Here is a 110,235-nt window from a genome sequence, read left to right on the forward strand (position 1 = left end):
TCGAGCTGCAGGCCAGGGACTGGGACCAGAAACCGCAGCGCGCCGTTGCCGATAGCCAGCTTGCGGAGTGGATGCGCGTGCTCCAGCTGAACGGCATTAAAAACTACGGTTACTACCCCGACGACTTCCTCAACAACCAACCTGATATCTCGCGCATCAGGCCTGAATTTTCTTCGTACTGGTACCCTGACAATGACTGATCGCATTATCGCATTCTCTATTTTATGTCTGGTATTCGGGTTGCCGTTAGGCGTGGCCGCCCTCTTTACCGGCGAACTGATTCTGGATTTTGTGTTCTTCTGGCCGCTATTCATGTCGGTGCTCTGGATAACCGGCGGCCTCTATTTCTGGTATCAGCTTGAACGCCACTGGTCATGGAATAAAGACACGCCCGCCCCGACGCTCGCGGGTGAGCCGCTCATCTCCATTCTTATCCCCTGCTTCAACGAGGGACGAAATGCCCGGGAGACCATCAGCGCCGCGCTGGATCAGCGGTATGAAAATATAGAAGTTATTGCCATCAACGACGGATCTTCTGACAACACCGCGCAGGTGCTGCAGGAGCTGGCGCAGGAACAGCCGCGCCTGCGGGTGATTAACCTCGCGGAAAACCAGGGAAAAGCGCTGGCGCTCAAGGCCGGGGCGGCGGCGGCCCGGGGCGATCTGCTGGTCTGCATTGACGGCGACGCCCTGCTTGACCGCGATACCGCCGCTTATCTGGTGGCCCCGCTGATTCAGTACCCACACGTCGGGGCGGTTACCGGCAATCCGCGCATTCGCACGCGCTCCACGCTGATTGGCCGCATTCAGGTGGGCGAGTTCTCTTCCATTATTGGGCTCATCAAGCGGACGCAGCGGATCTATGGCCGGGTCTTTACCGTCTCCGGCGTCATCGCCGCATTTCGCCGACAGGCGCTGGCGGACGTCGGGTACTGGAGCCCGGACATGATCACCGAAGACATCGACATCAGCTGGAAGCTTCAGCTGCGCCACTGGGATATCTTTTTTGAGCCGCGGGCGCTGTGCTGGATCCTGATGCCGGAGACGCTGAGGGGCCTGTGGAAACAGCGTCTTCGCTGGGCCCAGGGGGGCGCGGAGGTGTTTCTGGTCAACCTGGGCAGGATTGTGCGCTGGGAGCATCACCGCATGTGGCCGCTGTTTCTGGAGTACGCGCTGTCAACGCTGTGGGCCTTCGCGTATGCGATGACGGTGCTGCTGTTCCTCCTCAGCCAGGTTGCGCCTGTTCCCGCCAGGCTGACCGTGGAGAGCCTTTTTCCACCGGAGTTTACCGGGCTGCTGCTGGGCGTGATGTGCCTGCTGCAGTTCCTGGTCAGCTTGTACATCGAGCGGCGCTACGAACGAAAAGTGGCCAGCTCGCTTTTCTGGGTGATCTGGTTCCCGATGGTGTACTGGATGATTGGCCTGTTCACCACCCTCGTCGCATTTCCAAAAGTCATGCTTAAACGCCAGCGCGCCCGCGCGCGCTGGATCAGTCCGGACCGGGGAAAAGGGAGCATTTAATGAACGAAAATACCTTAATTTTGACCGAGCATCGGCTCTTGCCGCGTCTTTTCGATGCCGCGCTGACGCTGGTGGCGTGGGGAGGATTTCTGTTTTTCCTGTATGCCCGGCTGTGGATGCAGCTAACCGATGAGAGTGACCACCGCTGGAGCGTGATTATCGCGTCCTTTAATACGGTGTTGCTCTACCTGCTGTTTGCCGTGCTCAACGGCTGGCTGCTGATTTTGTGGTATCAGTACAACCGCCGCCGCGCCCATGTGAGGCGGCGTCAGCCGGGCTATTTTCACCAGGAGGAGCTGGCCCGCAGCTTTAATGTTTCACCGCAGATCATCTCCGAGATGAGCCAGTACAACCTGCTGACGGTGTACCACGATCAGATTGGCCGCATCATCGATCTGAAGATCAGCGAGCAGCAGGAAGAGGAAGAGCAGTAACGTAAAGCCCCCGCAGGAGAACCTGCGGGCTGAGGGATCCACAGTATTTTGTAGCAAGGAACATAACGTGAGCCGTATGTTCCCCCTCACCCCAGCCCTCTCCCTCAAGGGAGAGGGGGCCGTCCGTGCAGGCATTATTTTGTAGGCAATCCTCAGCCCTGCGGGGGGATTTTTATAGCGAGTCCTTCACCACAATCAGCGGCTCGATATCGCTCTCTTTCTTCACCACCAGCGAGTCATCGCCGCGCAGACAGGTGCCGCCGTAGTTCCCGCCCACGGTGAAGGTGCAGACCTGTATGTACTTACCGTCAACCTTCGGCAGGCACCACAGCTGCTGGTAGATATTCTTGCGGTCGACAAACTTGCCGCTGGATTTATCCAGCAGTTCGTCCTGGGCGCTGATGAGATCGATATTGCTGCCGCAGCGGCCGGCAATCGGCTTGACGGCATAGCCGGTCTGCTTCAGCAGATCGTTAACCTCAAAATCGGTGTCGAGCAGGTAACGGTGGTTCGGGAACAGCTGCCACAGTACCGGGAGAATCGCCTTGTTGCCGGGAATCACGGTCCACAGCGGTTCGAAGACCAGCACCTCCGGGCGCAGCAGGACGTCAATCAGGCGCACCTCACCTTCGGGATGTCCGGTGCGGATCGGCACGGCGGCGTATTCAGTTTCGCTGACCTCGCGGATCTGCTCTATCGCCGTTTCCCACGCCCAGGTTTTCCAAACGCAGTTGACGTGGCGGCCTTCGTCGTCAATCAGCTGTCCGGCGGCATCCCAGCTCAGGGCGCCAAGCCCGTGCAGAATTTTGGTCTCGAACCCGGCCTGCATCAGCGAACGCTGAATAAAGAGCGCGTGATAGTCCTCTTCGACATCGTTGTCCTGCATGATGTGGACGAACGGCCGCGCGTGGCTGTGCTTCCATGCCCCAGTCAGCTCTTCCAGCAGCCCTTCCGCCGGGTTATGCCCGTTGCCGCGATAGCCGTTTTTCACCCACTCTTCGAGAATCAGCCCGCCCTCGGTATGGCAGGAAGCGGAGTCGGCGTTGTACTCGTAAACCTTAATGCCGCGCTCATCCATGCAGAAATCCATACGACCGGTGATCATATGGTGGCGACGCCACTGCCAGGAGAGGCGCAGGCGCGGCCAGAGGATTTTCGGGATGTCGAAAAGCGCCAGCAGGCTGTCGTCTTTCAGCACCTTGTCCGTCGCGTGCAGGTACATCAGGTGCAGTTCATTGGTGGCCTTGATCAGCTCCTGCTCGGCGCTTTCGGTAATGGTGAAGTACTGGCAGGGATCTTTGTTGATCACATGACCGTTAGCGCGGATATACGCCTGCTGCAGCGCGTCATTTTCGTTAAGCCATTTTCCGTCGAACTGACGTTTGTTTTTCAGCCGCGCACCGCTGATTTTCAGCAGTTCGCCGTCGATTTCCGGCTGGGGAATGCTGTGTTCCGCGTCGTCGGTCTGGATCATCCAGCCGAGAATCTCCGTGTCGTTGAAGGTGTCATGGATGGTGTAACACCCGTTCTCCACGCTCAGACGCAGCTCGCGCGTCCACTGCTGCCCGAGCGGCAGCGGGGAGTGAATCACGTTCTGCTCCGCAATACGCACCTTATCGTCCAGAAGCTGGGTGATCACCGCCACGTGGCCGGTCTCGTGAAACTCGCCGCCCTTTTGCCAGATCAGCAGCGCTCCGGCGCGCGGCGCGCGTTTCGAACCGTTGGCAAAGGCCTGAAGGGGCAGAATGTTATCGTTCACCACCTGACGCAAAAAGCGCAGGGAGAAGATTTCCCACGCCATGCCGACGTCGGTAAACACAAAGCCATAGTTGAGAAACAGGAAACGGCGGGCAAACTCAACGCACTGCCACTTGTGGCCCATGTATTCGCTGCCGATATAGCTGCGGAAATCCGCGTCCTGCGGGTAGCTGCGCGGGTCCAGACTGCCGTAATTTGAAGAGTAAATCGCCACGCCACCGGGCGCATAGCCTAACAACGTCCCGAATGGCGCATCACTGCTTAACTTTCCTTTACGCATGTATCCAACCTAAAACAGGCAGGCGGCAATTTTTTTAAGGGTTGTCGTCGTCTGCACGTTGTAATTAACCTGACAGAGGGACATTTATCATACACCTGCGCGGCGCATTAACTACATGTTAAACAGCCAGCATGCCGCGAAATGCCCTGGCGCGATCTCCTGCATGGCTGGCTCCTGCGTCTGGCAAACCGGCATGGCGTGCGGGCAGCGGCTGCAGAACTTACAGCCCGGCAGCGCGGACGTGGGGCCGGGAATGTCGCCGCGCAGGGTGGCGTCTTCGAGATTGCGGATGCGCGGATCGGGCTGGGGAACCGCCGCCAGCAGCGCGCGGGTGTAAGGGTGCGCCGGACGCTGATACAGTTCATTCGCTGGCGCAACCTCTACCAGTTTACCGAGATACATCACCCCAATGCGGCTGGAGATATGCCGCACCATGGAGAGATCGTGGGCGATGAACAGGTAGGTTAGCCCCAGCTCCTGCTGCAGATCCTGCAAAATATTCACCACCTGCGCCTGCACCGAGACGTCCAGCGCCGAGAGCGGCTCATCGCACAGCACGAATTCAGGATGCACGGACAACGCGCGGGCAATGCTGATGCGCTGACGCTGCCCGCCGCTGAACTCATGCGGGAACCGTTCAAGGTGTTCGTGCTTCAGCCCCACCTTGTAGAGCAGCGTTTCCGTACGTTCCCGCTGTTCTTCGCGGCTGTAGCCGTGGATCTGCATCGGCTCGGCCACCAGCTGTCGCACCGTCATACCGGGGTTGAGCGAGGAGTAAGGATCCTGAAAAATCGCCTGCATCCGTTTACGCAGCGGCTTAAGCTCTCTTTCGCGGGCGTGGGCGATCGCCTGCCCGGCAAAGTGGATCTCGCCTGAGGTGATATCGAAAAGGCGCAGGATGGCGCGCCCGAGGGTGGATTTTCCGCAGCCGGACTCCCCCACCAGGCCAAACGTCTCGCCGGGCTGGATATCAAAGCTCACGCCATCAACCGCCTTCACGGCCACGCCTTTACGCAGCAAACCGCCGTTGAGCGGATAGTGTTTGCGCAGATCGCGCACGCTCACTAATGGCGACTGTTGTTCACTCATGCCTGAATCTCCTTGTCGGCCCATAGCCAGCAGGCGGCGCGATGGCCCTCTCCGGCGGCGTAAAATGCAGGCTGTCGTTCACACTGGGGCATGCGCTTCGGGCAGCGTTCCGCAAAAGGACACCCCGGCGGCGGGTTAAGCAGCCCGGGCGGCGAACCTTCAATGGGCGATAAACGCTGATTCACCTCATCCGGGCGCGGCAGCGAGGCCAGCAGCCCCTGGGTGTAAGGATGCGCAGGGCGATAAAAAATGTCCTCCACGCTGCCCTCCTCCATCACCAGCCCGCCGTACATCACCACCACGCGGCTGCAGACCTGCGCCACCACGCCGAGATCGTGAGTGATCAGCAAAATCGCGGTCCGGGTCTGCTGCTGCAGACTTTTCAGCAGGCGCAGGATCTGCGCCTGAATGGTCACGTCCAGCGCGGTGGTCGGCTCATCGGCAATAAGAAGCTTCGGGTTGCAGGAGAGCGCAATGGCGATCATCACCCTCTGACGCATGCCGCCGCTGAACTCGTGGGGATACTGGTCGTATCGGCGTTCCGCCTCGGCAATGCCTACCTGTTCCAGCATGGCGATGGCCGCCGCTTTGGCCGCTTTTTTGGTCAGCCCTTTGTTGCGCATCAGGATCTCAGCCATCTGCTTGCCGATGGTCAGCACCGGGTTCAGGGCGGTCATCGGATCCTGAAAAATCATCGCGATCTCGTTGCCGCGAATGGCGCGCATCTGCGCGGGCGTTTTCTGCGCCAGATCCTCATTCTGGAAGCGGATGCTGCCGCCGGTTATCCGTCCGTTGCTCCCCAGAAGCTGGATAATCGACTTACAGGTGACGCTTTTCCCGCAGCCCGACTCGCCGACGATGCCGACGACTTCCCCCGGCTTAACCTGAAAGCTCACGCCGCGCACCGCGTGAACCTCGCCCTCGCGGGTGCGGAACGTGGTTTGCAGGTTCTCAAGCGCTAATAAGTTACTCATCGCGATTCGCTCCCGGCTCAAAGGCGGTACGGAACACATCGCCCAGCACGTTAAAGCTGAACACCGTCAGCAGGATCAGAATGCCGGGGAACATCGCCAGCCACGACGCTTCGCCAATATAAGACTGGGCGTTGTTAAGCATGCTTCCCCACGACGCCGCGGGCGCCTGCACGCCCAGCCCTAAGAAGCTGAGCGTTGACTCCATCAGAATGGCCGAGGCGATATTGAGGGTGGCCGCCACGATAATGGTCGGCAGCACGCCGGGAATGATGTGGCGAGCGATAATGCGCAGCGGATGCTCTCCCGACGCGCGGGCATAAAGCACGTACTCGCGCTCTTTCACCGACAGGGTTTCAGCACGCACCAGACGCGACATGTTCATCCACGTCAGCAGGCTGATAATCAGAATGATGTTATCCACGCCCGGCTTGAGGTAAGCATTCACTACCAGCAGCAGGAAGAAGGCCGGAATGGCCATCAGGATATCCACGGCGCGCATCATCAGGTTATCCAGCCAGCCGCCAAAATAGCCGCTCACCGTTCCCACCACCGTGCCGATAAGCGTTGAAAAGAGCATGGCGAGAAAACCGACCATCAGGGAGATCTGGCCGCCATACAGCGCGCGGGTGAAGTAGTCGCGGCCGTATTCGTCGGTGCCAAACCAGTGCGCGGCATCCGGCGGCAACGTGCGCGCGCCGAGCGCCATCCGATCCGGGTCGTACGGGCTTAAGCCCGCACAGAGCGCGGCGACAACGAAAATAAAAAGCACAAACAGAGAGAACTGCGCCGGACGGTTGCGGCGCAGCTGGTGACGAACCTGCTGCCAGCGTCTGCTCATCCGGGTTACCTCAGCGTACGAATGCGGGGATCGGCGAAGCGATAAAGCACGTCGGCGATCAGGTTTCCGACGATCAGCATCATCGACGAAAGCATGATGATCGCCATAATCAGCGGGTAATCCAGCGAGGCGATCGACTGGATCCCGAGCAGCCCCATCCCCGGCCAGGAGAAGACGCTTTCCGTCACATAGGCCCCCACAATCAGCTCTCCGAACGACAGGCCGAACAGGGTAATCACCGGCAGCAGCACGTTTTTCAGCACGTGGCGGAACAGAATACTGGAGCGCGTGGCGCCGTAGGCAAGCTGGGTCTGCACGTAGTCGGCCGAGAGCTGAGAGATGGTGTTGGAGCGGATGTAGCGCACGTAGCTGAAGAGGTTGTAGAACGTGAGGGCAATACACGGCAGCACGCCGTGACGCAGCAGATCCAGCCCGTTATCCTCCATGCCGATGGTGCGCATTCCCATGCTGGGGAACCAGTTAAGCTGCACGGCAAAAACGGTGATGAGCAGGATGCCGAACCAGAATATCGGAACAGAAATGCCGATATAGGCGAATAAATTGAGCAGATGATCCAGCCAGCGGTGCTTAAATGCCCCCGCCAGCAGGCCCAGCGGGATCGCCAGCACGATCGCCATCAGCAGCGACGCGCCCATCAGCCCCAGCGTGGCCGGAATACGTTCCCCAATCATCTCCAGCACCGGGCGGTGGTAAATCAGCGAATAGCCGAGATCGCCCTGCAGGACGTTTTTCAGCCACAGGACGTACTGCGTGACCAGCGGCTTATCCAGACCCAGGCTCTGGCGAATACGCTCAATGTCTTCCGGAGCCATACGCGGCGTAATGTACGCCGCCACCGGATCGCCGGGTGCGAGCTTGACCAGCAGAAACGCCACCAGTGAAATAAAAAACAGCATCGGCAGCAGCTGCAGCAGCCGACGCGTGAGGAGTGTGTTCACGACGTGCCCTTTCAAAAGCCCCGACCTGACGGCCGGGGCAATCACTTATTTCTGATAGATTTTTGACAGATCCTGGAACAGATAGACCGGTTTCGGCTCCGCTTCCTCGGTGCCGCCGAAGCGCTTGTCCACCGCGACGGTCGCATTGGTGTAGGCGATCGGGTAGTACGTCATGTCGTTCGCCACGGTCTGCTGAATTTGCTTATAGATATCGGCACGTTTCGCGGCGTCGGTTTCCACTGCGCCTTTATCCCACAGAGCATCAAACTGCGGATTTTTGTAATGCGCGTAGTTATAGGCTTCGTTGCTCATGAACAGAGATTTGTAACCGTCCGGCTCGGAGCCCATGATGTAGCCGCCCAGGTTCAGCTCCCACGCGGTGTTGTTCATATCGAGGCTGCGCTGAGACATGGCGTTGGAGTCCAGCGGCGTCAGCTCCACGTTCACCCCAATGCCCTTCAGCGCCTGCTGAATGTAGAGCGCCATGCTCTCCTGGGTTTTGTTGGTGTTCACATACGCCAGGCGCAGCTTGAGGTTGTCCGGCGCGCCGGACGTCTTCAGCAGCTCTTTGGCTTTTTGCAGATCGAACTTGTACTGCTCGACGTCATCCGTCTTGTAAAGCGTATCCGGCGTCAGGAACGAGGTCGCCGGTTTAGCGTAGTCCAGCGAGGTAAACGCGGTCTGGGTGAGCTCGTCCTTGTTGATGGCGTAAGCAATGGCCTGACGCAGTTCTTTACTCTTCATCACCGGCACGTTCTGGTTGAACGTCATATAGGCCAGACGGCCTTCCGGATAGACCACGAAGTCAAACTTACCGGTATTTTTCAGGCGGTTCACGTCCTGCGGGTCAACCATCTTGAGGTTGATTTCCCCGTTTTGCAGCGCCAGGTTGGCGGCGTTGCTGTCTTTGGCGAAACGGTAGGTGACCGAATCAAGCTTCGCTTTGCCGTTCCAGTAATCGTCAAAACGGGTCAGGGCGTAATATTGCCCGGCGCGGTACTCTTTGAATTTGAACGGGCCAGAACCCACGGGCGCATCGTTTTTGCTGCTCTTTTCCAGGTCGCCTTCACCGGCGAACACGTGCTGCGGAATCGGGTAGATCTGTACCAGGGTGCCGGTAAAGGCTGCGCTGACCTGCGGTAGGGCGAACTTGACGGTGCGCTCATCCACCTTGCTCACCTGTACCGGCTTGCCGCCGTAGGTGAACATGCTGCGGAAGAAGCTGTGCTGTTTGGCATCCAGCAGCTTGTTGAAGGTGAAGACCACGTCATCCGCCGTCAGCGGCTGGCCATCCTGCCATTTCAGGTTGGGTTTTAACGTCAGGGTATAGCTCAGGTTGTCGGCGGAGGGCGTCAGGCTTTCCGCCAGGCCCCACTCAATGTTGCCGTTATTAAAGCTGTACAGCGGGGCATAGAGCGCCTGCATGATCGTTAACGTCGTACGGTCACTGGCATAGAGCGGATTAACGGCTAACGGGTCGCCGGAGGTAATTCCAATAATTAGCGAACCGCCCTCTTTTGGCGCGTCGTTTTTTGCCGCTGAGGGCGTATTTGTCTCTTTATTTTTAGCATCATCACAGCCCGCCAGGCCTAACGCGAGCGAAACGACCACTGCCGATAACAGAAGCTTGCGCATCTCACTAACTCCTTGCCTTATAAAGTGTTTATTACTGCATCTTTTATTTATGTTGAAGCATCATATTCAGCTTTATCGGTTTACGCATTAATTATGAAAATGCGATTTTCGATTAAGCTTATGCCGGATTTGATATATATAAGCGCCGGAAGGAATAGCGGCAGATCGATTACGCTCAGTTCGTTAAACGCTTCACAAATCTCCTGCTACACTGCCTCAACACATCACTCAAAAGGCAGGCCAACATGTCAGACAACACGTATCAGCCACCAAAAGTGTGGGAATGGAAAAAGAACGGCGGCGGCGCGTTCGCCAATATTAACCGCCCGATTTCCGGCGCGACCCATGAGAAAGATCTGCCCGTGGGCTCCCACCCGCTGCAGCTTTACTCTCTCGGGACACCGAACGGCCAGAAAGTGACGATCATGCTCGAAGAGCTGCTGGCGCTGGGCGTGACGGGCGCGGAGTATGACGCATGGTTGATCCGCATCGGCGAGGGCGATCAGTTCTCCAGCGGGTTTGTTGAGGTGAACCCGAACTCGAAAATACCGGCGCTGCGTGACCACTCCACGAACCCGCCAACGCGCGTATTTGAGTCCGGCAATATCCTGCTCTACCTGGCAGAGAAATTCGGTCACTTCCTGCCGAAAGATCCGGCGGGACGCACCGAGACCCTGAACTGGCTGTTCTGGCTGCAGGGCGCGGCGCCGTTCCTCGGCGGCGGCTTTGGCCACTTCTACAACTATGCCCCGGTAAAAATTGAGTACGCGATTGACCGCTTCACCATGGAAGCCAAACGCCTGTTCGACGTGCTGGATAAACAGCTGGCGCGCGGTCGCTACGTGGCGGGTGAGGAGTACACCATCGCGGATATCGCCATCTGGCCGTGGTTCGGCTGCGTGGCGCTGGGCAGCGTCTATAACGCCGCCGAGTTCCTCGACGCCGGGAAGTACACCAACGTCCAGCGCTGGGCGAAAGACGTGGCGAATCGCCATGCCGTTAAGCGCGGCCGCATAGTTAACCGAACCAGCGGCGAGCTGAACGAGCAGCTCCACGAACGCCACGCGGCGAGCGACTTCGATACCAATACGGAAGATAAGCGTCAGGCGTAATGTTCCGCCGGGCGGATCCCCGCCCGGCAACTGAGATCCCTGCCCAGGGCATGATTAGCTTAAAGGTTGAGCCGGTATTGCTGGCACTATCTGGACGTTTTTCTCGCGTCTGAGAGTGAGAAATGACGTCTCAACCGACAGCAGTCACAAAGGATCTGTTATGAAACTTATTAAAACAACGCTGGTTATCAGCGCCCTCATTTTTTCCACCTCGGGAATGGCTATCGATAAAACCGCCGCTGGCGCGGTAGCAGGCGCGGCCATTGGCGCGGCCACGGGCAAAGATCTGAAATCGACCGTTGGCGGCGCCGTCGTAGGCGCAGGCACCGGCGCCATGTTCAAAAACGGCGGCAAAGGTAAAGCCGCGCGTAAGGGCGGCGCGGTAGGTGCTGCCGTAGGCGCAGGCGCCGCAGCGGTTACCGGCAAGAGCGTGCTGAAAGGTGCAGCCGTTGGTGCGGGCACGGGCGCGCTGATTGGTGAAGCGACGCACTGATAAATACAGCCGGGCAGCGCTGCGTTTGCCCGGCATGAATCACATTCCCGATGACGCCCTCCGCTTATTGTTCGTGTCTCATCCCTGGATAGTTTCCGTTACTCGCATTAATACTTAATGTCCCGCGATTTTTGTCTTCCGGACTGTTTCATCTGACGCTTGTCCTGACGGCAGTCGTGATTGCTCTGGTTATTGTTCGCCACGCAGGTCTGCTTCACCTGCCGCGACGCGTCGCGGGTTTCCTGCCTGACATCACGCGCCACGCGCCGCTCCTGCGCCTGCTGGGTCGCACTGGCAGAAACCGAGAACAGCATCAGAAGAATGAAAGAAAGGACAGGAATGACAGATAACGATCTGTTCATAGCAACACCTCGAAGAAGAGAGCCCAGAACGTCAGTGGGGTTAGCAAAAGAATAGCAGTTTCAGAAGGGGCTGAATGGGGAAGGCGTTAATAATACAAGGCCGCACAAGGCGGCCTTATACGTTACGTTATGCCGTCAGGCGGAACTTCTGCACCGAGCGCTGAAGATCTTCGGTCTGGCGCTCCAGCGCCGCCGCCGCGGCAGAAACCTCTTCAACCAGCGAGGCGTTCTGCTGGGTAACGCCGTCCATCTGGGTAATGGCAATCCCGACCTGCGAAATGCCCTTGCTTTGCTCCTCAGAGGCGGAAGCGATTTGCTTCATGATGGTTGTCACTTCCGTCACGTCGCGCAAAATCGCATCCATGGTGGTGCCGGTGTCGCTCACCAGCTGCGCCCCCTGCTCTACGCGGGAAACGGAATCGGTAATCAGCCCTTCAATCTCTTTAGCCGCGTTGGCGCTGCGGCTTGCCAGGTTGCGAACTTCGCCTGCCACCACCGCGAAACCACGCCCCTGTTCACCCGCGCGCGCCGCTTCAACCGCCGCATTGAGTGCCAGGATATTGGTCTGGAAGGCAATGCTGTTGATCACGTTAGTGATTTCAGCAATTTTCTTCGAGCTTTCCGAAATACCGCTCATGGTGGTCACCACCTCTTCCACCAGCGAGCCGCCGCGGCTGGCGGTAGTTGAGGCCACATCGGCCAGCTGGCTGGCCTGACGCGCGCTTTCCGCGTTCAGTTTCACCGTGGCGGTCAGCTGTTCCATGCTGGCTGCCGTCTCTTCCAGCGCAGCCGCCTGCTCTTCGGTACGGGAAGAGAGGTCGTTGTTACCGCTGGAGATTTCCGTCGCGCCGCGCCAGATGTTTTCACTGCCGGAGCGAATCGTGCTGACCGCTTCGCGCAGGCTGTCCTGCATAGCGCTCAGCAGCGGCACCAGCTGCCCCACGCAGTTACGACCGAACGGCTCAATGGGCTGGCTGAGATCGCCCTGGGCAATCTGGCGGAACTGCTGGCGAATGCGAGCCAGCGGTTTGACCAGCATCGCCACCAGGTAACGGTCGGTGAAGAGCAGGATCAGCAGGCCGATAATCGTGGCGACGATAATCACCGTGCGGGTCATGCTTGTCAGGCCGTCCACCACCACGCGGGTGCTGTCGAGCGACTTCGCGGCGGCATTGTTGAACTCCTCGGCGGCCGCGCCGAACGCACGGCTCAGCGGCGGCGTGACGTTGTTGGCCTGCTGGCGATACCCCTCCAGAGCCCCCTGCTTCGCCTGCTGCATTTGCGGCGTGACGCCCTGTTCGAGCAGCGCCTGCCAGGAGCCGATCACCCGGGAAGAGATCTGCTCATCCATCGGGCCTGGGGAGATCGCTTTCATCTCGGCCAGTTTCTTGCCCATGTTATCCAGCGCCTGTTGGGCGGAGGACAGATCCGGCGTGCCGCCTACGGCTTTGACTTCCATTGCGCGGCTCAGACGGGTCACAAAGCGGAAATATTGATCGTTACCCTGGCTGAGTACCGTCATCTGTTTAACCAGCTGGCGGTCGACTTCATTGCCATCTGATACGCGAGAAAGGGACCAGGTGCTGTACAACCCAACGCCCGCCCACATTAAACAAAAGATCCCGAGAATCGTCAGCATGACGAAACGGATCGTGAAATTACGGAGCATATTCATAAGTCTTCCTTGCCGTGAGGGTGAGTTCGCCCAGAGGCGAGTACTACTCTCGTTATCGGCAGGAAAGAGGGAAATTATAACGTTTTGTGATCATTTTTAATTAGCGTGGCTTCACTGGTCGCACAGCGGTCGTTAATCATTGGGCCCGCGCTTAGGGATGTCATTTGCGATGTGGTAAGTTCAGAATGAAAACGTTGTTTCGAAAATTCATCAATAAGAAAGGAGACATCATGTCCTGGCACCCTTACCCCGGCCGCTATGAGAGTATGCAATATCGTTATTGCGGTAAAAGTGGCCTGCGCCTGCCCGCGCTGTCGCTGGGACTGTGGCATAGTTTCGGCCACGTCCAGCCTCTTGACGCCCAGCGCGCGCTGCTGCGAAAAGCCTTCGACCTCGGCATCACCCATTTCGATCTCGCCAATAACTATGGCCCGCCGCCGGGCAGCGCGGAGGAGAATTTCGGCCGCCTGCTGCGTGAGGACTTTGCCGCGTACCGCGACGAGCTGATTATCTCCACCAAGGCGGGTTACGACATGTGGCCGGGGCCGTACGGTTCGGGCGGTTCACGCAAATATCTGCTCGCCAGCCTCGACCAGAGCCTGCAGCGTCTGGGCGTCGACTACGTGGATATTTTCTACTCCCACCGCGTGGATGAAAACACGCCGATGGAAGAGACGGCCTCTGCGCTGGCCCACGCCGTGCAGAGTGGGAAAGCGCTGTATGTCGGTATTTCCTCCTACTCGACCGATCGCACGCAGAAAATGGCCGAGCTGCTGCGCGAGTGGAAGATCCCGCTGCTGATCCACCAGCCGTCCTATAACCTGCTTAACCGCTGGGTCGATAAGAGCGGCTTGCTGGATGCGCTAGAAGCAAACGGTACGGGATGTATTGCCTTCACCCCGCTGGCGCAGGGGCTGCTGACCGGAAAATACCTGAACGGTATTCCTGAAGGTTCACGCATGCAGCGCGAAGGGAATAAAGCGCGCGGCCTGACGCAGAAGATGCTGACCGACGCCAACCTGAGCAGCCTTCGCCTGCTGAATGAGATGGCGCAGGCGCGCGGACAAACCATGGCGCAGATGGCGCTAAGCTGGCTGCTGAAAGATGCGCGCGTGACGTCCGTGCTAATTGGCGCAAGCCGCCCGGAACAGCTGGAAGAGAATGTTCAGGCGCTGGAAAACCTGCGCTTTACGGAGGACGAACTCAAGCGGATTGACCAGCATGTTGCGGATGGGGAGTTGAATCTGTGGCAGGCGTCGTCGGATAAATAGTGCGGTCTGATGCCTTCACCCTAACCCTCTCCCCAAAGGGGAGAGGGGACTGCTCGGTGCGGTTTTTCGCCCTCTCCCCTTTGGGGAGAGGGCGGGGTGAGATGTATTAGATGTACTTTACTTCTTACTGATCTTATCCAGATACCCCATCACAAACGCAGACAGCACAAACGTCAGGTGGATGATGACGTACCACATCAGTTTGTTATCCGGCACGTTCTTCGCGTCCATAAACACGCGTAGCAGGTGGATAGAGGAGATTGCCACAATCGACGCGGCCACTTTATTCTTCAGCGACGAAGCATCCATTTTGCCCAGCCAGCTGAGCTTCTCTTTACGCTCGTCGATATCGAGCTGGGAGACAAAATTCTCGTAGCCGGAGAACATCACCATCACCAGCAGCCCGCCCACCAGGGTCATATCCACCAGCGACAGCAGAACCAGGATCAAATCCGCTTCGGCAATAGAAAAAATGTTCGGCAGAACATGCCAGATTTCCTGAAAGAACTTAATCGTCAGCGCGATAAGTGCCAGCGAGAGGCCAAAATAGACGGGGGCCAGTATCCAGCGAGAGGCGTACATGGCATTTTCAAAAAAGCGTTCCATAAAGTCCTGTTTGCAAAAGAAACCAGCGCCCAGTATATCTCAACGGCACTGGCTGTTTGCAATAACTCAACGGTACGTCACTCAGACGTTGTCTGGGTTTACCTCGGGACGTGCGTATTCCGGCCAGACAAGCGCCACCAGTTCAGGGTAGGCTTCCAGACTGAACTCGCGAAAACACTGACGCAAATTTAATACGTCCAGATCGGAATAAGAGACCTTCTCGCCGTTAAGGCAGCGCTTTTTAATATTGTCATAATATTTATAGACTGCTGAATTCAGATCGCTACAGCGACGCTGCGCCTCAAACAGTCCGGGCGTATCATTAATTTCCGACATTTTCATGCGCTTAATTGTCGCGTGTAAAAAGTCGATATATTCGTGGTTCACCCGCCAGTACCAGACAGGCGTAACGGAGTTCATCAATACAGAGAAATGGTCTTCCCCTTCCTCTTTTGTCATCAGTTCAGGTTGCGGGGGTTCACTGGTGTCTTTCGACACTTTCGTTTTATTGAACTCCTGCATCAATAAAAGCACACCAGCGGTCAGTAATAGTAATGTGATGACCGTAAAAAAGATGCTGTTCATGGGTAGGCTCCATTTTTTTTGATTTTAAATTTGCCTCATGATATTGTCAACGAATCTCACGCCTTTACCAACCCCACCCTGTTGAAAATAAAGGAAATTAAAAATGCTGCCCGACTATCTCGTCCCGGCTAAGTACCACATTACGCCTGTGGAACAGCAACCGACGGAAGCAGAAAAAGAGGCCAGTTTCACTCAGGGGAAAAGAAAGCTCTCTGATTTCGAGCCCGATATATTAATTGGTGTTTCCCGAACTGGCAAATCCCGAAATATGTTGCTGGAAGAGCACGATCGCCATATTAAAGACCGCTTATTTCGCGCCATAAAAATTGAAGCCTTTGTCCACCTGCTGAATGACCTGCAGGCCGAGGGTGAAATAGATGCCCAGAAACTAAGTCAAATAATGGCCGAGAAAACCGAAGAAATTAATGAAGCGGGCAATGAAATTTGGCTTAATTTAATTACGCGCGAAAAAAACAACCCAATTTTTTATAGCCTGGGGGAAGATTAACGTGAAAGAAGTTAAAAACAACGACGTTTATTTGACTTTAGAAGATAAAAAAAGTGATGAATTTATCTTAAAGCAAAATCTCGACGCGCTGAGAAACACAAAAAATGACGAGATGACGCGTATTACGCAAGACCTGGTATCGATCCCGGCGACGCTGGTTCGTCTGAAATGGCAGAATCGCCGTGAAATTTATCCGCTACAGGTCAAAGAAGAAATTTACGGTGCCGTGATGAACGCCATCATAGAGCAGCGTCCCGAGCTGAAAGAGAAGCTTCTGGGACGTCTTGAGGCCAATTATCAGTATCTGCTTGCCAGAGAAATCGCCACCCTGCGTCTGACGCGCAAGCTGTCCGACGGTGAGTATCGCACCTCTAACGTCACCTGCGTTGCGCTTGATGAGGACGCGCTGGCAATCCCTTCTACCGCACCGATGGATAGCAAAAACGCATAAACCGACAGGCATAAAAAAAGCCGGCTTTCGCCAGCTTCTTTATCACTTCGAGGTCGCTTTCTCTTCGCCGACCAGTCCAATCTTCAGGTAACCCGCCTGATGCAGCGTGTCCATTACCTTCATCATGGTTTCATAATCAACGGTTTTATCCGCACGGAAGAAGACCGTGGTGTCTTTCTTACCGCCCGTAAGCTGCTCCAGCGCCGGGATGACCGAGTCGGCCGTCACCGGGTCATTCCCGAGGAACATGGATTTATCCGCCTTCACCGACAGGTAGACAGGCTTCTCCGGGCGCGGCTGGGGCTGGCTGGAAGAGGCAGGCAGATTGACCTTCACATCCACCGTCGCCAGCGGTGCGGCCACCATGAAGATAATCAGCAGAACCAGCATGACGTCGATAAACGGCGTCACGTTGATTTCATGCATTTCGCCGTTATCGTCCAGATTTTCGTTTAGACGCATCGCCATACTCTTAACCTGCGCGCAGTTTAGACGCCGCGTGCACCGGCTTAACCGAGCTGGCGTTCAGGTCGAGATCGCGGCTTTGCAGCAGCAGAACCTGCGCGGCAACGTCACCCAGCGTGGCTTTGTAGCTGCCAATCATACGCGCGAAGATGTTGTAGATGACCACCGCCGGGATAGCGGCAACCAGACCGATTGCCGTCGCCAGCAGCGCTTCTGCGATACCCGGCGCAACGACCGCCAGGTTGGTGGTTTGGGTCTGCGCGATACCGATAAAGCTGTTCATGATGCCCCAGACCGTACCGAAAAGACCGATGAACGGTGAGATTGCGCCGATGGTCGCCAGATAACCATTGCCGCGTCCCATGTGTCGGCCAACGGCCGCAACGCGACGCTCCAGGCGGAAACCGGTACGTTCTTTGATGCCTTCGTTATCTTCACTGCCAGCGGAGAGTTCCAGCTCGTTCTGTGCTTCATTCACTAACAGGGTGGTCAGGCTTTTCGCGTGGAAGGATGAGGTCAAGTCTGCAGCCTGATCCAGAGAGCGGGCTTCGGCCAGCTGCTGCTGTTCCCGCTTAAGGCGGCGCTTCTGAGCAAGCAGCTCGGCGCTTTTGCTGAAGAAAATAGCCCAGGTGACAACGGACGCCAGAATCAGGCCGATCATCACAATCTTAACCACGATGTCAGCATGCTGATACATGCCCCAAACGGAGAGATCCGTCTGCATCAAATTATTACCCACTCTGTATCTCCAGGACGCAAATCACAAAATCTGAGCGTAATAATATCAAAACGTCGTCGAATTGATAGTAGTTCTCATTAGTATTTGCATGGTGCCGTAATTTTCGCTCACTTTCCTTGCGCTTACGCAGTAAAAATTTCTTATGCGAATTTTTGCTAATATTTTCTGCTTATTCGATAAGCCTCGGGGTGCAGTTTTTTCCAATCGTGGTAGTCTGGACGTCCAGACGTATAAAAACAGGGTTAGCGAACATGACAAAGAAGCATCTTGATACCACGCTGGTACAGGCAGGACGCAGCAAAAAATATACGCAGGGATCGGTCAACAGCGTGATTCAACGAGCCTCCTCGCTGGTGTTTGATACCGTTGAGGAGAAAAAAATTGCCACGCGCAACCGCGCGAAAGGCGGGCTGTTTTATGGCCGTCGCGGCACGCTAACCCATTTCTCTCTTCAGGAGGCGATGTGCGAGCTGGAAGGCGGCGCAGGCTGCGCGCTGTTCCCGTGCGGGGCGGCGGCGGTCGCCAACACCATTCTGGCGTTTGTGGAACAGGGCGACCATATCCTGATGACCAACACCGCCTACGAACCCAGCCAGGACTTCTGCACCAAAATCCTCAGCAAGCTCGGCGTAACGACCGGCTGGTTCGACCCGCTGATTGGCGAAGGCATTGCCGAACTTATTCAGCCAAACACGCGCATTGTGTTCCTGGAATCTCCGGGATCGCTCACCATGGAAGTTCACGACGTGCCGGCTATCGTGAAGGCCGTGCGCAGCAAAGCCCCAGAGGCGATCGTGATGATCGACAACACCTGGGCGGCGGGCGTGCTGTTTAAAGCGCTGGAATTCGACATTGATATCTCGATTCAGGCGGCGACGAAATACCTGATAGGCCACTCTGACGGCATGATTGGCACCGCGGTTTCCAACTCGCGTTGCTGGGATCAGCTGCGTGAAAATGCCTACCTGATGGGCCAGATGGTGGATGCAGATACGGCCTACATGACCAGCCGCGGACTCCGCACGCTGGGCGTTCGCCTGCGTCAGCACCATGAAAGCAGCCTGAAGGTGGCCGAATGGCTGGCGCAGCATCCGCAGGTTGAGCGCGTGAATCATCCCGCGCTACCGGGCAGTAAAGGCCACGAATTCTGGCAGCGTGACTTTACGGGCAGCAGCGGTTTGTTCTCGTTCGTACTGAAAAAGCGGCTGAATCACGACGAGCTGGCGAGCTATCTGGATAATTTTACACTCTTCAGCATGGCCTACTCCTGGGGCGGTTTTGAATCCCTGATCCTGCCTAATCAGCCGGAACAGGTTGCGGCTCTTCGTCCCGGCGGTGAAGTGGACTTCAGCGGTACCCTGATTCGACTGCATATCGGTTTAGAAAATGTTGACGATCTGATTGCCGATTTAACAGCAGGGTTCGAGCGTATCGTGTAGAGTGCTGGCTGAAAATGTACTCTCTGGACGCTTTTGTGGACACGGCAATGAGAAAAGTCTGCATGAGTTGCGCCCGGGATCAAACCCGACGGGCGAATAAGGGAGTACAATAGCGCTATATCTGCTGTTCCACAGGAAAGTCCATGGCTGTTATTCAAGATATTATCGCGGCGCTCTGGCATCACGACTTTGCCGCGCTGGCGGATCCTCACATCGTTGGTATCGTTTACCTCGTGATGTTCGCAACTCTGTTTCTGGAAAATGGATTACTGCCAGCCTCGTTTTTACCCGGTGACAGCCTGCTTTTACTTGCCGGGGCGTTAATCGGGAAAGGCGTCATGGACTTCACGCCAACAATGGTTATTCTCACCTCCGCAGCCAGCCTGGGCTGCTGGCTGAGCTATCTGCAGGGCCGCTGGCTTGGGAATACCCGCGTCGTAAAAGGCTGGCTGGCGCAGTTACCGCATAAATATCATCAGCGTGCGACCTGCATGTTCGACAGGCACGGCCTGCTGGCCCTGCTGGCGGGACGTTTCCTCGCGTTTGTTCGCACGCTTCTGCCTACGATGGCGGGCATTTCCGGCCTGTCAAACCGCCGCTTCCAGTTCTTCAACTGGCTGAGCGCTCTGCTGTGGGTGGGTGTGGTCACCACGCTCGGCTATGCGCTGAATATGATCCCCTTTGTGAAACACCATGAAGATCAGGTGATGACCTTCCTGATGGTGCTGCCGATGTTCCTGCTGGTGGCAGGCCTGGTGGGAACCATCGCGGTGGTGATTAAGAAGAAGTACTGCAGCGCGTGATCCCCTCACCCTGACCCTCTCCCCATAGGGGAGAGAGGAAAAAGCTTAAGCTCCCTGCATGGTTCGGATGCGCGATGCATCTTCTCCCGGCGTAACACCGAAATAGCGCTTAAACTCCCGACTGAACTGCGACGCGCTTTCGTAACCCACCCGCATTGCCGCCGCGCTGGCCTTCATGCCGTCGTGGATCATCAGCATCCGCGCCTTATGCAGCCGGTAGGTTTTAAGGTACTGCAGCGGCGAGGTGCTGGTCACCGACTTGAAGTTATGATGAAACGCCGAGACGCTCATGTTCGCTTCCGCCGCCAGCTGGTCGACGCTGAGGTTCTCCGTGTACTGGCTTTCAATGCGCTTGAGCACGCGGCTTATCAAGCTGAAGTGGGTCTGCCGGCTCACAAGAGCCAGTAACGCCCCGCCGCCCGGGCCCAGCAGCACATGGTAGAGAATTTCGCGGACGATCTGCTTGCCCAGAATACGCGCGTCCAGCGGCCTTTCCATCACGTCCAGCAGACGTTCAATGGCGCAGAGGATCTCTTCCGACAGCGTCGCCGAGTTAATCCCGCTCGATGCCATAGACGGCTGGAAGAACTCATCTTCGCCAATCTCCATCAGCAGCTCCTGCAGCTGAAGAATATCGACGTTGACGCGAATACCGGCCAGCGGAACGGCTTCTGTCGCGAAGGTTTCACATTCGAAGGGTAAAGGTACCGTCAGGAGCAGATATTCATTGGTGTCGTAGCGGAACACGCGCTCGTTGATATAGCCAATTTTATGGCCCGAGAAGAGAAAAACGATGCCCGGCTGGTACATCACCGGCGTGCGCGTCCCGGGCTGCGTGCCATAAAGCAGGCGAATGTCAGGAAGCAGATCGCTGACGCCATTTTCTTTATCTATCAGTCTTTTAATCTGCGCAGTGAGCTGATGGCAGATCGCTTCACGGTTCATATTACGTTACTCCGGGTACGGTTTCCGACGTTGACAGTGTGCGTCGTTTTCTGCGCTTTCTCCAGCGCTCTGTAGAAATGGGCAAGACATCGGCAGGAATGTGCATTGAGAGGATAGCCCCGGACGGCCACAATGTGCAGCATCAGGTCGCCCTCTGCGCCACCACGGTTTTTCACCCACTAAAGGGAACGAGCAATGAACAACTTTAATCTTCACACCCCAACCCGCATTCTGTTTGGTAAAGACGCTATCGCCGATCTGCGCGCCCAGATCCCCGCTGACGCCCGCGTACTGATCACCTACGGTGGCGGCAGCGTGAAAAAAACCGGCGTGCTGGATCAGGTTTACAGCGCCCTGGACGGTCTGGACGTGCGTGAGTTCGGCGGCATCGAGCCAAATCCGTCTTACGAAACGCTGATGAACGCGGTGAAAATCGCCCGCGAAGAGAAGATCACCTTCCTGCTGGCCGTCGGCGGCGGCTCCGTGCTGGACGGCACCAAATTCATCGCGGCGGCAGCGCACTACGCTGACGGCATCGATCCGTGGCACATTCTGGAAACTCGCGGCAGCGACATTAAAAGCGCCATCCCGATGGGCTCCGTGCTGACCCTGCCGGCCACCGGCTCTGAATCCAACAAGGGCGCGGTGATCTCCCGTAAAACGACCGGCGACAAACAGGCCTTCATGAACGAACACGTTCAGCCTGTGTTCGCGATCCTGGATCCGGTTTACACCTACACCCTGCCTGCGCGTCAGGTGGCAAACGGCGTGGTCGATGCCTTTGTTCACACCGTTGAGCAGTACGTCACGTATCCGGTGAATGCCAAAATTCAGGATCGCTTCGCGGAAGGCATTCTGCTGACGCTCGTCGAAGAAGGTCCGAAAGCGCTGAAAGAGCCGGAAAATTACGACGTGCGTGCCAACGTCATGTGGGCGGCAACGCAGGCGCTGAACGGCCTGATCGGGGCTGGCGTACCGCAGGACTGGGCAACCCACATGCTGGGCCACGAGCTGACGGCGATGCACGGTCTGGACCACGCGCAAACGCTGGCCGTTGTGCTGCCTGCGCTGTGGAACGAAAAGCGGGATACCAAGCGTGCCAAACTGCTGCAGTACGCAGAACGCGTGTGGAACATCACCGAGGGTTCCGACGATGCGCGTATTGATGCCGCCATCGAAGCGACCCGCAGCTTCTTTGAAGGTCTGGGCGTGCCAACGCGTCTCTCTGGCTACGGTCTGGACGGCAGCTCCATCCCTGCCCTGCTGGCAAAACTCGAAGAACACGGCATGACCCACCTGGGCGAGCACGGCGACATTACGCTGGACGTCAGCCGTCGCATCTACGAAGCGGCACGCTAAGCGTTTTTGCCCTCCCGACTTTCGTTTTTTGACATTTCGTCCAGACTTAATGCACAACCCATCGCCGGAGGAACCCTCCGGCGATGCGCACCTGAAGGAGGAAAAATGGCAAACCAAACCGTAATCAAGCTGCAGGACGGCAACGTGATGCCCCAGCTGGGGCTAGGTGTATGGAAAGCCGGTAACGACGAGGTCGTCTCCGCCATTCATAAAGCCCTGGAAGTCGGCTATCGGTCCATTGATACCGCCGCCGCATATAAAAACGAGGACGGCGTGGGTAAGGCACTGGCCTGCGCTGGCGTCCCCCGCGATGAGTTATTTATCACCACGAAACTGTGGAACGACGATCAAAAACGGCCCCGCGAAGCGCTGGAGGAGAGCCTGGAGAAACTCCAGCTCGATTTCGTCGATCTCTGGCTGATGCACTGGCCGGTTCCGGCTATCGATCACTACGTTGACGCCTGGAAAGGGATGATTGAACTGCAGAAAGAGGGGCTGGTGAAAAGCATCGGCGTCTGTAATTTCCAGGTTCATCACCTGCAGCGGCTGATTGACGAGACTGGCGTTGCGCCAGTGATTAACCAGATTGAGCTGCACCCGCTGATGCAGCAGCGCCAGCTACATGCCTGGAACGCTACGCATAAAATCCAGACCGAGTCCTGGAGCCCGCTGGCGCAGGGCGGCGAAGGGGTGTTTGATCAAAAGATTATCCGTGAGCTGGCGGATAAATACGGTAAAACCCCGGCGCAAATCGTCATTCGCTGGCATCTGGACAACGGCCTGGTGGTCATCCCGAAATCGGTCACGCCATCGCGCATCGCCGAGAACTTCGACGTCTGGGATTTCCGTCTGGACAAAGAAGAGCTGGGTGAGATTGCGAAGCTGGATAAGGGTAAACGTTTAGGCCCGGACCCGGACCAGTTTGGCGGGTAATACCTAAAACGAGCTCGGTCTTGTGCCGGGCTCGTTTTAATCTATAAACCGGACTGACATCTCGCTTCTCCGGGAAGGTCAGGCAATGTGCAAATAACTTTATACACTTTCCCTTCAAGGTTATGTGGCCCACCGAGACCGCCGCCTGCTTCTGCTTCATATTCCTTTCCGTTGACGCTTATCTGGAGCGGGGTGTGATAAATCCAGTCCATCGGACCTATTGGCAGAAAAAAGATCCACTCATGCTGGCTCTGAAAAGCAAAATGACCGTTGTCGTCAGAAAGCGTCTGCTCCCTGTCTAATATTATTTTTGCGCCCGGGACAGGCTTACCTGCGCTATCGATTAGAGATCCTTCCACTTCTGGCTGCGTCTGGCGGTGCATTACACAACCGGATAGCGTCAGGCCAATCAGCATCGCTCCTGTTAACTTCCTTATTTTCATTTTGGGCCTCCTACCCTTATGCAGAAAAAAGCCGGGTGGCGGCTTCGCCTTACCCGGCCTACGCGCCGACCTGTAGGCCCGGTAAGCGCAGCGCCACTGGGCTTTGTTACATGTTTAACCGATCTTAGGTTTTACGTTCTTCTTCGTTCCCGCTCCACCGTTCGAACGCTGATGCACAATCGGCGTGTGCTTGGTCAGCGCCGGGCGCGTATTGCGGTTCTGTCGACGCGCTTCGCGCATCTCATCCAGCGTCGGGGCCGGTACCAGGCAGTCGCGTCGCGAGCCGATCAGGTGTTTTTTACCCATCTCTTCCAGCGCCTGACGGATCAGCGGCCAGTTTTTCGGATCGTGGTAGCGCAGCAGCGCTTTATGCAGACGGCGCTGTTTATCCCCTTTCGGCACCACCACCTCTTCACTCTTGTAGCCAATCTTACTCAGCGGGTTCTTGCCGGTGTAATACATGGTCGTCGAGTTGGCGAGCGGTGACGGATAGAAGTTCTGCACCTGATCCAGGCGGAAGCGACGCTGCTTCAGCCACAGCGCCAGGTTCACCATGTCCTCATCGCGCGTGCCCGGGTGGGCGGAGATGAAGTACGGGATCAGATACTGCTCTTTACCCGCCTGCTTCGAATAGGTATCGAACAGCTCTTTAAAGCGATCGTAGCTGCCCATGCCCGGCTTCATCATTTTCGACAGCGGGCCTTCCTCGGTGTGCTCCGGCGCAATCTTCAGATAGCCGCCGACATGGTGCGTCGCCAGCTCTTTGATGTAGCGCGGATCTTCCACGGCGATGTCGTAACGTACCCCGGACGCGATCAGGATCTTTTTGATGCCCTTCAGGTCGCGCGCGCGGCGGTAGAGGTTAATCGTCGGCTCATGGTTGGTGTCCATATGCTCGCAAATGCTCGGATAGACGCAGGAGAGGCGACGGCAGGTTTGCTCCGCGCGCGGCGACTTGCAGCGCAGCATGTACATATTCGCGGTTGGGCCGCCAAGGTCGGAAATTACGCCGGTAAAGCCCGGCACCGAGTCGCGAATCGCTTCGATCTCATTGATGATCGAATCTTCAGAGCGGCTCTGGATAATACGGCCTTCGTGCTCGGTAATGGAGCAGAACGAACAGCCGCCGAAGCAGCCGCGCATGATGTTGATCGAGAAGCGGATCATCTCATACGCCGGGATACGGGCGTTACCGTACGCCGGGTGAGGCACGCGCTTGTACGGCAGCGCAAAGACGCTGTCCATCTCTTCGGTGGAGAGCGGGATCGCCGGCGGGTTAATCCAGATAAAGCGCTCGCCGTGCTTCTGCATCAGCGCGCGGGCGCAGCCCGGGTTGGTTTCATGGTGCAGAATACGGGACGCGTGCGCGTAGAGCACCTTGTCGGCTTTCACCTTCTCGTAGGACGGCAGCAGCACGTAGGTCTTTTCCCACGGTTTCGGGCGCGGCGGCTGCACAACGATAGCCTTCGCTTCCGCTTTTTTCGGCTCAACCGGCTTGTTATCGGCACACGGCAGGTCTTCACCGTACGGGTGCGGGATCGGGTCGATTTTGCCCGGCATATCAATGATGCGGGAATCCACCCCGCTCCAGCCCGGCAGCGCCTCTTTCACCATGATGGCGGTATTGCGCACGTCGCGGATGCTGCTCACCGGCTCACCCTGCGACAGACGGTGCGCCACTTCCACCAGCGGACGCTCGCCGTTACCGTAAATCAGCATATCGGCTTTGGAATCCACCAGCACCGAGCGGCGTACGGTATCTGACCAGTAGTCGTAATGGGCGGTGCGGCGCAGGCTTGCCTCGATGCCGCCCAGGATCACCGGCACGTCTTTCCAGGCTTCTTTACAGCGCTGGGTATAGACCAGGGTTGCGCGGTCGGGGCGTTTACCCGCCACGTTATCCGGCGTGTAGGCGTCGTCATGACGCAGCTTGCGGTCGGCGGTATAGCGGTTGATCATCGAGTCCATGTTGCCTGCGGTCACGCCGAAGAACAGGTTCGGTTTACCCAGACGCATAAAGTCGTCTTTGCTGTTCCAGTCAGGCTGGGAGATGATCCCCACGCGGAAGCCCTGCGCCTCAAGCATACGGCCACAGATGGCCATGCCGAAGCTCGGATGGTCAACGTAGGCATCGCCCGTGACCAGAATGATGTCGCAGCTGTCCCAGCCCAGTTGGTCCATCTCTTCCCGGGACATCGGCAGGAATGGCGCCGGTCCAAAGCAGGCCGCCCAGTACTGGGGCCAGGAGAAGAGGTCACGATCCGGCTGGATCAGGGAAATTGCGCTCATAATGCTTCCGAAGAAAAAATAGACAAAAGGAGCGGGATTATACGCTGTTCATCCGCCAGATTTGAAGAAAAGGATGCAGGAAGCAGGCAGATATTCGGGGAAGTCGTTAAAATACGGCGCCCTGATAATTTTGAATCATAATATTCACTATATTTTCCGGTGATTTGCCCCGGAACGTGTTTTTGCGCGGAGCTCTGTCGTGAAGCCCAACGATTCGTTACATGTATCCCAGCTGCGGGTTGTCCTTCACCTCTGCGGTTTTCTGGTTCTGCTCTACAGCCTTTCCATGCTGCCGCCGATGGTTATCGCCCTGCTGAATAAAGAGCGGACCTACTTTGCCTTCCTGACCACCTTTTTAACCTTTTTTACTCTCGGAGGTTTGACCTGGCGGGCAACCCGTCACGCCGGCATACAGCTGCGCACCCGCGACGGGTTTGTGATTATCGTACTGTTCTGGCTGCTGTTTTCATTCATTAGCGCCATGCCGCTCTGGATGGATGACGGGCTACGGCTCTCCTTTGCCGACGCGCTCTTTGAAGGGGTTTCCGGGATCACCACCACCGGGGCAACGGTGATCGGGGACGTCAGCGCCCTGCCTAAGTCGTACCTTTATTACCGCGCACAGCTGAATTTCATTGGCGGGTTAGGCGTCATCGTGCTGGCCGTCGCGGTCCTGCCGCTGCTGGGCATCGGCGGCATGAAGCTCTATCAGTCAGAGATGCCGGGGCCGTTCAAGGAGGAGCGTCTGACTCCCCGCCTTGCCGATACCGCGCGCACGCTGTGGGTGACCTACTTCGCGCTGGGCGTAGCCTGCACCCTGGCCTACTGGCTGGCGGGAATGTCATTTTTTGACGCCCTCTGTCACGGGCTGTCGACCGTGTCGTTGGGCGGATTTTCCACCCGCAGCGAGAGCATTGGGTTTTATGACAGCCACGCGATTGAGCTGGTCGCCGGGGCGTTTTCACTGCTCTCCGCGTTCAACTTCACCCTCTGGTACGTCGCCATTGTCAGACGCACCCTGAAACCGATTCGCCGCAGCCCGGAGGTTAAATTCTTTCTGAGCGCCGCCGCGGTGATTATTGTCATCACCGCCTGGCAGGTCTGGCATGCCGGGATGTACAACGCTACGGATAGCCTGGTGCACGCCTTCTTCCTTGCCAGTTCGATGATGACCGATAACGGCCTTTCGACCGCCGACTATGCCCAATGGCCCGCACACACCATTTTCCTGCTGTTGAGCGCCAGCTTTTTTGGCGGCTGCGTAGGCTCGACCTGCGGCGGGATCAAAGCCCTGCGTTTTCTCATTATGTTCAAGCAGAGTATTCAGGAGATGAACCAGCTGGCGCATCCGAGAGCGCTGCTGAGCATTAAGGTGGGCAAAAGCGTGGTGAATGAACGCGTCCTGCGCTCGGTATGGAGCTTCTTTTTTCTCTACGTAATGATCACGGGCTTTTTTGTCTGGTCGCTCAATCTGATGGGCTACGACCTGTTCACCGCATTCGCAACGGTCGCCGCCTGCATCAACAACATGGGGCTGGGGTTTGGGGAGACGGCGTCGACGTTTGGCACGTTAACAGAGGGGGCAAAACTGCTGATGTGCGCGGCGATGATCTTAGGGCGTCTGGAAATTTACCCGGTGCTGATTCTGTTCTCGCGCTTTTTCTGGCGGGCATAAAACATTCCCGGCGAACCGGGAATGTCAGGATTATGGCGCAGGGTTGATCAGCATCTGCCCCACGGAGCCCCTGTCCATCATCTCCAGCGTCTGGCTGTGGAACAGGAACGGGAAGTGCGGCCACGAAGGCTGACCATAGTAGACAAGCAGTTCAACCTGGCCGTCCACCCAGACGGTATCTTTCCAGCCGCGGTCTTCCGGGAACGGCATCGCACCGTTGACGTTGCGGATCAGGAATGCCACCCCTTCAATATGGAACGACTGCGGCATATCTGAACGGACCGTCCAGCGCTCCCAGGTGCCCTGCTGCGCGGTAATGTCGATGCGGTTGACGTCCCACAGCGCGCCGTTGATGCCCGGGTCATCGCCCAGGCTGATATCACGGCTGCGCACCGGCGAGCCGCTCATGATCTCCTGCGGCAGCAGGCGCATTGGCAGGCTATCGGTCACCAGCGGCAGCAGACCGGTCGGGCGCAGGGTCAGCACCAGGGTCGAGACAAGAATGCTCGACGGTTCAAAGAACCCGCGAATGCGGTCAACAATGCTGGCCGCTTCACCGCAGGTGACAGACACTTCATCCCCGTTGGTCATATCAATGAGAACTTCACGACGTTCACCCGGCGAGAGCGCCAGCTGTTTGACGGAAACCGGCGCCGGTAAAAAGCCCTGGTCGCCGGAGATCACGTGCAGCGGACGGCCATCGCTCATTTGCAGCTGATAGCGGCGCGAGTTGGACGCGTTGAGCAGGCGCAGGCGCACCCAGCCGCGCGAGACCTCGACATACGGGCTTTGCGCGCCGTTGACCAACAGCGTATCGCCGACGAAGCCACCGCTGCCCGGCTCGCTGTATTCCGGCGTACCGAAATTATCCAGACGCTTGTCCTGGATGATAATCGGGAAGTCATCCACGCCGTAGTGGTTCGGGATCGGCAGGGATTTGCTGACCTCATCTTCCACCAGCCACATTCCTGCCAGGCCGTTATAAACCTGCTGCGCCGTGCGGTTAGGCGTGTTGGCGTGATACCACAGGGTGGCCGCGCTCTGGCGAATCGGCAGAACGGGCGCCCAGTCGGCGCTGGGTGACATCATTCGCGCCGCGCCGCCAATCAACGGGCCGGGCACCTGCAGGCCGCTGATGGTCATGGCGACATTTTCAGGGGTGCGGTTACTGTAGATGAGCTTTACGTCATCGCCATTCCACACGCGTATGGTCGGCCCAAGATAACGTCCGTTAATGCCCCAGACCGGCGCGCGCGTCCCCTGGGTAAAGGACCAGTGGCTACGCTGCAGCGTCAGGAAAAGCGGCTGACCGCGACGAGATTCAATTAATGGCGGAATGGGCAGCGGCTGTTGCTGCCCGGCGGCGCTGGCTGTCAGCGGCATCGCACCCGCACAAAGGGCGATCCCGGAAGCCTGAATAAACTGACGCCGACTGAGTGACATATAAGCTCCATCTGAAACGACTAACAACGCGGGAATTCGTTTTCCCTTCAACGCCGGATTAAATCTTACCGGCGGCTTCTCTCTCTGCGACTTCTTTGTCGAGCTGCGCAATATGCTGAGCCATCAGCTCACGGCAGTGCGCTGCCAGCTCGCGCACCTGGTCTTTACCGTATTTGCTGGTATCGACGGGTGGCAGCATTTCGACAATCACCAGCCCGTTATTCAGGCGGTTAAGATTAATCTTATTCGAAGTATTAGAAACGCACACAGGAATAATTGGAACACCTGCCGCAATTGCGGCATGAAACGCCCCGGTTTTAAACGGCAGCAGGCCGCGGCCGCGGCTGCGCGTTCCTTCCGGGAACATCCAGATTGAGATTTTGCGCTTTTTAAAATGATTCACCACTTCCGCAATGGTGCTGTGCGCTTTCGCGCGGTTGTTACGGTCGATCAGCAGGTTACCGGTCAGCCAGTACAGCTGGCCAAAAAACGGGATCCACAGCAGGCTTTTTTTTCCCACCGTCACGGTCGGTGGAAGCACGATATTTGCGGCGGTCACCATATCGTAATTGTTCTGATGGTTGGCGATATAGATGGCGTTACCGAAATTCTCCGCCCCTTCAGGCAGACGTTTTTCAACCTTCAGACCAAACAGCGGCGCAAGACGACCGAACATATGGCCAAAGGTGGCAACATGCTTCGGATTACGCGGGCTGAAAAGGCAATAAATAGAGCCGAAAATACAGACCAGAATGCAGTAGATAACGGTAAGAATAAGACGAACAATATATAGCATAGCGACCTCTGAAGCCCCAACAGCTGACAATTATACTTCACCTGTGGCCAGGTAAGGACTTTATTACGAGCGCGTATTGTTAATCGCAACGCACGAATTAACAACGATTTTACGGGAAATTTTATTGAAACTCCCCCTCCGGGCAGAGGGGGATATCACGACATTACTCTTCGCTGTCACCCGCAGCGCTGCGTGCAGGAGAGTCAATCTCCACGCGGTCGATGCGCTGCAGGCCGCGCATCAGCGAGCCGCGGCGACCGCGCTCACCCACCACTTTCTGCAGCTCTTCCGGACGAAGCTTGATCTTACGCTTGCCGACGTGAATGGTCAGCGTGCTCTGCGGCGGCAGGAGGAAGAGATGCGCCAGGCCATCTTCGCCTTTCGCGGCTTCCGCCGACGGGATGTTGATGATCTTATTACCCTTGCCTTTAGACAGCTCCGGCAGATCGCTGACCGGGAACATCAGCATACGTCCGGCGGTGGTGATCGCCAGCAGCATGTCGCTTTCGTTCTCGATCACCAGCGGCGCCATCACGTGGGAGTTGTCCGGTAGGCTTATCAGCGCCTTACCGGCACGGTTACGGGAGACCAGATCGTTGAAGGTACAGATAAAGCCGTAGCCCGCATCGGACGCCAGCAGCAGTTTCTGGTCATCGGCTTCCATCAGCATATGGTCAACCGTCGCCCCCGGCGGCAGCGTCAGCTTGCCGGTGAGCGGCTCGCCCTGACCGCGCGCGGAAGGCAGCGTAATCGGGTCGATGGCGTAGCTGCGGCCGGTGGAGTCGATAAACGCCACCGGCTGGTTGCTCTTGCCTTTCACCGCCGCTTTGAAGCTGTCGCCCGCTTTGTAGCTCAGCCCCGGCGCGTCGATATCGTGGCCTTTGGCGCTGCGCACCCAGCCGCTCTGCGACAGAACAATGGTGACCGGCTCGGACGGCTGCATGTCGTGCTCGTTCATCGCCTTCGCTTCTTCGCGCTCGTGCAGCGGAGAACGACGGTCGTCGCCGAAGGCGTCGGCATCGGCCTGCAGCTCTTTCTTCAGCAGGGTGTTCATCTTGCGCTCGGACGCGAGGATCGCCTGCAGCTGATCGCGCTCTTTTTCCAGCTCGTTCTGCTCGCCGCGGATCTTCATCTCTTCCAGTTTGGCGAGATGGCGCAGCTTCAGTTCGAGGATCGCTTCGGCCTGGGTTTCGCTGATGCCAAAGCGCGACATCAGCGCCGGCTTCGGCTCGTCCTCGGTACGAATGATCTCAATCACTTCATCGATGTTGAGGAACGCCACCAGCAAACCTTCGAGGATATGCAGGCGCTTAAGCACTTTCTCCAGACGATGGTTCAGACGACGACGGACCGTATCGCGGCGGAAGGTCAGCCATTCGGTGAGGATCTCCAGCAGGTTTTTCACCGCCGGGCGTCCATCGAGGCCAATCATGTTCAGGTTGATGCGGTAGCTTTTTTCCAGATCGGTGGTGGCGAACAGGTGGTTCATCACCTGCTCCATGTCCACGCGGTTGGAGCGCGGCACGATCACCAGACGGGTCGGGTTCTCGTGATCCGATTCGTCGCGCAGGTCGTCCACCATCGGCAGCTTTTTATTGCGCATCTGGGAGGCGATCTGCTCCAGCACTTTGGCGCCGGAAACCTGATGCGGCAGCGCGGTGATCACCACGGCGCCGTCCTCTTTATTCCACACCGCGCGCATACGCACGGAGCCGCGACCGTTCTGGTAGATTTTGCGGATTTCCGCGCGCGAGGTGATGATCTCAGCTTCGGTCGGGAAATCTGGCCCCTGCACGATATCCAGCAGCTCGTCGAGCGTCGCTTTCGGCTGCTCGATGAGGGTAATAGCGGCTTTCGCCACTTCACGCAGGTTGTGCGGCGGAATGTCCGTCGCCATACCGACCGCGATACCGGTGGTACCGTTCAGCAGGATGTTCGGCAGACGCGCAGGCAGCATCTTCGGCTCCTGCATCGTACCGTCGAAGTTTGGCACCCAGTCAACGGTTCCCTGACCCAGCTCACCCAGCAGCACTTCGGCATATTTAGAGAGGCGGGATTCGGTATAACGCATCGCCGCGAAGGATTTCGGATCGTCCGGCGCACCCCAGTTCCCCTGCCCGTCCACCAGCGGGTAGCGGTAAGAGAACGGCTGCGCCATCAGCACCATCGCTTCATAACAGGCGCTGTCGCCGTGCGGATGGTATTTACCCAGTACGTCACCGACGGTACGGGCGGATTTCTTGAACTTGGCGGTGGCGTTCAGCCCCAGTTCGGACATCGCATAGACGATGCGGCGCTGAACGGGCTTCAGGCCATCCCCGATAAACGGCAACGCCCTGTCCATGATGACGTACATGGAGTAGTTCAGGTAGGCGTTTTCCGTGAATTCATGTAGCGCGAGGCGCTCTGCCATATCGCTCATTACGTGTGATTCCTCAACTCAGAAACCGAAGGGTTTCAGGCAATATTGCCGCAGATACTACCTCATCTGATGAATTGAGTCACAAAGAAAAAGGGCCGCACAGGCGGCCCTTTTCGGGTTATTTGTTTAGCTTAATAACCTGCTTCACGTCGATTTCAAACTCGTTCCAGTCTTTATCGACTTTACCCTGCAGTTCAACTTTATCCTGCGGAGTGATGGTCACGCCGTTCCAGCGCTTGTGGTCAATCTCAACTACGACCGTGCCGGACTCATCGCGGAAGGTGTAGCGGTCATCGGACAGGCGCTCGGTGATGTTCCCGCGCAGCTTCACCCAGGCATCGTCCTTCAGGTCTTTCACTTTTGCCGCGGTGGTGAGGTTGGCGTTGTTATCGACAAAACCGCCCTGCTGAGTTTGCGTCTGGGTCTGTGTGGCCGATGGGCCAGTAAAACCGCCCTGAGCAGCAAAGACCGGCGCGGTGGTCATCATCATGATGGCAGCAATTGCAGCGAATTTTTTCATTTTCATCTCTCCCTTTAATGTCGTTTCGCAATCCATTTAAAAGGGTAATCCTTAACAACTTCTTAAGGGAAAAATTTATTTTTTATTGCTGTACAGCAGGCGCTTACAGAGGGTTTACTGACGACATCAAGGAGGGAACATGCGCATTTTACTGGTAGAAGACGACAGGTTAATCGGCGACGGTATCAAGGCGGGGTTGAGCAAAATGGGCTTTAGCGTGGACTGGTTTACCGACGGTAAAACCGGCCAGGCCGCGCTCTCCTCTGCGCCCTATGATGCCGTGGTGCTGGATCTGACGCTGCCGGAAATTGACGGTCTGGACATTCTGCGCGCGTGGCGCGAAAGCGGGCGCAGCGAGCCGGTATTAATTCTGACGGCGCGGGATGCGCTTAACCAGCGCGTCGAAGGGCTGCGTCTTGGGGCGGATGATTATCTCTGTAAGCCGTTCGCGCTGATCGAAGTCGGTGCCCGCCTCGAAGCGCTGGTCCGCCGCAGCCACGGGCAGGCGCGTAGCGAACTGCGTCACGGGAAGGTCACGCTCGATCCGACCCGTCTCGTCGCCACGCTGGACGGTGAGCCGCTGACGCTCAAGCCAAAAGAGTTCGCGCTGCTGGAGCTGTTAATGCGTAACGCTGGTCGGGTGCTGCCGCGAAAGCTGATCGAGGAAAAACTCTATACCTGGGACGACGACGTCTCCAGCAACGCCATCGAGGTTCACGTCCATCATTTGCGCCGCAAGCTCGGGAGCGAGTTTATCCGCACCGTGCACGGCATCGGCTACACCCTGGGTAACGCATGAAACTGACGCAACGCCTGAGCCTGAAGCTGCGCCTGACGCTTCTCTTCCTGCTGCTCTCTCTGACGGCCTGGTTTGCCGCCAGCCTGGTCGCCTGGCAGCAGACGACCCACAAGCTCGACAAGCTGTTCGATACCCAGCAGATGCTGTTTGCTAAACGGCTGCTGACGATGGATCTGGACGAGATCCGCGCCCCCGAACGCATGCGCGAGATCCCGAAAAAAGTGAAGCACGGTCGTCTGGACGACGACGCGCTGGCTTTCGCCATATACGCCGTCGACGGCAAAATGCTCCTCAACGACGGTGAAAACGGACGCGATATTCCGTACCACTATCGCCGCGACGGGTTCGATAACGGGCAGCTGCAGGGCGACAACGACGAGTGGCGTTTTTTATGGCTGACCTCACCTGACGGAAAATACCGCGTGGTGGTCGGCCAGGAGTGGGAGTACCGCCAGGAGATGGCGCTGGACGTGGTCAGCTCTCAGCTGACCCCCTGGCTGGTGGCGCTGCCCGTGATGTTGCTGCTGCTGATCGTCCTCCTGAGTCGGGAGCTGAAGCCGCTGAAAAAACTGGCGCAGACCCTGCGCTCCCGCTCGCCGGATGCCACCGATAAACTGCCGACGGAGGGCCTTCCTACGGAAGTGCGCCCCCTGCTCGACGCGCTGAATCACCTCTTCGCGCGCACCCAGGAGATGATGACCCGCGAGCGCCGCTTTACGTCCGATGCCGCCCACGAGCTACGCAGCCCGCTGGCGGCCCTGAAGGTGCAAACTGACGTGGCGCAGCTGTATCAGGACGATCCCGAGGCGCAGTCCAAAGCCCTTTCGCAGCTACATGCTGGCATTGACCGCGCTTCCCGGCTGGTGGATCAACTTCTCACGCTGTCGCGTCTGGACTCGCTGGATAACCTTGACGATGTCGAACCGATTCCCCTGGCCGACCTACTGCAGTCAGCCGTGCTGGATATCTGGCATCCGGCGCAGCAGGCGGGCATTGATATTCGCCTGAACATCCATGCACCAGAGGTTACACGCACGGGCCAGCAGCTCCTCATGAGCCTGCTGGTGCGCAACCTGCTGGATAACGCGATTCGCTACAGTCCGCGCGGCAGCGTGGTGGACGTGACGCTGGACGCGCGTGGCTTTACCGTGCGCGACAACGGCCCAGGCATTTCACCTGACGCGCTGGCGCGCATCGGCGAGCGCTTTTATCGTCCGCCGGGTCAGGATGCCACGGGCAGCGGGCTGGGGTTATCCATTGTAAAACGCATCGCCGCCCTGCACGGGATGCGCGTTTCGCTGAGCAATGCGCCTGAAGGCGGTTTTGAAGTGAAGGTCAGCTGGTAGGGATTATTGCGTTTAACGCAAAAGACTTTGCACATTTTGCTCATTTTACCGCACCGTCCTCGCGCGTAGAATACAGGCCATACTCTCATCATCGAGGACAAATAATGAGCAACATCCTGATTATCAACGGTGCAAAAGAATTTGCGCACTCTAAAGGCCAGCTGAATGACACCCTGACCGAGGTCGCGGACGGTTTCCTGCGCGACGCCGGGCATGATGTTAAGGTCGTGCGCGCGGACAGCAACTACGACGTGAAGGCCGAAGTGCAGAACTTCCTGTGGGCTGACGTGGTGATCTGGCAGATGCCAGGCTGGTGGATGGGCGCGCCGTGGACCGTAAAAAAATACATGGACGACGTGTTCACCGAAGGTCACGGTTCACTGTATGCCAGCGATGGCCGCACCCGCTCTGACGCCTCCAAAAAATACGGCTCGGGCGGCCTGATTCAGGGCAAAAAATATATGCTCTCGCTGACCTGGAACGCCCCGCTGGAAGCCTTCACCGATAAAGATCAGTTCTTCGAAGGCGTGGGCGTCGACGGCGCGTACCTGCCGTTCCACAAGGCTAACCAGTTCCTGGGCATGGATCCGCTGCCGACCTTTATCGTCAACGACGTGATTAAAATGCCTGACGTCCCGAGCTATATCGCAGAATATCGCAAGCATCTCGCGGAAATTTTTGCTTAACTGGTAGCCTGGAATTAAAGGAGTAGTAAACATGCTTACCGTAATCGCAGAAATCCGTACTCGTCCAGGTCAACATCACCGTCAGGCGGTGCTGGATCAGTTCGTGAAAATTATCCCGACCGTACTGAAAGAAGAAGGCTGCCACGGCTACGCGCCGATGGTGGATGCCGCCACTGACGCCAGCTTCCAGGCGACCGCGCCAGACTCAATCATCATGGTTGAGCAGTGGGAAACCGTCGCGCACCTCGAAGCGCACCTGCAGACCCCTCACATGAAAGCGTGGAGTGACGCGGTGAAGGGTGACGTGCTGGAAACCCACATCCGCATTCTCGAGCAAGGGGTTTAAGTTTCCCCCCACCCCGCCCTTTCCCGAAAGGAGAGGGAGAACAGACCCGGTGAGCGTCAGCGCTACCGGGTTTTTTATCAGCTTAAAACTCAACTGCTATGCTTATTCTGACTTCATGATTAACAGGAGGATGGAATGGGTCTTTTTAACTTCGTAAAAGAAGCAGGCGAAAAGCTATGGGATAACCTGACCGATCATAAAGGCCAGAGCGACAAAATCACCGAGCATCTCAAAAAACTCAATATTCCCGGTTCAGATAAGGTTCAGGTTAACGTTACCGACGGCAAAGCCAGCGTGACGGGTGACGGGCTGACCCAGGAGCAGAAAGAAAAAATCCAGGTCGCCGTCGGGAACATCGCGGGCGTCAGCGAGGTGGAGAACAACATCACCGCGACCGATGCCAAAGATGAAGCCACCTACTACACGGTGAAATCCGGCGATACCCTGAGCGCTATCTCCAAAACCGTGTACGGCGATGCCAACAAGTACAATAAGATTTTTGAGGCTAACCGCCCGATGCTCTCCAGCCCGGATAAAATCTATCCTGGCCAGACGCTGCGTATTCCTAAGGCGTGATCCGCGAGCCGGGGAAATCAGCTGCTTTTCTTCCCCGGTTTTAACCCACGATGTAACTCGTTGATGCGCTTCATCGACTTGATGGTGCGCTGCGGCTCGGTGGAGGCCACGGATAAAATAATCATCTCCAGACACAGCAGCACCGTGCCGTGGAGCGGAATTTTGCCTTTTTCGCCGCCGCGTGGAACGTGGATCACCACGCTGGCCTCCTTGCTGAAGCGCGAATCGAGCGCGTTGGTCAGCAGGATGGTGGGAATGCCCAGCCGTTTTGCTTCACGCAGCGTGGTTTGCCCCTCCCGGTGCGCGGATTTCTGCGCCATCATCACCAGCACGTCGCCGCGCTGAAGCGCAATCAGCTGCTCGGCGAGCCCTATTCCGGTACGGTTAAGCGGCGTGGCGGGTAACCCCATGCGGCTGAACAGCCTGGCGGTGTACTCGGCCAAAATGCCGGAGGCGCCAATGCCAAATATGGCGACCTGCCTCGCCTGCGCCAGCAGAGAGACCGCCTGGGCCATCGCGTAGCGGTTGTGGGGCTCGGATAACACCTCGCAGGTGTGCTGATGCCCCTCCAGCACGAAATCAATGCTCGCGTTGACGTCGCTGGCGAGCGTATTCACCGTGGTGGACATCTTTTCGCTGGAGGTGACCACCGGACCAAACCACTGCTCCAGCGTTTGCTTGAGATCGCGCAGCCCGGCGAAACCCAGCGCCTGAATGGCGCGGACCACCGTGGCATCTGAGGTTTTCAACAGCGTCGCGATCTCCATCGCGGTCTGTTCCATCACCGCTTCGCGGTTGTCATGAATATAGCGTGCAACCTCCAGCAGACGCGGCGTCAGCTGATGCGCACGCGCGCGAAAGCGGTCGCCATAGACATCCACGCGCCCTTTCTCTTTGCGGATCACCGTGACGCCTCCGGCAGCGGACGCCCGGCAATCTGCGACTGCACCTGCGCGGCCATCAGCCCTAACGAGGCGTACGAATTCGAGATGGCCTCTTCACGCGAGATCAGCACGTAATGCCCGGTTCGGCAGGCATTCAGGAACTGACACCAGCCCGGCATGACCGCATCCATCGCCGCCAGCTCGTCCTGCGGTTTACCGCCCGTATCCCCGCGCCAGGTGGCGAAGACGAAATCGGCATCCAGCTCCGGCAGGCGCTCGGCGCTGACGTCGATGCGCCCTCCTTCCGGGATGCTCTCAATCAGCGGCGGGAAGGTGAACCCGGCGTCGCGCAGCACGCGACCCAGCGAGTGGTAGCTGTGCATGGCGTTAATCTTTCCCTGATTCGCCTGAATCACGGACACGGTCACCTTGCTGGTATCAATAGTCGCCTTCAGCGCCTTAATCTGCTCCTGATAGCGCCGCTCCAGAACCTTGAGCCGCGCCTGCGTTCCCGTCAGCTGAGCCAGCTTGCGGTAGATTTCCGGCGCGCCGCCGTCGAGATGATCGATACTTACCGTCGGGGCAATTTTCGCCAGCTGTTCCACCGGGGTGTTGCGGGTCGGCTCGGTAATAATGAGATCAGGCTTTGCGGCGGCGATGGCTTCAATGTCGATATCGGCCGTGCCGATAAATTTAATGTCGGAATTATCGAAGTCGACGCCGGTCAACATGCCGCTGGAGCGCAGAAAGTGGCTGCCGTCCGGCCGCGTGCGGCCATGGCTTGCCACCGGCGGCACGCCAAGCTCAATCAGCGGAATGGTGATATCCAGATCGTGTAAGGAGACAATCCGTTTCGGATGAACCGGCACTACCACTTTTCGGTTCAGATCGTCAGTAAACGTCTGCGTTGGCTCCGCCGCACCCACCGCGAACCCCACCAGCAACAGCATCGAAAATACTACGCGCATCCTAGTCCCCTAAAATCTGTCCCGACGCTGCCAGAGCAGCAGCAGGAAAAACGGTCCGCCAATCAATGAAATCACAATTCCCGCCGGCAGCTGCAGCGGGAGGAACGCCAGACGTCCGACGTTATCCGCCAGCAGCACCAGCAGCGCGCCCAGCACGGCGCTTCCCGCCAGGAGCGCGGTTTGCCCACCGCGCAGCAGCAGGCGCGCCATATGCGGGGCAATCAGCCCCACGAAACCAATACTGCCCACGCACGAGACGCAGGCCGCCGTCAGCACCACCGGGGCGAGAACCCGCAGCAGCGCCAGCCGGGTTATGCGCACGCCAAGGCCCGCTGCGGCCTGATTGCCGAGCAACGCCACGTCCGCAGCACGTGCGGTAAACAGCAGCAGCGCAAACGCGGGGGCAGCCCAGAGCGCGGCTAACCCCACCAGCGTCCAGTTTGCCGCATGCAGGCTTCCCGCCAGCCACAGCATCGCCGTCTGCACGTCCCGCACATCGGCGGTGGTGATAAAGACGCCCATTGCGGCGGCAAACGCCCACGACACGCCGATGCCGATCAGGATGAACCGCGGGCGCGAGATATCGCGCGCCAGGGCGATAACCAGCAGCGCGGTAAGCAGCCCTCCGGCCATGCCGACCAGCGGACGCCAGGCCAGGCCCAGCGCCGGGAACTGAAAAATCAACAGCAGTACCGCCGCGCTACAGCCCTCCTTCACGCCGATAAGCCCGGGATCGGCCAGACCATTGCGGGTGATGGACTGCATTGCCGCCCCCGCCATGCCGAGCATCGCGCCGCACAGCACCGCCATCAGCAGGCGCGGCAGGCGGATATCCATCACGATGTAGCGCGTCTCCGCCGTCAGACTCTCAGGAGAAAACAGCGCGCACCCGATGGCGGAGGTGGGAACAGGCAGAGATCCGTGCGTCAGGCCAAAGCCCAGCAGGCTTAACGCCACCAGCGCCAAAAGCGTCAGGCACGCCAGCGCCCGCGGGCGAACCAGCGCCGATACACGGCCAATACGGATCGCGCGGAATCCGGCCCGGTTCATTTGAACATCCTCGACGCCATGAAGATGAATACGGGTGCGCCGACCAGGGCCGTCATGATGCCGGTTGCCAGCTCCCAGGGCGTAAACAGCGTGCGGGCGGCGATATCCGCCAGCAGCAGAACCAGCGCGCCGCACAGGGCTGACAGCGGCACCATCACGCGTAAATCGACCGACACCAGACGGCGAATGAGCTGCGGCACGACCAGGCCGATAAAGCCAATCGGCCCGGCAATTGAGACGGCCGCGCCGCAGAGCAGCGCGATGGCCAGCAGGGCGAGCAGGCGGGTTTTCAGCAGTGACACGCCAAGCCCCTGCGCCATTCGGTCTCCCAGCGCAAGCATGTTGAGCGAGGGCGACAGCACGATGGCGAGAACAAAACCGGCTGATGCGGCCCAAAGGGCGCTCCGGAGCGTCTGCACGTTGATCCCGGCCAGGTCCCCTGCCAGCCAGGTGCGCATGGCGAGCAGCGTCTGTTCATCGAGAATTAACACCGCGGCGGTAATCGACGAGGCAAACGCCGACATCGCCACGCCGCACAGCGTGACCTTCATCGGCGTAAGCCCGGTGCGACCGGACGAGGAGAACATCAGCACCAGCAAAAACAGCGCGGCGGCACCGGCGGCGGCAACGAGCGGGCGACCAAACGGCAGCGACAGCCCAAGCGCGCTGGCGATCACCACCGCCAGCGCGGCCCCGGCGTTGAGCCCCAGAATATGCGGCTCGCCGAGCGGGTTGCGGATCACGGACTGCAGCAGCACGCCCGCCACGCCGAGCGCGGCGCCCGTCACCATCGCGGCGCAGAGGCGCAGCAGTCGTAATTTGATAATGACGTTGTGGTCGAAATTGCGCGGATCGAAATGGAAGAATGCCTCCACCACCGTCTGCGGGGCGATGAAGCGTGCGCCGATGCCCAGGTGCATAATCGCGCCCAGCGCCAGCAGCAGTGCGAAGATCGGAAAGGCCAGAGAGGAGCGCATCATGGCTGAACGGTGCTCTGGCGAAACGGCATAAAGAACGGCTTGCCGGTCAACGGGTTTATGGACATATGCACGTCCACATCAAACACCGCTTTGATCAGCTCCGGCGTGCAGACATCGCCCTCATGCAATACGCCTTCAACTTTCCCCTGGCGTAAAAAGACCAGCGAATCGCCGTAGTTCACGGCGAAGTTGAGATCGTGCAGCACCACCACGACGGTACGTCCGTGCTGGCGGGTCAGGGTGTGAAGCAGTTCCAGGATCTCCACCTGATAGCGGAGATCGAGAAACGTCGTGGGCTCGTCAAGCAGGATATACGGCGTTTGCTGCGCCAGCGCCATGGCGATCCAGCAGCGCTGACGCTGGCCGCCGGATAAGCTTTCCACCGGCATATGGCCAAACTCTGCCGTTCCGGTCAGGCGCAGGGCCTCTTCCACCGCCAGCTCGTCCTCGTCGCTCCACTGGCGCATAAAGTTTTGCCAGGGAAAACGCCCGCGCGAGACCAGCTCAAAGACGGTTAACCCTTCCGGGAGCAGCGGAGACTGCGGCAGGATACCCAGCTGGCGGGCAACGGCTTTGGTCGGCTGCTCGTGGATCGCCTTGCCGTCGAGAACTGCCGCGCCGCCAAGCGGCTGAAGCAAACGCGCAATGGTGCTCAGCAGCGTGGATTTTCCGCAGCCGTTCGCCCCTACCAGCACCGTCATTTTCTGCTGAGGGATCGCAAGGGAGATATCATCAACGATGATTTTTTTCTGATAGCCCGCAGAGAGGTTCTCCAGAACCAGTCCCGGTTTTTTTGTGTTGTGAGCCACGTGAATGCCAACGTAATAAAAAAGCGCAACAAATATAAATAAAAATCATTCTCTTTTGAGAGTTTGACGCTGCGCCATGTAGTAGTCAAGAGAAGAAATACCCTAATAAAACCAGGGATAATCCTGAAGGAAAATGAACAAAAAAGGACTTTCAAAAGCATTTAATTCAATAATTTAATAATTATTCCGCTGCGCTTATACGCCCGGTTATACGCTGTAGCCGATTTTTTCTTTTTTCCATTTACTACTACATTCGCACATGATTGAATGATTCTCAATTACATGTCCGATGCCCGCCGTGGCTAACGGACAGACCGTAAAGGGCAATGACTCACACATTTTTCCGCGAAACGTCATTCGCGGGATATTTCGGGATAACAGATGTAATGGCTACGTTCACACCTTCACTCTCTGGGGTAAAAGGGCGCGCGCTCTTTTCACTGCTGTTCATAGCGCCGCTGGTGCAGGCAGCAGATAACACCGCGGCTAAAGACGGCGAAACGCTTACCGTCACCGCCGATCCAAATATGACGGCGGAGGCCACGAATGGCTATCAGCCGTTGAATACCTCCACCGCGACGTTAACCAACATGCCGATGCTGGACATCCCGCAGGTGGTCAATACCGTCAGCGACAAAGTGCTGGAGGATCAGCATGCCACCACGCTGGATGAAGCGCTCTATAACGTCAGCAACGTGGTGCAGACCAACACCCTGGGCGGTACGCAGGATGCCTTCGTGCGCCGCGGATTTGGCGCGAACCGCGACGGCTCGATCATGACCAACGGCCTGCGCACCGTGCTGCCGCGCAGCTTTAATGCCGCAACCGAGCGCGTGGAGGTGCTGAAAGGTCCGGCCTCGACGCTCTATGGCATTCTCGATCCGGGCGGACTGATTAACGTCGTCACCAAACGCCCGGAGAAGACCTTCGGCGGTTCAATTTCTGCCACCTCATCCAGCTTTGGCGGCGGCACCGGTCAGATCGATGTTACCGGCCCGATTGACGGCACGCGCCTGGCGTATCGCCTGACGGGCGAATATCAGGACGAGGATTACTGGCGTAATTTCGGCACCGAACGCAGCACCTTTATTGCCCCGTCGCTGACCTGGTTCGGCGACGACGCCACCGTGACCGTGCTCTATTCGCATCGCGACTATAAAACGCCGTTCGATCGCGGAACGATCTTCGATCTCAACACTAAAAAAGCCGTCAACGTCGATCGCAAAACCCGCTTCGACGAACCGTTTAACGTGACCGACGGACAGTCCGATCTCGCTCAGCTCAACGCGGAGTATCGCCTTAACAGCCAGTGGACCGCGAAGTTCGACTACAGCTACAGCCAGGATAAATACAGCGATAACCAGGCCCGCGTGATGGCCTACGATTCAAAAACCGGCAACCTGACCCGCCGCGTGGATGCGACCCAGGGCTCGACCCAGCGTATGCACACGACGCGCGCGGATCTGCAGGGAAACGTGGACATCGCGGGCTTTTACAATGAGATCCTGACCGGCGTGTCGTATGAGAATTACGATCTGCTGCGTACGGACATGATCCGCTGTAAGAACGTTAAGGATTTCAATATTTACAACCCGAGCTACGGCAGCCTCGGCAAGTGCACCACCGTCTCGGCATCCGACAGCGATCAAACCATCAAGCAGGAGAGCTACTCCGCCTACGCGCAGGACGCGCTGTACCTGACCGATAAGTGGATCGCCGTCGCCGGAATGCGCTATCAGTATTACACTCAGTACGCGGGGAAAGGCCGTCCGTTTAACGTGAACACCGACAGCCGCGACGACCAGTGGACGCCGAAGCTGGGTCTTGTTTATAAGCTCACCCCGGCGGTCTCGCTGTTTGCCAACTATTCCCAGACGTTTATGCCGCAGTCGTCCATTGCGAGCTACATCGGCGACCTGCCGCCGGAAACGTCAAACGCGTATGAAATAGGCGCTAAATTCGACCTGTTCGACGGCATTACCGCCAATATTGCGCTGTTTGATATCCACAAGCGCAACGTGCTCTACACAGAGAGCGTGGGTGATGAAACCGTCGCCAAAACCGCGGGCCGCGTGCGCTCGCAGGGCGTGGAAGTGGATCTCGCCGGGTCATTGACCGAGAACACCAACATTATCGCCAGCTACGGCTATACCGACGCGAAGGTGCTGGAAGACCCGGATTATGCGGGCAAACCGCTGCCGAACGTGCCGCGCCATACCGGCTCCCTGTTCCTGACCTACGACATTCACAATGCGTTTGCCGGGAATACCCTGACGCTGGGCGGCGGCGGGCACGGCGTAAGCCGTCGCTCAGCGACCAACGGTGCGGATTATTATCTGCCGGGCTATTTCGTGGCGGACGCGTTTGCGGCGTACAAGATGAAGCTACAGTATCCGGTGACGCTGCAGGTGAACGTGAAAAACCTGTTTGATAAGACCTACTACACGTCGTCCATTGCGACCAACAACCTGGGCAACCAGATTGGCGATCCGCGCGAAGTGCAGTTTACGGTGAAGATGGAGTTTTGACGTAAAAAAGCCCGGTGGCGCTAACGCTTACCGGGCCTGCGATCCATTCCCTCTCCCTGTGGGAGAGGGTTAAGGTGAGGGTATCAGGCCTCAATATCCGCCATATCGCCTTTCTCCTGCAGCCAGTTGCGTCGGTCTTCCGAACGTTTCTTGGCAAGGAGCATATCCATCATGGCGTTGGTTTGCTGCTCGTCTTCGTCGCTGATCGTCAGCTGCACCAGACGGCGCGTGTTCGGATCCAGCGTCGTTTCGCGAAGCTGCATCGGGTTCATCTCGCCCAGCCCTTTAAAGCGCTGCACGTTCGGTTTGCCCTTCTTGCGCTTCAGCTGTTCCAGCACGCCCGCCTTCTCTTCTTCCGTCAGCGCGTAGTAAACCTCTTTGCCGAGGTCGATACGGTACAGCGGCGGCAGCGCCACGTGGACGTGACCGTTTTTCACCAGCGTTTTGAAATGCTTCACGAACAGCGCGCACAGCAGCGTGGCGATGTGCAGACCATCGGAGTCCGCATCCGCGAGGATACAGATCTTGCCGTAGCGCAGCTGGCTCAGATCGTCGCTGTCCGGATCGATACCGATCGCTACCGAGATATCGTGCACTTCCTGCGAGGCCAGCACCTCATCAGAAGAGACCTCCCAGGTATTCAGGATCTTACCCTTGAGCGGCATGATCGCCTGATATTCACGATCGCGCGCCTGCTTGGCCGATCCGCCCGCCGAGTCCCCTTCCACGAGGAACAGCTCGGTACGGTTGAGATCCTGCGCGGTACAGTCCGCCAGCTTGCCCGGCAGCGCAGGGCCGCTGGTCAGCTTTTTACGCACCACTTTCTTCGCGGCGCGCAGACGACGCTGGGCGCTGGAAATGGCCATTTCAGCCAGCATCTCTGCCGCCTGAACGTTCTGGTTCAGCCACAGGGTAAACGCATCTTTCACCACGCCGGAAACGAACGCCGCGCACTGACGTGACGACAGGCGCTCTTTGGTCTGACCGGCAAACTGCGGATCCTGCATCTTCACGGAGAGCACGTAGGCGCAGCGATCCCAGATATCTTCCGCCGACAGCTTCACGCCGCGCGGCAGAATGTTGCGGTATTCGCAGAACTCACGCATCGCGTCCAGCAGCCCCTGACGCAGGCCGTTGACGTGCGTACCGCCGAGCATGGTTGGGATCAGGTTAACGTAGCTTTCGGTCAGCAGCTCGCCGCCTTCCGGTAGCCACAGCAGCGCCCAGTCCACGGCTTCGGTATCGCCGCTAAAGTTACCGACAAACGGTTTTTCCGGCAGCGTTGGCAGGCCGTTTACCGCTTCGCACAGGTAGTCGTTCAGACCGTCGGCGTAGCACCAGGTTTGTGCGGTATTGTTAACGTGATCGGTAAAGGTGATTTCCACGCCCGGACACAGCACCGCTTTGGCTTTCAGCAGGTGCGTCAGGCGAGAAACAGAAAAACGCGGGCTGTCGAAGAAGCTTTCGTCAGGCCAGAAGTGGACGCTGGTGCCGGTGTTGCGTTTGCCGCACGTGCCGACAACCTGCAGATCCTGCACCTTATCGCCGTTTTCAAACGCGATGTTATAGACCTGACCGTCGCGACGGACGTTCACCTCCACGCGTTTGGACAGGGCGTTCACGACGGAAATACCCACGCCGTGCAGACCACCGGAGAACTGGTAGTTCTTATTGGAGAACTTACCGCCCGCGTGCAGACGACAGAGGATCAGCTCAACGGCAGGCACGCCCTCTTCCGGGTGGATATCCACCGGCATGCCGCGCCCGTCGTCGATGACTTCCAGCGACTGATCGGCGTGCAGGATAACGTCAACGCGTTTGGCATGGCCCGCCAGCGCTTCGTCCACACTGTTATCAATAACTTCCTGGCCCAGATGGTTTGGGCGCGTCGTATCGGTGTACATCCCCGGGCGGCGGCGAACCGGCTCAAGCCCGGTGAGGACCTCGATGGCATCAGCGTTATAGGTTTGCGTCATGATTTAAACTAGCAATTCGCATTGATTGTCAGTGGCTGTGCAGTCCAAGAAAATCGACAATCTGGGTGAAATGATTCTCAAAGCCCGTGAAAGCATGGTTTCCGCCCTCTTCTATAGTCTGGCGGCAGGAGGCGTAATACGCCACTGCCTGGCGGTAATCCAGCACTTCATCACCCGTCTGTTGCAGCAGCCAGATGAGATCCGGCGCCTCAAGCGGGTCGACCTGCATAACTTTGAGATCGTAAATATGGCGTGACTCTAGCACATATTGCTGGCCGGTGTAGGGGTTCTCGTTTTCGCCAAGAAAGTCCCTCAGCAGCTCAAATGGCCGAACCGCCGGATTAACCACAACGGCGGGCAGCATGAAGCATTGTGAGAGCCAGGTGGCGTAGTACCCGCCCAGGGATGAACCGACTACACCGAAGGTTTCTCCGCCGTGCGCAAGCACAATAGATTCCAGCATCTCCGCGGCCTCTGCCGGGTAAGGCGGCAGCTGCGGGATAATCATCTCAACCTCGGGGTGATGCTCGCTCAGCCACTGGCGAAACTGTGTCGCTTTTGCGGAGCGCGGCGAGCTGTTGAATCCGTGCAGATAAAGGAGCGTAGACATCAATAGCCTTCTGAAGCGGTATCCGGGCGGAATTTTGCACCGGTCAAACGGCAGACTTCCGTGGTCAGCGTGCCGTCGGCATGCAGTTCCAGCCAGCGCCAGCCTGGCGCGATAGTATCCAGCGTAAAGTTGGCGCAGTGCGGCTTAAACTGAACGCAGGTCGATGGCGTAGCCAGCATGCGGCGTCCGTTCCAGTCGAGATCCTGTTCCTGGTGAATATGTCCACACAGCAGATTTTTCACCCGCGGGAACTTCGCCAGCACGCGATCCAGCGCTGCGGAGTTGCGCAGGCTGTGCTGATCGAGCCAGCTGCAGCCCGCCGGCAGAGGATGATGATGCAGCAACAGCAGCGTGTGGCGTTCAGGTTCAGCAGCCAGTTTGGTCTCAAGCCAGTCGAGCTGAAACTCGCTTAACTCACCGTGCGGGACGCCGAACACCTGGCTATCGAGCAGCAGGATCTGCCACTGTTCACCCGCAAAAACACATTTCGCCGGAGAAATCCCCGCATCCTGAAGAGAGCTGTACATGGCGGGCTGGAAGTCATGGTTTCCTGGCAGCCAGACGCAAGGCACGCTAAAGCTCGCGATGCCTTCAGCAAAATGCTGGTAGGCCGCGGAGGACTGATCCTGCGCCAGATCGCCCGTTGCGACAATCAGATCGCATGCACGGTTTTCAGCGTGAATGGCGCTAAGCACCGCCTGATAACTCTCCCAGGTGTTGACCCCCAGTAGCGTCTCATGCTTTTCGGCAAAAAGGTGGGTATCGGTGATTTGTAATATCCTGACTGGCGCCCCACCAGCAACAGTCAGGTTCAACAGGCTTTCCAAATGGTGTCCTTAGGTAGGTTTATGACGCTAACAAACCGGAATCGCCATTGCTCCATGTGCTAAACAATATCTTAGCCAGTCGGCTAAAAACTGGTTAATTTGATGCTTTTCGTCGCGTTGATGCAACTTTTTATTCGGGTAATCATACCGCGCCTTGAAGCGAAAGATCTGCTGGCTTGAACACACTTCAGCGACCATCGCGTCGTGATAGAGGCGCACCGTCATCGACGGCAGGCTCCAGTAGCTAATGCTGGGTGCCGTTTGCTCAATCTCCACCAGCGTAGTGTAGCGCGTTGATTCTGTTATCGTTAACCGATACTGCGCGTTGCTCACCTGATAGCTTACCGTTTCGCCGGGTGCGTCGTTTCGCGGCAGCAGGCGGCGCAGCTGTGCGAAATTGGTTTCGCACAGGCGCATCATTTCTGGGAAGTCAGGTGTATAGCGCTTCATTTTTTCCACTCGTTTCGTAATGTCTGATAATGCAGCTGTAGCCATTGCAGGGCGATGACAGACGCTGCGTTGTCGATTTTCCCCTCTTCTACCCACTGATAAGCCTGTTCCCGGCTCACCACATGAACCCGAATATCTTCGTTTTCATCAGCCAGACCGTGGATCCCTTCCGCCGTCGTGGCGTCCACTTCGCCCACCATTATGGACAAGCGCTCGCTGGTACCGCCCGGGCTTGCCAGATAGCTCAGCACCGGCTTGGTGCGCCCCACCACCAGTCCGGCCTCTTCCAGCGCCTCGCGCCGGGCGACGTCTTCAACCGTCTCACCTTCTTCTATCATCCCGGCCACCATCTCCAGCAGCCACGGACTCTCGCTAACGTCATAAGCGGCGATGCGGATCTGCTCCACCAGCACAACTTCGTCACGCACTGGGTCAAAGGGTAGCAAGACTGCCGCATGCCCGCGCTCAAAAATTTCGCGTCTGATTTCGCCGCTCATTTCCCCGTTAAACAGGCGATGCCTGAAACGGTAAAGATCCATTGAAAAAAAACCGCTATAAAGCGTTTCTCGTGCAATAATTTCTACATCGTTTTTGGCGAATGTCACGGGCAACTTTTCTGGTTTTTGCATGAGTCGAGTCCTGGTAGCAATGGTGATGAAATTGTGAATTTCAAGGCTGTTTGGCTGCCGTTTGTAAGGCTATATGGTAGATTGGTGCAAATTACCGCCAGATGGCACGTTACGCCAACCTTTTGGTATGGAAGATTCTGTTAGAATCGGCAATTATTTTTTAATTAGATCAGCGCTAATACTGCTTCACAACAAGGAATGCAAATGAAGAAATTGCTCCCCATCCTTATCGGCCTGAGCCTGACGGGCTTCAGTGCAATGAGCCAGGCGGAAAACCTGTTACAGGTCTACCAGCAGGCACGTCTGGGCAACCCTGATTTACGTAAATCAGCGGCCGATCGTGATGCTGCGTTTGAAAAGATTAACGAAGCGCGTAGCCCCTTGCTGCCACAGTTAGGTTTAGGTGCAGATTATACCTACAGCAACGGTTTCCGCGACGCTAACGGCGTAAACTCCAATGCTACCAGCGCCTCACTGCAATTGACACAGACGCTGTTTGATATGTCCAAATGGCGCGCCCTGACCCTGCAGGAAAAGAGTGCGGGTATTCAGGATGTGACCTATCAGACCGACCAGCAGACGCTGATCCTGAACACTGCCACGGCGTACTTCAACGTGCTGAGCGCGATTGACGCTCTCTCCTACACCGAAGCGCAGAAACAGGCGATTTACCGCCAGTTAGATCAAACCACCCAGCGTTTCAACGTGGGCCTGGTCGCGATCACCGACGTGCAGAACGCCCGTTCACAGTACGATACCGTGCTGGCTAACGAAGTGACCGCGCGTAACAACCTCGACAACGCGCTGGAATCCCTGCGTCAGGTCACCGGGAATTACTATCCTGAGCTGGCGTCGCTGAACGTGGACAGCTTCAAAACGGATAAACCGCAGGCCGTTAACGCCCTGCTGAAAGAGGCGGAAAACCGCAACCTGAGTTTGCTGCAGGCGCGTCTGAGCCAGGACCTGGCCCGCGAGCAAATTCGTCAGGCGCAGGACGGCCATCTGCCAACCCTGAGCCTGAGCGCGTCTACCGGTGTCTCTGATACGACCTACAGCGGCTCTAAAACCAATACGTCCCAGTATGACGACAGCAATATGGGGCAGAACAAAGTGGGTCTGAGCTTCTCCCTGCCGCTGTACCAGGGCGGCCAGGTCAACTCTCAGGTGAAACAGGCGCAGTACAACTTTGTTGGCGCGAGCGAGCAGCTGGAAAGCGCCCACCGCAACGTGGTGCAGACCGTACGTTCCTCCTTTAACAACGTGAACGCCTCGATCAGCAGCATCAACGCCTATAAACAGGCCGTTGTGTCTGCACAGAGCTCTCTGGATGCGATGGAAGCGGGCTACTCGGTCGGTACACGTACTATCGTGGACGTGCTCGACGCGACCACCACGCTATACAACGCGAAACAGCAGCTCTCAAGCGCGCGTTACCAGTACCTGATTAACCAGCTGAACATCAAACAGGCTCTGGGTACGCTGAACGAGCAAGATCTGCAGATGCTGAACAGCGCGCTGGGCAAACCGGTCTCCACCTCTCCGGACAGCGTTGCACCGGAGAATCCGGAGCAGGTTGCCGCGGTTGATAACTTCAACGCTAACAGCAATACCCCTGCTGCACAGCCGGCCGCTGCGCGTACCACTACATCCGCCAGCAAAGGCAATAATCCGTTCCGTAACTAAGAGTGTCATCAGGTCCACTGCGGCCTGATGCCACCACCCCGTCCCTCTCCCACAGGGAGAGGGGCGCATCTGAATCACATCCGAACGTAAGCCAACGTAAAGATCCCCCTGATTCCGCCCCTCTTCGCTTCATTTTCAACCACTCATCCTCTATCCTGAGCGTTATTACCACTGGGTCCTGGAAGACAAAGATGAAACGGACAAAATCTATAAATCACGCTTCGTTCCGTAAGAGCTGGAACGCGCGTCACCTCACCCCTGTTGCGCTGGCGGTCACGGCTGTCTTTATGCTGGCAGGCTGTGAGAAAAATGACGAAACGGTTTCGCTGTATCAAAACGCAGATGACTGCTCCGCCGCAACCGGCAAAGCCGCTGAATGTAAAACGGCTTACACCAGCGCGCTGAAAGAAGCGGAACGTACTGCACCGAAATATGCCTCACGCGAAGACTGCGTGGCTGAGTTTGGTGAAGGTCAGTGCCAGCAGGCACCGGCTCAGGCAGGCACCGCGCCTGAAAATCAGGCGCAGGCGCAGTCCAGCGGCAGCTTCTGGATGCCGCTGATGGCAGGCTACATGATGGGTCGCCTGATGGGCGGCGGTGCGGGCTACCAGCAGCAGCCGCTGTTTAGCTCGAAAAACCCGGCCAGCCCGGCTTACGGTCAATATACCGATGCCAGCGGCAAAGGCTACGGCGCAGCGACCCCCGGCCGCACCGTGACCGTACCGAAAACGGCGATGGCGCCGAAGCCTGCGACGACCAGCACCATCACCCGCGGCGGGTTTGGTGAATCTGTGGCGAAGCAGACCAGCATGCAGCGTAGTGCGACAGGCACCTCCTCTACTCGCTCAATGGGCGGCTGATCATGGAACGAGTCAGTATCACCGAGCGCCCGGACTGGCGCGAAAAAGCCACCGAGTACGGTTTTAACTTCCACACCATGTACGGCGAGCCGTACTGGTGTGAAGACGCCTATTACAAGCTCACGCTGGCTCAGGTGGAAAAACTGGAAGAGGTGACGGCCGAGCTGCACCAGATGTGCCTGAAGGTCGTGGAAAAGGTCATCGACAGCGACGAGCTGATGGCAAAGTTCCGCATTCCGAAGCACACCTGGGGCTTTGTGCGCCAGTCGTGGAAAACGAATCAACCTTCGCTTTACTCTCGCCTGGATCTGGCGTGGGACGGCAAAGGCGAGCCTAAGCTGCTGGAAAACAATGCCGATACGCCAACCTCTCTGTATGAAGCGGCGTTCTTCCAGTGGATCTGGCTGGAAGACCAGGCCAATGCCGGAAACCTGCCGGAAGGCAGCGACCAGTTTAACAGCCTGCAGGAAAAGCTGATTGAGCGTTTTGCCGAGCTGCGCGAACAGCATGGCTTTAACCTGTTCCATCTCGCCTGCTGCCGCGACACGGAAGAAGACCGTGGCACGGTTCAGTATCTGCAGGACTGCGCCGCCGAAGCGGAAGTGGCGACCGAGTTTCTCTATATCGAGGATATCGGCCTGGGTGAAAAAGGTCAGTTTACGGATATGCAGGACCAGGTGATCAGCAACCTGTTCAAGCTATACCCGTGGGAATACATGCTGCGCGAGATGTTTTCCACCAAGCTGGAAGATGCTGGCGTGCGCTGGCTGGAGCCGGCCTGGAAGAGCATCATCTCTAACAAAGCCCTGCTGCCGATGCTCTGGGAGATGTTCCCGAACCACCCGAACCTGCTGCCAGCCTATTTTGCGGAAGATGATTACCCGCAAATGGAGAAATACGTCGTTAAGCCGATCTTCTCCCGCGAAGGCGCAAACGTCTCGATTATCGAAAACGGCAAGACGCTGGAAGCGGTTGAAGGGCCGTACGGCGAAGAGGGGATGATCGTCCAGGAGTTCTATCAACTGCCGAAATTTGGCGACAGCTATACCCTGATTGGCAGCTGGCTCATCAACGATCAACCGGCCGGGATTGGCATTCGCGAAGATCGCGCGCTGATCACGCAGGATCTGTCACGGTTTTATCCGCACATTTTTGTCGAATAGGCCGCGGCCTGATGCCCTCACCCCGCCCCTCTCCCACAGGGAGAGGATGCAAACACTAAAAACGGCAACCTGAGGTTGCCGTTTTGCTTTTATTATCCCACCTGTACCGAAAGCATACTCAGACTACCCATCTCAATACCGTCGACCGGGATCGTAACCGGTTCCTGACCATCCCACGCGCCAAGAACGTACAGCAGCGGCAGGAAGTGTTCCGGCGTCGGGTTAGAGAGCGAACCGCCTTCGTGATCCAGATAGTTCACCAGCGGATGCTCCTCAGCCGGGCCTTGCCAGGTCAGGTTCGCTTTGACGTAGTCGTTAAAAGAGGTTGCCCACGGGTACGGCGTGTTCTCACCGTGCCAGCGTGCGGTACGCAGGTTATGCACCACGTTGCCGCTCGCCACCAGCATGATGCCTTCATCACGCAGGGTTGCCAGCTTACGCCCCATCTCCAGATGCCAGGCCGCCGGTTTAGTACTGTCGATGCTCAACTGCACCATCGGGATATCCGCGTCAGGATACATTTTAATCAGCACGCCCCAGGAGCCATGGTCAAAGCCCCAGGCTTCTTTATCCAGCGTCACAGGGACAGGTGCCAGCAACTCTACCAGCTTTTGCGCCAGCTCAGGCGAGCCGGGGGCCGGATAATGCGTGTCGTACAGCGCCTGCGGGAAGCCGCCAAAATCATGAATGGTTTTTGGCGCTTCCATGGCGGTCACGCCTGTCCCACGGGTAAACCAGTGCGCAGACACCACCACGATCGCTTTCGGACGCGGCAACGTCTCGCCAAGATGACGCCAGGCGCGGGTATAGACGTTGTCTTCCAGAACGTTCATTGGGCTACCGTGGCCTAAAAACAGGGCTGGCATACGGGAAGAAGTCATGGTGATATCCTTACAGAAGGTGTCAATTTAATGGTGCTACATTACGCGTAATCCGGCAAAGATGAACGCAGATAAGCGTGAAGATCATCATCAGGAAATTTGAATGTAAGGAATGTGTAAAGCCGGGTTTTAACCCTCGCTTTGCCAGAAATGAATCATTTATATTAATGAGAATCATTATCAAAAGGAGCAATGCATGTCAGTCCCCCTGATCCTGACCATACTGGCGGGCGCCGCGACCTTCATCGGTGCGCTCCTCGGCGTGCTCGGCCAAAAGCCCTCTAACCGCGTACTGGCCTTCTCACTGGGCTTTGCTGCCGGGATCATGCTGCTGATCTCCCTGATGGAGATGCTTCCTGCCGCGCTGGGCACAGAAGGTATGTCTCCGCTGCTTGGCTACGGCATGTTTGTCTTTGGCCTGCTGGGATACTTTGCCCTCGATCGGATGCTGCCGCACGCGCATCCGCAGGATTTAATGCAGAAAAACGTGACGCCTATGCCGCGCAATATCAAGCGTACCGCCGTGCTGTTAACGCTTGGCATCAGCCTGCACAACTTCCCGGAAGGGGTCGCCACCTACGTGACGGCCAGCAGCAATCTTGAGATGGGCTTTGGCATCGCGCTGGCGGTCGCCTTACACAATATTCCTGAAGGACTGGCCGTCGCCGGACCCGTGTATGCCGCAACGGGATCGAAACGCACAGCGGTGTTCTGGGCGGGCATTTCCGGGATGGCCGAAATCCTTGGCGGCGTGCTGGCCTGGCTGATCCTTGGTAGCCTGGTCTCTCCGGTAGTAATGGCGGCGATTATGGCCGCGGTAGCCGGGATCATGGTTGCGCTTTCGGTGGATGAACTGATGCCGCTGGCGAAGGAGATCGATCCTAACAACAACCCCAGCTATGGCGTGCTGTGCGGAATGTCGGTGATGGGATTAAGTCTGGTTCTGCTGCAGACCGCAGGAATCGGGTAAAAAAACGCCGGGACTTCCCGGCGTTTTTATTTTCAGCTGGCTTTGCGCTCATGCGCCTGGCGATACTCAACCAGATCTTCAATCGTGACCACCGGCATGTTGTGCAGGCGGGCAAAGGTGATGCACTCCGGCGCGCGCGCCATGGTGCCATCATCGTTGGTCAGTTCGCACAGCACGCCAGCAGGTTTGAAGCCAGCCAGCGTCACCAGGTCGATCGTCGCTTCGGTGTGACCACCGCGGGTCAACACGCCGCCCGCCTGCGCACGCAGTGGGAAGACGTGGCCAGGACGGTGCAGATCGGATGGTTTCGCACCATCAGCAATCGCGGCACGTACGGTGGTCAGACGGTCAGCCGCAGACACACCGGTGGTCACGCCATGCGCTGCTTCAATGGTCACGGTAAAACCGGTACCAAAGGCGCTGGTGTTGTTTTCGACCATCATCGGCAGATCGAGCTGCTTACGACGATCTTCATTAATACACAGGCATACGATGCCGCTGCCGTGACGGATGGTCAGCGCCATCTGTTCAACGGTCATGTTTTCGGCGGCGAAAATCATATCGCCTTCGTTTTCACGGTTTTCATCGTCAAGCACCATCACACCGCGGCCTTCGCGCAGTGCATCCAGTGCATGTTCAACACGTTGAGTTGAAGTGCCAAAAGAGGAAAGTAGCGTCTGATTCATGGTAAAAAAACCTCATTAACATTATGGTTACCAGAATCAGGGCAGTCTTAGGAGCGCCGTATAAGCGGCAAAAAGATAACGTGAGCGGGCCCATGCCCGACTTGATCGTTACTCTCTCCCATCCGGACTCTAACCGTCGGCCCCGGAATTACACCGGATCTGCTGACCTTTGAGTTTTCACCCAAAGCGCTCGCGGGCTTTCAGCGTCACGCTGATTTACCGCCGGTGGGGAATTTCGCCCCGCCCTGAGAATAAGCGAGATAACTATAACGCTATTGATTATCCTGGGCAATGCATAAGCATCAAACAATTTTGTTTACCCCGGGCATGACGCGCTACAATGGACACTAACACTTTTCCATCAAGGGAAACGCCAATGATTGACCCGAAAAAAATTGAGCAGATCGCGCGTCAGGTTCATGAATCTATGCCAAAAGGCATTCGTGAATTTGGTGATGACGTAGAAAAGAAAATCCGCCAGACGCTGCAGGCGCAGTTGGTTCGCCTTGATTTAGTCAGCCGCGAAGAGTTTGACGTGCAGACCCAGGTTCTGCTGCGCACCCGCGAGAAGCTGGCGCTGCTGGAACAGCGTCTGACCGAGCTGGAAAACCGCAATGCGCCGGAAGAAGTGAAGCCGGCACCGGCTATTCCACCGGTGGATGACCAGGAGTAAGTGCTGGTTGTATCGCCCGGTGGCGCTTCGCTTACCGGGCCTACATATACGAGTAGGTCGGGTAAGGCGCAGCCGCCAACCGACATAAAAAACGGGCCAGCTGGCCCGTTTTTTTACTGACTGTCCTTCTGGATCTTCTTGATGATGTTGGTGGTTGAGCACCCGTCCTCAAAGTTGAGCACCATCACCTCGCCGCCGTTCGCCCAAACCTCTTCGCTACCCGCGATTTGCTCCGGCTTGTAATCCCCACCTTTTACCAGCAGGTCCGGCAGAATTCCGGCAATCAGACGCTGCGGGGTATCTTCTTCAAACGACACCACCCAGTCCACGGCTTCCAGCGCGCCGAGTACAATCATGCGCTGCTCGAGCGGGTTCACCGGACGCGTTTCCCCCTTCAGGCGTTTCGTCGATGCATCGCTGTTAACCGCCACAATCAGGCGATCGCCCAGCTTGCGCGCGTTCGCCAGATACGAAACGTGGCCCGCGTGCAGAATGTCGAACACGCCGTTGGTCATCACCACTTTTTCACCGCGCTTGCGCGCGGCGGCGACGGCCACCTTCAGCTCGTCTTCGGTCATGACGCCAAAACCGGTATCCGCACGACCGCGCACCGCGTTTTCCAGCTCGATTGGCGAAACGGTTGAGGTACCGAGTTTACCGACGACCACGCCCGCCGCTGCGTTAGCGAAGTAGCACGCCTCTTCCAGCGAGTTTCCTGCTGCCAGCGTCGCCGCCAGCACGCCGATCACCGTATCACCGGCACCGGTCACGTCGTACACTTCCTGCGCCTGGGTTGGCATATGCAGTGGCGCTTTGCCCGGCTGCAGCAGCGTCATCCCCTGCTCGGAGCGGGTGACCAGCAGCGCGGACAGCTCGAAATCAGCAATGATCTTCATGCCGCGCTCAACCAGCTCTTCCTCGGTTTTGCATTTGCCCGCCACCGCTTCAAACTCGGAGAGGTTTGGCGTCAGCAGGGTTGCGCCGCGATAGCGCTCAAAATCGGTCCCTTTCGGGTCGATCAGCACCGGCACGTTGGCTTTACGCGCCAGCTGAATCATCGTCTTCACGCTCGCCAGCGCGCCTTTGGCGTAGTCGGACAGCACCAGCGCGCCGATATTGCCCAGCGCCTGGTTGATACGCTCGTGCAGCGGCTCGGGATCAACGCCTTCGAACCCTTCTTCAAAGTCGAGGCGGATCAGCTGCTGGTTGCGCGACAGCACGCGCAGCTTGGTGATGGTCGGGTGGGTCGGAACAGAGACGAAGTCGCACTTCACGTTCACGTCCGCCAGCGACTTGCTCAGCGCGCGCGCCGCATCGTCGATGCCGGTCAGGCCAACCAGACGCGACTGCGCGCCCAGAGAGGCAATGTTCATCGCCACGTTTGCCGCGCCGCCGGGACGCTCTTCAATGGTGTCGACCTTAACCACCGGTACCGGTGCTTCCGGAGAGATGCGGCTGGTAGGCCCATACCAGTAGCGATCCAGCATCACATCCCCAACAACCATTACCCCAGCACGTTCAAACTCTGGCAGTGTTACTTTCATTTCTGACTCCAGAAAGATTCACAATTTGCGCGCGATAATATCACACTTGATTTGTTACGCACGGTTCCACCAGCCACTTCTGCCAGCTGGCCGTTACCTGAGCACGTTCATGAGCAAAACAGTCCAGCGCCACGTGCCCCGGCTGCTCCTGCAACGCCAGGTGATGAAGCTCATCGCGAAGCGTCGTGTAGGCGCGGGTTAAAGCCTGCGCCTCCTGCTCGTCCATGATGTCGTTTTGCGCCAGCAGCTCCAGAATGCGCACGTTATCGGACCAGCGCGTCAGCTTCGGCTTGTCGTGGGCGTGCAGCAGCACCAGATACTGGGTAATGAACTCAATATCGGTAATCCCGCCCTCGTCGGCTTTAATATCAAAGCGATCGCGGTGTTTATTGCCGAGATGCGCGCGCATTTTCTCGCGCATTTCCCGCACTTCTGTTTGTAATGTGGCGCCCTCTCGCACCGTCGTCATAACGTCCTTACGGATGACGTCAAACTGCGTTTTGAGCTGCGGATCGCCGTACACCACGCGAGCGCGCACCAGCGCCTGATGCTCCCACGTCCAGGCTTCATTCTTCTGATAATCGGCGAAGGATTCCGTCGAGGTCACCAGCATGCCCGCCGCGCCGGACGGACGCAGACGGGCATCCACTTCATACAAAATGCCCGACGAGGTGCGGGTGCTGAACAGGTGCATGATGCGCTGCGCCAGGCGCAGGTAGAACTGGCGCCCGTCAATTTCACGCTCGCCGTCGGTCATTACGTCAACCGGGCAGTCGTGGAGGAAGATTAAATCCAGATCGGAGCTATAGCCCAGCTCCCAGCCGCCAAGCTTGCCGTACCCCACGACCGCGAATCCGCGTCCTTCACGTTCGGCCAGGTGTTTCGGCTGGCCGTAGCGCGCCACCATCTGCACCCACGCCTGATGGACCACCGCGTCAATGATCGCCTCTGCCAGCCAGGTTAAGTGATCGCTCACTTTCATCACCGGCAGCGTTCCGGCGATGTCCGCCGCCGCCACGCGCAGCATCTGCGCCTGCTTAAACTGGCGCAGCGCCTCCAGCTGTTGCTCTTCGTCCTCTTCCGGCACGCGCAGCAGATACTGACGCAGCTCGTCCCGGTAGGCATCCGTCGCCGTTGGCTGATACAGCGTGTTCGGATCGAGCAGCTCATCCAGCAGCAGCGGGTAACGCGCCAGCTTGTTGGCCACCATTGGCGACGCGGCGCAGAGCGTAATCAGGTGCTTCAGCGCCCCCGGAAACTCGCTCAGGAGCTCCAGATAGGTGGTACGCGTGATAATCCCGCTCAGCAGCGGCATCATGCGTGACAGCGGAACCGGCGCGTCCGCCCGCGAGCAGACCTCGCTCAGCAGGTGCGGCATCAGGTGATCCAGCACCTGACGGCCGCGCGGGCCGATGGCGCGTTTGTTCAGCTCAAGACGGAAATCAGCGATCAGCGCCACCACGCGATGGCGCGCGTCGTCGGTTAAGTGCGTCAGCACCGGCGTGGTGTCATCTTCCTGGAGCGCGTCCTGCCACAGCTCGCGCCAGTGCTCGGAAAGCGAATCGTCCTGCGATTCGCTTTCGTCATCACCGATCAGCTCGTTAAAGATGCGGCGCACGCCTGCCATATGGGCATCCAGCCGTTCGGTTAACGCTGACCAGTCGTCCACGCGCATGCCCCAGGCCAGGCGCGCCCGGTTAAGGTCATCGCCCGGCAGGGTCTGGGTCTGTTCGTCGTTGATGCTTTGCAGCAGGTTTTCCAGACGGCGCAGGAACAGATAGGCCTCGCGCAGGGTTTGCGCGTCGCCGTCCGGCAGCAGGTGCAGCTGCTCGATGGCGCTCAGGGTCGGCAGCAGCGAGCGGGACTGCAGGGACGGCTCACGGCCACCGCGAATAAGCTGGAAGACCTGAACGATAAATTCGATTTCGCGGATGCCGCCCGCGCCGAGCTTGATGTTGTCCTTCAGCCCGCGACGGCGCACCTCACGGGCGATCATCCCTTTCATATTACGCAGGGACTGGATCACGCTGAAGTCGATATAGCGACGGAATACGAACGGGCGCAGCATGGCGCGCAGCTCGTTGGCGTAAACGTCGTCGCTGTCGCCCATGATCCGCGCTTTAACCATCGCATAGCGTTCCCAGTCGCGCCCCTGCTCCTGGTAGTAATCCTCCAGCGCGGCAAAGCTCAGCACCAGCGGTCCGCTGTCGCCAAACGGGCGCAGGCGCATGTCCACGCGGTAAACAAAACCGTCCTGCGTCGGCTGATCCAGCGCCTTAATCAGACGCTGGCCGAGGCGGGTAAAGAACTGGGCGTTGTCGAGCTCGCGACGGCCGCCGCGCGTGGAGCCGTTCTCGGGCCAGGCAAAAATCAGGTCGATGTCGGAGGAGAAGTTCAGCTCGCAGCCGCCCAGCTTGCCCATCCCCAGAATCAGCAGCGGCTGAGGAACCCCTTCCTCGCTGCACGGCGTGCCCCACTCTTTACAGCAGGCGGCGTAGAGCCAGTCGCGCGCGGCGACAATCAGCGTTTGCGCCAGCTCGCTTAGCTGCTGCAGCGTGCTCTCTTCGCTCACCAGCTCCAGCGCCTGAGCCCAGGCAATGCGTACCATCACCCGACGGCGGAACTGGCGCAGGACGCGCATCAGCGTCGCTTCATCCGCAACGTCTTCGAGCGCGGTTTGCAGCCAGCCGGCGTAATGCCGCCACTCGTCCGCCTGCGGCGGTGCGTTCTCAAGCTCCGCCAGCCAGTCCGGGTTGGCGGTGATACTTTCCTGCACAAAATCACTGAAGGCGAGCACGCTCTTCGCCTGCTCGCTTAACGATGACGCCGGTAATGACTCAGGCAGACGTTCGCAAACGGTCTGCCACTGCTGCTGTAACGGTGAAGAAAGCGGCATTATAGGGGTTCCTTGCCAGAGTTAACGTTTTCCGCTGTGCAGCCAGAACGGCTCCTGCGAAATGGCTTCGTTACGGAAATGCTCAATCTCAATATGCTGGCGGGTTTCAATGGCATGCTTCAGCCCCTGCCAGTTTTCCAGCCAAGCCTGGGTTTTAACGCCGTCATAAGCGCCGGAAAGCAGCAGCATGCTGTCGATGTTGCGCGACAGACGAGGAAGCTGATCGCCATACTGATCGCCGAGCGGATACGCAAAGGTGCTCTTCAGCTCGGCGGCATGACGGGAAAGATGAATATCCGCGAAACGCTTAAAGTTTTCCGCGATTTTGGTCTCCGCTTTCGCATCCAGGAAGGCGCGCCAGCCGCGCGTCACCAGAAACTCGGTCAGCGCCAGTTTTGCCGAAGCGGCCTGCGGGCTGTAGATCGCCGTTTGCGCCGATACGTCGGAGAGCATCAGCGTTTCGGTTTGCGTCAGCAGGTCACGTAAGTGAGCGCTCGCTTTGCGAGGAACAATACCGCCGAACAGCGTCAGGGTATGGCGCACCAGGGCAATCGCCGCCAGCACGTGGGATTTCGCGTTTTTCACATTTCGCACCCACAGCTCTTCATGGTATTGCCACTGAGAAAGCGCCAGCTCCAGCGCGGCTTCCAGCCCCTGTTCAACGCTGGCTTTCGGCGCAACGTGCAGGATGGTCGTCTCTCTCAGCACGCGCGGCGCATTTCCGGCGGCCAGATGGTAACCCCGCGCGGCTTTACTCAGGCTTCCCTGACGCAGTCCGGACTGGTTCACCAGCCTGCGCGCCAGCTTCAGCACGTCATTTGCGTCCCCTTCCAGCAGCTCAAGCTCGAGTTCGCAAATCGGTTCCTGAAACTCACCCGCCTTCACGTCCCCCAGATCGAGGGCGATTTCGATGCGGCTTTTGCCTTCCGTCACCAGCCATTTCTCGCGCCAGAAATCGGTGCTGAACAGCGGCTGCACCTGTTCCGCCAGCGTGGAAGGCAGCTCGCCATCCGGCCAGACTTCCGCCGGGAAACGTTCCAGCTCAAGTTCCGGCTTGCTGATGTCGATATTGTATTCCGGGCGCTGATGTAAACCGCCGACCACGCGGCCAGCAATTTTCATCGTCATCTCGTAGCGCCCGCTCGCGCCGCGGATGCGCAGCCCCATATCGTGGCGGCGCAGCCAGCTGTCTGGCGTTTCATAATAGATATTAAGCAGTTGTACCGGTGCATGGTGTTCGCCGGAAAGCGTATGCAGATGCTGGCGGAGTGCGTCAACGCTGTCTTTTTCGACGATAAACTTTAATTCGATTTCTTGTGCCATAGCCTTGTACTTTTGCGGGCGTCACAGACGCGTCAATGAGGGCGAACTTCCTCGCCATTTGTTTGTCAGTACATAGTATTTTGCGCCAAATTGCCATGCAACGAGCAATTTGTCGGGCGTAAATGTATAGAGTCGTGACACAGATGATTCTGATTGCTGACGAATGCTTTGCGTAGAGACACTGTTGCCACTACTATCGTTCCACTATTTATGAAAATAACGACTAATGATGCTTAAATTACGCCTGATTGGACTTACTTTACTCGCTTTTAGCGCCGCAACCGCAGTGCACGCTGAAGAGAAGCGTTACGTTTCTGACGAACTGAACACCTGGGTACGCAGTGGCCCCGGAGATAATTATCGCCTCGTGGGCACGGTGAATGCCGGCGAGGAAGTCACCCTGTTACAGACCAACGCGGACACCAACTATGGCCAGGTTCGCGACAGTACCGGCCGTACGTCCTGGATCCCGCTGAAAGAGCTGAGCACCGTGCCAAGCCTGCGCACGCGCGTTCCCGATCTGGAAAACCAGGTGAAGACTCTGACCGATAAGCTGAACAACATCGACGGCACCTGGAACCAGCGCACCGCTGAAATGCAGCAGAAAGTGGCGCAAAGCGACGGGGTGATTAACGGTCTGAAAGAAGAGAACCAGAAACTGAAAAACGAGCTGATTGTCGCGCAGAAGAAGGTGAATGCCGCCAATCTGCAGCTCGACGACAAACAGCGCACCATCATCATGCAGTGGTTCATGTATGGCGGCGGCGTGCTGGGCGTGGGTCTGGTGCTGGGTCTGGTGTTGCCGCATCTGATCCCAAGCCGCAAGCGTAAAGACCGCTGGATGAACTAATTCGTCTTCTCTGCCAGACTTACGTATCATTCTGGAAAAGAGAAAACGGGAGAGTTGGGCGTGAAGAGTTATCTGGTCGGTGGTGCGGTACGTGATGCGTTGTTAGGTCTGCCGGTCAAAGATAAAGACTGGGTGGTGGTTGGCGCCACTCCTGAAGAGATGCTCGACGCGGGCTACCAGCAGGTAGGCCGCGATTTTCCCGTGTTCCTGCACCCGAAAAGCCGTGAAGAGTATGCCCTGGCGCGTACCGAGCGGAAATCGGGCTCGGGCTATACGGGCTTCACCTGCTATGCCGCGCCGGACGTGACGCTGGAGCAAGATCTCCTGCGCCGCGATCTCACCATCAACGCGCTGGCGCAGGACGAGGATGGGCAGATCGTTGACGCCTATGGCGGTCAGGACGATCTGCGCAACCGCCTTTTACGTCACGTTTCCCCGGCGTTTTCTGAAGATCCGCTCCGCGTGCTCCGCGTGGCGCGCTTTGCCGCGCGTTACGCCCATCTCAGCTTCCGTATTGCCGATGAGACAATGGCGCTGATGACCGCTATGACCGAGGCGGGCGAGCTTGAACATCTGACGCCAGAGCGCGTCTGGAAAGAGACGGAAAATGCCCTCACCACGCGCAACCCGCAGGTCTTTTTCCAGGTTCTGCGCGACTGCGGCGCGCTGAAGGTGCTCTTCCCGGAAATAGACGCGCTGTTTGGGGTACCTGCCCCGGCAAAATGGCACCCGGAAATTGATACCGGCGTACACACGCTGATGACGCTCAGCATGGCGGCCATGCTCAGCCCTGACGTGGACGTGCGCTTTTCCACCCTGTGCCACGATCTCGGCAAAGGCCTAACGCCAAAAGAATTCTGGCCTCGCCACCACGGGCATGGCCCGGCAGGGGTGAAGCTGGTCGAGGGGCTGTGCCAGCGTCTGCGCGTGCCGAACGAAATCCGCGATCTGGCGAAACTGGTCGCGGAGTTCCACGATCTGATCCACACCTTCCCGATCCTGAAACCGGCCACCATCGTTAAGCTTTTCGATAACATCGACGCCTGGCGCAAACCCCAGCGCGTAGAGCAAATCGCGCTCACCAGCGAAGCTGACGTGCGCGGTCGTACCGGTTTTGAAGCGTGCGATTACCCGCAGGGACGTTTACTGCGTAAAGCCTGGGACGTAGCGAAAGCGGTGCCCACGAAGGACGTTGTCGAAGCAGGATTCAAAGGACCGGAAATTCGCGAAGAACTCACGAAACGGCGAATTCAGGCGGTGTCGGACTGGAAGGAAAAGCATTGCCCTCAGCCGAAAGACTGAGGGCCATCGGTCAGAAGAAGACCACGTACACCGCAGCCGCCACGATAAAGCGATAGATCGCGAACGGAATAAACGAGATACGCTTAATCAACTGCAGGAAGGTTTTGATGGCAATCAGCGCCACGATAAAGGCGGTGATGAAGCCAACGGCGAACATCGGAATATCGCCAGCCGTCAGGAAGTGATAGCTCTTATAGACGTCGAGTACGGTGGCGCCCATCATCATCGGCACCGCCAGCAGGAACGAGAACTCTGACGCGGCGTAACGGCTTACGCCCATCAGCATCCCGCCGGAGATGGTAGCGCCTGAACGCGAGAAGCCCGGCCACAGCGCCAGACACTGGAAGCAGCCAATAATAAACGCCTGACGATACGTCATATCGTCCAGACCTTCCGCGCGCGGCGTTTTTGGCTTCAGCACTTCCGCGGCGATCAGCAGTAAGCCCCCCACCACCAGCGCGTACATTACGTTAATCGGGTTAAACAGAGATTTGATGGCGTCGTGGAACACCAGGCCCAGCACCACCGCAGGGATCATCCCGAGCAGAATATGGATCAGTGACAGACGACCTTTACCGGCCCCCTCGTGCTGAGGCGGACGGCCAAAATGGATGCCGATCAGGCCAAACAGGCGGCGCCAGAACATCACGACCACCGCCAGAATAGACCCCAGCTGGATCACCACTTCAAACGTTTTTGCGGTATCGCCTTCAAAGCCCAGCAGATGGCCAACGATAATCATATGGCCCGTACTGGAGACCGGCAAAAACTCCGTCAATCCTTCGACCACACCCAGTATTGCCGCCACCAGCAGCGAGTGCATATCGCTCATCTATAAACCCCTAAAAAAGATATAAAAAAACGGTGCCCCATACGGACAACCGATAAGATACAGTCCTGAGACCGGCATAACCTAAAATGGTTTAGCAATTATGACGTTAATTCTTGCCTTTCAGATTTGTGCCACGCTCAATAATGACGCCAACGTTGGCGGCGCGCGCCACCGCTCCCGGCTTGCTCAGCTTGATGCGCACCCACGGTGAGTTGAATTTTTTCAACAGCAATTCTGCGACTTCTTCCGCCACCCGTTCGACCAGCGCAAAACGCTGCCCTTCAACGTGGGCGATGACCGTTTCACTGATATCGGCATAGCTCAGACAGTCGTTCACGTCATCGCTTTTTGCCGATTTGCGGTTATCCCATCCCATTTCGATATCGAACACCAGTTTCTGCTCGATGGTCTGTTCCCAGTCGTAAACACCAATTGTGGTGATTACCGAAAGTTGCTCTATAAATACAATATCCATCACGACCTGCCTGCTTTTTGGCTAAACCGGATACCACTTCCGGCGAATTATGCGTATTATCCACAGATGTTGAGAATACAGATACATTTTCAAAACGGAACAGCGTTATGAGTGCAATCGCGCCTGGAATGATCCTCCTCGCCTATCTTTGCGGCTCAATCTCCAGCGCCATTCTGGTCTGCCGCATTGCCGGGTTACCTGACCCGCGTGAAAATGGTTCCGGGAATCCGGGGGCGACCAACGTACTACGAATTGGCGGCAAGGGAGCAGCCGTAGCGGTTTTGATTTTTGATGTTCTGAAAGGGATGCTGCCCGTCTGGGGCGCCTATGCGCTGGGCGTCACGCCGTTCTGGCTGGGGCTCATTGCTATTGCCGCCTGCGTCGGCCACATCTGGCCCGTATTTTTCGGCTTTAAAGGCGGTAAAGGTGTGGCGACCGCCTTTGGTGCCATTGCGCCCATCGGCTGGGACTTAACCGGCGTCATGGCCGGGACCTGGCTTCTGACCATTCTTCTGAGCGGCTATTCGTCGCTGGGCGCTATCGTCAGCGCGCTGATCGCTCCGTTCTACGTCTGGTGGTTCAAACCCCAGTTCACCTTCCCGGTGTCGATGCTCTCCTGTCTTATCCTGCTGCGTCATCACGACAATATCCAGCGCCTGTGGCGTCGTCAGGAGACCAAAATCTGGACGAAGCTCAAGAGAAAGAAAAAAGACGCTCCGAAGGGTTAGTTATGCCTTATAGCCAAATGTGATTTTGGTCACCTTCTGCCTGTGGTAACTGTTAGGGACACAACACAACCACATAAGAAGAAAATGGCTGAAATCACAGAATCAACTCCCCTTTCAACGGCAGGTATTCCCCCTGATGGCGACATCCAGTGGGTGCGCAGCGCTTCGGATGTATCACGCCTCGTTAATGACGGTTCTCAGGGCCGGGCAAACGCCCGTATCGTGGTCGGTATCGCGCTGGGCGGCATTTTTCTCGATGCCTACGATCTGGGCGCGCTGGCGTTCGGCATTAAAGACATCACCCGCGAATTTAGCCTGACGCCCGCCGGTACCGGCATGGTGGCCTCGGCCATTACCTTTGGTGCCATCGTCGGGGCGCTGCTTGGCGGCTATCTCACGGATAAAATCGGGCGCTACCGCGTTTTTATGGCGGATATGGTGTTCTTCGTGGTGGCGGCGATCGCCTGTGCGCTGGCCCCGAACGAATATGTTCTCGCAGGCGCCCGCTTTGTGATGGGGCTGGGGGTTGGGATCGACCTTCCCGTGGCGATGGCGTTTTTAAGCGAGTTCGCCAGGCTAAAAGGGCCCGGAAATAAGGCTTCCAGCGTCGCGATGTGGTGCCCCACCTGGTATGCCGCCATCAGCATCTCCTACCTGCTGGTGCTTTTCTTCTACGCCGTGCTGCCGGAGAGCCACAGCGACTGGCTGTGGCGTTTGATTCTCGGCTTTGGCGCGGTACCCGCGCTGGTGATTATCGCCATTCGCAGCCGCTATATGAGCGAATCTCCGGTCTGGGCGGCGAATCAGGGCAACCTGAAAGAGGCTGCGTCAATTTTACGCCAGTCGTATAACATCAATGCCCACGTGCCGCAGGACGCGCTCGGCCAGCCCGCACCCGTCGTGAATAAAGCGAAATGGTCAAACTATCTGAACCTGTTCCGCGGCATCTACTTGCGTCGCACGACGCTCGCCACGCTGCTTTCCGTCGTCTCGTCGTTTGCCTATAACGCCGTGGCGTTTGGCCTGCCGGTGATCATCTCCAGTTTCTTTGTCCAGTCGATGCTCACCACCATACTCATTTCTCTGGTGCTTAACCTGCTGTTTGCCTTCGTCGGCGGACTGCTGGCGGTACGCTACGTGCCGCGCTTCGGCGCCTGGCGGATGTCGCTTGCGGGTTATGCCTGCCAGCTTGTGGCGCTGCTGGGTCTGGCGCTGATTGGCCGCCCCGAAGGCACCTCTGAAGGGGTGCTCGCGGTCGCGATGCTGGCGCTATTCCTGTTCGGTCAGGGCTTCGGCCCGGGCGCGCATACCATGACGTTTGCCTCGCTGAGCTACCCGACCTCGCTGCGCGGCGTGGGCGTTGGTCTCAACCAGACGCTGATGCGCAGCAGTTCCACGCTGTCGCTGTTTCTATTCCCGCTGCTGGTCGCCTCGCTGGATACCGCCGTGTTCTGGGTGATTGCGCTGGCGCCGTTTATCGGCCTGGCGTCGCTGCTGGCGATCCGCTGGGAGCCGTCCGGATATGATGTGGATGCGGAGGACTACCGGTAACGACACATTACTTCGGTGGGTTCACCCCACCGAAGGGTTATTACAAATCGTCGAGCAGCGTTCGGGAGAGTTTTTTTAGCGTCTCAAGCTCATCGTCATTCATCCGCATGCTGCAGCGAATCTGATCCGGCAATGCCATCACCCGTTTCTTCAGGTCTTTGGCCTTGTCGGTCAGTACAACATTTTTCATCCTTTCATCACCCACAACCGCGATACGGTTGAGGAATCCTTTTGCCTCAAGCTTTTGTACAAGCGGGGTCAATGTGCCCGAATCAAAAAACGTCTTATCGCTGAGATCGCGAAGTGGGATGTTGTCTTTCTCATAAAGCGCCATCAAAACAACGAATTGCGGATAGGTCAGATCCATCTCTTGCAGTAAGGGGCGATACTGGCGAACAAACGCGTTGGTGACCGAGTACAGCGAGAAGCAAAGTAAATCGTCTAGCGTTTTGTTTTCTTTCATTTTTCTATCAACTCCAAATCGGTTGCCTAAAAAAAATTATAAATAATGTTTGACTAAAAGTATCTTGCGCGCAAGTATTACAACAACAACTAAGTAGCGCACTATTTAGTTATCTCATCCGATCAAATACGCTTAAAGAGGCATTACCATGAAAACACTAACCGCCATCCTGGTTTCTTCCGTCTTCGCGTCAGCCGCTGCATCCGCTCAAACCACCAATACCCCAACCCCGACCGCAGGCGTACAGGCATTTCTTAATGTTTTGAATTCCGGCAAGGGTAAGCCAATGGAACAGATGACCCCGCAGGAGGCCCGCCAGGTACTGATTGGCGCGCAGCAAGGCGCAAAACTGCCGCCCGCTCAGGTTTCTGAAAAAACGATCCAGGTAAATGGCCAGGCGATCAAACTGAAAATAGTGAAACCTGAAAACGCCAGCGGCACGCTCCCCGCCTTTATGTTCTTTCACGGCGGCGGTTGGGTGCTGGGTGACTTCCCTACCCACGAACGTTTAATCCGCGATCTTGTTCGCGCTTCTGGTGCCGCTGCGGTTTACGTCGATTACACCCCGTCACCTGAGGCCCATTTCCCGGTAGCAATTAATCAGGCCTATGAAGCGACAAAATGGGTCGCCGAGCACGGTCAGGAAATTGGCGTGGACGGTAGCCGTCTGGGTCTGGTGGGTAACAGCGTGGGCGGCAATATGGTGGCTTCGGTGGCGCTGCAGGTCAAACAGTTCAATGGGCCAAAGATTCGCTACAACGTCATGCTCTGGCCAGTTACCGATGCGAACTTTGATACTGCCTCGTATAACCAGTTCGAAAATGGCTATTTCCTGTCGAAAAACATGATGAAATGGTTCTGGGATAACTACACCACCAGCGCTGCCGATCGCAACAATATCCTTGCCTCTCCGCTTCGCGCCAGCACCGCGCAGTTGAAAGGCTTCCCCGAGACGCTGATCCAGACAGCGGAGCTGGACGTTCTGCGGGATGAAGGTGAAGCATTCGGGCGTAAACTGGATACGGCTGGCGTCCCGGTGACCGTCACGCGCTATAACGGCATGATCCACGACTACGGCCTGCTTAACCCGCTGAGCCAGGAGCCAACGGTGAAAGTTGCCCTTGAGCAGGCAGGTGCAGCGTTGCATGAGCACCTGAAATAGTCTCGTCATTGCTTATACAGAGCACGGCCCAGGCCGTGCTTTTGTATTTCTCCTTCCTGGCCATCCATAAGCGACTCATATGACAGCCTTCATTTCCGCCAGGGCATACTGAAACGTATCCCGATGGTGTGGAAATGGATGCAGCATGTTAGCAGCTCAGGTCACTGATAATACGTATAAAGGCTGGCAGGCGTCGCTTGCCCTGCAGTTTTGTCACACCCCTGAGAAAACCCTCCTGTACTCCGCCCACCACGTCGGGCCGCTCACCGTTCAACGCCCGTTTTACCCCGAAGGGGAAACCTGCCACCTTTACCTGCTGCACCCGCCAGGCGGGATTGTGGGCGGCGATACGCTGGACATTTCCGTTCGGCTGGACGCCAAAAGCCATGCGCTTATCACGATGCCCGGCGCCAGCAAGTTCTATCGCAGCTGCGGCCCGCAGGCGCGTCTGAACCAGCATTTTTACCTCGAGGAAGATTCCACCCTGGAGTGGCTGCCGCAGGACACCATTATTTTTCCCGGAGCGAATGCCGCGCTGCGCTCCGTCTTCCACCTGAAGGCCTCCAGCACGCTGCTGGCGTGGGAGCTGTACTGCCTGGGGCGCCCGGTGATCGGTGAGACATTCAGCCACGGCGCGCTGGAGAGCCGCCTGGAGGTGTGGGTAGATGACGAGCCGCGCCTGATCGAGCGTCAGCATCTTAGCGACGGCGATCTCACGCCCGTCGCCGGGCATCCGTGGCTCGGCACGCTGCTGTACTATCCGGCCAAAGAAGAACATCTCGACGCGGTGCGCGAACGGCTCGCGCCGCTGGAAAATTATGCAGGTGCAACGCTCGCTGACGATCTGCTGTCGGTGCGTTTTCTCTCCCACGACAACCTGATTTGCCAGCGGGTGATGCGCGACATCTGGCAGTCGCTTCGCCCGCTTCTCACCACCAAAAATGCCTGTTCGCCGCGTATCTGGCAGACATAAGAGAAACGTTATGGAACTGACCCCCAGAGAAAAAGACAAGCTGTTGCTGTTCACCGCCGCGCTGGTTGCCGAACGCCGCCTCGCGCGCGGGGTAAAGCTCAATTACCCGGAATCGGTCGCGCTGATCAGCGCCTTCATTATGGAGGGCGCGCGCGATGGCGAAACCGTCGCCTCGCTGATGGAGGCGGGCCGCCACGTCCTGAGGCGCGACCAGGTAATGGAGGGCGTCCCGGAGATGATCCTGGATATTCAGGTCGAAGCCACCTTCCCGGACGGATCGAAGCTCGTCACCGTCCACAACCCAATCGTCTAAGGAGCGCGTGATGATCCCAGGTGAATACCAGATCCAGCCCGGAACGATTGCCCTCAACGTCGGGCGTGAAACCCAACGCGTGGTTGTCGAAAATCACGGCGACAGGCCGATCCAGGTCGGATCGCACTACCACTTTTACGAGGTCAACCCGGCGCTGAAGTTCGATCGGGAAGCCACCAAAGGCTTTAGACTGAACATCCCGGCAGGCACCGCCGTGCGCTTCGAGCCCGGCCAGAAGCGGGAAGTGACGCTGGTTCAGGTCACGGGGGCGCAGCGCATTTTCGGCTTTCGCGGCGAGGTGATGGGCGAGGTGAACCATGGCTGAGATTTCACGCCAGGCGTATGCCGATATGTTCGGCCCCACCACCGGAGATAAAGTGCGGCTGGCCGACAGCGAGCTGTGGATCGAAGTGGAAGACGATCTCACGGTCTACGGCGAAGAGGTCAAGTTCGGCGGCGGAAAGGTGATCCGCGACGGCATGGGCCAGGGGCAGATGACCGCAGACGGCTGCGTGGATCTGGTTCTCACCAACGCGCTGATCGTCGATCACTGGGGGATCGTAAAAGCCGATATCGGCGTCAAGGACGGACGGATCTTCGCCGTCGGCAAAGCCGGGAACCCGGACATTCAGCCCGGCGTGACGATCCCCATTGGCGCGGCAACGGAAGTCATTGCCGCCGAGGGGAAGATCGTCACCGCCGGCGGGATCGACACCCACATCCACTGGATCTGCCCGCAGCAGGCGGAAGAGGCGCTGGTCTCCGGCGTCACCACCATGATCGGCGGCGGCACCGGACCGGCGGCGGGCACCAACGCCACCACCTGCACGCCGGGACCGTGGTATATCGCCCGCATGCTGCAGGCTGCCGATACGCTGCCGGTGAATATTGGCCTGCTCGGCAAAGGTAACGGCTCCAGCCCGGACGCCCTGCGCGAGCAGATTGCCGCAGGCGCCATCGGGCTGAAGATCCACGAAGACTGGGGCGCGACGCCCGCCGCCATCAACTGCTCGCTGGAGGTGGCTGACGAGATGGATATTCAGGTGGCGCTGCACAGCGACACGCTGAATGAATCCGGGTTTGTCGAAGACACGCTGGCGGCCATCGCCGGGCGCACCATCCACACCTTCCACACCGAAGGCGCGGGCGGCGGTCACGCGCCGGATATCATCACCGCCTGCGCGCACCCGAATATTCTGCCCTCCTCCACCAACCCGACCTTACCCTACACGGTCAATACCATCGACGAGCATCTCGACATGCTGATGGTCTGCCACCACCTCGACCCGGATATCGCCGAGGACGTGGCGTTTGCCGAATCCCGCATTCGTTGTGAAACCATCGCCGCGGAAGACGTGCTGCACGACATCGGCGCGTTCTCGCTCACCTCATCAGATTCGCAGGCCATGGGCCGCGTCGGGGAAGTGATTATCCGCACCTGGCAGGTGGCGCACCGCATGAAGGTCCAGCGCGGCGCGCTGCCGGACGAGACCGGCGAGAACGACAATTTCCGCGTAAAGCGCTACGTCGCTAAATACACCATTAACCCGGCGCTCACCCACGGCATCGCCCACGAAGTCGGTTCGATTGAGGCGGGCAAGCTGGCGGATCTGGTGGTCTGGTCTCCGGCGTTCTTCGGCGTCAAACCCGCCACCATCGTCAAGGGCGGGATGATCGCCTGCGCGCCAATGGGCGATATCAACGCCTCGATCCCTACGCCTCAGCCGGTGCATTACCGCCCGATGTTTGGCGCGCTGGGCGCCGCGCGCCACGCTACCCGACTGACGTTTATCTCGCAGGCCGCCAGTGCGAACGGCATCCCGCAGCAGCTCAACCTGCAGAGCGCTACCGCGGTGGTGAAAGGCTGCCGGACGGTGAAAAAAGCGGACATGATCCACAACGGCCTGCAGCCGAATATCACCGTCGACTCGCAAACCTACGAGGTGCGCGTCGACGGTGAACTGATAACCAGCGAACCGGCTGACGTTCTGCCGATGGCGCAACGCTATTTCCTGTTTTGAGGAGTGATGATGATCTATTTAACCCAACGCCTGGACCACGCGCATCCGATTACCGCCAGCGTCACGCTGCCGATTGACGTGCGGGTGAAAAGCCGCGCCCGCGTAGCGCTGAACGACGGCCGCGAAGCCGGACTGATGCTGCCGCGCGGCCTGCTGCTGCGCGGGGGCGACCTGCTGACTACCGACGACGGCAGGGAGGTCATCGAAGTGATCGCCGCCCCGGAGTCAGTTTCCGTGGTGCGCTGCGCCGATCCGTTCCTGCTCGCCCGCGCCTGCTACCACCTGGGCAACCGCCACGTGCCGCTGCAAATCATGCCCGGCGAGCTGCGCTATCACCACGACCACGTTCTCGACGACATGCTGCGCCAGTTCGGGCTGGACGTGACCTACGCCAGCCTGCCGTTTGAACCGGAAGCGGGCGCTTATACCAGCGATGCCCACAGTCACTCTCACGCTCATTCACATTAAGGATCAATCATGCGTAAGTATTTACCTCTGCTGCTTCTGGCCTTTTCCGTTCCGGCGCTCGCCCATCCCGGCCACGGTACCGACAGCTTTCAGGCCGGTTTTCTCCATCCGCTGACCGGGCTCGATCACCTGCTGATGCTGACCGGCGCGGGCGTGCTCTCGGCCCTGAGCGGCCGCAAACTCCTGCTGCCGTTTGCCACCCTCGGGATGATGCTTGTCGGCGCCATTGCGGGCAGCCTGCTCGGCGGCTTCAGCGGCATGGAGATGCTGATTATCGCCTCGCTGGCGGTATCCGGCGTGATGATGTTTAAAACCGAAAAACGTCTGCTGTTGGCGGTACCTGCCCTGGCGATGTTCCACGGCTGGGCGCACGGCGTGGAGATGTCCGGCCACAGCTTCTGGCTCTTCACCAGCGGCTTTATGCTCGCCAGCGCCACGGTGCTGTGCGCCAGCTTTGCCGCAGGGCTGCTGCTGCGCCGTCACGACGGCCTGCGTAAAACCTTCGGCGGCGGGCTGATCGTCTCTGCCCTGCTGGCGCTGATGAGCTGATGGAGCACGCCCGCCAGAGGCTGCGCCTGATGCAGCTCTCCAGCAGCAGCCTGCCGGTCGGGTCGTTTACCTGGTCGCAGGGGCTGGAGTGGGCCGTTGAGGCAGGCTGGGTCACCGACGCCGACGCGTTCAAACGCTGGCAAATCCAGCAGATGGAGCAGAGCTTTTTCTGCGTCGATCTGCCGCTGTTTATCCGTCTTTATCAGGCCTGTGAGCAACGCTCTCTTACAAAAGCAAAACGCTGGACGGCATACCTTCTCGCCTGCCGGGAAACGCGCGAGCTGCGCGAAGAGGAGCGCAACCGTGGGGCGGCGTTTACGCGGCTGATTAAAAGCTGGGAACCTGACTGTCCGCCCGAATGGCTGCCGCTGTTTATGCAAAGCCAGCTCTGCGGCATGGCCTGGCTCGGCGTGCGCTGGGGCATTAGCGCGCGCGAGCTGGCGCTGAGCCTCGGCTACAGCTGGATGGAGAGCGCGGTGATGGCGGGCGTCAAGCTGGTGCCGTTTGGGCAACAGGCCGCGCAGCAGCTGATTATCGAACTGGGCGACCATTACGCCGCCGGGCTTGAACAGGCATTTTTGCGTAACGACGACGCGCTGGGGGCAGCAACGCCGCTGTCCGCCATCGCCTCCGCGCGCCACGAAACCCAATATTCACGACTATTCCGTTCCTGAGGAGTCAACATGGCTGATTACAAACATCCCCTGCGCGTGGGCGTGGGCGGCCCGGTAGGGTCGGGCAAAACCGCGCTGCTGGAAGCGCTCTGCAAGGCGATGCGCGATACCTATCATCTTGCGGTGGTCACTAACGATATCTACACCAAAGAGGATCAGCGCATCCTCACCGAGGCGGGCGCGCTGGAGCCGGAGCGCATCGTGGGCGTGGAGACGGGCGGCTGCCCGCATACCGCCATTCGTGAAGATGCGTCGATGAACCTGGCGGCGGTAGAGGCGCTAAGCGAGAAGTTCGGCAATCTGGATCTGATCTTCGTTGAAAGCGGCGGAGACAACCTGAGCGCGACCTTCAGCCCGGAGCTAGCGGATCTGACCATTTACGTGATCGACGTGGCCGAAGGGGAAAAAATCCCGCGCAAGGGCGGGCCGGGGATCACCAAATCCGATTTTCTGGTGATCAATAAAACCGACCTCGCGCCGTACGTCGGCGCGTCGCTGGAGGTGATGGAGCGCGATACCAACCGCATGCGCGGCGAGCGTCCGTGGACCTTTACCAACCTGAAGGCGGGTGACGGATTAGCGACAATTATTGCGTTTCTGGAAGAGAAAGGGATGCTGCGGGTGTAGTCAAACGATCCCCTCTCCCTGTGGGGAGAGGGTTAGGGTGAGGCGATTACGCCTCCGGCAGTTCCGCCAGCGGCCAGCGAGGACGCACGGACACGCTCAGATCGGACGTTGCGCCCGCGTTCAGGCGCACCATTCCCGCGTAAGCGATCATCGCGCCGTTGTCGGTGCAGAATTCCGGACGGGCATAGAACACTTCCCCGCGACGCTTTTGCATCATCTCGGCGAGCTTCGCGCGCAGCGTGCGGTTGGCGCTCACGCCGCCCGCCATCACCAGACGCTTAAAGCCGGTCTGATCCAGCGCGCGCTTACACTTGATCATCAGGGTGTCCACCACCGCATCTTCGAACGCGCGGGCGATATCGGCGCGGGTCTGCTCGCTGTCATCGTTATTACGAATCGTATTCGCCGCGAAGGTTTTCAGCCCGGAGAAGCTGAAATCCAGCCCCGGACGGTCGGTCATCGGACGCGGGAAGACGAAGCGCCCTTCCGTCCCCTGCGACGCCATTTTTGACAGCATCGGGCCGCCCGGATAATCCAGACCCAGCAGCTTGGCGGTTTTATCGAACGCTTCACCGGCGGCGTCGTCGATCGACTCGCCCAGCAGCTCGTACTTGCCAATGCCCGTTACGCTAATCAGCTGCGTATGGCCGCCGGAAACCAGCAGCGCCACAAACGGGAACTCAGGCGGATTCTCTTCCAGCATCGGCGCCAGAAGGTGCCCTTCCATATGGTGAACCGGGATCGCCGGCACATCCCACGCAAACGCCAGCGAACGACCCACCGTCGCGCCAACCAGCAGCGCGCCGACCAGACCCGGGCCTGCGGTATAGGCCACGGCGTCGATATCGTTTGAACTCAACCCGGCCTCTTTCAGCGCCGCCTGAATCAGGGGAACCGTTTTACGCACGTGGTCACGAGAGGCCAGTTCAGGTACGACGCCGCCGTAGTCAGCGTGCAATTTCACCTGACTATACAGCTGGTTGGCCAGAAGCCCTTTTTCGTCGTCGTAAATGGCGATGCCGGTTTCATCGCAGGATGTTTCAATACCCAGTACACGCATGACTTGTTTTACCTCGTTTCAATACCGCGCAGTGTAGAGCCTGGGCGGGTTGATGTAAAACTTTGTTCGCCCCAGGAAGAAGGCTCGTGTATACTCCTCACCCTTATTAAAGTCCCTTTCAAAATCGCATCGGTGCTTTACAAAGCAGCAGCATTTGCAGTAAAATTCCGCACCATTTTGAAATAAGCTGGCGTTGATGCCAGCGGCAAACCGAATTTATTAAAGGTGAGAGTTACATGCCGGTAATTAAAGTACGTGAAAACGAGCCGTTCGACGTAGCACTGCGTCGCTTCAAACGTTCATGCGAGAAAGCAGGTGTTCTGGCTGAAGTTCGTCGTCGTGAGTTTTATGAAAAACCAACGACCGAACGTAAGCGCGCTAAAGCTTCCGCTGTGAAACGTCACGCGAAGAAACTGGCTCGCGAAAACGCACGCCGTACTCGTCTGTACTAATTGGTTGAGGGCCTCAGCCCTCAATTGACAGACAGAGTAATAGTCGTAAGGCCGTGCTTCCGGAAGGAATGCGCGGCTTGTTTTCGTTTATAAGTCGCTTAAAATTTTGGGGCATATGGCCGGAAGAATCCCACGCGTTTTCATCAATGACCTGCTTGCCAGAACCGACATCGTCGATCTCATCGACGCGCGGGTAAAGCTAAAAAAGCAGGGCAAGAACTACCATGCGTGCTGTCCGTTCCATAACGAAAAAACCCCCTCCTTCACCGTAAACGGTGAAAAGCAGTTCTACCATTGCTTCGGCTGTGGCGCGCACGGTAATGCCGTCGATTTTTTAATGAACTACGACAAGCTCGAGTTCGTTGAAACCGTCGAAGAGCTGGCGGCGATGCATAACCTTGAAGTGCCGTATGAAGCAGGCAGTGGGCCAAGTCAGATCGAGCGCCATCAACGGCAAACGCTGTATCAACTGATGGATGGCCTGAATTCGTTTTACCAACAGTCTCTTAAGCAATCTGCGGCTGAGCCTGCGCGTCAGTATCTGAACAAGCGCGGACTGAGCGACGATGTCATTGCGCGTTTCGCTATTGGTTACGCCCCGCCCGGCTGGGACAACGTGTTAAAGCGTTTTGGCGGCAATAGCGAAGATCGTAAGTCTCTCATCGATGCAGGCATGCTGGTCACCAACGACCAGGGACGAAGCTACGACCGCTTCCGCGAACGGGTGATGTTCCCGATCCGCGACAAGCGTGGCCGGGTAATTGGTTTTGGTGGTCGCGTGCTGGGTGATGCCCTGCCGAAATACCTCAACTCCCCGGAAACCGATATTTTCCATAAGGGCCGCCAGCTGTACGGCCTTTATGAGGCGCAGCAGAATAATGCGGAACCTCCGCGTCTTCTGGTCGTCGAAGGCTATATGGACGTCGTGGCCCTGGCGCAGTACGACATTAACTACGCGGTTGCGTCGTTAGGCACGTCCACCACCGCCGATCATATTCAACTGCTGTTCAGGGTGACCAACAACGTCATCTGCTGTTACGACGGTGACCGCGCAGGGCGCGACGCCGCCTGGCGCGCGCTGGAAACCGCGCTGCCGTATATGACCGACGGGCGTCAGCTACGCTTTATGTTTCTGCCCGACGGCGAAGACCCGGATACGCTGGTGCGTAAAGAGGGCAAAGCGGCGTTTGAAGCGCGGATGGAGCAGGCTCAGCCGCTCTCCACGTTTTTGTTTAACAGCCTGATGCCGCAGGTCGATTTGAGTACCCCTGACGGGCGCGCGCAGCTCAGCACGCTGGCGCTGCCGTTAATCAGCCAGGTGCCCGGCGAAACGCTGCGCATCTATCTGCGTCAGGAGTTAGGCAACAAGCTCGGCATTCTGGATGACAGCCAGCTTGAACGTTTAATGCCTAAACAGGCTGAAAACGGTGCGGTTCGCTCCGCGCCTCAGCTAAAACGCACAACCATGCGTATACTGATAGGGTTGCTGGTCCAAAACCCCGAGCTCGCACCGCAGGTGCCGTCGCTGGCGGGTTTAAACCACGAGAAATTGCCCGGGCTTGGCTTATTTTCAGAACTGGTCAACACGTGTTTGTCTCAGCCAGGTCTGACCACCGGACAACTTTTAGAGCATTATCGCGGCACAAAAGAGGCCGCTACCCTTGAAAAATTGTCGATGTGGGACGATATAGCAGATAAGGACATTGCAGAAAAAACGTTCACCGACTCACTCAATCATATGTTTGATTCGATGCTTGAGCTGCGCCAGGAAGAGTTGATAGCTCGCGAGCGCACACACGGTTTAAGCAGCGAAGAACGCCGGGAGCTCTGGATGATTAACCAGGAACTGGCAAGAAAATAAGTGAAAGACAAAATCATTCGCGTTGTATCAAGGCAGCAAGCGAACGAATTCCTGGGAGTGTACATAAGTACATGACCAGGATGAGAGAACGCAGCTAACGCAGAGACAACGTGAAGGATGAAGTATTTAACGGCTTAAGTGCCGAATATCGATCGGGAAGCCCCCGGCAGCCGCACTGAGAGGCAGCGGCAAAAATATAAGTACGCCCTCGCTTTAAAGGTTGGCAGCCCCATCGCCGACACCAATCAAACGAATTAAGTGTGGATACCGTCTTATGGAGCAAAACCCGCAGTCACAGCTGAAACTTCTTGTCCAACGTGGTAAGGAGCAAGGCTATCTGACCTATGCCGAGGTCAATGACCATCTGCCGGAAGATATCGTCGATTCAGATCAAATCGAAGATATCATCCAAATGATCAATGACATGGGCATTCAGGTGATGGAAGAAGCACCGGATGCCGATGATCTGTTGCTGGCTGAAACCTCCAACAACACTGACGAAGATGCGGAAGAAGCTGCTGCACAGGTACTGTCCAGCGTGGAATCTGAAATCGGGCGTACCACTGACCCGGTCCGCATGTACATGCGCGAAATGGGTACCGTTGAACTGTTGACCCGCGAAGGCGAAATTGACATCGCAAAACGCATCGAAGACGGGATCAACCAGGTTCAGTGCTCTGTCGCCGAGTACCCGGAAGCGATCACCTATCTGCTGGAGCAGTACGATCGCGTTGAAGCGGAAGAAGCGCGCCTGTCTGACCTGATCACCGGTTTTGTCGACCCGAACGCCGAAGAAGATATGGCGCCTACCGCCACTCACGTCGGTTCTGAACTGTCTCAGGAAGAGATGGATGATGACGAAGACGAAGATGAGGAAGAGAGCGACGACGACACCGCGGACGATGACAACAGCATCGACCCGGAGCTGGCGCGTGAGAAGTTTGCCGAGCTGCGTACCCAGTACGAAGTGACGCGCGACACCATCAAAGCGAAAGGCCGCAGCCATGCCGCCGCACAGGAAGAGATCCTGAAGCTGTCTGAGGTATTCAAACAGTTCCGCCTGGTGCCAAAACAGTTCGACTACCTGGTGAACAGCATGCGCGTGATGATGGATCGCGTACGCACCCAGGAACGCATCATCATGAAGCTGTGCGTTGAGCAGTGCAAAATGCCGAAGAAGAACTTCATCACCCTCTTCACCGGCAACGAAACCAGCGAAACCTGGTTCAACGCGGCTATCGCGATGAACAAGCCGTGGTCTGAAAAACTGCACGACGTGAAGGACGACGTACATCGCGGCCTGCAGAAACTGCATCAGATTGAAGAAGAGACCGGCCTGACCATCGAGCAGGTTAAAGACATCAACCGTCGTATGTCCATCGGCGAAGCGAAAGCCCGCCGTGCGAAGAAAGAGATGGTTGAAGCGAACCTGCGTCTGGTTATCTCTATCGCCAAGAAATACACCAACCGTGGTCTGCAGTTCCTGGATCTGATTCAGGAAGGCAACATCGGTCTGATGAAAGCGGTAGATAAGTTTGAATACCGTCGTGGTTACAAGTTCTCCACCTACGCAACCTGGTGGATCCGTCAGGCTATCACCCGCTCTATCGCGGATCAGGCGCGCACCATCCGTATTCCGGTGCATATGATTGAGACCATCAACAAGCTCAACCGTATCTCCCGCCAGATGCTGCAGGAGATGGGCCGCGAGCCGACGCCGGAAGAGCTGGCCGAGCGCATGCTGATGCCGGAAGACAAGATCCGTAAAGTGCTGAAGATCGCCAAAGAGCCAATCTCCATGGAAACACCAATCGGTGATGATGAAGATTCGCATCTGGGTGATTTCATCGAGGATACCACCCTCGAGCTGCCGCTGGACTCTGCCACCACCGAGAGCCTGCGCGCTGCGACGCACGACGTTCTGGCCGGCCTGACCGCCCGTGAAGCGAAAGTCCTGCGTATGCGTTTCGGTATTGATATGAACACCGACCACACGCTGGAAGAAGTGGGTAAACAGTTCGACGTTACCCGCGAACGTATCCGTCAGATCGAAGCGAAGGCGCTGCGCAAGCTGCGTCATCCAAGCCGCTCTGAAGTGCTGCGTAGCTTCCTGGACGATTAATCGGTCCTGACAGTGAAAAAGCTCCCAATCGGGAGCTTTTTTTTATTTATTCCCTCTCCCTGTGGGAGAGGGCCAGGGTCAGGGCATCAGGCCGCAGAGGATTACAGCCCCCGCACCATCAGCGCCTCATCCAGCTCCCGATAGGCCTCCACCAGCTTATCCAGCGTCGCCCTGTTGAGCCCGCTCGGGTTCGGCAGCACCCATACCTGCGTCACGCCAATCATGATGCTCTGCTTGCCCCACTGCGTTCCACGCTGGCTAAACGCCTGCTCGTAGGCCTGCTTGCCGAGGATCGCCAGCGCGGCCGGCTGAAAATCCTCTATCTTCTTGATCAGCTCCCGCCCGCCGCTGCGCAGCTCATGCAGGTTGACCTCGCTCGCCTGTACCGTAGGCCGCTCGACCAGCATGGTGATCCCACAGCGCGTGTCCAGCAGATGCTGTTCCTCTTCAGGCTTGAGTAGCCTGTCGGTAAACCCGGCCTGGTAGATCACCTTCCAGAAGCGATTGCCCGGATGGGCAAAGTGAAAACCGGTGTGCGCCGAGGACTTTCCCGGGTTGATTCCGCAGAACACCACCCGCAGGCCAGGGGCCAGAATATCGTTGATCATCTTTACTCCCGCTCGATACATCGTCAGGGAAGTATAAAGGATTGATTATGCGTTGTTTATAAAAACAGCAGGCAGGTGTGAATGGCTGGATTGCTGCGGGGAGTTACTTTATAATTCACCGCCACGGCCCCTTAGCTCAGTGGTTAGAGCAGGCGACTCATAATCGCTTGGTCGCTGGTTCAAGTCCAGCAGGGGCCACCAGATACAGCAAGGGCTGACGAGATATCGTTGGCCCTTTTGCTTTTTTGGGGATATGCCGGGATATTCCGCAAAGGGAAGCATGGTTAACTATCGTGACTACGTGCCGTTAAAAAGATAAACTTTCTAACCACACTCAACGAAGGGATAAAGCATGAGCCCACGGCGCCCAACACCTCAGGAATTATACTTTCAGTCTACTGAAAGGCAGCAGGAACGTGAAAGATACAATGAGTTTCTAACCTCTCGGGGTTATGAAAATAGCCCTGATAGCGCTCACCTGTACACAATGAGCAGGGGCTATACCGGCATGAAAGCAAGGGACACTATAATCATGCTGGCGGGTGAACTGCCTTACATGTATGACTAATAAAGTTAATGGCCCTTTTTATCACATCACCTCATTTTTTTATTTTCGCGGGTGTAAAAATTTGATGAAGCGGGCCGTTCCGCAAAACAAAAGCCTCAGGGATTGATCTTCCACCTCCTATCGATGGGTATGCAGCAAAATAAACGATACAGAAAAGCTAAATATACATCTGTATATTTAGCTTTTCTGTTACGAGTCTAATGATGGTGGTAGTTCAATAGCGAGGTTCCAGATGGTCAGTATGGGAACGTGTCAGGAATGGTTATAAAGCGTAAATGATCTGTCCAGCCAGATAACGTAAAAGGTAGCATTACGCTTGTAACCCACCATAGGTGCCTTACTGCAAAATCGAAATGCCATAAGTTCTACGTCTTCGGTTACATTGGCAGGAATAGCTGCTTTGAATGAGCTACGGGAGATTTTTTCGTATCCGAGCTTATGCCGGTCCTGCTGGCGGATATCCGCCAATGAAAGTTGACTCAACCGGAAAAGCTTATCAGTTAACGCTGCCTTTTCCTTTTGCTCATAGCAATCAACGCAAAAACCATTTTTGAAAATCACAAAACGAAAATTCATGAGGTTTACCGTAAGAAAACAAGCCTGACAGGCATGCCAGCTGCACTATCGCCCTGCAAGCAGGGTGGAGCACAATATGCTGGTAGTTTCCAAAATGATTAAATGTAAGCTGTGCAGTTCGCAGCTCCCCGAATGCGAATACGTTTTTTACGACGCAATCAACAAATAAAACAACCATTTACAGATATCAGGATTGAAGCGAAAAACCGGAAACTGCTAATTGCGTACTTTTAACGGAGTACTTAACTGCGAATTCGTAAAATTAACTCCCCAAAAAAAGCCCCTACGCGGGGCGTTTGTTAGTTGCTGGTGGTGGGCCTGCTATAACCCGTCAGAACTGCACAACTCTTTTATGAATTGCGCGCTAATAAGACAAGCTTTTCCCCGCTAAAAACGATCACAGCGGCTACCAGCGCATTAAACATGATGTACATCGTGAAATAATTATCCTCAACACGGTCTGGGTAAGGTTCCAGTTTCTCTGTCGGGATGTAATTCATGAGATTCGTGACGGTATATTTCATGCTGTCGGCCAGCGGGTCGAATACCCCTGAGAGCATCAGCGCAAACGTGATAGTCAGAAACATCAGCAGGCGTAACGACCACTTAGCGGAGCGTGACATCGCAACTCCCTGAGGCATTACCAATCACCGTAATATCACCATAAGCCCAGAGTTTATCCCCCTGCAGAATCCGGTGCCGGTGAGCCTTCAACAGAGCAGCACGTACTATGTAAAAATCACGCGAAAGAAAGAAGGTGATGCAGCCCTCACTGATGCCAGAACCATCTGGACGCGGTGGATGCAGGCGAAAATGACCCCGCTGATAGTGATGCGAACTGTCAACGTCAAAGGTCATGTAGTCATCCACTACACCGTCTTTGCGGAACAGGGCAAACCAGTCGTAGTAGTTATTTCCGGTAAATGCGTGTTTGAACCATGTCTGGCTGTGAGAAAATAATCCACCAGACGGACGATCTACAATCCAGTAACTCCCTGGAGGGACGGTGGCATTTGTCATGTACGAACATTCAGGTTTGTTGGCGAGATCGCCCAGCCCGGAAAACACCGGAAATGAACCTACCCCGCCCACATCCAAACGGGCTACGCGCCCCTCGTCGTAAAGATGGTTAAAATCAACCCGGCAACTGATCATCAGGCCACCACTCGCTGGTTCCATGAGTCTGTGTAAGAAATATTCCCGTCGAGATATAGCCAGGTAATGCTTTCATACGCCAGCGACACGGATTCAGTAGGGTTATTCATTTGACCGCCAGTGTTTTTAAAATTGTGCATCACTGGCGTGACAGCCACCACTTTGACGTTTTTCAAAATAACGTGCATGAATTCTTCCTCTACGCCTGCGTCATTAATCCGATACCATTTAATGATTGCCTGCTGGAGTGTCTCGCCCTGACAGACGGCACGATTCAGGTAAGGTGTAGCCTTATCGAGCTCTTTGGTAAAACTTAACTGGTCATGCACACGCGTCCCCGTAAGTTTCCCAAAAGTATTATCGTAAGGGATATGCACGCCGTGGTTAAAGCTCTGCATTTCAATAGCACCTTCACGCAGTAGAACATTGCTACTCCCTTGAATCAGGGTTCCAGTAGAGTTATAAAGCCAAATATATGCGGGAACAGCCATTTTATTAATTCCATTTAGTTGAGAAATTAACAAAACCTTACAGCCACTATTTTTATCAAAATGTAATTTTTTATAACGATTGAAACCCCGATAAAATATTTATATAAATAAAAAAAGCCAATAAATATGCTGAATATTTTAAAGTTGAAAAGGTTGGAGTTTTTTAAAGTCAGACTTTCGACTTTTTTACGCGGTCATATTCTACCTGGTCAGAAAATTGTGCTTTCACCTGCTTCATTGCTTACAGACATTCGACAGCATGCTGGCGATCTTCTGAGGTGATTTCGCCGCACGGCTTACTATTCAGAGCGTAAAGCACCGCACAGTGGCCGCCAGCGCCAGCAGCATCGGGAAAGGGGGTTATGTCGTCGATTATGCCCACGGCGAGTGGACGGGGTTTGTCAGATTGAACGCCTGCGGCCATTGTTCAGCTAGGCTGATCAAGCCACCGGCGGCGACTGATTTTATTTTTTCTCTGCTGTCTGGTGGTTTCCTGTTTCACCTGGAGATCAAGCCATTTATCTCCGAGACTGAGCCTGATTAATTTTTCTGTTCACAGATTAATTCCCCTGGTGAAAATTCTTTCAGCAGGGGCCACCAAATTTTGGTTTTAGAATCATATGATTAAGCCACTCGATTGAGTGGCTTTTTTATTGGTTTTTTTGAGCAGCTAACCGTGGTTCAGCGAAGCCGTTCGGACACGCTCAGAGGCGCCCGGGGTCGCGATCAGGCGCTCCACGGACTCCATCGTCACGAACGTACAGCTGCAGTCCACATTGGTGCACTGGTGATAGCGCTCTTTGGTATTTTCACTTAGATAGCGACTGGTACGCGCATGCGCAGAGTGCTTGCACTTAGGACAATGAAACATGTACCCCTCCACTTGATTCACATTTTGTGAATCAATAATACCCAAAATAAAACCAATAGCAACTACATTACTCACTATCAACAGTAAATTTTTCGTCGCTGACGTTCAGCTCAAGCTTAAGCTGCGTGGTAAATCCGCTATCGTTGAGGGTATGCACCACCTCGCTGATGATCCACGCCTGCTCGTCAATGACGCGTTTAAAACCGTTTACCAGCACCGGCGTTTCGGGGAACAGATCGGCGCGTCCCAGGGCAAGCTGGATGGAAAACTCTACGGTTCCCCGCTGAAGCGCGCGCCACTTAGCCTCTGCGGCCCTGAGCGCCTGCTCTTCAGAGGCATAAACCGTGGTGAGCTCAAATACGTTCTCCGCCGATCCCACCAGCCTCTCTTGCGGTTTCTGCTCCTTGCCTGCTGCTCCCGCTACCGGTGCGGCGGCATCCGGGTGCTGCAGTGCTTCTGTCTGCTGCCCTCCGGACTGACGATTAATACTCAATTGAGGATTTTGTTGTTTGGGGTCACGCGTTTGCAGCCATTTGGCCGTTACGCCGGAATAATTTTCACGGTCAGTTATGGAAAAAAGGTGCTTATCGCCATCCCCACGCTCAATCATCATTAAGGAAAGCGGAGTGCCGCTGGCCGTCACGGCCTGGCCCGCTTTCATAAAGATAATCTTCCCGGCTTTGATTGAAACAAATGCTCCATTACGTTCAGCAAGGCGGGAGAGGAAGGCCGCGTCTGTCTCCTGAGACTGGTCAATATGAGAGATGGCGATGAATGCAAGCCCCGACGCGACGCTGGCGGTCAACTGGTTACGCTGAGCGATGGTATCGACTATCGCGCCAATCGTCGTGTCATGCCACGACTGTTCGCGCCGCACGTTTAGCTTTCCACGAAAATCTGCGCTGAATCCCTGGATGGTCAGCGTGTCCGGCGCGCCCCGGAAATGAATCGCATCAATCGTAAAGTCCCCTTTCTCCTCGAGCGGGGTTCCCTCCCATCCCAGCCATAAGGACAGCCTTGCCCCCCGGGCAGGCAAGTCCAGCAGCCCGTCGGAATCATCCAGCAGAATATCCAGCTGATCGGCTTCCAGCCCCCGTTTGTCGGTCATGGTCAGGCTGATAAGACGATGGCTGAAATTTTGCGTGATATCACGATCGTCAAGCTTAAGCATAAAATCAGGGGCGATTTTTCCACCCGCCCGGATATTCATTTCGGTGATCATCCCACCAGCCCTCCAATGCTATTCCGTGCGCTTTCCACCAGCTCTGAGGCCTGCGTTCGCAGGTCGCCAAACGTCGTCATCAGCGATTCGTCCACGCGTTTTAGCGACAGGGTAAACTCAATTTTTCGGGCGGTACCGTCACTGTAAAAATCCGAATGCGTGTGCGTGACTTTCTCAATGACAAACATGCCGTGAATGATGCCGGTACCGTCTATCAACGGCCATGCCCGCCCCTCATTTGCCATCAGCTCAACCGCCTTGAGGGAAAGCCGCCCTCCCGTGAGTTCCGGGTAAAGTAAGCCGGAGAGGCTAAAGGATGTCTCACCTTCGCCAAGGTACTGCCAGGCTTTGGGTTTCCCGATGCGAGCGCTGGATGCCCAGCGGTAGTCTTTTGTGAATATCATTGACTGATACGGTAAGGTTCGTCGTTCAAAGACAAACAGCCCCAGCACCATTAACATTTTCTCTCTCCTCAACTATACATAAAGCTGGATTGCTGCCGTCTCGCTTTATCCTGTTCAATATTATCTATCGTCTCCCGGATTTGACGGGTCAGATCCGTTCCGGAGGCCGTGCCCCCCTGCAGCGTGATGTTATATTCGCTTTTACTCTGATCGACGTAAGAGCGTCCTCCAGTAGCGATGGTCGGCTGATACCCCAGGCTGCCGCCAGAGATCCCCGCGCCCGGAATATAAGCGCTGCCCGCCGGTGAGGATGCCGCTTCTGCTTTTGCCGCAGCGGCGTCGAGATCGCCCGACTCGTTTTTGATAATACCGAGCTTCTCCAGCAGCCAGCTGGCCTTGCCGCTCAGGCTATTAAAGAGATCAAGCGGTGCCATTAACGCATCGCCCAGCGCCTGACCAAAAATCACGCCAGCGTTTTTACAGCCATCCAGCGTTTCCTGCGTCGCCTTGATCGGCGTAATCAAGTCGGTGAACCATTGCCAGATACCGCCCAGCTTCTCCGAGATAGAGTCAAACACCGCCATCACCGGTGAGAACAGCGCACCCAGCGGTGCTAAAGCCGTTGAAAGCCCTTCCATCACTCCGCCAAAGAAGGCGCTGATGGGCTCCCAGTATTTAAAAATCAGCAAGGCACCGGCAGCAATCGCCGCGCCAAGGGCAATCACCGGCCAGCTAAGGGCACCCAGCACCGTCATGATGGCGCCGCCCACCACGCTGAATACCGTTCCCAACATCCCGGCCGCGGTAATAACCATATTGACGCCCGTCAGAACCGGGCCGATAACCGTGCCTACGCCGCCCAGTACGCCAGCAAACGCCTGCGCGCCGACAACGATGCTGGCGAGGGTCTGCGTCAGCTCAGGGTTGGCATTGACCCAAAGGGAGGCCGTGCCAAGCCAGCCGGTTGCGGTTGTTATCAGGTTGCGCAGAGCGCCATCCGCTTTATCAAATACATCAATCTTCAACCCGTTCCACGCGGCCTGGAATCGGTTGATATCGCCGTCAAGATTATCGGTCTGCACGGAAGCCGCGAGCGCGGTACTGCCCTTTGCCCCCTGCAACTGCTGGCGTTTTTCATCAAGCGATCCATCACCCGCAGCGGAAGCCAGCACCCCTGCGGCTTTTATGGCATCCGGAGTCTGAACATGGCGCAACATCGCGCTGAGCGCGTCCCCCGCGGCAGCGCCTTTCATCCCTTTTTCCGCCAGAACACCCAGCAGCGCGGTGGTCTCTTCAAGCCCCATACCGGCGGCACCCGCAGCGGGCGCAGCAGAGGTGACGGCCGCCACCATCTCAGCGAGGCTGGTATTCGAAGAGGTAAAACCGCGCGTAAGCACATCTGCGATGCGTCCCGCGTCCATATCGCCCAGGCTATACGCGGCCTGCGTGCTGGCGATCATATCGGCGGCTTTAGCCGCGTCGACACTCCCCGCCAGGCTGAGGTTGACCGTTGGCGCGGTGGCTGCAAGCAGCCCATCGGCGTCATAGCCTGAACGAGTCAGTTCGGTTTGTGCCCGGAGGACCGTATCTGCAGGTACTCCGGTCCTGGCGCTGACCTCCCGCGCCTGCTGGCGAATGACCTCAAGCCGGGAATCCCCCTTCGCCAGGCCAAGGTTTGCCTGAATGGCCGACATCTGTTTTTCAAAACTGATGCCAGGGGCGATAAACCGGGACGTCTGGTCAAAGCCCGCTTTTGCGATGCCCACGCCCGTATTCGCAAGCTGACGCACCCGCGCGGTAACGCGTTTGCCTGACTCGTAGCGATTCTGAACGACACTCAGCCGCTCCTGCTGCTGATTGACGCGGGCCAGCGCATCCCGCTGTCGGTTAAGCTGCTGCGTTTTTTCGCTGATGTGACTTTTTAAACGACGTTCATCCGACGAGAGCGTGCGCGTGTTCACTCCCGCCTGAGCGAGTTCAGTACGCTGACGCTGCACCGAGTAGCGTAAGCTGTTGTACTCATGCTTAAGGTCGACTGCCGATTGTCGGGCAGCAGTCAGCGCATCAGCCTGCGCCTGGGTGGGGTTTTGTGTGTTTTTAAACTGCACCGCCAGCGCCGCTGCCTGCTGTTTCGCCTGAGCAAGCGACTGCTCCGTCGTGGCGAGCCGGGCATTTGCTTTTCTGAAGCCGTTAATGCGCCCCGCCTGCTCATCGAGCGCCCCCAGCGCCGTCTGCGCATCGCGGATATCGCTCGCGAGAGTGAGGCTGGCGTTCTGAAGAGCGTTAAGCGGTCGGGTTGCCCGGTCGACTGCCTTAAGCAGCGCCTGAAGACTAACATTATTACTCATGGTGGTTTCCGCTTCGCTGCAGCGCTTTTTCGCGCCATAAGAGGAGTTCGGTCACGCTCAGGGAGTACAGTTCTGACGGCGGCCAGTGAAAAATCACCGCGATATCCGCCATCAGATCGTCGACCGACACATTTTCGGGAAATTTCAGCGAGCCGAAGCCGGTGACAAAAAACCGATCACCTTACCTGCAAAAGAGAGCAGATCGCAGGCGTCCAGGCGCGCAACCTCATGCTCGGTCAGCGCTGGGGAGGTCATTCGCGGCAGCACCTTAATCAGCGCATCAACGTCAGATTGCGCCAGCGACGCCAGCGATAAGCCGCGCAGAGTCCCCGCATTGGGTTTTGCGACGGTCACCTTTTCGATTTTTTGCTCGCCGCGCTGAACGGGGCTATCAAGCGTGACGATATGTGGGTTTTCACTTTCGTTCATGGCGGTCTCGTTGATATTTTCCATTTCGTTACTCTTCTGAAAGTTAACTCACCGGCCGGTCATCCCGGCCGGTTAAAGGGTTACAGGCCGATGGCCTTACGGTGTTCTGCCAGGCGATCGACGCCATCGACTTTGAGCACCATATTGATGATGTCGATTTCGATGATCTCTTTGCCATCAATGGTCAGCTGATAGTAAGCGCACTCGGTGGACATCTTGGTGGTGCCGCTCTCGCCCTGCTTGTTTTCACCGCCATCAAACTCTTTATGACGGCCGCGCATGACGATTTCGACGGCGGAGATTTCGCCGGTATCATCGCGCTGATAAGAGCCGGTAAAGCGCAGCGGCACGCTGTCCGCGCCCGGAGAGGCGTACTGCGCCCACAGCGCGGCGTCCGGCAGACCGCCGACGGTCCACTCCAGCGCCAGGGCATCATCGTCCAGGCCGAGGTCGACAGAGACCGAGCCCGGCATACCGCCGCCGCGATACTTCTCCAGCTTGCGGGTAAGCTTCGGTAGGGTCACGGACTCGACAACGCCCATATAGCTCAGGCCATCGTTGAACATATTCAGGTACTTAAGTTTGCGTGGTAACGCCATGCTTCAGCTCCTTAGCTGTTAACCGAATCTGACAGGTCTGCCAGATAGGTATCGGTGATGCGCTGGCGCAGGGTCAGATTTTCCAGCGGCGGGACAGGGGTGTAGTCGTAATCGATATACAGTTTCCCCGCTTTCAGGGTGGATGCATCGTTCGACTCAGGGTCATACCAGCAGGAGCCGTCGACGATATAGCCGTTGGTTTTCAGCTCGCGGAACTTGGCGTTAATACCGGAAACGATGTCGCGGATAAGCGTTGGCGTGATGGGTTTATCCATCGCCCACGCGTGTGCTTCCGCCATGGTATCGGCCAGCACCTGTGCGGTACGGGTGTAGTTTTCAAAGACGAATAACGGATCGTCTGAGCAGGTACGGTTACCCCAGAATTTGAAACCGTCGTTGCGAATCAGCGTGGTGACGCCAGCCTGGTTGAGCAGGTTCGCATCGGTAGCCTGTTCCTGCAGATCCCAGGAAACAGAAGCGTTTACGCCAGTAACGCCGTTGACGCCAACGTTTGACAGGGTTTTATGCCAGCCCATGGTCTGGTCGATTTTGGCGCGCAGGCCAAGCGCACGGGCGGTAGCCCAGGCCGTCGTCGTTGCGTTCGTGGTGGTATCCCATGCCAGAAAATCAGGATGGATAACCATCAGCTCGCGCTGGCTGAAGTTTTTGCGGTAGTTGATCGCTTCAGAGATGGTTTTACATCCCCACGCGCTGACATAGCCGAACGCGCGCAGGCTCTGGCACATGGCGGCCAGTGCGGTCGCTACTTCCTGAGAATCCAGCCCCGGCACGCCGAGAATACGCGGCTTAACGCCGGTCACCGTTTTCGCCGTGAGAAGCGCCTTCAGGCCGGTATATTTACCGTTTTCATCAGTTGTACCGATGATGTTGGAAACGGTCTGCTTGCGCGCCTCTTCCGGGGTTTCAGCTGTGCCTTCGGCCACGCGAACAACCACGACAACCGGTTTGCACTGGTCGGCGATCGCCTGCAGAGAAGCGGACAGCGTCCCCGCCTTGCCGGCTTTCGCAATCGCGTTTTGCACGTTGGTAATGAGCACGGGCTCGTTTAAAGGAAATGTCTTGTCGTCAGCATCGCTGGCCGTACAGACCATGCCGATGATTGCCGTCGAGACGGTGGAAATGGTGCGGGTGCCATCGTTGATTTCGATAACTTCCACGCCGTGGTGATAGTCGCCCATCCGGTTAACTCCTTCGTTTAGTGGTGAGGCTATTGTCTGTGGAGCGCGCGATTGATGCGACGTATTGGGGTTGGGGAAAGGATTACACAACAAACGAAAAACCCTCCGGATGGAGGGTTTGTGGTCAGGCGGGGCGTTCGGGCCATTGAATGTCTGGTAAAGTGCTGAGATCCAGCCGGTTTAGCATCACCCGATAGCGTTTCCATAGTAACAGCATGGCAGCTTCCTCGTCTGCTGCGATACCGAGATCGGAGGCATCCTGGAGGGGGGCAATAACATCCGAAGCTTCGGCAAGCAATTCACCTCTTCTGGTTTCCGCCTGTTGAATTAACTCCTCTCGGGTAAACTGGCGTGGGATAATTTTAGTGCCATTCCATACCCACTCGCCGTGTATATTCAGCCCTTCTGGCACATCTGTTTGATCAACTTCGGAAACTGACATACCAAGAGGAAAGAGGCGATCAACCTGATTACTGAAAGAGCGAATAATATTATTTTTGTCGTAGCATATCTTTAGGGTGTCGGCCTGAAAGCGTGACATATGATAATACCAGTCAAGCCCCTCATCTGACTGAAGAAATATAGCGTTAAACAAAAAGTCTTTAAATTCTGGTTCATACTGAACGAAATTTTTAAGTGTAATCATGCTGTATGACCTACAGTAATCCATCCGATATTAGACATGTACTTCTGAATTGGGCGGTAGAAAATCGTATCGCCGCCGGGGTTTTGGCCTTCAGCATTCCACCCCGTCATTGCGCAGCCAGCAGGTACCCGCTGCCAGCCGTTTTGCGTAATAATAAATGCCCCCTCCGCCCCCATTGCGACATCACGGACAAAGTATTGCAGCGTCCAGTCCTGTCGTGCATAAGGGCTTAAATCCTGCTGAGGGGGTGGGTTATTTGATGAGTACACTCGTACCTGGCCGCCAGACTCAAATAGGCCCTGACCTGCAACAATATTACCTCCGCTACCGACCTGTCCAGGAGCATTAAAATTACCGCTAATATCAAATTGGTAATTAACACTGTTTCTGGCATCGCCAGTTAAATTAATAATTGCAGTTCCAAACGCGTTAGTACCCGTGCGGTAAACTCCAAAACTAATCGCTGTTCCGTAACCATGACCTGCCGTTTCCGAAAAGCCTTTGATAATAGGTAGATAAATTGAATTACCGTTAGGCGACTGATATCCTTTTGGCACCAAAAAAGGTGCTGCGTTGTTTTGATACTGATCGGCAAAAGCACCCGCTCCGTACCAACCAGTGGAGTTCGTCTGGTAGTAAGTAGCATCAGACAGATACGCAACACTTCCGCCATGATTCGTGATGACCTTTGTCCAGCCGCCCCATACACTGTTATCGCCATTAAGAGCCCGGAATTTAAGCTGTTTCCCACCATCGCTATAAGATGCAGCGTATTGGACCCGGTAACCGCCAAGCCCGCCAACATCGAGAATCGTCGCCTCATAACCCGGCGAATTGGTTGCATTCGAATAACAGAAACTCACCGAGTTGAGAGGCAGGGCATCAGCGTTTGAAAGCCCCGTACCGGCTCTTGCAGATACAGATCTGATAGCCACTGCACTGCCGTTAACCAGCAACCGACCAGGAGTAATATCGTCAGGCGCCTCCTGTGCGTTTTTCGTCGCGGCGGTACCCAGGCTATTCCTGAGTTTAATGAGGTCATCGCCGACCGTTTTGACAGCCCTGGGTGTCGCCGCAAGAGACTCGGATTGACTATCAGTTACGCTACTGAGTTGGACAATCCCCTTTTGCCCTGTGGTCGCATCCTGAGCCGTATACTTACCACTGGCAAGGTCGTAGGCAGCTTTAACCGCTTTCGGCGTTGCGGCCAGCGCTTCAGAGGAGCTGTCAGTCGCACTACTAAGCTGAGTAAACCCTTTAGCCGTTAGCGTGGCATCAGGATGGCGGCGAGACTGCTCATGCTCTTCTAGCTTCTCATCAACATACTCCTGGGTCGCCATTATCGTAGCCGTATCTATCGAGAGCTCAACCGAGGCGATATCACTGACCATGATCACCATTCTCACGGTCTGTGCACGGCCCGATCCCTCCTCCAGCAATGGTTTGTAACTTTCCGCCATGTTTCCGACGGCAATCAGCGTACCGGTGTCATCGTAAAGCCCCATCTCACGCATCCAGAAACCACCCGCTTCAGGAGGAATGAGAAGTTCTGCGATCACATAGTTACGCTTTTTATTGTCCTGGCTGATTTTATTCAACGCATGACGCCAGACTTCATTAACCAGCTTCGTCTGCCCCGCATCAGGAACCGGCAATGTGCCCCCACCGTCACCCACCGCCATCGCCGTAAAATTGACTTTCTTGCCGTTAGGGACGGTCGCGGCAGCCAGTTTTTCGGCACCGGCTTTGGTGATAACCGTTTTATATTTCACTGTCATTCTGCTCTCACTTATCCGGGATAAACCGTGATGATGTCGCCGTCATAGCTCAGGGCACCGGTATAGAGATAACCCGGAATGTCCTGGATGATATTCAGGCCAATAAGGTGGCGGCTGGCAGGCTTCGCATCGGCGATAAGCCTCTCCATTTCGTAATACATTTCCTCGGTGATGCCCGTGTCTAACACGCCGATATCAAGGCGGAAGGTGCCGGGCGGATCGTTGGTTTGCCACCACTCGGTGACGTTAATCAGATAGCCAAGCGGCTCCACCACGCGACGCACAGCGCCAATCGTTCCCTTGTGGGCATGAATAAACCACGCGGCGCGAATCACCTCCCGCTTGGTGGCCTCCGGCCAGTTCTCATCCCAGCGGTCAACCGAAAACGCCCACGCCAGCCAGGGCAGCAGATTCGCCGGGCAGGTGTCAGCGCGCCAGAGATGGCGCAGCGGAACGGGCGTATTTTCGATGTCCGCACAGGCGCGCGCCGCAGCGACCTCAAGCGCCGATGAGCCAACAGGTAAAAGGCGGGTATTACTCATCGTTTCCCCCCACGGTTACGCTGTAGTGGCTGCACCATGAGGCCTGAGTTTCATCAAGCACGATGTCCGCCGCGGGTGCGGTCAGCTCTACCCTCTGCACCCCTTCAACGTGAAGGGCAGCGTAAATGGCGGACTTGCGAATATCGCGTCCAAGCCGATGCTGAGCCGTGATATAGGCCTGTAGCCTGGCCCTTGCCGCGCTGAGCACGGGTTCACTTTCAGGGCCGGGGAAGAGAAATAGCGAGGCGGCAATGCTGTAGTCGACAATATTGGCCGACTGGACGGTGACGCGGTCGGCGACGGGCCTGACGTCCTCATCGTTCAGCGCATTGCGAACAACGGCGAGCAGTTCCTCAGAGGCCACGCCGTTATTCTCCCGAGAAAGGACTGAGATCGTGACGTTCGCCGGCTGTGGGCTGATTACGGAGATATCCGCCACCCGGCCATCTGCACTGCGTCCATGGAACTGATACGCGCCCGTCGAACCGGCCACGCTCAATCCTTCCGGCGCCTGCTGGATGCGCAGACGAAAGTCGGTATCGGACTCCATCACGGCCGGAGTGGGCGGGAACGTGGCGTCATCGGCAGGGGTAATGACCAGACGCGCAAGGTTAGAGTTTGCCCCAATCTGGTCCAGATCGCTGCCTGCGGCATAGGCCAACATAACTGCACGCGCAGCCTCATTAACCCGCTGGCGCCAGATGACTTCACGGTAGGCATTCTCCTGCAGCAGCTTCACAATCGGCTCGGATTCCAGCGTCAGCGTCCGTGCAATCGCCTCTCGCTCCTCTTCCGGGTAGAGGGAGACAAAGGTGGCCTTTCGTTCTGCCAACAGCGTTTCATAATCCACCTCCTCCACGACATCAGGCGCGGCGAGCTGGCTCAGATCAACAATAGCCATAGCGTTTAACTCAGTGAAATGGTGATAGAAAAGGATTGCCCGGAGGTCGGACGCGTGCCGGTGATATCGACATACAACGTCCCGTCGTTCTCCGAACGTTCGAAAGTGATGGCCGTCAGGCTTATCCGCGGCTCCCATTTCTGGATGGCGGAATAACAGGCGGCCATGATCTGCAGGCGCAGCGCCGGGCTCTGCGGCCTGTCTATCATCGCCACCAGCAGCGAGCCGTAATCCCGGCGCATGACCCGCGAGCCAATCGGCGTAACCAGAATGTCGCGCACGCTCTGCCGGATGTGGTCAGCCTCTGAAAGGCTTAGCCCGGTCTGCCTGTTCATCCCCCTGTAACGCACCGTCATTGTGTCCCCTTAGTCCAGCTTCCGCCGCTTTGCACACTGCCGTGCGCGTGGTTGTCCACCTGCACCCCGTTGGAGGTGAATTTACCGCCGGAGTGCTCAATATTTCCGGTCATCACCCCGCCCTTCTGCACTTCCAGCGAGGCGGTAATTAACCTGTTGGTACACACCACTTCAGGCGTATCCAGCGTGATGCGGGACGTTGAGATCACCCGCACCTCCGGCACGGTGGCGGTCAGCGATTCAGAGGCGGTAATGTCGGCCGTTTTAATACCTGAAACCGTCAGCGCCCCGCGTCCGGGTTCGTACTCGATCACCGCGCCGTCAGGGAACGCGACGTGGAACGCATCAGGCGACCCGGACGGCGCCGGATGGTCATCAGAGAAAATGCCGGGCAGCACAAAGGCGGTATCCAGCTCACCGCCGATGGCCAGCAGCAGCACCTGCTCTCCCTCGGAAGGGGCCCACCACACGCGCGAACGTCCCGCACGACAGGTTAGCCAGTTCAGCCAGGTGGTTTTCATCCCGCCGGTCTGGACACGACAAAGCCCTCTGTTGAGGTCAACATCGGTCACAACACCGATACGAATAAGATTGCGGATCGCGCGAGCGATGCCGTTCATGGAAGTTAATGTATTCATGAGAAGAGAATGCCGTTCAGGAGGAACGGCAGCAACGAGACGGGGTTTTCTGCGGGATGATACAACAAGCGGTCCAGACAGCAGGCGGCTGGCGGCCTTCAGCGTGGGGAGCTTAGTCCTCCCACTGGCTGACCAGCTCGCCGTTGACGTACAGCGCCTTCGGACGCGTAACGGGCTCCGGCAGCGGCGGCTCCGGGGAATAGGTCGCGTGCAGAACGCCCTGTTCCTCGGAAACAAGAATGCGCTCGGTTAATTGCATGCTGATGCTGATATCCATCGTAGCGTCATCATTTAAGACTACCGCGAAGGTGTAGCCGTTTTTGCGTCCTTCATCGAGGGTAAAAATATCCGGCTGGTTTTCCCGAAGCCAGGCCAGCACCGGGACGAAAAATCCCTCGCTGTCGCCGGTGAAGCCGTTAACCTTCGCGTTCAGCGCATACCGCTTTTCAAAGGAGAGCGAGGAGGCCTGGCGGGCGTCAATATTGCCGCCTCCGACCGACATCTGCAGGCGCTCCGGGTTGGCATTGAGTTGGGGGATCGCGTCAATTAATGCCTGACGCAGGCTCTTGAGTTTGTGCATCGAGTTTATCCTGACAGTCTTTGATGGTTTCAACCTGCAGCGCGCAGGCGATAAGGGCGTATTCCAGCCTGCGAATATCCGCGCTGAGATCGCCGTTAGTGGCGGGTTCGCTTCCCGGCATCGGGCAGCGGCTCACCTTCGGGCAGGCGTTGTAAACAATGGGCTGCGGAGGCGCAGGCGGAGCGGGTGTGCAGCCTGCGGACAGCATCAGGCAGCTGAGCGGTATACCAGCGGCGTAACGCTTCATTTTCATTGAGTAATCTCCCGATAGTCGCTTCCCGTCTTGCCCTCTCCTCGCCCGCGGTGACAAGCTCCTCACGGAGCCTGACCTGGGCATTTTCATTTGCTCTGGCCATCCGCTGCGACAGGGACAGCTGCTGGTTAAGCGTGGCGAGGGCCGTTTTTTGCTCGCTGGCGACCCGGTTGGCCGTGGCTAAGGAACGGGACAGGTTCAGGTTGTCATGACGAAGCCACAGCGTGATGGCCAGCAGCCCGGCCAGCGCCAGCATGAGCGTTCTCACGGCAGCCCCTTCATGCACCAGGCCTTCTCGCGGACGCGACGATTTTCCAGACCGGCATTTTTGACGCCGTTGACGTACACCCAGCGGGTAAGCTGCCCGCATGCCTGCGGCCACTGTTTACGTTTGATAAAGGACACCAGCGCCGAACGGCAGGCGGCGCCTGCGCCGACATTAAAGGTAAAACTCACCAGCGCGTCATAGACCCGGGGCGGCATCTCTACCGGCGCACACGCCGCCAGACGCCGCTCAACGTTGAGCACATCAGCGACCAGATTTACCGCAGCCTCACGCTCGGTAATGTCCCGCGTCGGCACAACGTTTGCCGTGTGGCCAATGCCGGACGTCCATACGCCGGCGCTACACCGGTAGGGCGAGAGGCGACATCCTTCGAGATCGGCAATCAACGCCAATCCTTCCGGGGACGTTTTCAGTAATCGAAAGTCAGGCATCAGCACCGCCAGGGCCAGCACGCCGGCGACGCTGCAACGCTTAATGATTGAGTTCACGAATGCTCTTCTTATCGAGGCCAAGAGACTGGAGATAGCGCCAGGTTTTGCGCTTAAACCAGTAATTCGTCAGCGCGGTAAAAATGGCGCACAAACTCCCCACGTACAGCGCGACTTTTTCAGGAGACATCGCCCCGAACCAGGCCAGCGCCACGGCCAGCCAGTAGGCGATAAACGTGGTGATTTTCTCCAGGCTCAGTCCCATAGGTTTACGGATTCTTTTGTGGGGGCGCTATTCACCTCCGGCATCTCTACCGGCGTGCCGTGAGGCAAGATAACGCCTAACTCCGCGAGGCCAGGATTGGCCTTCAGAACGGCTTCAACGACGCCAGCCGTGCGCCCATAAAAGCGAGCGCAAACGGCATCAAGCGTGTCCCCCTGCATTGCATAGATTTTCATCAGACGCTCCCAACATCCGGTTTCCAGGTACCGTAGAGTTTCCCGGGCCAGCAGGCTTTTCGCTATCGCTGGCAGATGGACAATCGCAGGCACAACAGATCGTCCGCGAGCGGCGAAGCGTGGTTCAACGGAAGCGCAAAACAGGAATGAGGGTGTTGGTACGGGTGATGACGCCGGGGCTAGCGCCAGCTCTCGTCTTCCCAGACTTCCCGGAGGATAGCGTCCAGCGCCTCGCGATCGGCTTCTTTTTCAAGCCCCTGGAGCTCGACCCCCGTCACCGATCCGATTTTCACGTTCACCCGCGATGACGGAAACAGGGATCGTATTCTGCGGGTCAGTTCGCACTGAAAGGCCTCCACGACGGCATGGCCAATCTGCTGATCTTTATCGAGAGTAATGTTCACCCGAACGTTGCCCTCTTTTTTGATTCGTTCCGGAACAGGCGATGCTGAGAACACAACGGTAAATGCGTTGTTCTTGATTAAATTTCCCCTCGCAATCTCAGCAATCAAATTCAGGGCAATCTCACGATCTCTTTCCTGACACGTTCCTTCCGTCGTCAGTCGCGCAATCAGCTCGACTCGTTCAATCATGACCTGCTCGTTCAACTCTCTGTCCACACAACCTCCACCACGAGATACTGTATAAACATACAGTAGCACGTATTCATAAAAAGAGTGAAGCGAAAAATCAGAACCCTTCACGGTATGTACATGATATGGATGGAGATTAGCGGGCTCCCTGAGCGAAGAGATCCGTTAAATACCCAATACGTTCAAGGATTTTCCGCGCCTTTTGCTGGTAAGAACACGGTGCCGGAAATAGCGATCCGTCGGCTGCGCCCCTGCACCATTTATCGTTAAAGCGGCTGATGCCTCCCGCCATAAGATGCAGGGCTTCTGCCCGGCTGATGGCTATCCCGGTGGCGAGCCGTATCTCATCGATCACCTTCTCCGGTACGCCGTTCTGCGGATCGCTCGCGAAGACGACGGGCGACGACGCGCCAGGGCGGATGAATTTGATGCGTTCGGTTAACGCTCGCCTCGCACGTCGGCTGAAGGGTTGAGAAAGATCGGTCTGCGTACAGTTATTGACAGAGCTCCGAGAGGATACGGGCGCATCCTTAAGCTCCGCGGCCCGCTTCGGCACAATTTTCCACTGCGTGAGCCGGGTTAAAACTGGGCTGCCCGCGCCAACGGCGGAATCGTACACGCCGCGGATGCGGACCGTTTCCTCGCCGTACTGGTTAAACCCGGCGCGCGGCTCATACAGCGTGCGCACCTGTAAATCATCGCGACGCACAAACGGCCCGCCCTGCGCGGTAACGTAACCCGCCCAGTCCCCGGCGTCGGCAGCCTCCTGGACGGCGGCAAATTCAACGCTCAGACCGCGCGCGGCCTCGGTATCCACCAGACGCCGCAGCTCGCGGTAGACCGTTACCGGCGCGCCGCCGATGAACTGAAACTGGCGAATGTGCCAGCGCCCCGCCCAGGCCGACACGGCGGACGCCGTCTCCTTCAGCAATCCACCGCTTTCGCTATCGGTCTCGCCATCGAGCGCATAGCCGTCGATATTCTTTGAGATGTATTTGGCGATATAGCCGGTAGCGCTGCCTTTCTGCGGATCGATCGCGTCCGCGTGAAAGCGCGCCAGTCTGGCGCTTTCGCTCTGCAGCTCAGCGTTCTCCTCCTGCCGCGCGTAGTCCCCGATAATCCGGCGAACGTATTCGACGTCTTCCGGCAGCATAAACATCAGCATGTGCCAGTGGGGCGTACCGTCGTGATGGGGTTCCGCAACGCGGATACCAAAGATACGGCGCCCGTCCCGGTGCAGTTTTGCGCGGATACGCGCCCACAGGCGGGTAAAGTAGATTTGCGTATCCGCCGGGCTGGCCCCGTTCCACTTCGCGTTGGGGAAGCCTGATTTCAGCGTCGCGTGATACTGCGCGGGCGCGGTTAAGGTATAGAACTCGCCCACGTAGCCCAGCGACTCACAGATATTTTCAAATCCGCGGATGCGGGTCATCAGTTCACAGCGACGTATCGCCGGGTTGGCCACCGAGCTGTCGTATTTTTCAATCAGGCTGATGCGGTTGCCCTCTTCATCTTCCAGCTCCATGCCCTTGAGAAATTCGCGCGTGCGGCGCTTCTGCTCGCGCCACTCGGTCACGCAGCGTTTGCTCGCATACGCCGCTCTCCGTTTGCTGACGTTGCCGAGGGCAATCTGCAAATGCTCGCGCCAGGCAGCCGCGATCCGACGCAGACGCCCGCGCCACCACGCCTCGGAAAACATGCGGATCACCGCCGCGGCAACGTCATCTTTGTTGAAAAATGTCTTCGACACCCGCTCCCAGTGCGGTGGCGACACGTTGAACTGTCGGGCGATCAGTCCGGCGCGCTGATACCAGACGTACAGCGTCTGGTATTCGCCCATTTCAGCATCGTTAATATTCGCCAGCTCGCCGCGAATAAAGCTGGCGATATCTGCGGCCAGCAGGTCGATGTCCGCGCGGGACATATCCGGAAGGCGGTTATAGCGGGCCACCAGTTCGACCATCCGCGAGGCGAGGTATTGCAAAAGCTGAGTGTCGAAATGGCCGTCGAACACGGCCCTGGAGACTTCGTCGTGCAGGCCTGTGCAGGCATAGCGATCGGAGACCCGCCGCAGGCGAGGTAACATCCTTTTGCAGAAGCGGATCAAAAAGGCGTTAGCCTGCGGGCTGCCCCGATGCTGTTCGAGGGCGTCAACCGTGCGCCAGATTTCGAAGCGTACGCAGTCGGGCTGCTGTGAAAGGGCAATTCTTGCCTGCTGCAGCGCCGCGAAAAGGCGATCGCGGCGCTGCTGTTGGGCATGGGTGAGATAAGGGCTGGCAATGGCCGACCGTGGGGCATTCCACGGATAAGCAAATGACGTAGCCAACTTATCCTCCCCGGACGTGTTTATTTTTCATCTCCGCGATCTCCTGGCAGGTCACGCACAGGGCTACGCCAGGCACCGCTATTCGGCGCACCTCCGGAATTGGCGCCTCGCAGTCCTCGCAGAGGAAACGCGAAGGCGATGCGGGCCGTCTGCGGGCGCGATTAATGTATCGCTCTCTGTCTTCCAGCTCGCGCGCCTGCGCAAGATCGATAAAATCGGCCATCAGTGCAGCTCCTGGGATTCGCGCTCGTAGCGAGCCGCCTCGTGACACAGCAGTTCGGCAACGTCTTCGCCGCTCATGCCGGTTTTGTAGATATGGCTCGCCAGCGCCTCCAGGCGCAGGGAGACCGCGAGGGCTCGCGCGCATCGTTCCTCTGTTTTTGCCTCTGCCAGCAGGCGTTTCAGTTCTTCACTTCCGATCGGATAAGGGCGGTTTTCACTGTTTCGCATCACGCGTTCTCCTTAATTTCAGGCAATAGGGTGCCCGGCGGGTTTACGCCATTAGTTTTTGGGTTGGGTTATAGCGGCATGGTCAGCCGTTCAGGGAATAAACTCACAACAGCACGAAAATGGTTCATGGCGTTAATTAGCGCCCGTTTCTCTTCGGTCGTCAGCTCGCTGATATCGCACTCGTGGCGGGCGACGGGCAATCTCGCCAGGAAAAAGAGGGCGGCCAGCGCCCTGCTGTTCTCCTCAAAACAGGGATCGCGCTTATCGCGCATTTCAGCCATAAACCGCGCCAGATCTTTTCCGCTATCGCCCCCGTATCGGGCGCGCAGTTCAGCGACGTGGTTAAGCCCGCTAAGACGCGCTCCCACGCTAAGTGGAACCCTTGCACGGGCAGCTTCTATCGCCATATCTCCCCTCGCGTAAATTCACGCACGCTAGTGCGCTGAAAACGGGCACAGCACGGTATTTTCCGCCGTTTGATGATTGCGATTTCAGATGCCATGCTGCATGATTCCCATTTTGATAATGTCTGCAATCATTAGCCTCTGTTTGCCAACGTCTGCCGCTGATTGCCCGAATTTGTAATGATACTAATACCCAAATGAGTATTAGTAAACACCCAAAGGAATATATTTTGATTTTAGATTCTCAAGTGAATAATGAAGAGTTACTCGATAGAATCTGTCAGGTATATGGTTTCACGCAGAAAATCCAGCTGGCCCGGCACTTTAGTATCGCCGCCAGCTCGCTTCAGAACCGCTACGCGCGCGGTACCGTCTCTTACGACTTTGCGGTTCAGTGCGCGCTGGACACCGGCGCCAGCCTTCGCTGGCTGATGACCGGACAAGGCGCGCAGTTTGAAGGTAACCCCGCGCCGGGCGATCCGGTTTCGGTTTCCACATTCACACTGAGTGATGGAAGGCTGGAAGAAAATACTATTTTGAGCATTGACTCTGGTTTCTTTAGCAAACCGCTGGCTCGCGGCATCGCCGTTCGGGCGGAGGGGAAGCTGCACTTTATTGAAAAAGAAGCATCGTTAACCGACGGCGTGTGGCTGGTTGAGATTGAAGGCACCGCCAGCATCCGCGACCTCACGCTGCTGCCGGGTAAAAAACTCCACGTGGCGGGCGGCAAGGTTCCGTTTGAATGCGGTATCGACGAGATAAAAACGGTGGGTCGCGTGGTGGGGATTTACAGCGAGGTTAGCTGAGGCTGCAAGATTCAAGGCTGACGACGCTCGCCAGCCTTTTGATTGATTTTAAACGTTATTTTTCGATGTAGTTGTATGAAGTCAGAATTCCTTTATCAGAAAAATCAACGGACAGCTGCTGCTTGCGGTCCAGATTAAGTGGAATGATGAGATAGATACGACGGTCGAGGATCTGCGACGTATATTCCCAGTGGCGCGTATTATTGTAGTCAGCCGTATTGGCAGGCACGCCAAAAGCAATCAGTACATCTTTGCGGGTCGTGACCTCCGGGATCAGCTTCTGCTTGATCTCTTTTTCAGAATACTGCGCCAGGCTTGTTGCCTTAGTTCCATCGTAGTTTGATGCACAAGAGGTGCTCAGGAGACAGACTAACGCCACGCCTAAGACATTCATGGTTATCACTGTACAAAATCCTTTTCAATATAAATACCATTGACGGTATCCAGCGCGACTTCTTTCATATAAAGCACGCAATATCCCGTTTTATCGCTATAGCTAATATGCCCTTCGTAAATCTTTTTCTTTTCTGGCGTGAAGGTGAGCGATACATTACATCCCTGGTATAAAGCGTGCTGAACAGTCGTTTTTTCGTCTGGCACAATCAGCGTTTCAAAATAGTCTTTATCATATTTCTTGCCCGTCACTTTAGGGAGACCAATATCTTTTGTCGACCCAAGGAAAGGGTTCAGATAACGATTGTGCTTAAGTACCCACCCACCAGTTTCTTTACCTGTTTTATCATACTGATAGATGCCATAACTCATCGGCGGGCCAATGAGGCGAATCTTAGCCACATCCTCGCTATTCGGAGGAGGCGTGTACATTTTCGGCTCAGGAAAGAAAGTGCTACAGCCAGAAAGACTCACTATTGCTGGAATAATTATATATTTTAAAAATCGCATACCGTTACCTTTATATATACCATTTCTTATTTCCCGGAAGACAATGCCGGGGCATTAACATCCCGGAATGTTATTAACAAATCACTCATAGATATAAAGGTCAACTAAAAAAAATAAATTTAGGTTTAGTGTAATAAAAATGAGCGTGACGTTGGATTTTGAGGAATTCACGAATACGATTTGTACAATGAAATATCCATTGCTATATGATGCTCCTCAGGCACGGAAAGCGCTGCGAACCCCATGGCGAAGCGTGGAAGCATTGGCAGAGCGGGAACGGGGAACGGGGAACGCAAACCATCCTGTCTCTTTACTCACAAACCCTAAAAACTAAAGAAATCCCCCATCGCGCCGATCATCATCCGTGTGTATTATTTCCTGTAGCTTTTACAACAACTAACCTTAACTCAAATACTTAAGCGCCAAAGCGAAAGGCATCATGAGCACACCGATCAAACGGCTAGAAATCATTAAAAATGCCATTGAACTGGAAGATGACGACATCATCCAGAGCCAGCTGACACGGCTGAAAAATGAAGCGTTTGACGATGAGCTACAGGCAATCGTCGTGGCGCTTGAAAAGAAGAACTACACCGCTGCGATGGCGGCAATTACCACCTGGCTGCAGGGCCAGCGCGCCGTGACCCAATGGCGCGATCCGCAGGTGGCCGCCAGCAAGCTGGAGCTGAAGGCGCTGGAAGAACGTCTGCGCGATCTGATTGACCGCCGCAACGCCCGGGTGCAGCAGCTTGACGAGTTCAACGATCTCTATTTCTCTCGCCTCGGGCCGCTGATGCAGCAGATCCTCGCCCTGCGCAAAACGCTGGCCGAGCTAAACCTGCGCCGTCAGCAGGCGGAAGCGCGCCGCCGTGAGGAAGATTACCGTCGCTGCCAGCGCTATATGGCGCAGGCGGTAGAGGTGCTGGCAACGCTCACCCAGCGCTGGCGCGATCTCCCGGCCGACTCCGTGCAGGCCGCTGAGGCGCGCAAGCATCTTGAACAGCAAAGCAATCTGATTGCCAACCTGCTGGCCGAAGCGCTGGAGCTGGAGAGCGGCTTAACGCGCGAAGAGGAGCCTGCGCGTCAGGCGCGCGACGACGCTAACGAAGAGTACGAGAAATATCGCGAGCAGCATCACGATGCCGAAGTGCGGCTGCGCAAGGGCAAGGATCTTTCGGAAGAGGATCGGAACGAGCTCAAGCGCCTCTGGCGGCAGGCGAGCAAGCTCTGCCATCCGGATCTGGTGGCGGACGACCTGAAAGAGGAAGCTAACGCGATGATGGTCCAGCTCAACCAGGCGAAGCAGCGTGGCGACGTTAAAACCATTCGCTCACTGGTGGCCCGGCTGCAGCAGGGCTTTGAGCCATTGATGGCAAGCGACAGGCTGAACGATCTGGAACGTATCCGCAAAAAAATGGCGCAGGTTCGCGAGCAAATCGACATTTTAGTGAACGAGCTGGCGGAGCTGGAGAAAGAGGAGTCCTGGCTTCTGGTCTCGTCGCTGAACAATATGGAAGCATACTTCGCTCAGCAGGAGAAAGCCCTGCACGAGGTCCGCGCCTCGCTCGAACATCAGGTGAGCGAAGCGCAGCTGGATTCCGCCGCCTGATTATTTGGCGTGCCAGTATGCGCTGGCACGCACCAGTTGAGGGTCAATCGCGTCGGTTTCAAACTGACGGCTCAGCGTCTTCACTACCTTCCCTTCCCCGGTCAGCCAGATGAAGTAATCTTCACCAGGAACGGCCAGCGCCGCCAGATGGTCCGCTACCGCCTGCTCGCTGTGGCCTACAACCCAGGTGATGTTGAATTCGCTCAGGTGCGCCAGATAGTCCTTATAAGAGTCGTCCCCGACCGTCACAACCGCATGAATTTCCGGGCGAACCGGCAGTTTGGCAATGCTCTCTAAGCGTCGACGCAGCGCGGGCATGCCGGACTCGTCGCACACGTACAGCTGCCAGGCGTAATCCTCCGGCACCACCAGCGAACCGCGCGGACCGCCGATGGTCAGCCTGTCTCCCGCTTTCGCCTTGACCGCCCAACGGCTGGCAATGCCGCCGTCATGAACGAAGAAATCGAGCACCAGCTCATGGTTTGCCTCGTCGTACAGCGGCGTATAGTCGCGCGTCTGAGGACGTACGCCGTCGCCCCAGTCGATGCCTTCATCGGTGACCACCGGCGGCACAAACACCGTTCCAGGGGCCGGGAAAAAGACTTTTGTATGGTCGTCGAAACCGCGGGAACTAAAGCCCTCCAGCTGCTCGCCGCCTAAAACAATGCGCTGGAAACCCGCGCTGGCGCGCTCAACGCGGAGCACCGTCAGCTCGCGAAAGCGCAGGTCATTACGAACACGCTGTGGGTAACGGGTAGATGCCATTTTTAGCCCCTTCTCTGGTGAATACGATATATCTAAATCAATTTTCAAATGATAATGATTACTAATAAGAAAAAATGCAAGATCTTTTAGATTGCATCTGAATATATCTTAGATATAGTTTAGATATATCAAATTGAGAGAGCTACTATGCGACACGAACACGACAGCGGCGGGCGCCGACCGCGATTTTTCGGCCACGGCGATCTGCGGCTGGTGATTCTGGATATCCTGACCCGCAGCGCGAGCCACGGCTACGAGCTGATCAAAGAGATCGAGAATCTGACTCAGGGGAATTACACCCCGAGCCCAGGCGTGATCTACCCGACCCTGGATTATCTTCAGGATCAAACCTTTATAACCATTACGGAAGAAGAGAACGGTCGTAAGACGATTACGATTACCGCTGAAGGACAACGCTGGCTGGACGAAAACCGGGAGCAGCTGGAACAGATCCAGGTGCGTATCAAAGCGCGTTCCGTCGGTTTTCAGCTGCGCAAAAACCCGCAGATGAAGCGGGCGCTGGATAACTTCAAAGCGGTGTTAGACCTGAAGGTGAATCAGGGAGAGCTCAGCGACGCGCAGCTCAAGCAGATTATCGGCGTTATTGACCGCGCGGCGCTCGAGATCTCCCAGCTGGACTAAGCCGGAGCGTGCTCGCTCACGCGGAAGACGCGTACCAGCTCCTTCAGGTGCATCGCCTGTTCGTTAAGCGATGCTGCCGCCGCGACGGACTCCTCCACCAGCGCGGAGTTCTGCTGGGTGGTGGCATCAATCAGGCCAATCGCGCTGTTAATCTGCGAGATACCTTCCGTCTGCTCGTGGCTGGCCTGGCGAATTTCGCGCAGGATCGCGTCCATCTCTTCCACGTTGCCGACCATCCCATTAATCAACGCACTCGCTTTTTCGACCAGGTTCATCCCGTCCTGGGTCTGACTGGTAGAGCTCTCAATCAGCTCGCGGATTTCGCTGGCAGATGACGCACTCTTCTGGGCAAGCTGGCGAACTTCACCCGCCACCACCGCAAAGCCGCGACCGTGCTCGCCGGCGCGCGCCGCTTCCACCGCCGCGTTCAGCGCCAGAATGTTGGTCTGGAACGCAATGGCGTCGATCAGGTCGATAATGTCGGACATCCGGTTCGACGTCTCGTTAATCAGGCGCATTTTGCTGGTCACCTGCTTCATCATCTCGCCGTTGTTTTTAACCACCGTGGCGGCATCCGCCGAAAGGTTGGTCGCTTCCCCGGTATGCGAGGCGGTATTTTTCACCGTCGCGGTGATCTGCTCCATCGAGGCGGCGGTCTGTTCAACAGAACTTGCCTGCTCTTCCGTGCGCGCGGCCAGATCCTGGTTCCCGGCGACAATCTGCGCGGCAGCACTGGAGATATTCTCCGAGCCGGTTTGCACCTGCTGCACGATGTCCAGCAGTCGCGTTTTCATCTCCATCAGCGCATGCAGCAGCAGACCCGTTTCGTCTTTGCCGTGTGGCGTGATGCTGCCCGTGAGATCGCCCTCAGAAATGGCTTTTGCAAAATGCACAGCCTCGCCGAGCGGACGAGTGATAGCGCGCACGATAAACCAGCCAATCAGGCTGCCTGCCGCAATGCTAAAGAGCGTGAGCAGGATCAGCAGCAGTCGGTTAGACCTGAAATCCCCTTCCACCTGCGCACCGGCACTCTGCATCTCGCTGTTTTGAATGGTAATCAGCTCCTTCACCTTCGCTTTATAAGCCTGCTGCACGGCGAGGGTGGTGGTCATCATCTCCTGAATAGCGCCCGCACGATTGTTGTTCTGCACCGCCTGCAAAATGCGGTAGCGCGAGTCCAGATACTGCTGGCGCACGCTGCGGATCTCCGCCAGCACCTGCTGAGACTTCTGATCCTGCAGCGCGTTGTTCAGCTCACCCAGGATCACCGTGATGCGCTCGCTGATCTCTTTCAGGCGCTGCTGAGATTGCCCCGTGTAAGTGCCCTGCTCGTCCAGCAGCATCAGCTGTTGAGTGCTAATAAATTCCTGGAAGTTATCGATTAACTGGTTCGCTTTTACCGTGGTCGGATAATCGCTGGTAATAATCGATTGCATCCCGTTATTAGCCCGGTTCAGGCTCAGCAGAGACAGGCTCGCGCTGATCGCCATCAGGACAATAAAGAACCCAAACGCCAGAAATAATTTCGTGCCGATCTTTACGTCATGTAAGAACATATTTTCTCCATCGATGTGATTATTTCTCAGACGATCGCTGTTATCGGTAACGATTTCGCTAACTTTATGAGTTTGATCGTTTTTTTATTTCATAACCCCCGCAATACATAGGTGCAGGCTATTAATATGGCCTCATCGATCGTTACCAGACCGTCAAACGGGGTATTTTCGAAATAGCATTCTGAAGAACTGACTTAGGCAGGAATAAATAGCTGAAGCACTTTCTTTAGTTATTTAATATTAAATTAACAATAAAATACATTAATAGTCACAACCAGAAAATAAAAAGCCGTTTATTCCTTACGAAATAAACGGCTTTTTTGGAACATTACTGACTCAGTGGAGCACAGTCACCGCATCCTTAAGGCGTCCGGCGCGGTGCTTCACCATTGCAGAAATGTGGGCGCTCTCCTCGACCAGGTCGGCGTTTTTCTGCGTGATGCTGTCGAGTTCGGCTACCGCGCGGGTCAACTCTGACAGTCCGGTTGCCTGCTCGGAGGTCGCGTGGCTGATCTGGGCGATAAGCTGCGTCACGTTTTTCACCTGCTCGACAATATCATCCATCGTGCGACCTGCGGCGTGAACCTGCTCAGAGCCGGACTGCACCTTGCTGGCGCTGGCATCAATGAGTTTACGAATATCATTGGCGGCACTGGCGCTTCGGCTGGCGAGATGGCGCACTTCGCCCGCGACCACGGCAAAACCTTTTCCCAGCTCTCCTGCCCTTGCCGCTTCAACCGCCGCGTTCAGCGCCAGAATATTGGTCTGGAAAGCGATGTCGTTAATCAGGGAGGTAATCGAGCCAATTCGCTGCGTGCTGTCGGCAATGTCATCCATGGTTTTCACCACGGTCTGCATCGCGTTGCCCCCTTTCGTCGCCGCGCTGCTCGCGGCCACGGAGAGTTTATCCACCTCGGCGGCGGTTTCAGAGTTACTCTGAACGGAAGCGGCCATCTGATTCATTGTTGCAACAGTCTGCTGCACGTTCGCCACGGTCTGACGCGTGCGATCGTTCAGATCTTCATTTCCCTGCGCCAGCCTGTCGCTGCCGTCACGGACGCTCACCACCTGGCTCGACACGTCATTGATTAACCAGCGGCACATCAGGCCCAGCTGCCCTACCGCGCGCAGCGTCAGCCCCAGCTCGTCGCTGCGGTTCAGATGCTGCACGCTGTTGCGCTCTCCGGTTGCGACCTTCAGGGCCTGTCGCGCCACATTCTCTACCGGGCGGACAATCTGCTGCTCAAACAGCAGTGTCCCCAGCAGCATGACCAGAGCGGCTGCGGCGAGCGGCATCCACCCGGCGGAGGTCGCGATCAGCGTGGCGGCGAGAACAGCAAAAAGCGCCGCCATCACGCTGCGCATGCGCCAGCGCAGCGGCATAGCCGGCAGTTTGCCCAGCCAGCCTTTTCCAACCACCAGCCCTTTATGAATACGTTTTTTACAGCGCCCTTCGTTCAGCGCCCGGTAGAGCGGCTCCACGGCGGCAATCTCTTCCGCTGTGGCTTTGGTGCGAATGGACATATAGCCTGTCACCTGCCCGCGGCGCACCATCGGCACCGCATTCGCACGCACCCAGTAGTGGTCACCGTTTTTGCGCCGGTTTTTGACAATTCCGCTCCACGGCTCGCCCTGCTGCAGCGTGTACCACATATCGGCAAACGCGGCTTTTGGCATATCGGGGTGGCGCACCATATTGTGCGGCTGGCCCGTCAGCTCATCGAGCTGGTAGCCGCTCACCTGCACAAAGGTGTCGTTGGCGTGTGTGATGTAGCTGTGGACGTCTGTGGTAGACATTAAGGTGGTGTCATCGTCCAGAGGATATTCATTCTGGGTGACATAGGTTGGAGAGGACATCGTGGGCATCCCTTGCAGGTTATTTGAATGTTAATTTTGTGGGTCAATGTTTTTTCGGCGGTAAACAATTTATCTTTAGTTGTTAAACTTGATGAAGATCGCAGATTTCACTTAAACCATACTTTTTGTACGATTTTATAATTCATTGATTTCAAATACTTTCACAAAGAAATTACCTATAAAGCATGACCAGTTAATGCCCACTTAAGTTGCAGCCAATGCACTTCTTTAGTGCAGATGCGGTTTTCCGCCCTCATTTATCCTTTCTGTCCTGTACCGCTAAATCCCGTTTCGGTTGCTCCGGCATGATTAAATATTGTGCAACATTATTTTAACCTGGCGTTTATCCCGATTTTCGTTAAGTCATCTGAAGTGGCGTAATCCCTGCAATACTTAAACCAGTATCATGTGATACGCGATCCCCGGGAGCACATTTTGAACAGGTTACCTTCCAGCGCCTCGGCTCTTGCCTGTACCGCGCACGCACTGAATCTCATTGAGAAGCGAACGCTCGATCATGAGGAGATGAAACAACTTAACCGAGAGGTCATCGATTACTTTAAAGAGCACGTCAATCCAGGTTTTCTGGAGTATCGCAAATCTGTTACCGCCGGCGGGGATTACGGAGCCGTAGAGTGGCAAGCGGGGAGTCTTAACACGCTTGTCGACACCCAGGGACAGGAGTTTATCGATTGCCTGGGTGGTTTTGGTATCTTCAACGTGGGGCACCGTAATCCAGTTGTGGTTTCCGCCGTACAGAATCAACTTGCGAAACAACCTCTCCATAGCCAGGAACTGCTCGACCCGCTTCGCGCCATGCTCGCGAAAACGCTGGCGGCCTTAACGCCCGGCAAACTGAAGTACAGCTTCTTTAGCAACAGCGGCACGGAATCGGTCGAAGCTGCGATTAAACTCGCCAAAGCGTACCAGTCGCCGCGCGGGAAATTCACCTTTATCGCCACCAGCGGCGCGTTCCACGGTAAATCCCTGGGCGCACTGTCTGCTACCGCCAAATCCACCTTCCGCAAACCGTTTATGCCGCTGCTGCCGGGCTTCCGCCACGTGCCGTTTGGCGACATCAACGCCATGCGCACCGTGCTGAGTGAATGCCGTAAAACCGGCGATGACGTGGCGGCGGTGATCCTTGAGCCGATTCAGGGTGAAGGCGGCGTGATCCTCCCTCCGCAGGGCTATCTGCCCGCCGCGCGTCAGCTATGCGATGAGTTTGGCGCGCTGCTGATCCTCGACGAAGTCCAGACCGGGATGGGCCGCACCGGCAAAATGTTTGCCTGCGAGCACGAAAACGTTCAGCCGGACATCCTGTGCCTGGCGAAGGCGCTCGGCGGCGGCGTGATGCCGATTGGTGCGACGGTTGCGACTGAAGAGGTCTTCTCGGTGCTGTTCGACAACCCGTTCCTGCATACCACCACCTTTGGCGGTAATCCGCTGGCCTGTGCGGCCGCGCTGGCGACCATCAACGTGCTGCTGGAGCAAAACCTGCCCGCGCAGGCGGAGCAGAAAGGCGACATGCTGCTGGAC

Annotated in this window: 118 protein-coding genes, 1 tRNA gene and 1 riboswitch (2 of these 120 only partly in view); of the genes, 46 read left to right on the plus strand and 73 right to left on the minus strand. The window is 56.9% G+C overall.

Features of this window, described 5'->3' with window-relative positions; all coding sequences use genetic code 11:
• The 3 genes in view from pgaB to pgaD are tightly spaced (each overlapping or abutting the next) and all read left to right on the plus strand, a layout consistent with a single transcriptional unit that may run on beyond the window.
• On the plus strand, window positions 1-200 hold the final stretch of the coding sequence (pgaB, locus tag ACMGGX_RS06175) for a poly-beta-1,6-N-acetyl-D-glucosamine N-deacetylase PgaB (protein ID WP_420298174.1). Its footprint begins 1,738 nt before the window's first position; only the last 200 of its 1,938 coding nucleotides appear in the window; its start codon lies off the left edge, out of view; it ends in the stop codon at window positions 198-200.
• Window positions 193-1,521, plus strand: a complete 1,329-nt coding sequence (gene pgaC, locus ACMGGX_RS06180) for a poly-beta-1,6-N-acetyl-D-glucosamine synthase (protein ID WP_420298175.1) — start codon at window positions 193-195, stop codon at window positions 1,519-1,521. The genes pgaB and pgaC overlap by 8 nt, the downstream gene beginning before the upstream one ends.
• Window positions 1,521-1,955, plus strand: a complete 435-nt coding sequence (pgaD, locus tag ACMGGX_RS06185; RefSeq protein ID WP_348561779.1) for a poly-beta-1,6-N-acetyl-D-glucosamine biosynthesis protein PgaD — start codon at window positions 1,521-1,523, stop codon at window positions 1,953-1,955. The genes pgaC and pgaD overlap by 1 nt, the downstream gene beginning before the upstream one ends.
• 172 nt (window positions 1,956-2,127) lie before the next feature.
• On the opposite strand, the gene gss is transcribed toward pgaD, so the two are convergent.
• The 6 genes from gss to ACMGGX_RS06215 all read right to left on the minus strand — a co-directional run bounded on the left by gss (window position 2,128) and on the right by ACMGGX_RS06215 (window position 9,488).
• Window positions 2,128-3,993: a bifunctional glutathionylspermidine amidase/synthase gene (gss, locus tag ACMGGX_RS06190; protein ID WP_420298176.1), complete on the minus strand. Its 1,866-nt coding sequence runs from the start codon at window positions 3,991-3,993 to the stop codon at window positions 2,128-2,130.
• A gap of 111 nt (window positions 3,994-4,104) precedes the next feature.
• Window positions 4,105-5,082, minus strand: a complete 978-nt coding sequence (locus tag ACMGGX_RS06195) for an ABC transporter ATP-binding protein (RefSeq protein ID WP_420298177.1) — start codon at window positions 5,080-5,082, stop codon at window positions 4,105-4,107.
• Window positions 5,079-6,056, minus strand: coding sequence for an ABC transporter ATP-binding protein (locus tag ACMGGX_RS06200; RefSeq protein WP_181593843.1), 978 nt, complete (start codon window positions 6,054-6,056; stop codon window positions 5,079-5,081). The genes ACMGGX_RS06195 and ACMGGX_RS06200 overlap by 4 nt, the downstream gene beginning before the upstream one ends.
• The gene (locus tag ACMGGX_RS06205) at window positions 6,049-6,894 is read right to left on the minus strand and encodes an ABC transporter permease (protein WP_029740724.1); all 846 of its coding nucleotides are present in this window, start codon (window positions 6,892-6,894) and stop codon (window positions 6,049-6,051) included. The genes ACMGGX_RS06200 and ACMGGX_RS06205 overlap by 8 nt, the downstream gene beginning before the upstream one ends.
• Window positions 6,895-6,899: 5 nt before the next feature.
• Window positions 6,900-7,853 (minus strand): ABC transporter permease, encoded by a 954-nt coding sequence (locus ACMGGX_RS06210; protein WP_420298178.1) that lies wholly within the window; start codon window positions 7,851-7,853, stop codon window positions 6,900-6,902.
• A gap of 45 nt (window positions 7,854-7,898) precedes the next feature.
• Window positions 7,899-9,488, minus strand: coding sequence for an ABC transporter substrate-binding protein (locus ACMGGX_RS06215; RefSeq protein ID WP_420298179.1), 1,590 nt, complete (start codon window positions 9,486-9,488; stop codon window positions 7,899-7,901).
• A gap of 245 nt (window positions 9,489-9,733) precedes the next feature.
• On the opposite strand from ACMGGX_RS06215, the gene yghU reads away from it, so the two are divergent.
• Both yghU and ACMGGX_RS06225 read left to right on the plus strand, forming a co-directional pair.
• Complete coding sequence (gene yghU / locus ACMGGX_RS06220; RefSeq protein WP_047743766.1) at window positions 9,734-10,600, plus strand: glutathione-dependent disulfide-bond oxidoreductase; 867 nt, start codon at window positions 9,734-9,736, stop codon at window positions 10,598-10,600.
• Window positions 10,601-10,760: 160 nt separating this feature from the next.
• Window positions 10,761-11,093, plus strand: a complete 333-nt coding sequence (locus tag ACMGGX_RS06225) for a hypothetical protein (RefSeq protein WP_029740720.1) — start codon at window positions 10,761-10,763, stop codon at window positions 11,091-11,093.
• A gap of 107 nt (window positions 11,094-11,200) precedes the next feature.
• Here the strand turns inward: ACMGGX_RS06225 and ACMGGX_RS06230 are convergent, their stop codons facing one another.
• Together ACMGGX_RS06230 and ACMGGX_RS06235 are read right to left on the minus strand one after the other, a co-directional pair.
• A complete protein-coding gene (locus ACMGGX_RS06230; RefSeq protein ID WP_063439506.1) occupies window positions 11,201-11,455 on the minus strand; it encodes a hypothetical protein in 255 nt (84 codons plus the stop codon).
• Window positions 11,456-11,582: 127 nt separating this feature from the next.
• Window positions 11,583-13,130, minus strand: a complete 1,548-nt coding sequence (locus ACMGGX_RS06235) for a methyl-accepting chemotaxis protein (RefSeq protein WP_420298180.1) — start codon at window positions 13,128-13,130, stop codon at window positions 11,583-11,585.
• 230 nt (window positions 13,131-13,360) lie between these two features.
• Between ACMGGX_RS06235 and ACMGGX_RS06240 the strand changes: the two genes are divergently transcribed.
• Complete coding sequence (locus ACMGGX_RS06240) at window positions 13,361-14,401, plus strand: aldo/keto reductase (protein ID WP_420298181.1); 1,041 nt, start codon at window positions 13,361-13,363, stop codon at window positions 14,399-14,401.
• A gap of 117 nt (window positions 14,402-14,518) precedes the next feature.
• On the opposite strand, the gene ACMGGX_RS06245 is transcribed toward ACMGGX_RS06240, so the two are convergent.
• Window positions 14,519-15,007: a TIGR00645 family protein gene (locus tag ACMGGX_RS06245; RefSeq protein WP_023309169.1), complete on the minus strand. Its 489-nt coding sequence runs from the start codon at window positions 15,005-15,007 to the stop codon at window positions 14,519-14,521.
• 81 nt (window positions 15,008-15,088) lie between these two features.
• Window positions 15,089-15,592 (minus strand): ESA_00282 family adhesion-associated protein, encoded by a 504-nt coding sequence (locus ACMGGX_RS06250; protein WP_023309170.1) that lies wholly within the window; start codon window positions 15,590-15,592, stop codon window positions 15,089-15,091.
• 103 nt (window positions 15,593-15,695) lie between these two features.
• Here ACMGGX_RS06250 and ACMGGX_RS06255 point away from each other — a divergent pair, with 103 nt between their 5' ends.
• Together ACMGGX_RS06255 and ACMGGX_RS06260 are read left to right on the plus strand one after the other, a co-directional pair.
• Complete coding sequence (locus ACMGGX_RS06255) at window positions 15,696-16,100, plus strand: hypothetical protein (RefSeq protein ID WP_023309171.1); 405 nt, start codon at window positions 15,696-15,698, stop codon at window positions 16,098-16,100.
• A 1-nt stretch (window position 16,101) separates the two neighbouring features.
• On the plus strand, window positions 16,102-16,551 hold the full coding sequence (locus tag ACMGGX_RS06260; RefSeq protein WP_348561770.1) for a cytoplasmic protein: 450 nt from the start codon (window positions 16,102-16,104) through the stop codon (window positions 16,549-16,551).
• A gap of 42 nt (window positions 16,552-16,593) precedes the next feature.
• Here ACMGGX_RS06260 and exbD read toward each other — a convergent pair whose 3' ends face one another.
• Together exbD and exbB are read right to left on the minus strand one after the other, a co-directional pair.
• Window positions 16,594-17,019 (minus strand): TonB system transport protein ExbD, encoded by a 426-nt coding sequence (gene exbD / locus ACMGGX_RS06265; protein ID WP_420298182.1) that lies wholly within the window; start codon window positions 17,017-17,019, stop codon window positions 16,594-16,596.
• 4 nt (window positions 17,020-17,023) lie between these two features.
• Window positions 17,024-17,755: a tol-pal system-associated acyl-CoA thioesterase gene (gene exbB, locus ACMGGX_RS06270; RefSeq protein ID WP_348561769.1), complete on the minus strand. Its 732-nt coding sequence runs from the start codon at window positions 17,753-17,755 to the stop codon at window positions 17,024-17,026.
• Between the two features lie 251 nt (window positions 17,756-18,006).
• On the opposite strand from exbB, the gene metC reads away from it, so the two are divergent.
• Together metC and yghB are read left to right on the plus strand one after the other, a co-directional pair.
• Window positions 18,007-19,194, plus strand: coding sequence for a cystathionine beta-lyase (metC, locus tag ACMGGX_RS06275; protein WP_420298183.1), 1,188 nt, complete (start codon window positions 18,007-18,009; stop codon window positions 19,192-19,194).
• Between the two features lie 143 nt (window positions 19,195-19,337).
• Window positions 19,338-19,997 (plus strand): DedA family general envelope maintenance protein YghB, encoded by a 660-nt coding sequence (gene yghB / locus ACMGGX_RS06280; protein ID WP_029740714.1) that lies wholly within the window; start codon window positions 19,338-19,340, stop codon window positions 19,995-19,997.
• Between the two features lie 45 nt (window positions 19,998-20,042).
• Here yghB and ACMGGX_RS06285 read toward each other — a convergent pair whose 3' ends face one another.
• Complete coding sequence (locus ACMGGX_RS06285; protein ID WP_023309177.1) at window positions 20,043-20,942, minus strand: AraC family transcriptional regulator; 900 nt, start codon at window positions 20,940-20,942, stop codon at window positions 20,043-20,045.
• Between the two features lie 195 nt (window positions 20,943-21,137).
• Here ACMGGX_RS06285 and yqhD point away from each other — a divergent pair, with 195 nt between their 5' ends.
• Window positions 21,138-22,301 carry an alcohol dehydrogenase gene (gene yqhD, locus ACMGGX_RS06290; RefSeq protein ID WP_047743759.1) on the plus strand — a complete coding sequence of 388 codons (1,164 nt, stop codon included), beginning with the start codon at window positions 21,138-21,140 and terminating at the stop codon, window positions 22,299-22,301.
• 105 nt (window positions 22,302-22,406) lie between these two features.
• Window positions 22,407-23,234 carry a 2,5-didehydrogluconate reductase DkgA gene (dkgA, locus tag ACMGGX_RS06295; protein WP_348561768.1) on the plus strand — a complete coding sequence of 276 codons (828 nt, stop codon included), beginning with the start codon at window positions 22,407-22,409 and terminating at the stop codon, window positions 23,232-23,234.
• Between the two features lie 41 nt (window positions 23,235-23,275).
• Here the strand turns inward: dkgA and ACMGGX_RS06300 are convergent, their stop codons facing one another.
• Together ACMGGX_RS06300 and ACMGGX_RS06305 are read right to left on the minus strand one after the other, a co-directional pair.
• Complete coding sequence (locus tag ACMGGX_RS06300) at window positions 23,276-23,677, minus strand: carboxypeptidase-like regulatory domain-containing protein (RefSeq protein ID WP_325760635.1); 402 nt, start codon at window positions 23,675-23,677, stop codon at window positions 23,276-23,278.
• Between the two features lie 114 nt (window positions 23,678-23,791).
• On the minus strand, window positions 23,792-25,966 hold the full coding sequence (locus ACMGGX_RS06305; protein ID WP_420298184.1) for a YgiQ family radical SAM protein: 2,175 nt from the start codon (window positions 25,964-25,966) through the stop codon (window positions 23,792-23,794).
• 199 nt (window positions 25,967-26,165) lie between these two features.
• Between ACMGGX_RS06305 and ACMGGX_RS06310 the strand changes: the two genes are divergently transcribed.
• Window positions 26,166-27,641 (plus strand): TrkH family potassium uptake protein, encoded by a 1,476-nt coding sequence (locus tag ACMGGX_RS06310; RefSeq protein WP_023309185.1) that lies wholly within the window; start codon window positions 26,166-26,168, stop codon window positions 27,639-27,641.
• 30 nt (window positions 27,642-27,671) lie between these two features.
• Here ACMGGX_RS06310 and ftsP read toward each other — a convergent pair whose 3' ends face one another.
• The 4 genes from ftsP to ACMGGX_RS06330 all read right to left on the minus strand — a co-directional run bounded on the left by ftsP (window position 27,672) and on the right by ACMGGX_RS06330 (window position 32,822).
• Window positions 27,672-29,084: a cell division protein FtsP gene (gene ftsP / locus ACMGGX_RS06315; RefSeq protein WP_023309186.1), complete on the minus strand. Its 1,413-nt coding sequence runs from the start codon at window positions 29,082-29,084 to the stop codon at window positions 27,672-27,674.
• Between the two features lie 58 nt (window positions 29,085-29,142).
• On the minus strand, window positions 29,143-29,880 hold the full coding sequence (gene plsC, locus ACMGGX_RS06320) for a 1-acylglycerol-3-phosphate O-acyltransferase (protein ID WP_023309187.1): 738 nt from the start codon (window positions 29,878-29,880) through the stop codon (window positions 29,143-29,145).
• Between the two features lie 163 nt (window positions 29,881-30,043).
• Window positions 30,044-32,302, minus strand: a complete 2,259-nt coding sequence (gene parC, locus ACMGGX_RS06325; protein ID WP_348561766.1) for a DNA topoisomerase IV subunit A — start codon at window positions 32,300-32,302, stop codon at window positions 30,044-30,046.
• A gap of 118 nt (window positions 32,303-32,420) precedes the next feature.
• A complete protein-coding gene (locus ACMGGX_RS06330; protein ID WP_420298185.1) occupies window positions 32,421-32,822 on the minus strand; it encodes a YgiW/YdeI family stress tolerance OB fold protein in 402 nt (133 codons plus the stop codon).
• 139 nt (window positions 32,823-32,961) lie between these two features.
• Here ACMGGX_RS06330 and qseB point away from each other — a divergent pair, with 139 nt between their 5' ends.
• From qseB to lysM, 5 genes are all read left to right on the plus strand, one after another.
• Entirely contained in the window at window positions 32,962-33,621 is a 660-nt protein-coding gene (gene qseB / locus ACMGGX_RS06335; RefSeq protein ID WP_063439516.1) for a quorum sensing response regulator transcription factor QseB, read from the plus strand.
• Window positions 33,618-34,967, plus strand: coding sequence for a quorum sensing histidine kinase QseC (gene qseC / locus ACMGGX_RS06340; protein WP_420298186.1), 1,350 nt, complete (start codon window positions 33,618-33,620; stop codon window positions 34,965-34,967). Before qseB ends, qseC begins: the two co-directional genes overlap by 4 nt.
• A 104-nt stretch (window positions 34,968-35,071) precedes the next feature.
• Window positions 35,072-35,653 (plus strand): NAD(P)H-dependent oxidoreductase, encoded by a 582-nt coding sequence (locus ACMGGX_RS06345; RefSeq protein WP_023333418.1) that lies wholly within the window; start codon window positions 35,072-35,074, stop codon window positions 35,651-35,653.
• Between the two features lie 31 nt (window positions 35,654-35,684).
• Window positions 35,685-35,999 (plus strand): putative quinol monooxygenase, encoded by a 315-nt coding sequence (locus tag ACMGGX_RS06350; RefSeq protein ID WP_023309193.1) that lies wholly within the window; start codon window positions 35,685-35,687, stop codon window positions 35,997-35,999.
• Between the two features lie 135 nt (window positions 36,000-36,134).
• Window positions 36,135-36,575 carry a peptidoglycan-binding protein LysM gene (gene lysM, locus ACMGGX_RS06355; RefSeq protein ID WP_023309194.1) on the plus strand — a complete coding sequence of 147 codons (441 nt, stop codon included), beginning with the start codon at window positions 36,135-36,137 and terminating at the stop codon, window positions 36,573-36,575.
• Window positions 36,576-36,592: 17 nt separating this feature from the next.
• On the opposite strand, the gene ACMGGX_RS06360 is transcribed toward lysM, so the two are convergent.
• From ACMGGX_RS06360 to ACMGGX_RS06380, 5 genes are read right to left on the minus strand one after another with little or no spacing between them, the layout of a single operon-like run.
• On the minus strand, window positions 36,593-37,480 hold the full coding sequence (locus ACMGGX_RS06360; RefSeq protein WP_126796213.1) for a MurR/RpiR family transcriptional regulator: 888 nt from the start codon (window positions 37,478-37,480) through the stop codon (window positions 36,593-36,595).
• Window positions 37,477-38,427 carry an iron-siderophore ABC transporter substrate-binding protein gene (locus ACMGGX_RS06365; protein ID WP_348561763.1) on the minus strand — a complete coding sequence of 317 codons (951 nt, stop codon included), beginning with the start codon at window positions 38,425-38,427 and terminating at the stop codon, window positions 37,477-37,479. Before ACMGGX_RS06365 ends, ACMGGX_RS06360 begins: the two co-directional genes overlap by 4 nt.
• Window positions 38,428-38,436: 9 nt before the next feature.
• Window positions 38,437-39,477, minus strand: a complete 1,041-nt coding sequence (locus ACMGGX_RS06370) for a FecCD family ABC transporter permease (RefSeq protein ID WP_420298187.1) — start codon at window positions 39,475-39,477, stop codon at window positions 38,437-38,439.
• A complete protein-coding gene (locus ACMGGX_RS06375) occupies window positions 39,474-40,457 on the minus strand; it encodes a FecCD family ABC transporter permease (protein WP_420298188.1) in 984 nt (327 codons plus the stop codon). The genes ACMGGX_RS06370 and ACMGGX_RS06375 overlap by 4 nt, the downstream gene beginning before the upstream one ends.
• Complete coding sequence (locus ACMGGX_RS06380) at window positions 40,454-41,266, minus strand: ABC transporter ATP-binding protein (protein WP_348561760.1); 813 nt, start codon at window positions 41,264-41,266, stop codon at window positions 40,454-40,456. The genes ACMGGX_RS06375 and ACMGGX_RS06380 overlap by 4 nt, the downstream gene beginning before the upstream one ends.
• 386 nt (window positions 41,267-41,652) lie before the next feature.
• On the opposite strand from ACMGGX_RS06380, the gene ACMGGX_RS06385 reads away from it, so the two are divergent.
• Complete coding sequence (locus tag ACMGGX_RS06385; RefSeq protein WP_420298189.1) at window positions 41,653-43,794, plus strand: TonB-dependent siderophore receptor; 2,142 nt, start codon at window positions 41,653-41,655, stop codon at window positions 43,792-43,794.
• Window positions 43,795-43,877: 83 nt separating this feature from the next.
• Here ACMGGX_RS06385 and parE read toward each other — a convergent pair whose 3' ends face one another.
• The 5 genes from parE to nudF are packed head-to-tail and all read right to left on the minus strand — an operon-like array spanning window position 43,878 to window position 48,286.
• A complete protein-coding gene (gene parE, locus ACMGGX_RS06390; RefSeq protein WP_029740698.1) occupies window positions 43,878-45,770 on the minus strand; it encodes a DNA topoisomerase IV subunit B in 1,893 nt (630 codons plus the stop codon).
• Between the two features lie 28 nt (window positions 45,771-45,798).
• Window positions 45,799-46,380: an esterase YqiA gene (gene yqiA / locus ACMGGX_RS06395; RefSeq protein ID WP_420298190.1), complete on the minus strand. Its 582-nt coding sequence runs from the start codon at window positions 46,378-46,380 to the stop codon at window positions 45,799-45,801.
• Window positions 46,380-47,207, minus strand: coding sequence for a 3',5'-cyclic-AMP phosphodiesterase (gene cpdA, locus ACMGGX_RS06400; protein ID WP_024906493.1), 828 nt, complete (start codon window positions 47,205-47,207; stop codon window positions 46,380-46,382). Before cpdA ends, yqiA begins: the two co-directional genes overlap by 1 nt.
• A 27-nt stretch (window positions 47,208-47,234) precedes the next feature.
• Entirely contained in the window at window positions 47,235-47,657 is a 423-nt protein-coding gene (locus ACMGGX_RS06405) for a DUF1249 family protein (RefSeq protein ID WP_003862516.1), read from the minus strand.
• The gene (gene nudF, locus ACMGGX_RS06410; protein WP_008502974.1) at window positions 47,654-48,286 is read right to left on the minus strand and encodes an ADP-ribose diphosphatase; all 633 of its coding nucleotides are present in this window, start codon (window positions 48,284-48,286) and stop codon (window positions 47,654-47,656) included. The genes ACMGGX_RS06405 and nudF overlap by 4 nt, the downstream gene beginning before the upstream one ends.
• Window positions 48,287-48,490: 204 nt before the next feature.
• Between nudF and tolC the strand changes: the two genes are divergently transcribed.
• The 3 genes from tolC (at window position 48,491) to ACMGGX_RS06425 (ending at window position 51,992) form a co-directional block, all read left to right on the plus strand.
• The gene (gene tolC / locus ACMGGX_RS06415; protein ID WP_032659905.1) at window positions 48,491-49,969 is read left to right on the plus strand and encodes an outer membrane channel protein TolC; all 1,479 of its coding nucleotides are present in this window, start codon (window positions 48,491-48,493) and stop codon (window positions 49,967-49,969) included.
• Window positions 49,970-50,160: 191 nt separating this feature from the next.
• Window positions 50,161-50,829 (plus strand): DUF1190 family protein, encoded by a 669-nt coding sequence (locus ACMGGX_RS06420; RefSeq protein WP_023309204.1) that lies wholly within the window; start codon window positions 50,161-50,163, stop codon window positions 50,827-50,829.
• Between the two features lie 2 nt (window positions 50,830-50,831).
• The gene (locus ACMGGX_RS06425; RefSeq protein WP_420298191.1) at window positions 50,832-51,992 is read left to right on the plus strand and encodes a glutathionylspermidine synthase family protein; all 1,161 of its coding nucleotides are present in this window, start codon (window positions 50,832-50,834) and stop codon (window positions 51,990-51,992) included.
• A gap of 92 nt (window positions 51,993-52,084) precedes the next feature.
• Here the strand turns inward: ACMGGX_RS06425 and ygiD are convergent, their stop codons facing one another.
• Window positions 52,085-52,873, minus strand: coding sequence for a 4,5-DOPA dioxygenase extradiol (gene ygiD / locus ACMGGX_RS06430; RefSeq protein ID WP_047650096.1), 789 nt, complete (start codon window positions 52,871-52,873; stop codon window positions 52,085-52,087).
• A 196-nt stretch (window positions 52,874-53,069) separates the two neighbouring features.
• Here ygiD and zupT point away from each other — a divergent pair, with 196 nt between their 5' ends.
• On the plus strand, window positions 53,070-53,843 hold the full coding sequence (gene zupT / locus ACMGGX_RS06435) for a zinc transporter ZupT (protein WP_033146665.1): 774 nt from the start codon (window positions 53,070-53,072) through the stop codon (window positions 53,841-53,843).
• 32 nt (window positions 53,844-53,875) lie between these two features.
• Here zupT and ribB read toward each other — a convergent pair whose 3' ends face one another.
• A complete protein-coding gene (ribB, locus tag ACMGGX_RS06440) occupies window positions 53,876-54,529 on the minus strand; it encodes a 3,4-dihydroxy-2-butanone-4-phosphate synthase (RefSeq protein ID WP_023309208.1) in 654 nt (217 codons plus the stop codon).
• A gap of 106 nt (window positions 54,530-54,635) precedes the next feature.
• A riboswitch (FMN riboswitch) is annotated at window positions 54,636-54,786 on the minus strand.
• Window positions 54,787-54,905: 119 nt separating this feature from the next.
• On the opposite strand from ribB, the gene ubiK reads away from it, so the two are divergent.
• Window positions 54,906-55,202: a ubiquinone biosynthesis accessory factor UbiK gene (gene ubiK, locus ACMGGX_RS06445; protein ID WP_014071796.1), complete on the plus strand. Its 297-nt coding sequence runs from the start codon at window positions 54,906-54,908 to the stop codon at window positions 55,200-55,202.
• Between the two features lie 113 nt (window positions 55,203-55,315).
• Here ubiK and hldE read toward each other — a convergent pair whose 3' ends face one another.
• Genes hldE through ACMGGX_RS06460 form a run of 3 tightly spaced genes read right to left on the minus strand, consistent with a single transcriptional unit; the run spans window position 55,316 to window position 60,965 of the window.
• Window positions 55,316-56,746 (minus strand): bifunctional D-glycero-beta-D-manno-heptose-7-phosphate kinase/D-glycero-beta-D-manno-heptose 1-phosphate adenylyltransferase HldE, encoded by a 1,431-nt coding sequence (gene hldE / locus ACMGGX_RS06450; RefSeq protein ID WP_029740691.1) that lies wholly within the window; start codon window positions 56,744-56,746, stop codon window positions 55,316-55,318.
• 40 nt (window positions 56,747-56,786) lie between these two features.
• Window positions 56,787-59,645 (minus strand): bifunctional [glutamate--ammonia ligase]-adenylyl-L-tyrosine phosphorylase/[glutamate--ammonia-ligase] adenylyltransferase, encoded by a 2,859-nt coding sequence (gene glnE / locus ACMGGX_RS06455; protein ID WP_420298747.1) that lies wholly within the window; start codon window positions 59,643-59,645, stop codon window positions 56,787-56,789.
• An 18-nt stretch (window positions 59,646-59,663) separates the two neighbouring features.
• Window positions 59,664-60,965, minus strand: a complete 1,302-nt coding sequence (locus ACMGGX_RS06460) for an inorganic triphosphatase (RefSeq protein ID WP_126796191.1) — start codon at window positions 60,963-60,965, stop codon at window positions 59,664-59,666.
• A 229-nt stretch (window positions 60,966-61,194) separates the two neighbouring features.
• Between ACMGGX_RS06460 and ACMGGX_RS06465 the strand changes: the two genes are divergently transcribed.
• Both ACMGGX_RS06465 and ACMGGX_RS06470 read left to right on the plus strand, forming a co-directional pair.
• Entirely contained in the window at window positions 61,195-61,815 is a 621-nt protein-coding gene (locus tag ACMGGX_RS06465; RefSeq protein ID WP_024906484.1) for a TIGR04211 family SH3 domain-containing protein, read from the plus strand.
• A gap of 60 nt (window positions 61,816-61,875) precedes the next feature.
• Complete coding sequence (locus ACMGGX_RS06470; RefSeq protein WP_023309213.1) at window positions 61,876-63,117, plus strand: multifunctional CCA addition/repair protein; 1,242 nt, start codon at window positions 61,876-61,878, stop codon at window positions 63,115-63,117.
• Between the two features lie 10 nt (window positions 63,118-63,127).
• Here the strand turns inward: ACMGGX_RS06470 and bacA are convergent, their stop codons facing one another.
• Window positions 63,128-63,949: an undecaprenyl-diphosphate phosphatase gene (gene bacA, locus ACMGGX_RS06475; protein WP_029740687.1), complete on the minus strand. Its 822-nt coding sequence runs from the start codon at window positions 63,947-63,949 to the stop codon at window positions 63,128-63,130.
• A gap of 106 nt (window positions 63,950-64,055) precedes the next feature.
• Window positions 64,056-64,424 carry a bifunctional dihydroneopterin aldolase/7,8-dihydroneopterin epimerase gene (gene folB, locus ACMGGX_RS06480; RefSeq protein WP_023333447.1) on the minus strand — a complete coding sequence of 123 codons (369 nt, stop codon included), beginning with the start codon at window positions 64,422-64,424 and terminating at the stop codon, window positions 64,056-64,058.
• 107 nt (window positions 64,425-64,531) lie between these two features.
• Here folB and plsY point away from each other — a divergent pair, with 107 nt between their 5' ends.
• Window positions 64,532-65,152 carry a glycerol-3-phosphate 1-O-acyltransferase PlsY gene (gene plsY, locus ACMGGX_RS06485; protein ID WP_023309216.1) on the plus strand — a complete coding sequence of 207 codons (621 nt, stop codon included), beginning with the start codon at window positions 64,532-64,534 and terminating at the stop codon, window positions 65,150-65,152.
• 84 nt (window positions 65,153-65,236) lie between these two features.
• Window positions 65,237-66,703 carry an MFS transporter gene (locus ACMGGX_RS06490; RefSeq protein WP_348561754.1) on the plus strand — a complete coding sequence of 489 codons (1,467 nt, stop codon included), beginning with the start codon at window positions 65,237-65,239 and terminating at the stop codon, window positions 66,701-66,703.
• Window positions 66,704-66,743: 40 nt separating this feature from the next.
• Here the strand turns inward: ACMGGX_RS06490 and ACMGGX_RS06495 are convergent, their stop codons facing one another.
• Entirely contained in the window at window positions 66,744-67,166 is a 423-nt protein-coding gene (locus ACMGGX_RS06495) for a MarR family winged helix-turn-helix transcriptional regulator (RefSeq protein WP_045356087.1), read from the minus strand.
• A 148-nt stretch (window positions 67,167-67,314) separates the two neighbouring features.
• On the opposite strand from ACMGGX_RS06495, the gene ACMGGX_RS06500 reads away from it, so the two are divergent.
• The 9 genes from ACMGGX_RS06500 (at window position 67,315) to ureG (ending at window position 73,953) form a co-directional block, all read left to right on the plus strand.
• Window positions 67,315-68,328 (plus strand): alpha/beta hydrolase, encoded by a 1,014-nt coding sequence (locus ACMGGX_RS06500; protein WP_420298192.1) that lies wholly within the window; start codon window positions 67,315-67,317, stop codon window positions 68,326-68,328.
• Between the two features lie 145 nt (window positions 68,329-68,473).
• A complete protein-coding gene (locus ACMGGX_RS06505; RefSeq protein WP_348561752.1) occupies window positions 68,474-69,301 on the plus strand; it encodes an urease accessory protein UreD in 828 nt (275 codons plus the stop codon).
• Window positions 69,302-69,311: 10 nt separating this feature from the next.
• A complete protein-coding gene (locus ACMGGX_RS06510) occupies window positions 69,312-69,614 on the plus strand; it encodes an urease subunit gamma (protein WP_348561751.1) in 303 nt (100 codons plus the stop codon).
• Window positions 69,615-69,624: 10 nt separating this feature from the next.
• Window positions 69,625-69,939, plus strand: coding sequence for an urease subunit beta (locus ACMGGX_RS06515; protein WP_023309222.1), 315 nt, complete (start codon window positions 69,625-69,627; stop codon window positions 69,937-69,939).
• Entirely contained in the window at window positions 69,932-71,635 is a 1,704-nt protein-coding gene (gene ureC / locus ACMGGX_RS06520) for an urease subunit alpha (protein WP_420298193.1), read from the plus strand. Before ACMGGX_RS06515 ends, ureC begins: the two co-directional genes overlap by 8 nt.
• Before the next feature lie 9 nt (window positions 71,636-71,644).
• A complete protein-coding gene (gene ureE / locus ACMGGX_RS06525) occupies window positions 71,645-72,103 on the plus strand; it encodes an urease accessory protein UreE (RefSeq protein ID WP_420298748.1) in 459 nt (152 codons plus the stop codon).
• A gap of 9 nt (window positions 72,104-72,112) precedes the next feature.
• Entirely contained in the window at window positions 72,113-72,652 is a 540-nt protein-coding gene (locus ACMGGX_RS06530) for a HupE/UreJ family protein (RefSeq protein ID WP_063439542.1), read from the plus strand.
• Window positions 72,652-73,326 (plus strand): urease accessory protein UreF, encoded by a 675-nt coding sequence (locus tag ACMGGX_RS06535; RefSeq protein WP_420298194.1) that lies wholly within the window; start codon window positions 72,652-72,654, stop codon window positions 73,324-73,326. Before ACMGGX_RS06530 ends, ACMGGX_RS06535 begins: the two co-directional genes overlap by 1 nt.
• Before the next feature lie 9 nt (window positions 73,327-73,335).
• On the plus strand, window positions 73,336-73,953 hold the full coding sequence (gene ureG / locus ACMGGX_RS06540) for an urease accessory protein UreG (protein WP_014071813.1): 618 nt from the start codon (window positions 73,336-73,338) through the stop codon (window positions 73,951-73,953).
• A 46-nt stretch (window positions 73,954-73,999) separates the two neighbouring features.
• Here ureG and tsaD read toward each other — a convergent pair whose 3' ends face one another.
• On the minus strand, window positions 74,000-75,013 hold the full coding sequence (gene tsaD, locus ACMGGX_RS06545; protein WP_029741753.1) for a tRNA (adenosine(37)-N6)-threonylcarbamoyltransferase complex transferase subunit TsaD: 1,014 nt from the start codon (window positions 75,011-75,013) through the stop codon (window positions 74,000-74,002).
• A gap of 236 nt (window positions 75,014-75,249) precedes the next feature.
• Between tsaD and rpsU the strand changes: the two genes are divergently transcribed.
• From rpsU to rpoD, 3 genes are all read left to right on the plus strand, one after another.
• Window positions 75,250-75,465 (plus strand): 30S ribosomal protein S21, encoded by a 216-nt coding sequence (rpsU, locus tag ACMGGX_RS06550; RefSeq protein ID WP_001144069.1) that lies wholly within the window; start codon window positions 75,250-75,252, stop codon window positions 75,463-75,465.
• A 115-nt stretch (window positions 75,466-75,580) separates the two neighbouring features.
• Complete coding sequence (gene dnaG / locus ACMGGX_RS06555; protein ID WP_420298195.1) at window positions 75,581-77,326, plus strand: DNA primase; 1,746 nt, start codon at window positions 75,581-75,583, stop codon at window positions 77,324-77,326.
• A 274-nt stretch (window positions 77,327-77,600) separates the two neighbouring features.
• The gene (gene rpoD, locus ACMGGX_RS06560; protein ID WP_023309228.1) at window positions 77,601-79,448 is read left to right on the plus strand and encodes an RNA polymerase sigma factor RpoD; all 1,848 of its coding nucleotides are present in this window, start codon (window positions 77,601-77,603) and stop codon (window positions 79,446-79,448) included.
• Window positions 79,449-79,549: 101 nt separating this feature from the next.
• Here rpoD and mug read toward each other — a convergent pair whose 3' ends face one another.
• Entirely contained in the window at window positions 79,550-80,056 is a 507-nt protein-coding gene (gene mug / locus ACMGGX_RS06565) for a G/U mismatch-specific DNA glycosylase (RefSeq protein WP_348561748.1), read from the minus strand.
• Between the two features lie 125 nt (window positions 80,057-80,181).
• Here mug and ACMGGX_RS06570 point away from each other — a divergent pair.
• Window positions 80,182-80,257: transfer RNA gene (locus tag ACMGGX_RS06570), tRNA-Ile, on the plus strand.
• Window positions 80,258-80,876: 619 nt separating this feature from the next.
• Here ACMGGX_RS06570 and ACMGGX_RS06575 read toward each other — a convergent pair.
• The 4 genes from ACMGGX_RS06575 to ACMGGX_RS06590 form a co-directional block, all read right to left on the minus strand.
• Window positions 80,877-81,200, minus strand: coding sequence for a hypothetical protein (locus tag ACMGGX_RS06575; RefSeq protein WP_045404074.1), 324 nt, complete (start codon window positions 81,198-81,200; stop codon window positions 80,877-80,879).
• Between the two features lie 350 nt (window positions 81,201-81,550).
• A complete protein-coding gene (locus ACMGGX_RS06580; protein WP_045404077.1) occupies window positions 81,551-81,823 on the minus strand; it encodes a hypothetical protein in 273 nt (90 codons plus the stop codon).
• Window positions 81,807-82,355 (minus strand): DUF2778 domain-containing protein, encoded by a 549-nt coding sequence (locus ACMGGX_RS06585; protein ID WP_047173619.1) that lies wholly within the window; start codon window positions 82,353-82,355, stop codon window positions 81,807-81,809. The genes ACMGGX_RS06580 and ACMGGX_RS06585 overlap by 17 nt, the downstream gene beginning before the upstream one ends.
• On the minus strand, window positions 82,355-82,846 hold the full coding sequence (locus tag ACMGGX_RS06590) for an Hcp family type VI secretion system effector (RefSeq protein WP_126303108.1): 492 nt from the start codon (window positions 82,844-82,846) through the stop codon (window positions 82,355-82,357). The genes ACMGGX_RS06585 and ACMGGX_RS06590 overlap by 1 nt, the downstream gene beginning before the upstream one ends.
• A 325-nt stretch (window positions 82,847-83,171) precedes the next feature.
• Between ACMGGX_RS06590 and ACMGGX_RS06595 the strand changes: the two genes are divergently transcribed.
• A complete protein-coding gene (locus ACMGGX_RS06595) occupies window positions 83,172-83,390 on the plus strand; it encodes a hypothetical protein (RefSeq protein ID WP_420298196.1) in 219 nt (72 codons plus the stop codon).
• Window positions 83,391-83,516: 126 nt separating this feature from the next.
• Here the strand turns inward: ACMGGX_RS06595 and ACMGGX_RS06600 are convergent, their stop codons facing one another.
• The 25 genes from ACMGGX_RS06600 to ACMGGX_RS06720 all read right to left on the minus strand — a co-directional run bounded on the left by ACMGGX_RS06600 (window position 83,517) and on the right by ACMGGX_RS06720 (window position 100,561).
• Window positions 83,517-83,717, minus strand: a complete 201-nt coding sequence (locus ACMGGX_RS06600; protein WP_029741756.1) for an ogr/Delta-like zinc finger family protein — start codon at window positions 83,715-83,717, stop codon at window positions 83,517-83,519.
• A 67-nt stretch (window positions 83,718-83,784) separates the two neighbouring features.
• Window positions 83,785-84,939, minus strand: coding sequence for a phage late control D family protein (locus ACMGGX_RS06605; protein WP_420298197.1), 1,155 nt, complete (start codon window positions 84,937-84,939; stop codon window positions 83,785-83,787).
• Window positions 84,936-85,400: a phage tail protein gene (locus tag ACMGGX_RS06610; protein WP_023309232.1), complete on the minus strand. Its 465-nt coding sequence runs from the start codon at window positions 85,398-85,400 to the stop codon at window positions 84,936-84,938. Before ACMGGX_RS06610 ends, ACMGGX_RS06605 begins: the two co-directional genes overlap by 4 nt.
• An 11-nt stretch (window positions 85,401-85,411) precedes the next feature.
• Entirely contained in the window at window positions 85,412-87,691 is a 2,280-nt protein-coding gene (locus tag ACMGGX_RS06615) for a phage tail tape measure protein (RefSeq protein WP_420298198.1), read from the minus strand.
• Window positions 87,684-87,803, minus strand: coding sequence for a GpE family phage tail protein (locus tag ACMGGX_RS06620; protein WP_023616176.1), 120 nt, complete (start codon window positions 87,801-87,803; stop codon window positions 87,684-87,686). The genes ACMGGX_RS06615 and ACMGGX_RS06620 overlap by 8 nt, the downstream gene beginning before the upstream one ends.
• Window positions 87,804-87,835: 32 nt before the next feature.
• A complete protein-coding gene (locus tag ACMGGX_RS06625; RefSeq protein WP_420298199.1) occupies window positions 87,836-88,144 on the minus strand; it encodes a phage tail assembly protein in 309 nt (102 codons plus the stop codon).
• Between the two features lie 56 nt (window positions 88,145-88,200).
• Window positions 88,201-88,719 carry a phage major tail tube protein gene (locus ACMGGX_RS06630; protein WP_023309235.1) on the minus strand — a complete coding sequence of 173 codons (519 nt, stop codon included), beginning with the start codon at window positions 88,717-88,719 and terminating at the stop codon, window positions 88,201-88,203.
• 11 nt (window positions 88,720-88,730) lie between these two features.
• Window positions 88,731-89,918, minus strand: a complete 1,188-nt coding sequence (locus ACMGGX_RS06635) for a phage tail sheath protein (protein ID WP_420298200.1) — start codon at window positions 89,916-89,918, stop codon at window positions 88,731-88,733.
• A gap of 124 nt (window positions 89,919-90,042) precedes the next feature.
• Window positions 90,043-90,564, minus strand: a complete 522-nt coding sequence (locus ACMGGX_RS06640; RefSeq protein WP_348561745.1) for a tail fiber assembly protein — start codon at window positions 90,562-90,564, stop codon at window positions 90,043-90,045.
• Window positions 90,561-92,342 carry a phage tail protein gene (locus ACMGGX_RS06645; protein WP_348561744.1) on the minus strand — a complete coding sequence of 594 codons (1,782 nt, stop codon included), beginning with the start codon at window positions 92,340-92,342 and terminating at the stop codon, window positions 90,561-90,563. Before ACMGGX_RS06645 ends, ACMGGX_RS06640 begins: the two co-directional genes overlap by 4 nt.
• A gap of 11 nt (window positions 92,343-92,353) precedes the next feature.
• Window positions 92,354-92,884, minus strand: a complete 531-nt coding sequence (locus tag ACMGGX_RS06650; protein WP_325760745.1) for a phage tail protein I — start codon at window positions 92,882-92,884, stop codon at window positions 92,354-92,356.
• Window positions 92,877-93,785, minus strand: coding sequence for a baseplate assembly protein (locus ACMGGX_RS06655; RefSeq protein WP_348561743.1), 909 nt, complete (start codon window positions 93,783-93,785; stop codon window positions 92,877-92,879). Before ACMGGX_RS06655 ends, ACMGGX_RS06650 begins: the two co-directional genes overlap by 8 nt.
• Before the next feature lie 5 nt (window positions 93,786-93,790).
• Window positions 93,791-94,141 (minus strand): GPW/gp25 family protein, encoded by a 351-nt coding sequence (locus ACMGGX_RS06660; RefSeq protein WP_420298201.1) that lies wholly within the window; start codon window positions 94,139-94,141, stop codon window positions 93,791-93,793.
• Window positions 94,138-94,779, minus strand: a complete 642-nt coding sequence (locus tag ACMGGX_RS06665; protein ID WP_420298202.1) for a phage baseplate assembly protein V — start codon at window positions 94,777-94,779, stop codon at window positions 94,138-94,140. Before ACMGGX_RS06665 ends, ACMGGX_RS06660 begins: the two co-directional genes overlap by 4 nt.
• 112 nt (window positions 94,780-94,891) lie before the next feature.
• Window positions 94,892-95,359 carry a phage tail protein gene (locus tag ACMGGX_RS06670; RefSeq protein ID WP_348561741.1) on the minus strand — a complete coding sequence of 156 codons (468 nt, stop codon included), beginning with the start codon at window positions 95,357-95,359 and terminating at the stop codon, window positions 94,892-94,894.
• A complete protein-coding gene (gene lysC / locus ACMGGX_RS06675; protein ID WP_229226321.1) occupies window positions 95,322-95,567 on the minus strand; it encodes an Rz1-like lysis system protein LysC in 246 nt (81 codons plus the stop codon). Before lysC ends, ACMGGX_RS06670 begins: the two co-directional genes overlap by 38 nt.
• Window positions 95,455-95,868, minus strand: a complete 414-nt coding sequence (gene lysB / locus ACMGGX_RS06680) for an Rz-like lysis system protein LysB (RefSeq protein ID WP_420298749.1) — start codon at window positions 95,866-95,868, stop codon at window positions 95,455-95,457. Before lysB ends, lysC begins: the two co-directional genes overlap by 113 nt.
• Before the next feature lie 8 nt (window positions 95,869-95,876).
• Window positions 95,877-96,386 (minus strand): lysozyme, encoded by a 510-nt coding sequence (locus tag ACMGGX_RS06685; protein WP_348561739.1) that lies wholly within the window; start codon window positions 96,384-96,386, stop codon window positions 95,877-95,879.
• The gene (locus ACMGGX_RS06690) at window positions 96,370-96,591 is read right to left on the minus strand and encodes an HP1 family phage holin (RefSeq protein WP_029741404.1); all 222 of its coding nucleotides are present in this window, start codon (window positions 96,589-96,591) and stop codon (window positions 96,370-96,372) included. The genes ACMGGX_RS06685 and ACMGGX_RS06690 overlap by 17 nt, the downstream gene beginning before the upstream one ends.
• Window positions 96,582-96,785, minus strand: a complete 204-nt coding sequence (locus ACMGGX_RS06695; RefSeq protein ID WP_023309248.1) for a tail protein X — start codon at window positions 96,783-96,785, stop codon at window positions 96,582-96,584. Before ACMGGX_RS06695 ends, ACMGGX_RS06690 begins: the two co-directional genes overlap by 10 nt.
• Before the next feature lie 179 nt (window positions 96,786-96,964).
• Window positions 96,965-97,405: a DinI-like family protein gene (locus tag ACMGGX_RS06700; protein ID WP_029741403.1), complete on the minus strand. Its 441-nt coding sequence runs from the start codon at window positions 97,403-97,405 to the stop codon at window positions 96,965-96,967.
• Between the two features lie 109 nt (window positions 97,406-97,514).
• Window positions 97,515-99,704, minus strand: a complete 2,190-nt coding sequence (locus ACMGGX_RS06705) for a replication endonuclease (RefSeq protein ID WP_420298203.1) — start codon at window positions 99,702-99,704, stop codon at window positions 97,515-97,517.
• Between the two features lies 1 nt (window position 99,705).
• Window positions 99,706-99,927, minus strand: a complete 222-nt coding sequence (locus ACMGGX_RS06710; protein ID WP_420298204.1) for a TraR/DksA family transcriptional regulator — start codon at window positions 99,925-99,927, stop codon at window positions 99,706-99,708.
• Complete coding sequence (locus tag ACMGGX_RS06715) at window positions 99,927-100,154, minus strand: DUF2732 family protein (protein ID WP_023309252.1); 228 nt, start codon at window positions 100,152-100,154, stop codon at window positions 99,927-99,929. Before ACMGGX_RS06715 ends, ACMGGX_RS06710 begins: the two co-directional genes overlap by 1 nt.
• A gap of 68 nt (window positions 100,155-100,222) precedes the next feature.
• Entirely contained in the window at window positions 100,223-100,561 is a 339-nt protein-coding gene (locus ACMGGX_RS06720; protein WP_348561736.1) for a DUF5347 domain-containing protein, read from the minus strand.
• A gap of 227 nt (window positions 100,562-100,788) precedes the next feature.
• Here ACMGGX_RS06720 and ACMGGX_RS06725 point away from each other — a divergent pair, with 227 nt between their 5' ends.
• Entirely contained in the window at window positions 100,789-101,364 is a 576-nt protein-coding gene (locus ACMGGX_RS06725; protein ID WP_348561735.1) for a phage repressor protein CI, read from the plus strand.
• A 55-nt stretch (window positions 101,365-101,419) separates the two neighbouring features.
• Here ACMGGX_RS06725 and ACMGGX_RS06730 read toward each other — a convergent pair whose 3' ends face one another.
• Window positions 101,420-101,767: a hypothetical protein gene (locus tag ACMGGX_RS06730; RefSeq protein WP_420298205.1), complete on the minus strand. Its 348-nt coding sequence runs from the start codon at window positions 101,765-101,767 to the stop codon at window positions 101,420-101,422.
• Entirely contained in the window at window positions 101,764-102,267 is a 504-nt protein-coding gene (locus ACMGGX_RS06735; RefSeq protein WP_029741396.1) for a hypothetical protein, read from the minus strand. Before ACMGGX_RS06735 ends, ACMGGX_RS06730 begins: the two co-directional genes overlap by 4 nt.
• Window positions 102,268-102,706: 439 nt before the next feature.
• Here ACMGGX_RS06735 and ACMGGX_RS06740 point away from each other — a divergent pair, with 439 nt between their 5' ends.
• Complete coding sequence (locus ACMGGX_RS06740; RefSeq protein ID WP_420298206.1) at window positions 102,707-103,876, plus strand: DNA repair protein; 1,170 nt, start codon at window positions 102,707-102,709, stop codon at window positions 103,874-103,876.
• Here ACMGGX_RS06740 and ACMGGX_RS06745 read toward each other — a convergent pair whose 3' ends face one another.
• The gene (locus tag ACMGGX_RS06745) at window positions 103,877-104,641 is read right to left on the minus strand and encodes a siderophore-interacting protein (RefSeq protein ID WP_420298207.1); all 765 of its coding nucleotides are present in this window, start codon (window positions 104,639-104,641) and stop codon (window positions 103,877-103,879) included.
• Between the two features lie 147 nt (window positions 104,642-104,788).
• Between ACMGGX_RS06745 and ACMGGX_RS06750 the strand changes: the two genes are divergently transcribed.
• Window positions 104,789-105,283 carry a PadR family transcriptional regulator gene (locus ACMGGX_RS06750; RefSeq protein WP_029741394.1) on the plus strand — a complete coding sequence of 165 codons (495 nt, stop codon included), beginning with the start codon at window positions 104,789-104,791 and terminating at the stop codon, window positions 105,281-105,283.
• Here ACMGGX_RS06750 and ACMGGX_RS06755 read toward each other — a convergent pair.
• Together ACMGGX_RS06755 and ACMGGX_RS06760 are read right to left on the minus strand one after the other, a co-directional pair.
• Window positions 105,280-106,839 carry a methyl-accepting chemotaxis protein gene (locus ACMGGX_RS06755; RefSeq protein ID WP_420298208.1) on the minus strand — a complete coding sequence of 520 codons (1,560 nt, stop codon included), beginning with the start codon at window positions 106,837-106,839 and terminating at the stop codon, window positions 105,280-105,282. The two genes, ACMGGX_RS06750 and ACMGGX_RS06755, sit on opposite strands and share 4 nt — an antisense overlap.
• Before the next feature lie 336 nt (window positions 106,840-107,175).
• Entirely contained in the window at window positions 107,176-108,696 is a 1,521-nt protein-coding gene (locus tag ACMGGX_RS06760) for a methyl-accepting chemotaxis protein (protein WP_420298209.1), read from the minus strand.
• A gap of 435 nt (window positions 108,697-109,131) precedes the next feature.
• Between ACMGGX_RS06760 and ygjG the strand changes: the two genes are divergently transcribed.
• Window positions 109,132-110,235, plus strand: the 5' portion of a protein-coding gene (ygjG, locus tag ACMGGX_RS06765; protein WP_420298210.1) for a putrescine aminotransferase. It continues 276 nt past the right edge of the window; the window shows 1,104 of its 1,380 coding nt (coding positions 1-1,104); the start codon lies at window positions 109,132-109,134; the stop codon falls past the right edge of the window.

It is taken from the genome of Enterobacter sp. BNK-29, from assembly GCF_048684785.1.
Lineage (GTDB): Bacteria > Pseudomonadota > Gammaproteobacteria > Enterobacterales > Enterobacteriaceae > Enterobacter > Enterobacter cloacae_M.

What these genes read in the sequence shown, in the direction of transcription:
- ACMGGX_RS06495 (WP_045356087.1), bottom strand. Translation starts at nt 67,166, where the DNA reads ATGAAAGAAAACAAAACGCTAGACGATTTACTTTGCTTCTCGCTGTAC.
- bacA (WP_029740687.1), bottom strand. Translation starts at nt 63,949, where the DNA reads ATGAGCGATATGCACTCGCTGCTGGTGGCGGCAATACTGGGTGTGGTC.
- ACMGGX_RS06235 (WP_420298180.1), bottom strand. Translation starts at nt 13,130, where the DNA reads ATGAATATGCTCCGTAATTTCACGATCCGTTTCGTCATGCTGACGATT.
- dkgA (WP_348561768.1), top strand. Translation starts at nt 22,407, where the DNA reads ATGGCAAACCAAACCGTAATCAAGCTGCAGGACGGCAACGTGATGCCC.
- ACMGGX_RS06510 (WP_348561751.1), top strand. Translation starts at nt 69,312, where the DNA reads ATGGAACTGACCCCCAGAGAAAAAGACAAGCTGTTGCTGTTCACCGCC.
- ACMGGX_RS06330 (WP_420298185.1), bottom strand. Translation starts at nt 32,822, where the DNA reads ATGAAAAAATTCGCTGCAATTGCTGCCATCATGATGATGACCACCGCG.
- ACMGGX_RS06460 (WP_126796191.1), bottom strand. Translation starts at nt 60,965, where the DNA reads ATGGCACAAGAAATCGAATTAAAGTTTATCGTCGAAAAAGACAGCGTT.
- ftsP (WP_023309186.1), bottom strand. Translation starts at nt 29,084, where the DNA reads ATGTCACTCAGTCGGCGTCAGTTTATTCAGGCTTCCGGGATCGCCCTT.
- pgaD (WP_348561779.1), top strand. Translation starts at nt 1,521, where the DNA reads ATGAACGAAAATACCTTAATTTTGACCGAGCATCGGCTCTTGCCGCGT.
- ACMGGX_RS06345 (WP_023333418.1), top strand. Translation starts at nt 35,072, where the DNA reads ATGAGCAACATCCTGATTATCAACGGTGCAAAAGAATTTGCGCACTCT.
- plsY (WP_023309216.1), top strand. Translation starts at nt 64,532, where the DNA reads ATGAGTGCAATCGCGCCTGGAATGATCCTCCTCGCCTATCTTTGCGGC.
- ACMGGX_RS06575 (WP_045404074.1), bottom strand. Translation starts at nt 81,200, where the DNA reads ATGAATTTTCGTTTTGTGATTTTCAAAAATGGTTTTTGCGTTGATTGC.
- ACMGGX_RS06370 (WP_420298187.1), bottom strand. Translation starts at nt 39,477, where the DNA reads ATGAACCGGGCCGGATTCCGCGCGATCCGTATTGGCCGTGTATCGGCG.
- ACMGGX_RS06600 (WP_029741756.1), bottom strand. Translation starts at nt 83,717, where the DNA reads ATGTTTCATTGTCCTAAGTGCAAGCACTCTGCGCATGCGCGTACCAGT.
- ubiK (WP_014071796.1), top strand. Translation starts at nt 54,906, where the DNA reads ATGATTGACCCGAAAAAAATTGAGCAGATCGCGCGTCAGGTTCATGAA.
- ACMGGX_RS06425 (WP_420298191.1), top strand. Translation starts at nt 50,832, where the DNA reads ATGGAACGAGTCAGTATCACCGAGCGCCCGGACTGGCGCGAAAAAGCC.
- ygiD (WP_047650096.1), bottom strand. Translation starts at nt 52,873, where the DNA reads ATGACTTCTTCCCGTATGCCAGCCCTGTTTTTAGGCCACGGTAGCCCA.
- ACMGGX_RS06465 (WP_024906484.1), top strand. Translation starts at nt 61,195, where the DNA reads ATGCTTAAATTACGCCTGATTGGACTTACTTTACTCGCTTTTAGCGCC.
- ACMGGX_RS06715 (WP_023309252.1), bottom strand. Translation starts at nt 100,154, where the DNA reads ATGCGAAACAGTGAAAACCGCCCTTATCCGATCGGAAGTGAAGAACTG.
- tsaD (WP_029741753.1), bottom strand. Translation starts at nt 75,013, where the DNA reads ATGCGTGTACTGGGTATTGAAACATCCTGCGATGAAACCGGCATCGCC.
- ACMGGX_RS06530 (WP_063439542.1), top strand. Translation starts at nt 72,113, where the DNA reads ATGCGTAAGTATTTACCTCTGCTGCTTCTGGCCTTTTCCGTTCCGGCG.
- metC (WP_420298183.1), top strand. Translation starts at nt 18,007, where the DNA reads ATGACAAAGAAGCATCTTGATACCACGCTGGTACAGGCAGGACGCAGC.
- parC (WP_348561766.1), bottom strand. Translation starts at nt 32,302, where the DNA reads ATGAGCGATATGGCAGAGCGCCTCGCGCTACATGAATTCACGGAAAAC.
- pgaC (WP_420298175.1), top strand. Translation starts at nt 193, where the DNA reads ATGACTGATCGCATTATCGCATTCTCTATTTTATGTCTGGTATTCGGG.
- ACMGGX_RS06665 (WP_420298202.1), bottom strand. Translation starts at nt 94,779, where the DNA reads ATGAATACATTAACTTCCATGAACGGCATCGCTCGCGCGATCCGCAAT.
- ACMGGX_RS06285 (WP_023309177.1), bottom strand. Translation starts at nt 20,942, where the DNA reads ATGAACCGTGAAGCGATCTGCCATCAGCTCACTGCGCAGATTAAAAGA.
- ACMGGX_RS06500 (WP_420298192.1), top strand. Translation starts at nt 67,315, where the DNA reads ATGAAAACACTAACCGCCATCCTGGTTTCTTCCGTCTTCGCGTCAGCC.
- ACMGGX_RS06300 (WP_325760635.1), bottom strand. Translation starts at nt 23,677, where the DNA reads ATGAAAATAAGGAAGTTAACAGGAGCGATGCTGATTGGCCTGACGCTA.
- ACMGGX_RS06215 (WP_420298179.1), bottom strand. Translation starts at nt 9,488, where the DNA reads ATGCGCAAGCTTCTGTTATCGGCAGTGGTCGTTTCGCTCGCGTTAGGC.
- rpsU (WP_001144069.1), top strand. Translation starts at nt 75,250, where the DNA reads ATGCCGGTAATTAAAGTACGTGAAAACGAGCCGTTCGACGTAGCACTG.
- hldE (WP_029740691.1), bottom strand. Translation starts at nt 56,746, where the DNA reads ATGAAAGTAACACTGCCAGAGTTTGAACGTGCTGGGGTAATGGTTGTT.
- ACMGGX_RS06580 (WP_045404077.1), bottom strand. Translation starts at nt 81,823, where the DNA reads ATGTCACGCTCCGCTAAGTGGTCGTTACGCCTGCTGATGTTTCTGACT.
- ACMGGX_RS06610 (WP_023309232.1), bottom strand. Translation starts at nt 85,400, where the DNA reads ATGTTAATGGTGCTGGGGCTGTTTGTCTTTGAACGACGAACCTTACCG.
- ACMGGX_RS06735 (WP_029741396.1), bottom strand. Translation starts at nt 102,267, where the DNA reads ATGCGATTTTTAAAATATATAATTATTCCAGCAATAGTGAGTCTTTCT.
- ribB (WP_023309208.1), bottom strand. Translation starts at nt 54,529, where the DNA reads ATGAATCAGACGCTACTTTCCTCTTTTGGCACTTCAACTCAACGTGTT.
- plsC (WP_023309187.1), bottom strand. Translation starts at nt 29,880, where the DNA reads ATGCTATATATTGTTCGTCTTATTCTTACCGTTATCTACTGCATTCTG.
- lysC (WP_229226321.1), bottom strand. Translation starts at nt 95,567, where the DNA reads ATGCTGTCCGCAGGCTGCACACCCGCTCCGCCTGCGCCTCCGCAGCCC.
- ACMGGX_RS06375 (WP_420298188.1), bottom strand. Translation starts at nt 40,457, where the DNA reads ATGATGCGCTCCTCTCTGGCCTTTCCGATCTTCGCACTGCTGCTGGCG.
- ACMGGX_RS06585 (WP_047173619.1), bottom strand. Translation starts at nt 82,355, where the DNA reads ATGATCAGTTGCCGGGTTGATTTTAACCATCTTTACGACGAGGGGCGC.
- folB (WP_023333447.1), bottom strand. Translation starts at nt 64,424, where the DNA reads ATGGATATTGTATTTATAGAGCAACTTTCGGTAATCACCACAATTGGT.
- ACMGGX_RS06385 (WP_420298189.1), top strand. Translation starts at nt 41,653, where the DNA reads ATGGCTACGTTCACACCTTCACTCTCTGGGGTAAAAGGGCGCGCGCTC.
- yqiA (WP_420298190.1), bottom strand. Translation starts at nt 46,380, where the DNA reads ATGTCTACGCTCCTTTATCTGCACGGATTCAACAGCTCGCCGCGCTCC.
- ACMGGX_RS06695 (WP_023309248.1), bottom strand. Translation starts at nt 96,785, where the DNA reads ATGAAAATCTATGCAATGCAGGGGGACACGCTTGATGCCGTTTGCGCT.
- ACMGGX_RS06590 (WP_126303108.1), bottom strand. Translation starts at nt 82,846, where the DNA reads ATGGCTGTTCCCGCATATATTTGGCTTTATAACTCTACTGGAACCCTG.
- ACMGGX_RS06660 (WP_420298201.1), bottom strand. Translation starts at nt 94,141, where the DNA reads ATGACGGTGCGTTACAGGGGGATGAACAGGCAGACCGGGCTAAGCCTT.
- ACMGGX_RS06305 (WP_420298184.1), bottom strand. Translation starts at nt 25,966, where the DNA reads ATGAGCGCAATTTCCCTGATCCAGCCGGATCGTGACCTCTTCTCCTGG.
- ACMGGX_RS06670 (WP_348561741.1), bottom strand. Translation starts at nt 95,359, where the DNA reads ATGCACAAACTCAAGAGCCTGCGTCAGGCATTAATTGACGCGATCCCC.
- zupT (WP_033146665.1), top strand. Translation starts at nt 53,070, where the DNA reads ATGTCAGTCCCCCTGATCCTGACCATACTGGCGGGCGCCGCGACCTTC.
- ACMGGX_RS06605 (WP_420298197.1), bottom strand. Translation starts at nt 84,939, where the DNA reads ATGATCACCGAAATGAATATCCGGGCGGGTGGAAAAATCGCCCCTGAT.
- yghU (WP_047743766.1), top strand. Translation starts at nt 9,734, where the DNA reads ATGTCAGACAACACGTATCAGCCACCAAAAGTGTGGGAATGGAAAAAG.
- ACMGGX_RS06620 (WP_023616176.1), bottom strand. Translation starts at nt 87,803, where the DNA reads ATGGCGGATATCGCGGTGATTTTTCACTGGCCGCCGTCAGAACTGTAC.
- mug (WP_348561748.1), bottom strand. Translation starts at nt 80,056, where the DNA reads ATGATCAACGATATTCTGGCCCCTGGCCTGCGGGTGGTGTTCTGCGGA.
- lysB (WP_420298749.1), bottom strand. Translation starts at nt 95,868, where the DNA reads ATGCTGGCGCTGGCCGGGCTGCTGGCCATCACGCTGTGGCTTCGTCAT.
- dnaG (WP_420298195.1), top strand. Translation starts at nt 75,581, where the DNA reads ATGGCCGGAAGAATCCCACGCGTTTTCATCAATGACCTGCTTGCCAGA.
- qseC (WP_420298186.1), top strand. Translation starts at nt 33,618, where the DNA reads ATGAAACTGACGCAACGCCTGAGCCTGAAGCTGCGCCTGACGCTTCTC.
- ACMGGX_RS06745 (WP_420298207.1), bottom strand. Translation starts at nt 104,641, where the DNA reads ATGGCATCTACCCGTTACCCACAGCGTGTTCGTAATGACCTGCGCTTT.
- ACMGGX_RS06650 (WP_325760745.1), bottom strand. Translation starts at nt 92,884, where the DNA reads ATGAGTAATACCCGCCTTTTACCTGTTGGCTCATCGGCGCTTGAGGTC.
- tolC (WP_032659905.1), top strand. Translation starts at nt 48,491, where the DNA reads ATGAAGAAATTGCTCCCCATCCTTATCGGCCTGAGCCTGACGGGCTTC.
- ACMGGX_RS06655 (WP_348561743.1), bottom strand. Translation starts at nt 93,785, where the DNA reads ATGGCTATTGTTGATCTGAGCCAGCTCGCCGCGCCTGATGTCGTGGAG.
- ACMGGX_RS06490 (WP_348561754.1), top strand. Translation starts at nt 65,237, where the DNA reads ATGGCTGAAATCACAGAATCAACTCCCCTTTCAACGGCAGGTATTCCC.
- ACMGGX_RS06535 (WP_420298194.1), top strand. Translation starts at nt 72,652, where the DNA reads ATGGAGCACGCCCGCCAGAGGCTGCGCCTGATGCAGCTCTCCAGCAGC.
- ACMGGX_RS06255 (WP_023309171.1), top strand. Translation starts at nt 15,696, where the DNA reads ATGCTGCCCGACTATCTCGTCCCGGCTAAGTACCACATTACGCCTGTG.
- exbD (WP_420298182.1), bottom strand. Translation starts at nt 17,019, where the DNA reads ATGGCGATGCGTCTAAACGAAAATCTGGACGATAACGGCGAAATGCAT.
- ACMGGX_RS06690 (WP_029741404.1), bottom strand. Translation starts at nt 96,591, where the DNA reads ATGGGACTGAGCCTGGAGAAAATCACCACGTTTATCGCCTACTGGCTG.
- ACMGGX_RS06350 (WP_023309193.1), top strand. Translation starts at nt 35,685, where the DNA reads ATGCTTACCGTAATCGCAGAAATCCGTACTCGTCCAGGTCAACATCAC.
- ACMGGX_RS06250 (WP_023309170.1), bottom strand. Translation starts at nt 15,592, where the DNA reads ATGAACAGCATCTTTTTTACGGTCATCACATTACTATTACTGACCGCT.
- ACMGGX_RS06225 (WP_029740720.1), top strand. Translation starts at nt 10,761, where the DNA reads ATGAAACTTATTAAAACAACGCTGGTTATCAGCGCCCTCATTTTTTCC.
- nudF (WP_008502974.1), bottom strand. Translation starts at nt 48,286, where the DNA reads ATGCAAAAACCAGAAAAGTTGCCCGTGACATTCGCCAAAAACGATGTA.
- ACMGGX_RS06365 (WP_348561763.1), bottom strand. Translation starts at nt 38,427, where the DNA reads ATGCGCGTAGTATTTTCGATGCTGTTGCTGGTGGGGTTCGCGGTGGGT.
- ACMGGX_RS06720 (WP_348561736.1), bottom strand. Translation starts at nt 100,561, where the DNA reads ATGGCGATAGAAGCTGCCCGTGCAAGGGTTCCACTTAGCGTGGGAGCG.
- ureE (WP_420298748.1), top strand. Translation starts at nt 71,645, where the DNA reads ATGATCTATTTAACCCAACGCCTGGACCACGCGCATCCGATTACCGCC.
- ACMGGX_RS06710 (WP_420298204.1), bottom strand. Translation starts at nt 99,927, where the DNA reads ATGGCCGATTTTATCGATCTTGCGCAGGCGCGCGAGCTGGAAGACAGA.
- ACMGGX_RS06615 (WP_420298198.1), bottom strand. Translation starts at nt 87,691, where the DNA reads ATGAGTAATAATGTTAGTCTTCAGGCGCTGCTTAAGGCAGTCGACCGG.
- ACMGGX_RS06230 (WP_063439506.1), bottom strand. Translation starts at nt 11,455, where the DNA reads ATGAACAGATCGTTATCTGTCATTCCTGTCCTTTCTTTCATTCTTCTG.
- ACMGGX_RS06630 (WP_023309235.1), bottom strand. Translation starts at nt 88,719, where the DNA reads ATGGCGTTACCACGCAAACTTAAGTACCTGAATATGTTCAACGATGGC.
- ACMGGX_RS06195 (WP_420298177.1), bottom strand. Translation starts at nt 5,082, where the DNA reads ATGAGTGAACAACAGTCGCCATTAGTGAGCGTGCGCGATCTGCGCAAA.
- ACMGGX_RS06420 (WP_023309204.1), top strand. Translation starts at nt 50,161, where the DNA reads ATGAAACGGACAAAATCTATAAATCACGCTTCGTTCCGTAAGAGCTGG.
- ureG (WP_014071813.1), top strand. Translation starts at nt 73,336, where the DNA reads ATGGCTGATTACAAACATCCCCTGCGCGTGGGCGTGGGCGGCCCGGTA.
- lysM (WP_023309194.1), top strand. Translation starts at nt 36,135, where the DNA reads ATGGGTCTTTTTAACTTCGTAAAAGAAGCAGGCGAAAAGCTATGGGAT.
- ACMGGX_RS06750 (WP_029741394.1), top strand. Translation starts at nt 104,789, where the DNA reads ATGCGACACGAACACGACAGCGGCGGGCGCCGACCGCGATTTTTCGGC.
- ureC (WP_420298193.1), top strand. Translation starts at nt 69,932, where the DNA reads ATGGCTGAGATTTCACGCCAGGCGTATGCCGATATGTTCGGCCCCACC.
- parE (WP_029740698.1), bottom strand. Translation starts at nt 45,770, where the DNA reads ATGACGCAAACCTATAACGCTGATGCCATCGAGGTCCTCACCGGGCTT.
- ACMGGX_RS06625 (WP_420298199.1), bottom strand. Translation starts at nt 88,144, where the DNA reads ATGGAAAATATCAACGAGACCGCCATGAACGAAAGTGAAAACCCACAT.
- ACMGGX_RS06505 (WP_348561752.1), top strand. Translation starts at nt 68,474, where the DNA reads ATGTTAGCAGCTCAGGTCACTGATAATACGTATAAAGGCTGGCAGGCG.
- ACMGGX_RS06200 (WP_181593843.1), bottom strand. Translation starts at nt 6,056, where the DNA reads ATGAGTAACTTATTAGCGCTTGAGAACCTGCAAACCACGTTCCGCACC.
- ACMGGX_RS06240 (WP_420298181.1), top strand. Translation starts at nt 13,361, where the DNA reads ATGTCCTGGCACCCTTACCCCGGCCGCTATGAGAGTATGCAATATCGT.
- ACMGGX_RS06645 (WP_348561744.1), bottom strand. Translation starts at nt 92,342, where the DNA reads ATGACAGTGAAATATAAAACGGTTATCACCAAAGCCGGTGCCGAAAAA.
- ACMGGX_RS06755 (WP_420298208.1), bottom strand. Translation starts at nt 106,839, where the DNA reads ATGTTCTTACATGACGTAAAGATCGGCACGAAATTATTTCTGGCGTTT.
- ACMGGX_RS06740 (WP_420298206.1), top strand. Translation starts at nt 102,707, where the DNA reads ATGAGCACACCGATCAAACGGCTAGAAATCATTAAAAATGCCATTGAA.
- ACMGGX_RS06245 (WP_023309169.1), bottom strand. Translation starts at nt 15,007, where the DNA reads ATGGAACGCTTTTTTGAAAATGCCATGTACGCCTCTCGCTGGATACTG.
- yghB (WP_029740714.1), top strand. Translation starts at nt 19,338, where the DNA reads ATGGCTGTTATTCAAGATATTATCGCGGCGCTCTGGCATCACGACTTT.
- ACMGGX_RS06635 (WP_420298200.1), bottom strand. Translation starts at nt 89,918, where the DNA reads ATGGGCGACTATCACCACGGCGTGGAAGTTATCGAAATCAACGATGGC.
- ACMGGX_RS06515 (WP_023309222.1), top strand. Translation starts at nt 69,625, where the DNA reads ATGATCCCAGGTGAATACCAGATCCAGCCCGGAACGATTGCCCTCAAC.
- ACMGGX_RS06640 (WP_348561745.1), bottom strand. Translation starts at nt 90,564, where the DNA reads ATGATTACACTTAAAAATTTCGTTCAGTATGAACCAGAATTTAAAGAC.
- qseB (WP_063439516.1), top strand. Translation starts at nt 32,962, where the DNA reads ATGCGCATTTTACTGGTAGAAGACGACAGGTTAATCGGCGACGGTATC.
- yqhD (WP_047743759.1), top strand. Translation starts at nt 21,138, where the DNA reads ATGAACAACTTTAATCTTCACACCCCAACCCGCATTCTGTTTGGTAAA.
- ACMGGX_RS06405 (WP_003862516.1), bottom strand. Translation starts at nt 47,657, where the DNA reads ATGAAGCGCTATACACCTGACTTCCCAGAAATGATGCGCCTGTGCGAA.
- ACMGGX_RS06760 (WP_420298209.1), bottom strand. Translation starts at nt 108,696, where the DNA reads ATGTCCTCTCCAACCTATGTCACCCAGAATGAATATCCTCTGGACGAT.
- ACMGGX_RS06205 (WP_029740724.1), bottom strand. Translation starts at nt 6,894, where the DNA reads ATGAGCAGACGCTGGCAGCAGGTTCGTCACCAGCTGCGCCGCAACCGT.
- gss (WP_420298176.1), bottom strand. Translation starts at nt 3,993, where the DNA reads ATGCGTAAAGGAAAGTTAAGCAGTGATGCGCCATTCGGGACGTTGTTA.
- rpoD (WP_023309228.1), top strand. Translation starts at nt 77,601, where the DNA reads ATGGAGCAAAACCCGCAGTCACAGCTGAAACTTCTTGTCCAACGTGGT.